At 65.3% G+C, this 114,435-nt stretch carries 97 protein-coding genes, 1 tRNA gene and 1 pseudogene (2 of these 99 running past the window's edge); 49 read left to right on the top strand and 50 right to left on the bottom strand.

Features of this window, described 5'->3' with window-relative positions; translation table 11 throughout:
* Positions 1–199 carry the 5' portion of a branched-chain amino acid ABC transporter permease gene (locus ACVIW0_RS02595; protein WP_461350901.1) on the bottom strand. The gene continues 677 nt to the left of window position 1, outside the view, so only the first 199 of its 876 coding nucleotides appear in the window; the start codon lies at positions 197–199; its stop codon lies off the left edge, out of view.
* Positions 200–492: 293 nt separating this feature from the next.
* Between ACVIW0_RS02595 and ACVIW0_RS02590 the strand changes: the two genes are divergently transcribed.
* Positions 493–1,245 carry an ABC transporter ATP-binding protein gene (locus ACVIW0_RS02590; RefSeq protein WP_461350900.1) on the top strand — a complete coding sequence of 251 codons (753 nt, stop codon included), beginning with the start codon at positions 493–495 and terminating at the stop codon, positions 1,243–1,245.
* Positions 1,242–2,762: a permease gene (locus ACVIW0_RS02585; protein ID WP_461350899.1), complete on the top strand. Its 1,521-nt coding sequence runs from the start codon at positions 1,242–1,244 to the stop codon at positions 2,760–2,762. The genes ACVIW0_RS02590 and ACVIW0_RS02585 overlap by 4 nt, the downstream gene beginning before the upstream one ends.
* 8 nt (positions 2,763–2,770) lie before the next feature.
* Here the strand turns inward: ACVIW0_RS02585 and ACVIW0_RS02580 are convergent, their stop codons facing one another.
* The gene (locus ACVIW0_RS02580) at positions 2,771–3,709 is read right to left on the bottom strand and encodes an alpha/beta fold hydrolase (protein ID WP_461350898.1); all 939 of its coding nucleotides are present in this window, start codon (positions 3,707–3,709) and stop codon (positions 2,771–2,773) included.
* A gap of 163 nt (positions 3,710–3,872) precedes the next feature.
* Between ACVIW0_RS02580 and ACVIW0_RS02575 the strand changes: the two genes are divergently transcribed.
* Genes ACVIW0_RS02575 through ACVIW0_RS02565 form a run of 3 tightly spaced genes read left to right on the top strand, consistent with a single transcriptional unit; the run spans position 3,873 to position 6,740 of the window.
* The gene (locus ACVIW0_RS02575; protein WP_461350897.1) at positions 3,873–4,700 is read left to right on the top strand and encodes an MBL fold metallo-hydrolase; all 828 of its coding nucleotides are present in this window, start codon (positions 3,873–3,875) and stop codon (positions 4,698–4,700) included.
* Between the two features lie 46 nt (positions 4,701–4,746).
* Entirely contained in the window at positions 4,747–5,796 is a 1,050-nt protein-coding gene (locus ACVIW0_RS02570) for an amidohydrolase family protein (protein WP_461350896.1), read from the top strand.
* Between the two features lie 11 nt (positions 5,797–5,807).
* Positions 5,808–6,740: a GNAT family N-acetyltransferase gene (locus tag ACVIW0_RS02565; protein WP_461350895.1), complete on the top strand. Its 933-nt coding sequence runs from the start codon at positions 5,808–5,810 to the stop codon at positions 6,738–6,740.
* A gap of 191 nt (positions 6,741–6,931) precedes the next feature.
* Here the strand turns inward: ACVIW0_RS02565 and ACVIW0_RS02560 are convergent, their stop codons facing one another.
* Together ACVIW0_RS02560 and ACVIW0_RS02555 are read right to left on the bottom strand one after the other, a co-directional pair.
* Positions 6,932–8,188: an aminopeptidase gene (locus ACVIW0_RS02560; RefSeq protein ID WP_461350894.1), complete on the bottom strand. Its 1,257-nt coding sequence runs from the start codon at positions 8,186–8,188 to the stop codon at positions 6,932–6,934.
* Positions 8,189–8,354: 166 nt separating this feature from the next.
* On the bottom strand, positions 8,355–8,744 hold the full coding sequence (locus ACVIW0_RS02555) for a carboxymuconolactone decarboxylase family protein (protein ID WP_461350893.1): 390 nt from the start codon (positions 8,742–8,744) through the stop codon (positions 8,355–8,357).
* A 137-nt stretch (positions 8,745–8,881) separates the two neighbouring features.
* Here ACVIW0_RS02555 and ACVIW0_RS02550 point away from each other — a divergent pair, with 137 nt between their 5' ends.
* From ACVIW0_RS02550 to ACVIW0_RS02530, 5 genes are all read left to right on the top strand, one after another.
* Entirely contained in the window at positions 8,882–9,841 is a 960-nt protein-coding gene (locus tag ACVIW0_RS02550) for a Bug family tripartite tricarboxylate transporter substrate binding protein (RefSeq protein WP_461350892.1), read from the top strand.
* A gap of 19 nt (positions 9,842–9,860) precedes the next feature.
* Positions 9,861–10,748: an NAD(P)-dependent oxidoreductase gene (locus tag ACVIW0_RS02545; RefSeq protein WP_461350891.1), complete on the top strand. Its 888-nt coding sequence runs from the start codon at positions 9,861–9,863 to the stop codon at positions 10,746–10,748.
* Complete coding sequence (locus ACVIW0_RS02540; protein WP_461350890.1) at positions 10,745–11,725, top strand: Gfo/Idh/MocA family protein; 981 nt, start codon at positions 10,745–10,747, stop codon at positions 11,723–11,725. The genes ACVIW0_RS02545 and ACVIW0_RS02540 overlap by 4 nt, the downstream gene beginning before the upstream one ends.
* Positions 11,726–11,731: 6 nt before the next feature.
* Complete coding sequence (locus ACVIW0_RS02535; protein WP_461350889.1) at positions 11,732–12,487, top strand: GntR family transcriptional regulator; 756 nt, start codon at positions 11,732–11,734, stop codon at positions 12,485–12,487.
* Positions 12,488–13,005: 518 nt separating this feature from the next.
* Positions 13,006–13,194, top strand: a complete 189-nt coding sequence (locus tag ACVIW0_RS02530; RefSeq protein ID WP_461350888.1) for a hypothetical protein — start codon at positions 13,006–13,008, stop codon at positions 13,192–13,194.
* 1,035 nt (positions 13,195–14,229) lie between these two features.
* Here ACVIW0_RS02530 and ACVIW0_RS02525 read toward each other — a convergent pair.
* The 4 genes from ACVIW0_RS02525 to ACVIW0_RS02510 all read right to left on the bottom strand — a co-directional run bounded on the left by ACVIW0_RS02525 (position 14,230) and on the right by ACVIW0_RS02510 (position 18,982).
* Positions 14,230–15,000 (bottom strand): SDR family NAD(P)-dependent oxidoreductase, encoded by a 771-nt coding sequence (locus ACVIW0_RS02525; RefSeq protein WP_461350887.1) that lies wholly within the window; start codon positions 14,998–15,000, stop codon positions 14,230–14,232.
* Positions 15,001–15,016: 16 nt separating this feature from the next.
* A complete protein-coding gene (locus tag ACVIW0_RS02520; RefSeq protein WP_461350886.1) occupies positions 15,017–16,681 on the bottom strand; it encodes a thiamine pyrophosphate-binding protein in 1,665 nt (554 codons plus the stop codon).
* A 421-nt stretch (positions 16,682–17,102) separates the two neighbouring features.
* Complete coding sequence (locus tag ACVIW0_RS02515; protein WP_461350885.1) at positions 17,103–17,906, bottom strand: dienelactone hydrolase family protein; 804 nt, start codon at positions 17,904–17,906, stop codon at positions 17,103–17,105.
* Positions 17,907–17,983: 77 nt separating this feature from the next.
* Complete coding sequence (locus ACVIW0_RS02510; protein ID WP_461350884.1) at positions 17,984–18,982, bottom strand: L,D-transpeptidase family protein; 999 nt, start codon at positions 18,980–18,982, stop codon at positions 17,984–17,986.
* Between the two features lie 254 nt (positions 18,983–19,236).
* On the opposite strand from ACVIW0_RS02510, the gene ACVIW0_RS02505 reads away from it, so the two are divergent.
* Positions 19,237–19,854: a cyclic nucleotide-binding domain-containing protein gene (locus ACVIW0_RS02505; RefSeq protein ID WP_461350883.1), complete on the top strand. Its 618-nt coding sequence runs from the start codon at positions 19,237–19,239 to the stop codon at positions 19,852–19,854.
* Between the two features lie 353 nt (positions 19,855–20,207).
* A complete protein-coding gene (locus tag ACVIW0_RS02500) occupies positions 20,208–20,480 on the top strand; it encodes a hypothetical protein (protein WP_461350882.1) in 273 nt (90 codons plus the stop codon).
* A gap of 9 nt (positions 20,481–20,489) precedes the next feature.
* Here the strand turns inward: ACVIW0_RS02500 and ACVIW0_RS02495 are convergent, their stop codons facing one another.
* Complete coding sequence (locus ACVIW0_RS02495; RefSeq protein ID WP_461350881.1) at positions 20,490–21,524, bottom strand: D-alanine--D-alanine ligase family protein; 1,035 nt, start codon at positions 21,522–21,524, stop codon at positions 20,490–20,492.
* Positions 21,521–22,549: a putative zinc-binding metallopeptidase gene (locus ACVIW0_RS02490; protein ID WP_461350880.1), complete on the bottom strand. Its 1,029-nt coding sequence runs from the start codon at positions 22,547–22,549 to the stop codon at positions 21,521–21,523. The genes ACVIW0_RS02495 and ACVIW0_RS02490 overlap by 4 nt, the downstream gene beginning before the upstream one ends.
* Positions 22,550–22,773: 224 nt before the next feature.
* Between ACVIW0_RS02490 and ACVIW0_RS02485 the strand changes: the two genes are divergently transcribed.
* On the top strand, positions 22,774–23,244 hold the full coding sequence (locus ACVIW0_RS02485; RefSeq protein WP_461350879.1) for a hydrogenase: 471 nt from the start codon (positions 22,774–22,776) through the stop codon (positions 23,242–23,244).
* A 58-nt stretch (positions 23,245–23,302) separates the two neighbouring features.
* On the opposite strand, the gene ACVIW0_RS02480 is transcribed toward ACVIW0_RS02485, so the two are convergent.
* The 8 genes from ACVIW0_RS02480 to ACVIW0_RS02445 form a co-directional block, all read right to left on the bottom strand.
* Positions 23,303–23,680: a hypothetical protein gene (locus ACVIW0_RS02480; protein ID WP_461350878.1), complete on the bottom strand. Its 378-nt coding sequence runs from the start codon at positions 23,678–23,680 to the stop codon at positions 23,303–23,305.
* A gap of 69 nt (positions 23,681–23,749) precedes the next feature.
* Complete coding sequence (locus ACVIW0_RS02475; protein WP_461357227.1) at positions 23,750–25,030, bottom strand: RNA polymerase sigma factor; 1,281 nt, start codon at positions 25,028–25,030, stop codon at positions 23,750–23,752.
* 31 nt (positions 25,031–25,061) lie between these two features.
* A complete protein-coding gene (locus ACVIW0_RS02470; RefSeq protein WP_461350877.1) occupies positions 25,062–25,457 on the bottom strand; it encodes a YciI family protein in 396 nt (131 codons plus the stop codon).
* A gap of 271 nt (positions 25,458–25,728) precedes the next feature.
* On the bottom strand, positions 25,729–26,424 hold the full coding sequence (locus ACVIW0_RS02465) for an AprI/Inh family metalloprotease inhibitor (RefSeq protein WP_461350876.1): 696 nt from the start codon (positions 26,422–26,424) through the stop codon (positions 25,729–25,731).
* On the bottom strand, positions 26,424–27,407 hold the full coding sequence (locus ACVIW0_RS02460) for a 2-hydroxyacid dehydrogenase (RefSeq protein WP_461350875.1): 984 nt from the start codon (positions 27,405–27,407) through the stop codon (positions 26,424–26,426). Before ACVIW0_RS02460 ends, ACVIW0_RS02465 begins: the two co-directional genes overlap by 1 nt.
* Positions 27,407–28,195: an ABC transporter permease gene (locus ACVIW0_RS02455; RefSeq protein WP_461350874.1), complete on the bottom strand. Its 789-nt coding sequence runs from the start codon at positions 28,193–28,195 to the stop codon at positions 27,407–27,409. Before ACVIW0_RS02455 ends, ACVIW0_RS02460 begins: the two co-directional genes overlap by 1 nt.
* Positions 28,192–28,998, bottom strand: a complete 807-nt coding sequence (locus ACVIW0_RS02450; RefSeq protein ID WP_461357226.1) for an ABC transporter ATP-binding protein — start codon at positions 28,996–28,998, stop codon at positions 28,192–28,194. Before ACVIW0_RS02450 ends, ACVIW0_RS02455 begins: the two co-directional genes overlap by 4 nt.
* Positions 28,999–29,225: 227 nt before the next feature.
* Complete coding sequence (locus tag ACVIW0_RS02445; protein ID WP_461350873.1) at positions 29,226–30,257, bottom strand: ABC transporter substrate-binding protein; 1,032 nt, start codon at positions 30,255–30,257, stop codon at positions 29,226–29,228.
* 146 nt (positions 30,258–30,403) lie between these two features.
* Between ACVIW0_RS02445 and ACVIW0_RS02440 the strand changes: the two genes are divergently transcribed.
* Positions 30,404–31,210: a creatininase family protein gene (locus ACVIW0_RS02440; RefSeq protein ID WP_461350872.1), complete on the top strand. Its 807-nt coding sequence runs from the start codon at positions 30,404–30,406 to the stop codon at positions 31,208–31,210.
* A 349-nt stretch (positions 31,211–31,559) separates the two neighbouring features.
* Positions 31,560–31,823 (top strand): hypothetical protein, encoded by a 264-nt coding sequence (locus tag ACVIW0_RS02435; RefSeq protein ID WP_461345544.1) that lies wholly within the window; start codon positions 31,560–31,562, stop codon positions 31,821–31,823.
* A 346-nt stretch (positions 31,824–32,169) separates the two neighbouring features.
* Here the strand turns inward: ACVIW0_RS02435 and ACVIW0_RS02430 are convergent, their stop codons facing one another.
* Positions 32,170–32,439, bottom strand: coding sequence for a metal-sensing transcriptional repressor (locus ACVIW0_RS02430; RefSeq protein ID WP_461350871.1), 270 nt, complete (start codon positions 32,437–32,439; stop codon positions 32,170–32,172).
* Between the two features lie 921 nt (positions 32,440–33,360).
* Between ACVIW0_RS02430 and ACVIW0_RS02425 the strand changes: the two genes are divergently transcribed.
* On the top strand, positions 33,361–35,355 hold the full coding sequence (locus tag ACVIW0_RS02425; protein ID WP_461350870.1) for a carbohydrate porin: 1,995 nt from the start codon (positions 33,361–33,363) through the stop codon (positions 35,353–35,355).
* Between the two features lie 198 nt (positions 35,356–35,553).
* Positions 35,554–37,020 carry an FAD-dependent monooxygenase gene (locus ACVIW0_RS02420; RefSeq protein ID WP_461350869.1) on the top strand — a complete coding sequence of 489 codons (1,467 nt, stop codon included), beginning with the start codon at positions 35,554–35,556 and terminating at the stop codon, positions 37,018–37,020.
* 106 nt (positions 37,021–37,126) lie between these two features.
* Here the strand turns inward: ACVIW0_RS02420 and ACVIW0_RS02415 are convergent, their stop codons facing one another.
* From ACVIW0_RS02415 to ACVIW0_RS02405, 3 genes are all read right to left on the bottom strand, one after another.
* Positions 37,127–38,752 carry an FMN-binding glutamate synthase family protein gene (locus tag ACVIW0_RS02415; RefSeq protein WP_461350868.1) on the bottom strand — a complete coding sequence of 542 codons (1,626 nt, stop codon included), beginning with the start codon at positions 38,750–38,752 and terminating at the stop codon, positions 37,127–37,129.
* A gap of 206 nt (positions 38,753–38,958) precedes the next feature.
* On the bottom strand, positions 38,959–39,828 hold the full coding sequence (locus ACVIW0_RS02410) for a patatin-like phospholipase family protein (RefSeq protein ID WP_461350867.1): 870 nt from the start codon (positions 39,826–39,828) through the stop codon (positions 38,959–38,961).
* Between the two features lie 248 nt (positions 39,829–40,076).
* Positions 40,077–40,850 carry a ferredoxin--NADP reductase gene (locus tag ACVIW0_RS02405; RefSeq protein ID WP_461350866.1) on the bottom strand — a complete coding sequence of 258 codons (774 nt, stop codon included), beginning with the start codon at positions 40,848–40,850 and terminating at the stop codon, positions 40,077–40,079.
* A gap of 296 nt (positions 40,851–41,146) precedes the next feature.
* Here ACVIW0_RS02405 and ACVIW0_RS02400 point away from each other — a divergent pair, with 296 nt between their 5' ends.
* On the top strand, positions 41,147–42,082 hold the full coding sequence (locus tag ACVIW0_RS02400; RefSeq protein ID WP_461350865.1) for an ATP-grasp domain-containing protein: 936 nt from the start codon (positions 41,147–41,149) through the stop codon (positions 42,080–42,082).
* An 86-nt stretch (positions 42,083–42,168) separates the two neighbouring features.
* On the opposite strand, the gene ACVIW0_RS02395 is transcribed toward ACVIW0_RS02400, so the two are convergent.
* Complete coding sequence (locus ACVIW0_RS02395) at positions 42,169–42,525, bottom strand: response regulator (protein WP_461350864.1); 357 nt, start codon at positions 42,523–42,525, stop codon at positions 42,169–42,171.
* Positions 42,526–42,717: 192 nt separating this feature from the next.
* Here ACVIW0_RS02395 and ACVIW0_RS02390 point away from each other — a divergent pair, with 192 nt between their 5' ends.
* Both ACVIW0_RS02390 and ACVIW0_RS02385 read left to right on the top strand, forming a co-directional pair.
* Entirely contained in the window at positions 42,718–42,978 is a 261-nt protein-coding gene (locus tag ACVIW0_RS02390; RefSeq protein WP_461350863.1) for a hypothetical protein, read from the top strand.
* 337 nt (positions 42,979–43,315) lie between these two features.
* Positions 43,316–43,543 carry a hypothetical protein gene (locus ACVIW0_RS02385; protein WP_461350862.1) on the top strand — a complete coding sequence of 76 codons (228 nt, stop codon included), beginning with the start codon at positions 43,316–43,318 and terminating at the stop codon, positions 43,541–43,543.
* 27 nt (positions 43,544–43,570) lie between these two features.
* On the opposite strand, the gene ACVIW0_RS02380 is transcribed toward ACVIW0_RS02385, so the two are convergent.
* From ACVIW0_RS02380 to ACVIW0_RS02370, 3 genes are all read right to left on the bottom strand, one after another.
* The gene (locus ACVIW0_RS02380; protein WP_461350861.1) at positions 43,571–45,979 is read right to left on the bottom strand and encodes a bifunctional diguanylate cyclase/phosphodiesterase; all 2,409 of its coding nucleotides are present in this window, start codon (positions 45,977–45,979) and stop codon (positions 43,571–43,573) included.
* Positions 45,980–46,487: 508 nt separating this feature from the next.
* A complete protein-coding gene (locus ACVIW0_RS02375) occupies positions 46,488–47,438 on the bottom strand; it encodes an amino acid ABC transporter substrate-binding protein (RefSeq protein ID WP_461350860.1) in 951 nt (316 codons plus the stop codon).
* A gap of 12 nt (positions 47,439–47,450) precedes the next feature.
* On the bottom strand, positions 47,451–48,740 hold the full coding sequence (locus tag ACVIW0_RS02370; protein WP_461350859.1) for a dicarboxylate/amino acid:cation symporter: 1,290 nt from the start codon (positions 48,738–48,740) through the stop codon (positions 47,451–47,453).
* 214 nt (positions 48,741–48,954) lie between these two features.
* Between ACVIW0_RS02370 and ACVIW0_RS02365 the strand changes: the two genes are divergently transcribed.
* Positions 48,955–49,956 (top strand): NADP-dependent oxidoreductase, encoded by a 1,002-nt coding sequence (locus ACVIW0_RS02365; protein ID WP_461350858.1) that lies wholly within the window; start codon positions 48,955–48,957, stop codon positions 49,954–49,956.
* A gap of 190 nt (positions 49,957–50,146) precedes the next feature.
* Here the strand turns inward: ACVIW0_RS02365 and ACVIW0_RS02360 are convergent, their stop codons facing one another.
* Positions 50,147–53,314: an efflux RND transporter permease subunit gene (locus tag ACVIW0_RS02360; RefSeq protein ID WP_461350857.1), complete on the bottom strand. Its 3,168-nt coding sequence runs from the start codon at positions 53,312–53,314 to the stop codon at positions 50,147–50,149.
* A 12-nt stretch (positions 53,315–53,326) separates the two neighbouring features.
* On the bottom strand, positions 53,327–54,442 hold the full coding sequence (locus ACVIW0_RS02355; RefSeq protein ID WP_461350856.1) for an efflux RND transporter periplasmic adaptor subunit: 1,116 nt from the start codon (positions 54,440–54,442) through the stop codon (positions 53,327–53,329).
* Positions 54,443–54,733: 291 nt separating this feature from the next.
* Here ACVIW0_RS02355 and ACVIW0_RS02350 point away from each other — a divergent pair, with 291 nt between their 5' ends.
* The 4 genes from ACVIW0_RS02350 (at position 54,734) to ACVIW0_RS02335 (ending at position 58,854) form a co-directional block, all read left to right on the top strand.
* Positions 54,734–55,570 carry a cysteine rich repeat-containing protein gene (locus tag ACVIW0_RS02350; protein WP_461350855.1) on the top strand — a complete coding sequence of 279 codons (837 nt, stop codon included), beginning with the start codon at positions 54,734–54,736 and terminating at the stop codon, positions 55,568–55,570.
* Between the two features lie 218 nt (positions 55,571–55,788).
* Positions 55,789–56,001: a hypothetical protein gene (locus ACVIW0_RS02345; protein ID WP_461350854.1), complete on the top strand. Its 213-nt coding sequence runs from the start codon at positions 55,789–55,791 to the stop codon at positions 55,999–56,001.
* 115 nt (positions 56,002–56,116) lie between these two features.
* Positions 56,117–57,247, top strand: a complete 1,131-nt coding sequence (locus ACVIW0_RS02340; RefSeq protein WP_461350853.1) for an FAD-dependent monooxygenase — start codon at positions 56,117–56,119, stop codon at positions 57,245–57,247.
* Positions 57,244–58,854: a benzoate-CoA ligase family protein gene (locus tag ACVIW0_RS02335; protein WP_461350852.1), complete on the top strand. Its 1,611-nt coding sequence runs from the start codon at positions 57,244–57,246 to the stop codon at positions 58,852–58,854. Before ACVIW0_RS02340 ends, ACVIW0_RS02335 begins: the two co-directional genes overlap by 4 nt.
* Before the next feature lie 212 nt (positions 58,855–59,066).
* Here the strand turns inward: ACVIW0_RS02335 and ACVIW0_RS02330 are convergent, their stop codons facing one another.
* Genes ACVIW0_RS02330 through maiA form a run of 3 tightly spaced genes read right to left on the bottom strand, consistent with a single transcriptional unit; the run spans position 59,067 to position 61,385 of the window.
* On the bottom strand, positions 59,067–60,251 hold the full coding sequence (locus tag ACVIW0_RS02330) for a 3-hydroxybenzoate 6-monooxygenase (protein WP_461350851.1): 1,185 nt from the start codon (positions 60,249–60,251) through the stop codon (positions 59,067–59,069).
* Entirely contained in the window at positions 60,251–60,763 is a 513-nt protein-coding gene (locus ACVIW0_RS02325) for a MarR family winged helix-turn-helix transcriptional regulator (RefSeq protein WP_461350850.1), read from the bottom strand. The genes ACVIW0_RS02330 and ACVIW0_RS02325 overlap by 1 nt, the downstream gene beginning before the upstream one ends.
* Positions 60,753–61,385: a maleylacetoacetate isomerase gene (maiA, locus tag ACVIW0_RS02320; RefSeq protein WP_461350849.1), complete on the bottom strand. Its 633-nt coding sequence runs from the start codon at positions 61,383–61,385 to the stop codon at positions 60,753–60,755. The genes ACVIW0_RS02325 and maiA overlap by 11 nt, the downstream gene beginning before the upstream one ends.
* Positions 61,386–61,491: 106 nt before the next feature.
* On the opposite strand from maiA, the gene gtdA reads away from it, so the two are divergent.
* The gene (gtdA, locus tag ACVIW0_RS02315; protein ID WP_461350848.1) at positions 61,492–62,532 is read left to right on the top strand and encodes a gentisate 1,2-dioxygenase; all 1,041 of its coding nucleotides are present in this window, start codon (positions 61,492–61,494) and stop codon (positions 62,530–62,532) included.
* A gap of 87 nt (positions 62,533–62,619) precedes the next feature.
* Here the strand turns inward: gtdA and ACVIW0_RS02310 are convergent.
* A pseudogene (locus tag ACVIW0_RS02310) lies at positions 62,620–62,730 on the bottom strand (ABC transporter permease); the annotation flags it as partial.
* A gap of 244 nt (positions 62,731–62,974) precedes the next feature.
* The gene (locus ACVIW0_RS02305; protein ID WP_461350847.1) at positions 62,975–63,772 is read right to left on the bottom strand and encodes an enoyl-CoA hydratase-related protein; all 798 of its coding nucleotides are present in this window, start codon (positions 63,770–63,772) and stop codon (positions 62,975–62,977) included.
* 168 nt (positions 63,773–63,940) lie between these two features.
* Here ACVIW0_RS02305 and ACVIW0_RS02300 point away from each other — a divergent pair, with 168 nt between their 5' ends.
* Positions 63,941–64,915 carry a ketopantoate reductase family protein gene (locus tag ACVIW0_RS02300; protein ID WP_461350846.1) on the top strand — a complete coding sequence of 325 codons (975 nt, stop codon included), beginning with the start codon at positions 63,941–63,943 and terminating at the stop codon, positions 64,913–64,915.
* Positions 64,916–64,950: 35 nt separating this feature from the next.
* Complete coding sequence (locus tag ACVIW0_RS02295) at positions 64,951–65,733, top strand: SDR family oxidoreductase (RefSeq protein ID WP_461350845.1); 783 nt, start codon at positions 64,951–64,953, stop codon at positions 65,731–65,733.
* 103 nt (positions 65,734–65,836) lie between these two features.
* Here ACVIW0_RS02295 and ACVIW0_RS02290 read toward each other — a convergent pair whose 3' ends face one another.
* Both ACVIW0_RS02290 and ACVIW0_RS02285 read right to left on the bottom strand, forming a co-directional pair.
* Entirely contained in the window at positions 65,837–66,568 is a 732-nt protein-coding gene (locus ACVIW0_RS02290) for an aspartate/glutamate racemase family protein (RefSeq protein WP_461350844.1), read from the bottom strand.
* Between the two features lie 124 nt (positions 66,569–66,692).
* A complete protein-coding gene (locus tag ACVIW0_RS02285; protein ID WP_461350843.1) occupies positions 66,693–67,373 on the bottom strand; it encodes an alpha/beta hydrolase family protein in 681 nt (226 codons plus the stop codon).
* A 260-nt stretch (positions 67,374–67,633) separates the two neighbouring features.
* Here ACVIW0_RS02285 and ACVIW0_RS02280 point away from each other — a divergent pair, with 260 nt between their 5' ends.
* On the top strand, positions 67,634–69,472 hold the full coding sequence (locus tag ACVIW0_RS02280; protein WP_461350842.1) for a di-heme-cytochrome C peroxidase: 1,839 nt from the start codon (positions 67,634–67,636) through the stop codon (positions 69,470–69,472).
* Between the two features lie 56 nt (positions 69,473–69,528).
* Here ACVIW0_RS02280 and ACVIW0_RS02275 read toward each other — a convergent pair whose 3' ends face one another.
* Positions 69,529–71,064, bottom strand: a complete 1,536-nt coding sequence (locus ACVIW0_RS02275) for an aspartate ammonia-lyase (protein WP_461350841.1) — start codon at positions 71,062–71,064, stop codon at positions 69,529–69,531.
* Between the two features lie 306 nt (positions 71,065–71,370).
* On the opposite strand from ACVIW0_RS02275, the gene ACVIW0_RS02270 reads away from it, so the two are divergent.
* On the top strand, positions 71,371–72,084 hold the full coding sequence (locus ACVIW0_RS02270) for a hypothetical protein (protein ID WP_461350840.1): 714 nt from the start codon (positions 71,371–71,373) through the stop codon (positions 72,082–72,084).
* Positions 72,085–72,308: 224 nt separating this feature from the next.
* Here ACVIW0_RS02270 and ACVIW0_RS02265 read toward each other — a convergent pair whose 3' ends face one another.
* From ACVIW0_RS02265 to ACVIW0_RS02255, 3 genes are all read right to left on the bottom strand, one after another.
* Positions 72,309–73,148 (bottom strand): tetratricopeptide repeat protein, encoded by an 840-nt coding sequence (locus ACVIW0_RS02265; protein ID WP_461350839.1) that lies wholly within the window; start codon positions 73,146–73,148, stop codon positions 72,309–72,311.
* A gap of 138 nt (positions 73,149–73,286) precedes the next feature.
* A tRNA-Arg gene (locus tag ACVIW0_RS02260) sits at positions 73,287–73,363 on the bottom strand.
* A 115-nt stretch (positions 73,364–73,478) separates the two neighbouring features.
* Positions 73,479–74,984: a flavin-containing monooxygenase gene (locus ACVIW0_RS02255; protein ID WP_461350838.1), complete on the bottom strand. Its 1,506-nt coding sequence runs from the start codon at positions 74,982–74,984 to the stop codon at positions 73,479–73,481.
* 84 nt (positions 74,985–75,068) lie between these two features.
* On the opposite strand from ACVIW0_RS02255, the gene ACVIW0_RS02250 reads away from it, so the two are divergent.
* The 3 genes from ACVIW0_RS02250 (at position 75,069) to ACVIW0_RS02240 (ending at position 77,860) form a co-directional block, all read left to right on the top strand.
* Positions 75,069–75,713 carry a TetR/AcrR family transcriptional regulator gene (locus tag ACVIW0_RS02250; protein ID WP_461350837.1) on the top strand — a complete coding sequence of 215 codons (645 nt, stop codon included), beginning with the start codon at positions 75,069–75,071 and terminating at the stop codon, positions 75,711–75,713.
* A gap of 204 nt (positions 75,714–75,917) precedes the next feature.
* Positions 75,918–77,015, top strand: a complete 1,098-nt coding sequence (locus ACVIW0_RS02245; RefSeq protein WP_461350836.1) for a helix-turn-helix transcriptional regulator — start codon at positions 75,918–75,920, stop codon at positions 77,013–77,015.
* A gap of 215 nt (positions 77,016–77,230) precedes the next feature.
* On the top strand, positions 77,231–77,860 hold the full coding sequence (locus ACVIW0_RS02240) for a hypothetical protein (RefSeq protein WP_461357225.1): 630 nt from the start codon (positions 77,231–77,233) through the stop codon (positions 77,858–77,860).
* 71 nt (positions 77,861–77,931) lie between these two features.
* Here the strand turns inward: ACVIW0_RS02240 and ACVIW0_RS02235 are convergent, their stop codons facing one another.
* Positions 77,932–78,354: a CAP domain-containing protein gene (locus tag ACVIW0_RS02235; protein ID WP_461350835.1), complete on the bottom strand. Its 423-nt coding sequence runs from the start codon at positions 78,352–78,354 to the stop codon at positions 77,932–77,934.
* 232 nt (positions 78,355–78,586) lie between these two features.
* A complete protein-coding gene (locus tag ACVIW0_RS02230) occupies positions 78,587–79,603 on the bottom strand; it encodes a 2-dehydropantoate 2-reductase (RefSeq protein WP_461350834.1) in 1,017 nt (338 codons plus the stop codon).
* 167 nt (positions 79,604–79,770) lie between these two features.
* On the opposite strand from ACVIW0_RS02230, the gene ACVIW0_RS02225 reads away from it, so the two are divergent.
* Both ACVIW0_RS02225 and ACVIW0_RS02220 read left to right on the top strand, forming a co-directional pair.
* Complete coding sequence (locus ACVIW0_RS02225; protein ID WP_461350833.1) at positions 79,771–80,373, top strand: YidB family protein; 603 nt, start codon at positions 79,771–79,773, stop codon at positions 80,371–80,373.
* Between the two features lie 36 nt (positions 80,374–80,409).
* Positions 80,410–80,688: a GlsB/YeaQ/YmgE family stress response membrane protein gene (locus ACVIW0_RS02220; RefSeq protein ID WP_076864079.1), complete on the top strand. Its 279-nt coding sequence runs from the start codon at positions 80,410–80,412 to the stop codon at positions 80,686–80,688.
* 77 nt (positions 80,689–80,765) lie between these two features.
* On the opposite strand, the gene ACVIW0_RS02215 is transcribed toward ACVIW0_RS02220, so the two are convergent.
* Together ACVIW0_RS02215 and ACVIW0_RS02210 are read right to left on the bottom strand one after the other, a co-directional pair.
* Positions 80,766–81,548: an SDR family NAD(P)-dependent oxidoreductase gene (locus ACVIW0_RS02215; RefSeq protein ID WP_461350832.1), complete on the bottom strand. Its 783-nt coding sequence runs from the start codon at positions 81,546–81,548 to the stop codon at positions 80,766–80,768.
* Positions 81,549–81,652: 104 nt separating this feature from the next.
* On the bottom strand, positions 81,653–82,414 hold the full coding sequence (locus ACVIW0_RS02210) for an N-acyl homoserine lactonase family protein (protein WP_461350831.1): 762 nt from the start codon (positions 82,412–82,414) through the stop codon (positions 81,653–81,655).
* Positions 82,415–82,607: 193 nt separating this feature from the next.
* On the opposite strand from ACVIW0_RS02210, the gene ACVIW0_RS02205 reads away from it, so the two are divergent.
* From ACVIW0_RS02205 to ACVIW0_RS02175, 7 genes are all read left to right on the top strand, one after another.
* Positions 82,608–84,236 (top strand): AMP-binding protein, encoded by a 1,629-nt coding sequence (locus ACVIW0_RS02205; RefSeq protein WP_461350830.1) that lies wholly within the window; start codon positions 82,608–82,610, stop codon positions 84,234–84,236.
* Positions 84,237–84,251: 15 nt separating this feature from the next.
* A complete protein-coding gene (locus tag ACVIW0_RS02200; RefSeq protein WP_461350829.1) occupies positions 84,252–85,466 on the top strand; it encodes an ABC transporter substrate-binding protein in 1,215 nt (404 codons plus the stop codon).
* A 44-nt stretch (positions 85,467–85,510) separates the two neighbouring features.
* Positions 85,511–86,644 carry an NADH:flavin oxidoreductase/NADH oxidase gene (locus ACVIW0_RS02195; RefSeq protein ID WP_461350828.1) on the top strand — a complete coding sequence of 378 codons (1,134 nt, stop codon included), beginning with the start codon at positions 85,511–85,513 and terminating at the stop codon, positions 86,642–86,644.
* Between the two features lie 2 nt (positions 86,645–86,646).
* Positions 86,647–87,489: an IclR family transcriptional regulator gene (locus tag ACVIW0_RS02190; RefSeq protein ID WP_461350827.1), complete on the top strand. Its 843-nt coding sequence runs from the start codon at positions 86,647–86,649 to the stop codon at positions 87,487–87,489.
* 229 nt (positions 87,490–87,718) lie between these two features.
* A complete protein-coding gene (locus ACVIW0_RS02185; RefSeq protein WP_461350826.1) occupies positions 87,719–88,786 on the top strand; it encodes an acyl-CoA dehydrogenase family protein in 1,068 nt (355 codons plus the stop codon).
* A gap of 30 nt (positions 88,787–88,816) precedes the next feature.
* Complete coding sequence (locus ACVIW0_RS02180) at positions 88,817–89,977, top strand: acyl-CoA dehydrogenase family protein (RefSeq protein ID WP_018269158.1); 1,161 nt, start codon at positions 88,817–88,819, stop codon at positions 89,975–89,977.
* Between the two features lie 17 nt (positions 89,978–89,994).
* Positions 89,995–90,795, top strand: a complete 801-nt coding sequence (locus tag ACVIW0_RS02175; RefSeq protein ID WP_461350825.1) for an enoyl-CoA hydratase/isomerase family protein — start codon at positions 89,995–89,997, stop codon at positions 90,793–90,795.
* A 177-nt stretch (positions 90,796–90,972) separates the two neighbouring features.
* Here ACVIW0_RS02175 and ACVIW0_RS02170 read toward each other — a convergent pair whose 3' ends face one another.
* The 5 genes from ACVIW0_RS02170 to ACVIW0_RS02150 form a co-directional block, all read right to left on the bottom strand.
* Positions 90,973–93,087 (bottom strand): acetate--CoA ligase family protein, encoded by a 2,115-nt coding sequence (locus tag ACVIW0_RS02170; protein ID WP_461350824.1) that lies wholly within the window; start codon positions 93,085–93,087, stop codon positions 90,973–90,975.
* Between the two features lie 848 nt (positions 93,088–93,935).
* On the bottom strand, positions 93,936–94,691 hold the full coding sequence (locus ACVIW0_RS02165; RefSeq protein ID WP_461357224.1) for a VOC family protein: 756 nt from the start codon (positions 94,689–94,691) through the stop codon (positions 93,936–93,938).
* Between the two features lie 15 nt (positions 94,692–94,706).
* On the bottom strand, positions 94,707–95,501 hold the full coding sequence (locus tag ACVIW0_RS02160; protein ID WP_461350823.1) for an enoyl-CoA hydratase: 795 nt from the start codon (positions 95,499–95,501) through the stop codon (positions 94,707–94,709).
* Positions 95,502–95,636: 135 nt separating this feature from the next.
* Positions 95,637–96,842: an ABC transporter substrate-binding protein gene (locus ACVIW0_RS02155; RefSeq protein WP_461350822.1), complete on the bottom strand. Its 1,206-nt coding sequence runs from the start codon at positions 96,840–96,842 to the stop codon at positions 95,637–95,639.
* Between the two features lie 135 nt (positions 96,843–96,977).
* On the bottom strand, positions 96,978–104,471 hold the full coding sequence (locus tag ACVIW0_RS02150) for an Ig-like domain-containing protein (protein WP_461350821.1): 7,494 nt from the start codon (positions 104,469–104,471) through the stop codon (positions 96,978–96,980).
* A 426-nt stretch (positions 104,472–104,897) separates the two neighbouring features.
* Here ACVIW0_RS02150 and ACVIW0_RS02145 point away from each other — a divergent pair, with 426 nt between their 5' ends.
* Both ACVIW0_RS02145 and ACVIW0_RS02140 read left to right on the top strand, forming a co-directional pair.
* Complete coding sequence (locus ACVIW0_RS02145; protein ID WP_461350820.1) at positions 104,898–105,692, top strand: thermonuclease family protein; 795 nt, start codon at positions 104,898–104,900, stop codon at positions 105,690–105,692.
* A gap of 54 nt (positions 105,693–105,746) precedes the next feature.
* A complete protein-coding gene (locus tag ACVIW0_RS02140) occupies positions 105,747–107,240 on the top strand; it encodes a M48 family metalloprotease (RefSeq protein WP_461350819.1) in 1,494 nt (497 codons plus the stop codon).
* 109 nt (positions 107,241–107,349) lie between these two features.
* On the opposite strand, the gene ACVIW0_RS02135 is transcribed toward ACVIW0_RS02140, so the two are convergent.
* Positions 107,350–107,751 carry a c-type cytochrome gene (locus ACVIW0_RS02135; RefSeq protein ID WP_461350818.1) on the bottom strand — a complete coding sequence of 134 codons (402 nt, stop codon included), beginning with the start codon at positions 107,749–107,751 and terminating at the stop codon, positions 107,350–107,352.
* A gap of 219 nt (positions 107,752–107,970) precedes the next feature.
* On the opposite strand from ACVIW0_RS02135, the gene ACVIW0_RS02130 reads away from it, so the two are divergent.
* On the top strand, positions 107,971–108,792 hold the full coding sequence (locus ACVIW0_RS02130) for a transporter (RefSeq protein ID WP_461350817.1): 822 nt from the start codon (positions 107,971–107,973) through the stop codon (positions 108,790–108,792).
* 148 nt (positions 108,793–108,940) lie between these two features.
* On the opposite strand, the gene ACVIW0_RS02125 is transcribed toward ACVIW0_RS02130, so the two are convergent.
* Positions 108,941–110,233: an MFS transporter gene (locus ACVIW0_RS02125; RefSeq protein WP_461350816.1), complete on the bottom strand. Its 1,293-nt coding sequence runs from the start codon at positions 110,231–110,233 to the stop codon at positions 108,941–108,943.
* A 244-nt stretch (positions 110,234–110,477) separates the two neighbouring features.
* Here ACVIW0_RS02125 and cyoA point away from each other — a divergent pair, with 244 nt between their 5' ends.
* The 4 genes in view from cyoA to cyoD are tightly spaced (at most 10 nt apart) and all read left to right on the top strand, a layout consistent with a single transcriptional unit that may run on beyond the window.
* Positions 110,478–111,644 (top strand): ubiquinol oxidase subunit II, encoded by a 1,167-nt coding sequence (gene cyoA, locus ACVIW0_RS02120; RefSeq protein ID WP_461350815.1) that lies wholly within the window; start codon positions 110,478–110,480, stop codon positions 111,642–111,644.
* A 10-nt stretch (positions 111,645–111,654) separates the two neighbouring features.
* Positions 111,655–113,658 carry a cytochrome o ubiquinol oxidase subunit I gene (gene cyoB, locus ACVIW0_RS02115; RefSeq protein WP_461350814.1) on the top strand — a complete coding sequence of 668 codons (2,004 nt, stop codon included), beginning with the start codon at positions 111,655–111,657 and terminating at the stop codon, positions 113,656–113,658.
* Complete coding sequence (gene cyoC, locus ACVIW0_RS02110; protein ID WP_461350813.1) at positions 113,655–114,287, top strand: cytochrome o ubiquinol oxidase subunit III; 633 nt, start codon at positions 113,655–113,657, stop codon at positions 114,285–114,287. Before cyoB ends, cyoC begins: the two co-directional genes overlap by 4 nt.
* Positions 114,284–114,435 carry the beginning of a cytochrome o ubiquinol oxidase subunit IV gene (gene cyoD, locus ACVIW0_RS02105; RefSeq protein WP_461350812.1) on the top strand. 253 nt of this gene lie beyond the right edge of the window, so 152 of the gene's 405 nt are visible here — the first part of the coding sequence; it begins with the start codon at positions 114,284–114,286; the stop codon falls past the right edge of the window. Before cyoC ends, cyoD begins: the two co-directional genes overlap by 4 nt.

Below are 114,435 nucleotides of genomic sequence, written 5' to 3'. Positions count from 1 at the left end.
CGGCGAAGCCGAGCCAGTAGTTCAGACCGAGCATGCCAATGAAGGTGAAGGCGAAAAAGCCGCCCAGCATCATCAGATCGCCCTGCGCGAAATTGACGACCTCGGTTGCCTTGTAGACCAGCACGAAGCCGAGCGCGATCAGGCCGTAAACGCAGCCGAGCGCGATGCCGCTGACGAGCTGCTGAACAAAGTCCAGCATCGTTCCCTCCCCGATGCCCGGCGATTCTTATCCGATCGCTCGTCGCATCCCGCCTTCACGCCCTTGTGTCGGAAGCGCTGAAAGCCGCTATGTCCGCCCCGATTGAGCCAAAACGCCCGATCCCTGTCAACAAACCGCTGATCCGGCTGTATCATCACATTTACGGAGATATGCCGCAGCACGGACTAATACGGATATCGCGTTCGATTTGCCCCGTGCGATTCACTGCACCGAAACGGTTTTTGTCCAACTTTGCGCAACCGACGAGCGAAATCCCGGATCGCCACCGCATCATGACATCGCAATTGCCCGCACTCGCGCTGCGAGGGTTAACCAAGCGTTTTGACCGCCCGGCGGTCGACGCGCTCGATCTCACCATCCGGGTCGGCGAATTCTATGCGCTGCTCGGGCCGAACGGCGCCGGCAAGACCACGACGCTGCGCATGGTGGCAGGATTGCTGCGTCCGGATGCCGGCTCGGTGTCGATCCTCGGCATCGATGCGCTGGCCGATCCGGTCGCAGCCAAGCAGATCATGGCCTGGGTGTCCGACGAACCGATGATCTATGACAAGCTGACGCCGCTGGAATATCTCGAATTCGTCGCCGGCCTGTGGGGCATCGATCCCCGCACCTCGGAAAAGTCGGCGCGCGATCTCCTGGTGTCGCTCGGGCTCGAGCCGCATCTCAACGAGCGCTGCGAAGGCTTCTCCAAGGGCATGCGCCAGAAGGTGGCGCTTGCCGGCGCGCTGGTGCACGATCCCCGCCTGATCATCCTCGACGAGCCGCTGACCGGCCTCGACGCGCTGTCGGCGCGCCACGTCAAGGGTCTGTTGCAGGAGCGCGTCCGCACCGGCTGCACCGTGATCATGACGACCCATATTCTCGAAGTCGCCGAGCGCATGGCCGACCGCATCGGCGTGATCGCGGCCGGCAGGCTGATCGCCGAGGGCACGCTCAACGAACTGCGCGAGCAGAACGGCCGCAACGACACCACGCTCGAGGACATGTTCATCGCGCTGGTCGATACCGAAGCGGCGGCCGCGTGAGCTCGGTCGCCCATCTCACCTGGTTCGCCCGCCACGAATTCCGCCTGGCGTGGCGCGAATGGCTGGCGATGATGACCGGTGGCCGGCGCCGGCGCAATCGCGCCGTGATCGGACTTGTGATCTTCGCCGCGATCCTGCATCTGCCGGCCTATGCCGTGGTCAACCGCTATGCCGACTTGAGGTTTCCGCTCGATCCGTCGTCGCTGATCGTGATGACCGCGACGGTCTTTCTGGCCTGGGCGCTGATGCTGTCGCAGGCGATCGAATCGGTGACGCGCGTGTTCTATGCCCGCGCCGATCTCGATCTGATCATGTCGTCGCCGGCGAAGCTCACCAACATCTTCTCGATCCGGATCGCCGCGATCGCGCTGACGGTGAGCAGCATGGCGCTGTTGCTGTCGACGCCGTTCATCGACGTTCTGGTTTATCTCGGCGGTCCGCGCTGGCTCGCCGGTTTCGGCGTCGTGCTTGCGATCGGGCTGTCAGCGGCCGCCACCGCGATCGCGGTCACCGCCTTCCTGTTCCGCCTGATCGGGCCGATCCGGACCCGGCTGGTGGCGCAGGTCGTCTCCGCTGTCATCGGCGCGGGTTTTGTCATCGCGCTGCAGGTCGTCGCCGTGCTGTCATACGGCACGCTGTCACGCTTTGCCTTCCTGACCTCGGATACCGCGGCACGCATCGCCCCCGCGCTCGACAGCCTGCTGTGGTGGCCGGCGCGCGCCTCACTTGGCGATCTCGACATCATGATGCTGCTTCTCGCGGCAAGCCTCGTGCTGCTCGGCGTCGTGATGGCGGCCTTCGCGCCGCGCTTCGCCGACACGGTCGCGAGCGTCGCCGCGAATCCGGCAGCGGCCACGCGGGGGCGCGCCCGCGCGTTCCGCCCCGGCTCGCGGCAACAGGCGCTGCGGCGCAAGGAGTTCGTGCTGCTGCGCCGCGATCCATGGCTGCTGTCGCAGAGCCTGATGCAGATGCTCTATCTGCTGCCGCCGGCGCTGATGCTGTGGCGCAGCTTCTCCGGCACCTCGACCGCGATCGTGCTGATCACGCCTGTTATCGTGATGGCCGCAGGCCAGCTCGCCGGCGGACTGGCCTGGCTGACGATCTCGGGCGAGGACGCGCCCGATCTGGTGGCGACCGCGCCGTTGCCGCCGTCACGCGTGACCCGCGCCAAGATCGAGGTCGTGCTGATCGCAATCGCCATGGTGTTCACGCCGCTGGTGGCCGCACTGGCGTTCGCCTCGCTGGCGCAGGCCGCGGTCACGGCGATCGCGATCCTGATTGCGACCGCATCCGCCGCCGCGGTCCAGCTCTGGTTCCGCGCGCAGGCCAAACGTAGCCAGTTCCGCCGGCGCCAGACCTCATCCCGGATCGCGACCTTCGCCGAAGCGTTTTCCTCGATAGGCTGGGCCGCAACCGCGGCGCTGGCGCTGACGATCCCGGCGGCCGCGCTCGTCAGCGGCATCATGACCCTGTTGACGCTTGCCATCGCCTGGAAGATCAGCCCGCGGCAGGCGTGAGACCAAGCTTAAGCCTTCAACACCTCGACCACCGCCGCGGCAAATGCCTCCGGCGCTTCCTGCGGCACATTGTGGCCGGCGCCCGGAATTGCGCGATAGGCCAGGCGGCGTGTGTATTTTGCCGCGGAGCGACTGCCGTCGCTGACGAACGTCACGCCATCGTCAGCGCCGTCGAGCGAGATGGCGGGGACGGTGATCACAGGCAAGGCGTCGAGCCGCCGCTGCACATCCGCATATTGCGGGTCGCCTTCGACAACGCCGTAGCGATGCCGGTAACTGTGGATCACGATGTCGACATAGTCAGGATTGTCGAACGCGACCGCGGTCCGCTCGAAGCAGGCCTCGTCGAACGTCCAGCTCGGTGACCATTGCGACCACAGGATCCGTGCGATGCCGCGCCGGTTGGCGGCAAGCCCGGCGCGGCCGCGCTCGAGCTGGAAATAGTATTGATACCAGAGCGGCACCTCGCGCTCCGGCGGTGCCGGCACCATCGCATGCGCGATGTCCTGGATCATGTAGCCATTGGTGCAGACCAGCCCGATGCAGCGTTCTGGCCACAGCGCCGCACCGATCGATGCGGCGCGGCCGCCCCAGTCATAGCCGGCGAACACCGCGCGCTCGATGCCGAGCGCATCCATCAGCGCCATCAGGTCGGCGCCGACCGCCGCCTGCTCGCCGGAGCGCGGCGTCGCCTTGTCGCGGAACACCGTCGGCCCGTAGCCGCGCAGATAGGGCACGATGACCCGGCAGCCCTGCGCGGCCAGGATCGGCGCGACGTCGACAAAGGCATGGATGTCATAGGGAAAGCCATGCATCAGCAACACCACCGGACCATCGGCCGGGCCGGCCTCGTAATAGGCGATGTTGAGCACGCCGGCGTCGACATGGCGCAATGGCTCGAGCCGCTTGGTTGATGGCGCGCGCGGTGAGGAGGCAGTGTCGGTCACGCAGAACTCCCTATTCCGGTTGTCTGCGCAGCATGGTAGCGCGGGAATCGCCTGGATCATGTTGCAGTCAGCGCCATGGAGCGATGCGCCGGCCTCATCATGACGGCAAGCCCATTGCGCGATAGTCTCGGCTCGGCGGATGTCGCCGAAGGCGGAACAGGTCATGCTGAGATTGCTCGCCGCGCTCGTCTTGCTGGGATCGTTGACCGGCCACGCCTTCGGGCAGGATGCCCAACGCAGCGAATGCCTGGCGATGGCCAATGCGCCGCCGCGGGCCACCCCCGTGAACTACCGGCGCGTCGCGGCCAGGACAGTAACCAAGGCCGACGAGGTCGCGATCACCTATGCCGGCCATTCCACCTATTACATCGACACGCCCGGTGGCGTCCGGATCGCGACCGACTACAACGGCGTCTATCAGACCGGGCGATTGCCCGACGTCGCGACCATGAACCGGGCCCATGCGACGCACTACACGCTGTTTCCCGATCCCGGGATTGCCCACGTGCTGCATGGCTGGGGCGAGAACGGCCAGGCTGCGCATTACGCAGAGCGGATCGGCGACGTCTACATCCGCAACGTCACGACCGACATCCGCCGCTATTGGGGCGAAGATGCCGGCGGCCCGATGATCAAGGACGGCAATTCGATCTTCATCTTCGAGGTCGCCGGCCTCTGCATCGGCCATCTCGGCCACCTCCACGTCAAGCTCGACGACAGCCAGTTCGCGGCGATCGGCCGGCTCGACATCGTAATGGTGCCGATCGACGGCACCTACACGATGTCGCTCGACGGCATCTCCGAGATCACCAGGCGGCTGCGCGCGTCGGTGGTGCTGCCGATGCACCGTTTCGCCACCCCGCTCGACGAGTTCATGCACCTGATCGGCCAGCAATTCGAGATCGACCGCCGCGGCGGCGAGCGCACCTTGCGGATTTCCCGCGACACGCTGCCGGCGACGCCGACGGTGATCATCCTCGACGGCGTGTGAGGTCTCTGTTCAAGAAAGACGCAAAACCAAACGGGAGTGAAAATAGATGGCCAGCACTCTGCCCGCCTCCGCCAGCGGGCTCTATGCCAATCCACGCGAAGACTGGCTCGCCCAATATACCGAGGAGGTCATCGATCCCGGCCGACCGATCGTCGATCCGCATCACCACCTCTGGGATCGCGGGGGCTTGCGCTATCTGATCGAGGAGATGCGCGACGACATCGCCTCCGGCCACAACATCGTCGCGACCGTCTACGTCGATTGCCGGTCGATGTACCGCGCCGACGGCCCGGAGGCGTTCCGCCCGGTCGGCGAGGTCGAGTTCGCCAACGGCGTCGCGGCGATGGCGGCGAGCGGCGGCTATGGCAAGACCGCGATCTGTGCCGGCATCGTCAGCCACGTTAACCTTCTGCTCGGCGACCAGGCCAAGGCGGTGCTGGAGGCGGAGATTGCAGCCGGCAACGGCCGGTTCCGCGGCATCCGCCACTCCTCGGCCTGGGACGAGGACCCCAACGTCGCCCATATGTACGCCAGCCGGCCGAAGGGCATCCTCCTCGATTCCACCTTCCGCAAGGGTTTTGCCTGTCTGGCGCCGCTCGGCCTCAGCTTCGACGCTTGGCTGTTCCATCCGCAGATCGGCGAGCTCACCGACCTCGCCCGCGCCTTCCCCGACACAAGGATCGTGCTCGACCATTGCGGCGGCCCGGTCGGCACCGGCCGCTTCGCCGGCAAGCGGGCGGAGACCTTTCCGGTCTGGAAGGCGTCGATCCAGGAGATCGCCAGATGCCCCAACGTCGTGGTCAAGCTCGGCGGGCTGGCGATGTGCCTGCTTGGCTATGACTTCCACCTCCGCCCGCGGCCGCCATCGTCGGAGGAACTCGCCGCCGCCTGGCGGCCTTATGTAGAGACCTGCATCGAGGCGTTCGGAGCGAACCGTTGCATGTTCGAGAGTAACTTCCCACCTGACAAGGGGCAGTGCAGCTATCAGGTCATCTTCAACACCTTTAAACGGCTTGCATCACAATATAGCGAAGTCGAGAAGACGGCGTTGTTCTTAAAGACGGCAAAGGATGTCTATCGGCTCGATATCGGGTAAGCTTCCGACTCATGGATGACGGCATCACCATCCGGCCGCTTCGAGAGGCTGATGCGGAAGCGGTGGTCGCACTTTACGCAAAGGCAGCTGCGGTGGAACCGCGGCTAGGCCCTGTCACGCTGCCACAGTGGGACCAGTTCCTGAAGCTGCCGCAGAACCGCGGCGGCCGCGACTTTCGTGTTGCCGAGCAGAACGGGCGGCTTGTCGGCCTCGCCGAGTCCTCGCTGCGCGACCAGGGCGCGGGCCATTCCCGGTTCCTCAAGATTGTCGTGACTCCGGAGATGCGGCGGCGCCGGATTGGGCTCGCACTGATCGACGACGTGCTGGCGATCGACACCGACCCCGATCTCACCGTGCAGACGCTGGTGAGCAGCGACTGGCCGGCCGGCATGGCCTTCGTCGCCGCCTTCGGCTTTGTTCATGTCGAGTCGGAGATCGGGATGAAGTGCGTCGAGCCGTTGCAGCCCGCGCGCACGCTTGCCGCCGCCCGCGCCACCATCGAGCAGGTCTCGGACGTCACCGCCTGCGCCGGCGAGGTCGCACGGATCCACAACACCGCCTACGCCTCAGACACCGCCTTCCGCCTTTACTCGCCGGAAGAGATGGCGCAGGTCCTGACCGAGACCGAGGTCTGGATCGCATCGGAGGATGGACAGGTGTCGGGCTTCTGCCTGACCGAGCCGGAGCAGAACTCGATGTGGATCGAGTCGGTCGCCGTCGACCCGGCGCGGCAGGGACGCGGGCTCGGCCAGCTCTTGGTCTATCGCGTGCTGGCCGCGCATGACGTATCGGTCGAGCATCCCTGCTGGCTCAATGTCTCGAGCCGCAACGCTCCCGCGCTGAAGATCTACCGCCGCCTCGGCTTTCGGCCGCAGCACGAGACCTGCCGCTTCCTGGCGATGCGAGGCGACCTGATCGCCGCGCGCGAGCGGCGGTTCAGCTAGCCGCCCAGTAGCTTAGTCCGGCAACAAGAACCTAGCCCCGTCATCCTGAGGTGCGAGCGAAGCGAGCCTCGAAGGGTGAACGGCCGCCCGCTCTCCGCGCCGCGACATCCGGGCCGCGCATCTTTCGAGGCGCGCAAGAGCGCGCACCTCAAGATGACGGGACACGGAGTTACGCAGGACGGGTTAGCGCGCTACGCCCACTCGCCCTTGCGGAACACCGGCACGCTGCGGCCATCGGCGTGGATGCCGTCGATGTCGGTGTGGGCGGAGCCGATCATCCAGTCGATATGGATCAGGCTCTTGTTGCCGCCCTGCTCGGCGATCTGCTGCGGCGTCAGCTTGTCGCCGTTGACGAAGCATTTCGAGTAGCACTGGCCGAGCGCGATGTGCGAGGCGGCGTTCTCGTCGAACAGCGTGTTGAAGAACAACAGTCCGCTCTTCGAGATCGGCGAGGAGTGCGGCACCAGCGCGACTTCGCCAAGGCGGCGCGCGCCCTCGTCGGTGTCGAGCACCTTCTTCAACACTTCCTCGCCGCGCGAGGCCTTGGCCTCGACGATGCGGCCTTCCTCGAATTTCACCGAGATATTGTCGATCAGCGTGCCCTGATAGGACAGCGGCTTGGAGCTGACGACGTGGCCGCTGACGCGGCGGCAGTGCGGCGTGGTGAACACCTCCTCGGTCGGGATATTGGCATTGCAGACGATGCCGTTCTTGGCGGTCGAGGCGCCGCCTTCCCATTCATGGCCGTCGGCGAGCCCAATCGTGAGGTCCATGCCGGGGCCGGAATATTTCAGCGCGTGGAAGCGCTGGCCGTTCAGCCATTCGGTGCGCTCGCGCAGCTTCGCGTTGTGCTGTTCCCAATTGGCGATGGCGCCGTCCTGGTCGACCCGCGACGCGGAGAAGATCGCATCCGCAAGTTTCGCCACTGCGACGTCCTCTGCATCATCGGGAAAGACCTGCTTGGCCCAGGACGTGCTCGGATAGGCGATGATATTCCAGTTGGTGTCGAAATTGACGATCTTCTCCAGCGCCGGCTGGTAGGCGATCGAATTGGCCTTGCTGGCGCGCGCGACCTTGGTCGGGTCTTCGCCCGACAGCAGCATCGGATTGTCGCCGACGATCGCCAGCCGCGCGGTGTTGGCCCCGAACGCCTTCGCCATGCCCTCATAGAGCCAGCCCGCCGCGCGATCGAAACTCGCATCGTTGGCGTAGCGGTAGCGCGCCAGCGTCAGCTCTTCGTCCGAGAACAACGGGGTCACCAGACCCGCGCCGGCTTTGTAGGCATGCTCCACCACCCGCCGCACCAGCGGCATCGCCGCGGCGGGCGCCGTCAGCAGCAGATCCTGTCCCGGCTGCAACTGCAGGCCGACCTTGATCGCGACTTCGGCGAGCCGATCGAGCTTTACCGGATCTATCGAGGCAGAAAGGTTGCGTTGATGTGCGGTCATGAAGCGCCGTGTCGTTGGAGGAAGTCTTCAGGATTCGTAGTCCAATTCGATCCGCATTCGCAAGGTTCCAGCCTGCCGCGCCCGATCACGCGGCAGCGAGCTATTGCGTCGAATTTACCGCCTTGGCGCACGCTCGGCCTGTGCACGCACCGCTTCAACCTCGACCCTACGCCTCCGGCGGCGCTTCGCCGAACACCTCGGCGGCGATTTTGCTGGTCTCGATCGCGGCCGGAATGCCGCAATACATCGCGACCAGCAGCAGCACGTCCTGCACCTGCGCGGCGGTACAGCCATTGGCCAGTGCGCCCTTGGCATGGACGCGGAACTCGGCCGGCTTACTGCTCGCCGCGGTGATGCCGAGCATCACCAGGCTGCGAATCTGGTCGGACAGGCCGGAGCGCTCCCAGACGTCGCCATAGACGTAGGCATTGATGATGTTTTGCAGCGGTGCGCCGAAATCGCCGGCGGCCGCCATCCGCTTGGCGACATCGCCCTCGCCGAACATCTTCTGGCGCCGGCGCAGCCCGCGCGCATGGAGATCGCTGATGTCCACCATCGTCGTCTGGCTCCCCTGTACGGGCTATTTATACGGATAAATATGCTGAGCCTCAATATTCCGACAGGCCCTTGGCTTGCACTCTCGACAAGTTTGTCCGTATAAATTCATCCAAACGAATACGGGAGGGGACCGGGATGAAGTTACGGCTGGGGCTGCTCGTCGTCCTGCTCGCGGCACTTCCGGTCCTGCCGGCTTCCGCGGCAGATGCTTTCCCGCAACGACCGCTCAGGATCATCGTGCCCTTTCCGGCCGGCGCCGGCCCCGACAATGTCGCGCGGCTGGTCGGCCAGCATCTGCAGGACGCGTTCGGCCAGACCGTGCTGATCGAGAACCGCGCCGGCGCGCTCGGCAGCATCGGCGCGCAGGAAGTCGCGCGCGGCGCGCCCGACGGCTACACGCTGCTGATGGGCACCAACACCACCCATGCCAGCAACGTCGCGACGCTGAAGAGCCTGCCCTACGACCCGGTGAAGGATTTCGCGCCTGTGATCCGCACCACCACGACGGCGATGGTGCTGCTGATCAACCCGAAGCTTGCGCCGAAGGACCTGCCGCAGTTCCTCAGCTATGCCAGGGCCAACCCCAATCTGACCGCGGGCTACGGCTCCGGCGCGTCGCAGATCTCGATCGCGCAGTTGCAATCGCGCGGCGGCCTGTCGCTGATCGCGGCCTCCTACCGCGGCGTGCCACAGGCAATGACCGACGTGATGGCGGGGGTGATCGACCTGACCTTCGGCGATTTCTCGGTCGCGATCCCGCAGATGCAGGGCGGCACCCTGCGCGGCATCGCCGTGACGTCGGCGACCCGCAACGAACTGACGCCCGGCCTGCCCGCACTGTCAGAAGCCATGCCCGGCTTCGAGGCCACCATCTGGTACGGGCTGTTCGCGCCGGCCGGCACGCCGGAGCCGGTGGTCAACAAGCTCTATGCCGAGTGCGCCAGGTATCTCGCGATGCCCGAGACGAAGAAGAAGCTCGCCGATGTCGGCGTGATCGTGGCGCCGCTGGCGCCGGCCGAGTTCGGCGCCTTCGTCAGGAGCGAGGTCGTGCGCTGGTCGGCCGAGGTCAAGGCGGCCGGCATCCAGCCGCAATAGCGCGAAGCGGCGGCGCATCATGGCTCGCGAGACACCTGTCGGCATGATCGGCCTGGGGCTGATGGGATCGGCGCTCTCCGCGCGGTTGATCGACGCCGGCATCGGCGTGATCGGCTTCGACGTCGATGCGGCGAAGACGGATGGCTTCCGGGCCAGCGGCGCCGAGTTCGCAGCGTTCGCCGCCGACGTCGCGGCGCGCTGCCCGACCATCGTCATCGCGGTGTATGACGCGGCCCAGGTCAAGGGGCTGCTGCCGGACCTCGCCAACGCCGAGCTGCCGCCGCGCGTGATCTGCACCACCACCTGCGCGCCGGGCGAGATCGCGGCAATTGCCGAATTCGCGGCGCGCGCGCGGCTCGGCTTCATCGAGGCCCCGATCTCGGGCACCAGCGCCGAGGTCCGCGCCGGCACCGCCACCGCGCTGGTCGCCGGCGATGTCGACATCATCGCGTCAGCCACCGCGACGCTCGACATCCTCTGCCCGCAGCGGATCAATGTCGGCGCGATCGGCAACGCCAGCCGAACCAAGCTTGCCATCAACCTGATCCTGCAGAGCAACCGCGCCGCGCTCGCCGAGGGCCTCGCCTTTGCCGAGGCGCTCGGCCTCGACGGCGCGGCCTTCCTTGCGGCTACGCGGCAATCGGCGGCATATTCTGCCGTGATGGACAGCAAGGGACCGAAGATGCTGGCGCGGGATTTCTCGCCGCAATCGCATATCGCGCAGACCTTGAAGGACGCCGAGCTGATCCTGCAGGAGGCCGCCCGCCATGGCCTGTCCTTGCCGATGACCGCGGCACAGGCCGAGCTGCTGCGCGCAGCGATCGCACTGCAAGGCCCGGACAGCGACAGCGCCGCGATCATCGAGGCGATCCGGGCCGGCCGCGACCAGGACAGGGAGCCCTCATGATCAAGTGTGCGATCGCGGGCCTCGGCCGCTGGGGCCGCGCGCTGGTCGAGGCTGCGCAGAACGAGCCGCGGCTGCGGATCGTCCGCGCGGTGGAACCCGACATCGTCGGCGCCGCAGACTTCTGCGCGGCGCACGGCCTGTCGCCCGCGCCGAGCCTCGAGGCCGCGCTTGCCGACCCCGAGATCGATGCCGTGCTGCTGGCAACGCCGCATTCGCTGCACAAGGGCCAGGTGATCGCGGCAGCGAGGGCCGGCAAGCAGGTGTTTTGCGAGAAGCCGCTGGCGCTCCGCCGCGACGATGCCGCCGAGATGTTCGCGGCCTGCCGCAAGGCGGGCGTGCAGCTCGCGGTCGGGCATAACCGGCGCTTCTGGCCGTCGATGCAGGCACTGCGCGCGATCACTGCCTCCGGCGAGCTCGGCACGATCCTGCATATCGAGGGCCACAACAGCAACGAGAACTCGCAGGCCATCACGCAGGGCTGGCGGCTGTCGCCCGAGGAGTCGCCGGGCGGCGGGCTGACCGGCGCGGGACTGCACGTGCTCGACGGCTTCGTCAGCCTCCTTGGTCCTGCCCGACAAGTTTACGCCCGGTTGAGTGCGCGCGCGGTAGGACCGCCGCCGCTCGACACTGCAACTTTGGCGATTGAATTTGTGAATGGCGTGAGTGCAACCCTTGCGACGGTCCGCGCAACACCGTTCTATTGGCGCGTGCATGTGTTCGGAACGAGGGGATCCGCCGAGGTGCTCGACGAGACGACGATGGTGCTACGGACATCCGGCGAGGCACCGAGAACGACGCGCTATCCGCCGGTCAACACGCTCACCGCGGAACTTGCGGCCTTTGCCGATGCGATCGAACGCCGGCAGCCGTTCCCGGTACCAGAGGCAGACGTGCTCGCGACGCTCGCGGCGTTCGAGGCCGCGCTGCAATCAATGCAGTCTGGACATCCGGTCGTCTGCCATACGGCATACCAGTGATCCGCCATGTCTGAACAACCGGACCGAGCGAGATCCTCCCGCTACCGCGACATCGCGACCGGATTGCAGAAGGACATCCGGCTCGGCACCTACGCGGTCGGCGACCTGTTGCCGACCGAGACCGAGCTGATGGCGAGCTATCAGGCGAGCCGTCAGACCGTGCGCGAGGCGCTGCGCATCCTGATCGACCAGGGCCTGATCGTGCGCCGCGCCGGCCTCGGTTCGGTGGTGATCGCAGCCGAGCCGCCGGTGCTGTTCACCCACAGCGTCAAATCGCTCGGCGAGTGGCTGCGCTATTCCAACGAAACCTACCGCGACGTGGTCGCGAGCGGCGACATCGTCGCCGACCGCAAGCTGGCCGGGCTGTTGAAATGCGAACCCGGCAAGAGCTGGTTCCTGATCGAGGCGGTGCGCCGCTCCGACCAGTTCGCCGCCCCGCTCGGCTGGACCGAGATCTATGTGTTGCGCCGGTTCGCCGATGTCGTGACCCGCAGCGACCACGGCCGCACCCCGGTGCACGAGCAGATCGCCAAGATGTACGGCCAGGTCACCGAACGCGCCCAGATGGAGATCTTCGTGCGCAGCATGCCGGCACCGATCGCCAAGGCGCTCGGCGTCAAGACCGGCTCGCCGGCTCTCACCGTGATCCGCCGCTATTACGGCGTGCGCGAGGAGCTGTTCGAGGTCACCATCACCACGCACCCCGAAGGGCGCTATACCTACACGATGGATATGCAGCGCTCGCTGCGGCCGAAGCTATAGCGAAAAGCTCTATCGCGCCCGGGCCAGATGCGTGCTGGCGGAGGTGTGCGCCATCTGCGGGGTGCCGCTCACTCCCCAAATCGCGACCGCAATCAACGCAGCCGCCCAGACATATGGCACAGCATTCGGCTTCTTCATTTCAGAGATCATCCCCAAGGTCTCAGGAGGACCAACTGACCTCACAACCCGGATCGTGGATCTCACGACCGCAGCCATCAGCGTCTCACCAGGCACCGTCCTTCACAACGCTACTAAGGTTAGACCTTGTCGGTTTCAGGACGCCTTCGTGCGAATCCGGAAATGATTTCGCCGGAACCGGGCTCTCTCATCCGAATTGATGAGACCGTGGGCCGACCGGCTTCGGCGCCGCGCGAGGTCCAGGAGAATTCTCTGCTTAAATTTGAGTCAGACACGCAACAAACCTGCCAAACGGCGTCCACTGAATACTTTTTGATTGTCGGTCGGACTCCGGTCGTGGCATCAGGGCCTGTGACACTGTGATGACAAGGGTTTCTCCCGTGACTGCCGAAACGGCCAAACCGCACCGCGGCTCCCGCCGCCACTCCAAGGAAACCCAGGACGAGGTCGCGCGGTCGCTGGAACGGGAGCTCAGGCTCCTGACCGAAGAGCGCCAGGAGCGCGCGCTCCGGCTCGGCTTCGACATCGCGGCCGAGGCACCGATCAAGGCACCGAAGACGGATCATTAGCCCCGCTGCCGCGAAGCCGGGGCGCACAATTTCCGGAGCACTGAAGATTCGCGCAGTCGCCCGCGATGACAGGCGTGCGGGCTCGACGGAGGCGTTCTGATTCAACCTGTCAAACAACAAGCTCTCGGTGTCATCACCCGCGAAAGCGAAGGCGGGTGATCGCACGGCTCTCTCCACCCGTCGTCCCGGCGAAAGCCGGGACCCATAGCCACAGGGTTGTGTTGTTGAAGTATGCTGTAGCCCCAGCGTCGCACAACAATGCGCATTTGGGGTAATGGGTCCCGGCCTTCGCCGGGACGACGGTGAGTTTGTGGTGCGCCCATAAGTTAGCATTCTCGCGACATGAATTGTCCGAGCTTTGCTTGTCGTTCCGCCCTCTCCGTTGGGTGAGGGCGCAGGGAAAGCCGGGTGCCGATCGCACCCATGGGCCCCGAGCAATGGGGTAGAAAGCTCGGGGGTAGGACCACAGGTGTAACCGGAGCAATCCGGCTTTCCCTGCGCGATGGGTTACGGCTTATACGTGCTCTCCCCGGCGAGACTGGGCTTTGTTGTCACCGTCTTCGCGACGCGCATTGCGCAATCGGAAAAGACACCTACCGCTAGGGCGTCAGGCCTGCACGACTTCGCCGTCCGCTTCATGCGCATTCGTCGACTGCGCAATCGGCCTCCACCGCATCTCGACCCGCGTTCGTGACGACCGCGAAGCGCCCCTCGTGTCGGGTGAGACAGCGAATTCATACACTGAGTTGCTCTTCGGATAAAGCGAAATATTTTTGCTGCGGGGGCTTGCGCCGTCGGGCAACTCAGATGTAAGGGGCCCGCAACACTCTCATCTCGTCATTCCGGGGCGTGCGAAGCACGAGCCCGGAATCCATTGGGCCGCATCACGTGTGGTGAAATGGATTCCGGGCTCTCGCTTCGCGAGCCCCGGAATGACGAAGCGGGCAATCAGCGCGCCTCGAACCCGAACCGACGATGCGAACGACCTCATTCGTCGGGTTAGCCCGCCGGCAGATGCAACAAATCTCGACAATCTCACGCCGCGCTGTAGCCGCCGTCGACCACGTGCGATGCGCCGGTCATGAACGAGGCTTTGTCCGAGCACATCCAGACCACGGCTTCGGCGATTTCCTCGGGCACGCCCAAACGACGCACCGGAACCTTGGCGATGATCTCGTCGTAACGTTCGTCCATCGTTTCCTTGGTCATCGGCGTCTTGATGTATCCGGGATTGACGCAGTTCACCCGGATGCCGTCCTGGGCATATTCGATCGCGGCAGACTTGGTCAGCCCGACGACGCCGTGCTTGGTCGCGACATAGTGGCCCGACGTGGCGAGGCCGACCAGGCCCGCGATCGAGGCCGTGTTGACGATGGCGCCGCCCCCGCGCTGCCTCAGCATCTGTGCGACCTCGTATTTCAGGCACAGGAACACGCCCATCAGGTTCACCGATAACATCTTCGCTACCGAGGCTTGCGTCAGTTCATGAATGCGCTGGCCGGGCGGGCCGACGGAGCGCGCGGCCACACCGGCATTGTTGAACGCGCAATCGATACGGCCGAACGCCGAAACCGTGCGCGCCACCATGTTCGCGACATCGGCCTCGTCGGTGACGTCACCCTGGATCGCGATCGACTGGCCGCCGGCGGCATTGATGAGCGCGACCGTCTCCTCGATGCCGTCCTTCGAAAGGTCGGATACCGCCACGCGCGCGCCTTCGCGCGCCATCGCGATCGCGGTTGCCCGGCCGATACCGGAGCCGCCACCCGTCACCAATGCGGCCTTGCCGTCCAGAATGCCTGCCATGAAACTGCTCCGGTGGTCAGCGTTTGCCTTCGATTGCGATCTCGACGAGGTATGGCCGGCGGGTCGCGACGGCCTTTGCGACGGTGCCGGCGATGTCGTCGGCCTTCTCAACCCTCACCGCCTCGACGCCCATGCCGGCCGCGAGATGCACGAAGTCGAGCGCGGGGCCGGTGATATCCATGTTCTGATAGGGATGCTGGGTACCGGCTTCGAAGTTCTGACGCCAGACGTCGACATTGTGCTTGAGGATGCGGTACTCGCGGTTCGCGAGCACCACGAACACGATCGCAAGCCTGTGGTGCGCGGCGGTCCACAGCGCCTGGATCGCATACATCGCCGAGCCGTCGCCGGAGATCGCGACCACCGGACGGTCGGGCATCGCGACCTTGACGCCGATCGCGCCGGCAAGGCCCTGGCCGATGCCGCCGCCCCGGCCGCCGAAATAATCGCCGAAGCCGCGATAGTCGAAGGCACGCGCGAGATCGAGGCTCGCCGTGATGCTTTCATCGACGACGACGACGTCATCGGGCAGGCCGCGGCGCAGCTCCGCCATGACCCGCGGCATCGAACTCGGCTCCCGGTTCCAGCTCTTCTCCACGCGCGCGCGATAGGCTTCTCTCTCCTTCGCCTGCAATTGGGAAAGCCTGGCATTGCGGCTTTGCGCGGCTTGCCTGAACTCCGCTCCCGCCTTGGCGCGTACCGCGTCGGCCAATGCGCCGATGCTGACGGCAATGTCGCCGACCATGCCGGCATCGAGCCGGTTGTTGAGCGCAAGGCGCTCGGCCGAGGCTTCGATTTGTAGCACCGATGCGCCGTCGGGGATGTGGCCGCCGGGCGCAAACCAGATGTCCTCGAAGAACGGACCGCCGATCAGCAGCACGAGATCGCTCTCGCCGAGCGCCTTGCGCACCTGCCGGGCATCGCCCGGCAGCGACTGGCGATAGCTCGGATGGCTGGTCGGAAACGGCGCGTGGTGCCGAAGTCCCTCGAACCACACGGTGGCGCCGATCATCTCCGTGAGCGCCACCAGCGCCTGCTCGCCGCCGGATCGCGCCACGTCGTCGCCGGCGATGACGGCCGGATTGTTCGATTTGAGCAGCAGCGCGGCCAGTGCGTCGATGCCAGCCGGATCGGGGCGCGTCGATCGCCACAAGCGATCCGGCGTCGATGCCTCGACCGCGGTCTCCTGCTCCAGGACGTCGATCGGCAGCGCGACGAACACCGGCCCCTGCGGCGCATCGGTCGCCACCTTGAACGCGCGGCGCATGATCGGCGCGATCTCGTCGGCGCGCTCGATCTGCACGCTCCACTTGGTCACCGGAGCTGCCATCGCGACCAGGTCATGACCGAGCAGCGGATTGTCGAGCCGCATCCGCGTATCCTGCTGGCCTGCGGTCGCAACCACGGGCGACCCTGCCTTCAGCGCGCCGTAGAGCGAGCCGATGCCGTTGCCGAGGCCGGGAGCGACATGCAAGTTGGCGACGGTGACGCGTCCCGACGCCTGCGCGTAGAAGCTGGCCGCGCTGACCGCGACACCTTCATGCAGCGCCATGATGTAGTCGAGTTGCGGAAAGGCCGGCAGGCTGTCGAGCAGCGGCGTCTCCGTCGTGCCGGGATTGCCGAAGATGTGGCGCACGCCGTGCGACACGAACGATTCCATCAGCACACGACGCCCGCGCATTCGCTCCCTCTCGTTTGACCTTAATCTGTTTTGCGCATCATCGGCCGGGCGGCGACGCATGGCAACCGCGGGAGCCGGCCAGCATCCGCGCGGCCGACTGCGTCCTCCGCATGGCTTCACCGCGCGAACGCACCGTCACGCCGCGATTGCGGGCGAAGCGAAGCAATGACGGCGTCATATGGAGCGGCATTCTCCGCTGTCATCACCCGCGAAAGCGGGTGATCCAGTACGCAGCGGCCTCTCGGCTCAAGCGCAACGGCCTCTGCAATAGTGGATCGCCCGGTCCCGTCTTCGCCAAGGCTTCGACGAGGCCATGAGTCGCTGGCACGCCGAAGCTTTAGCGGAGGGCGGCAAGCCGGGCGATGACAGTGTGCTGAACGGCGGCGGCCTTGTTCAGCAAGGCCACAGCCACCTTTCCTGCTTATTTCTTGAGGTTGGCCGCGAACAGCTTGGCGGCTTCAGCCTTCGATTCCTGATCCGCCTTGGCGTCGTATCGGAGCGGCAGGTTGAACTTCTTGCCGAGCTCGGTGGCTTCCGGGTTGGTGAATGCGTGCACGGCGCCGGGATATTCGACGATCCGGTAATCGGCCTTCGCGGCGTCGAAATCCTTCTTCAGCGCATCGTACTGCTCGCGCTTCACGAACGGATCGTCGGCGCCGTTAAGGATCAGGATCTTGGCCTTGACGGCTCCCGGTGCCGGCGCGGGCGTGTTGAGACCGAGCGATGCATGGAAGCCCGCAACGGCTGCGAGGTCAGCGCCGGCGCGCGCCATGTTCAGCACCACTGCGCCGCCGAAGCAGTAACCGACTGCGCCGATCCGCTGCGGATCGACCGAGGCCTGCTTGGCGAGCTGCTCCCGCGCGGCGTTGAAGCGCTGCTCCATCACCTTCGGATCCTTCATCACCGAGCCTGCGAGCGCGCCGGCGTCCTTCGGGTTGTCGGCAGTCCTGGCGTCGCCATACATATCCGCGATGAACGCGGTGTAGCCCTGCTCCGCGAACTTGCGTGCCTCGTTATGGATATGCGCCGTGATGCCCCACCATTCATGCACCATGACGATGCCGGGCCGCTTGGCCTGGGTCGCGTCGTCATAGACGACGAAGCCCTTCATCGTGGCCTCGCCGTCGGAATAGGTGACCGGCTCTTCCTTCACTGCGGCGTGCGCGCTCGCGACCATCGCGATGGCGCAGAGTGCTCCCACCATGTTTGTTATGTACGTTCGCATCCTGACCTCCTGCGGGTTTGGCACGGCGCGACATTGGCATGCCAACGATTCCTGCGCTAGGTCCCGCGCCCGTCACGTTATCGCGCGCTCTCGACGAAGGTGACCGGTGTCCCCTTGGCGACACCGGCCGCGACGCGCGCCGCGTCCCAATTGGTGAGCCGGACGCAGCCATGGGACTCGGCCTTGGAGACTTTGTCGGGATTGCCGGTGCCGTGGATGCCGTAGCCCTCCCCGGAGAGATTGATCCAGACCGAGCCGACCGGGTTGTTCGGGCCAGGCTTGATCGTGAACGGTTTGTTCGATTTGACGCCCTTGAACTTGTATTTCGGATTGTAGTGATAGGTCGGGTTCTTCTCGACTGCCGTCACCTTCAACGTGCCGTTCGGCGTCGGCTTCTCCGTGCTGCCGACCGTTGCGGGATAGAAGGCGAGCAGCTTGCCCGCAGCGTCGAATGTGCTGAGCGTCTGGCGTGTCTTGTCGACCTCCACACGCGCAATCGCCGACGGCTTTCCGGCGTCGAGCACGTTCGCGACCACAATGCTGTCACCAACCTTGTCGAACTTTTGTCCTGGATTAAGTGCCTGCAGCAGCGCCTCGCTCATGTGGAATTTTTCCGCAATCGCCTCGCGGGGGCTGGTGTAGTTCAGCGCCGGGAGGCTCTTCATATCCTCCATTTTCGCGGGGATCTTCTTCAAGAACGGACCTTTCACGTCGGCATCGGCGATCGTGTAGGTAACCGTCGCAGGCCCTTCGCTGGCGGCGGCGAGCCTGCTCCAGAGATCGGCCGACACCGTCTTGTCGAAGGACAATCCGTTGGCTTGAGCAAACGCAGCGAGCGCCTTCTGTGCGTTCTCGCCGAACTTGCCGTCGATCTCGCCGGGAGAGAATTGCGCGCGGTCGAGCAGGATCTCGAGCTTGGCAATCGAGGCATTGACCTGTTGACGGCCCGGTACTTTTGCCGGCGGCGCCGCCGCGTCATTGATCGCGGCGGCATCGAGGCCTGCCGCGATCGCCGGCGCGGCCGGCAGAAGCAAAACAACAAGGGCAAATCGCACAACGAAAAAATGTCGAAACATCGCGCATCCCAACGGGTCTAGCTTTCGTCAAGCTGCGGAAGGCGCCGAAGTTCCAATGCAGATGGCGGTAGGGTTCTGCACTTGACCAGCAGAGATCGCGGCTTCGCCGCAATCGCCTCGAAGGGCTCCGCCGTTTGCGGCGTCGCACGCGCAGGCCGGCCACATTTCCACTCAGGGAACCGGGCGCACCGGTGTATGTTGCGGATCGTTTTCCGACCAGTTTGCTTGCAAATCATTTTCCAGTGGGCGTTGTCATGACGTTGATCGATGGCCTGGGTTATCTCGCGTCAGCGCTTGTCTTGCTGACGTTCTGCATGAGCACGATGTTGAGCCTCCGCTCGGTCGCGATATTCAGCAATCTCGCATTCATCGGCTACGGGTTGGGCGCACGGATATACCCGGTGCTCGCCCTTCATGTCATCCTGCTGCCGTTGAATGTGTTGCTACTGCTCCAGATGGTTCGGCTGCTGCGCAAGGCCAAGCTCGCCGCAGCGACTGATCTCTCGCCGAGCTGGCTGCAGCCGTTCATGCGGCCCAAGCACGTCAAGGCCGGAGAAATCATCTTCAGGAAAGGCGACGACGCCGACCTGCTCTACATGGTCGTCGCGGGCGAGGTCAGGTTTCCGGAGATCGATCGAAGCGTATCGGCGGGCGAATTGTTCGGAGAGATCGGACTGTTCTCGCTCGAGCGCCGCCGCACGCAAACGGCGCTCGCGGCGACCGATGTGGATCTGTTGTGGATCAGCGACGGCGCGCTGCGGAAGCTGTGCGAACGCAATCCGGGGCTGTCGCTGTATTTCCTGCGGCTGACGGCGACGCGGATGACGGAGAATGCGGCCCGTGCGATCGGCGTTGCCGCAGTCGCGCGTTGAGTGCTCCGCGCGCCGGTGCTACGGCGCGGATGAGACCGCAGCGCTCGGCAGCGGCGCAAACTGCATCTCCGCCACGGCGGAGCCGGCAAAGGCACTGGCGATCAGGATCATAACGCGAAGGGCGACGAACATGGAGCCTCCTGAGCTTCTTGTCTTTGCGTCAGGATAGGCCGGAGTTCTTTCCCGCCGGTGAGGAAAGCTGGTTGCCGCAACCTTGAAGGCATTGGTAAGCGAGCTCTTTACACAGCCACGTTCATCAGTTGGGAACCGTATCGGCCGATCGGCCGCAACGCTCAACCCGCGGTTCACCCTCGCCGGGCATTGTTCGCCTCAATCAAGAAGGCGCAAACACAATGCCGATTTTCAGGACGATGCTTGCTGTCGTATCGATTTTTCTTGCCGGTTTGTACGTCTACGATACCTGCCGCCGCAACCCGCTCGCGATGCCGGGTTCGGTAAACGAAATCCTTGCACGGCGCTGGCCGGAGCCGGATGCGTTTCGTGTCACGGCGGACGCGGCTCCCACGGCCACCGCCAGCACGACCCCGGCGGCGCGCGTTAGGGAAACGTTTGCGATGTTCATCCCGAGGGACGCGCGGCGCCACGTGACGCAGCGCAGCCTGTGATGGCGGCGGTCAGCCCAGCGACACGCCGGCCTTGGCGCGGCTGATCCCGAGCGTCAGGATGCGGTTCAACAGACCCGGGTAGTCCAGCCCGTCATGCCCGGCGGCGGTCGCGAACTCCTGGCTCTTGGCGATCTCCGGATTGGGATTGGCCTCGATGAAATACGGCACGCCGTTGGTCGACAGGCGGAAGTCAATCCGCGCGTAGCCGTCGAGCCCCAGGGTGCGATAGATGCGCTTTGCCAGCCGCTGAATGTGCGCGGAGAGTTCCGGTGTCAGGTCCTCGGCCGGGCCATCCGCGATCCCGACGCGCTCCTGATAGCTGGTGTCGTGCTTGACCTTCTCGGTTGCGATCTGCCGCGCAGCCGGGCCGCCCATGCTGCCGAATTTCAACTCCCAGACCGGAAGCACCCGCAGCCGGTTGTTGCCGAGCACGCCGACATAGAGCTCGCGTCCTTCGATGAACTGCTCGGCGATCGCGGCCGTGCCGATCCGTTCATGGATGAAGGCGACGCGCTCCGCGAGCTTCTCGTCGGTATCGACGATCGAGGCCTGCGAGATGCCGAGCGAGCCGTCGCTGCTCAGGCTCTTGACGATCAGCGGCAGCGCCAGACGCGGCGGCCGCCTGACCTTGCGGCGCATCGGGAACACGGCGAAGGCCGGCACCGGAACCCGGCGGTGATGCACCAGCGTCTTCGACAGGTCCTTGCCGCGCGCCAGGATCAGGCCGCGCGGGTTGCACCCGGTATAGGGGATCTTCATCAGCTCGAGATAGCTCGCGATGTGCTGGTCGTACACGACGTCGTAATGAAACTCCTCCAGCAGCGTGAACACCACGTGCGGCTTGAAGTCCTCGATCGCGTCGCGCACCGGCTTGATTTCCTCCTGCACGCCGAGCGGCCGAACGTCATGGCCGGTTGCGCGCAGGGTACTCACGACGTCATATTCGGTTTTCCATTCGTTGATCTCCCGCGCGGAATATCCGTCGCTGGAGTCCGGCGGCACACAGTCCGGGTGCATCAGCACCAGAATGCGAGAGTGTTTCATAGCGCGATCCATTTCCGGCGCGACGGGCCGAACAGCGCGTGCATGGTCTTGGCGGTCAGCAGGATGGTGAAGTTGGTCACCAGCTTCTGCTCGGGGCCGACGGCACGCAGATTGAGCTCGCGGCAGCGCGAGATCATATCATCAAGCACCGCATCGAGCGTCAGCTGGTTTTCGCCGGTCCAGCGTGCGACCAGCTGCCTGACCTGGGCGCGATGCCGCCGGATGAAGGACGCGGCCGGCGGGTGCCGGTAATGGCGGGGATCGGCGGAGAACAGCTTTGACAGGTCGCGATCGTAGGTCTTGGGCGGGTTGAAGGCGTAGAACGCCTGCTTCTTCCGGTAGTGCTCGCCGAGCGTCTGCTTGAGCGTATATAGCGGATCGACCCGCTCGCGGTTCACGAGCGGCGGCCGCTTGCCCGCGATCTCGCCCATCAGCTCGTCGACATATTCGAGCTTCTTGATCGCCGGCCAGCCGGCATAGCGCGTCCGCCAGTTCGATCGCGGCCGCAGCCACACCGCAAAAGTCTCGGCGAAATCCTCGTCCGGATGGCTCTGCGCATACCAGCGCCTGAGATGCTGGACATAGTTGCGGCTGGCCGGATTGGGCCGGTAATAGCGCGGATAATGTTTCGACGACGGGCCGAACAGCTGCTGCCAGCGCCGGCGGCGCTGCAGCTGGTAGCCGTGCTGCACCGCATGGCCGGCCTCGTGACGGAGAATCGCCATGCATTCCGACCAGGTGCCGCCCTCGACGTCGAGCATCATCTTTTTCTCGAGCTTCATCAGGCGGGGATGGGCGAGATAGAACGGAATGGCGATCCCGGGCACATCGGCCGGACTGAACCATTCGCTCGAGATCCAGGTGTGCGGCCGCAGCCGCAAGCCGCGTTCCTCGAGCTCCTCGTAGAGCGTGCTGACGCAGTCCGCGAGCCAGGTGTCCTCGACCGCAACCCTCAGGCTGCTGAGACGCTGCTCGAGCAACTCTTCGTCCGACAGCTTCTCCCAGGCGAATTTGCGGCGCGGCATAGGCTTCCAAAGTCAAAAACAAATCGGGATCGAAATGGTGTCATAGGTTGCCGCCGGCAACAACCGCCGGGCCTTCGCGCAAGAGGCCAGCCCACGACGGACCCCGGCCCCTTCCGCCATGGGCAGGCAGACCCCAGTGGCGCGGCCCTGTCGCCGGCCGGAGCCTCCGTACTTTCTGGTATGATCGGCTCATTTCCGGGCAAGGCTATTTGAGGGGGTGCAAGATGGATTATCGACGCCGGCTGCTGTTCCACGGCATGGCTCTGTTCCTGATCGGGCTGTTGACCGGCCTCCTCGAGCAGCACTTCAGCAATGTACGGATGGCGCTCGCGGCGCATCTGGAGGGCGTGATGAATGGCACGTTCCTGCTCGCAGTCGGCGCGATCTGGGGCGAGGTCAGGCTGTCGTCCCGCGCGAGCGTCGCAGCCTATTGGGCACTGCTGTGCGGAACCTATGGCAATTGGGCCGTGACGACGCTCGCCGCGCTTCTCGGGACCGGTGCACTCTCGCCGGTCACCGCCGCCGGGCGGAGTGCCGCGCAGTGGCAGGAAACGCTGGTGACCGCCGGGTTCATCTCGATCGGTCTTGCGATCATCGCTGGCTCGGTCCTGCTGCTATGGGGGCTGCGCGGCAAGGCCGCGCCGGTTGCGCCTAGAGCATTTCCGGTTGTGATTGAATCAGAACCGGAGCTCTAGCTTTTTGTTTGACGCGTTTTCTTCACGCGAACCGGTGTCCACTTCGCTCGAAAACGCTCTAAGGCTTGACCCAGCGCTGCACGGCAGCCGCGGTGTCGGCCGGGTTGCTGTTGAAGCAGATGGCGGCGCCAGGCGCGAGCCGGTGCACCAGATTGAGGATCCGCTCGAACAGCAGCAGCCGCTCCGGCGGCTCGCGCAGCCCGGCGCCGATCACGATGCAATCATAGCGGCGCGCATTGAGGGCCGCCGCCGTCACCGCTTCCGCGGTCTCGCCGAGATCGATCAGGCAGCTCTCGACGTCGTAGCCGAGCGTCCGCAAGCCCTCGATCTGCGCGTCGATATAGCTGCGCACAAGCTCGGGCGTGAATTGCGGGACGACGGAGAGATCGACGAAGGTCGGGTCGAGGCCGATCGCCAGCACGGATGGCTTGGTCATGGCGGCAGTTCCCTGTTCGGTACATCTCGTGCAAGCCTGCCAGAGCTTTGAGTCGAAATCGCGGAGCCGTCAGTGACGGCCCTGGTCCTGCGCGGCGCGCGCAGCGGCGGCACGGCGCTTGAGGAACTCGCGCTCGCGCGCATTGCCGGCCAGTGCGGCGGCGGCCTCGAACGCGGCATGCGCCTCGGCAAAGCGGCTCAGCCGGTGCAGGAGATCGCCGCGCACGCTCGGCAACAGATGGTAGGATTTCAGCGCCGGTTCATTCGCGAGACCATCGACGATCGCGAGCGCGACCAGCGGCCCCTCGGCCATGCCGATCGCGACCGCGCGGTTGAGCGCGATCACCGGCGAGTCCAGCAGCGCCGCGAGATCGCCGTACAGCGCGGCGATGCGGTGCCAGTCGGTCGCCTCGGGCGTGTCGGCCTCGGCGTGGCAGGCGGCGATCGCGGCCTGCAGCACATAGAAGCCGCCGGCGCCGCCGAGTTCGCGGGCGCGCGCCAGCGCCAGCTGCCCGCGGCGGATCTGCAGCCGATCCCACAGCGCGCGGTTCTGCTCCATCAGCAGGATCGGCGCGCCGGCCGCGTCGGTGCGCGCCCCCATCCGCGAGGCGTTGAACTCCATCAGCGCCAGCAGCCCGTGCGCTTCCGGCTCGGACGGCGCAATCGACGTCAGCACGCGGCCGATGCGCAGTGCCTCGTTGCAGAGTTGCGGCCGCAGCCATTCGTCGCCGCGTGCCGCGGTGTAGCCCTCGTTGAAGATCAGATAGACCACCTCGAGCACCGAGGCGAGCCGCTCGGACAGCTCCGCGCCGCCGGGCGTCTCATAGGCGAGACCGGAGTCCGACAGCGTGCGCTTGGCGCGCACGATGCGCTGGGCGATGGCCGACTCGCTCTGCAGGAAGGCGCGCGCGATCTCCTCGGTGGTGAGGCCGCAGATCATCCGCAGCGCCAGCGCGGCGCGCGCCTCGCGCGACAGCAGCGGATGGCAGGCGGTGAAGATCAGCCGCAGCAATTCGTCGCCGATATCGTCGTCGAGCGCGGAATCGAAATCGGGCATGATCTCCTGCTCCCGCGCCAGATCATGCGCAAGCATGCCGTGCCGCTGGCTCAGCATGCGGTTGCGCCTGATATGATCGAGCGCGCGGCGCTTGGCGGTCGCCATCAGCCAGGCACCCGGCTTTTCCGGCACGCCATCGGCCGGCCAGTGTTCCAGTGCAGCGACCAGCGCTTCCTGGGTCAGATCCTCGGCGAGCGGCACGTCGCGCAGCATCCGCGACAGGCTGGTGATCAGCCGCGGCTGCTCGATGCGCCACACCGCAAGGATGGTGGCCTGGATGTCGGCGGCCGTCATCGCCGCCGACGTGATGTCATCGCGCCGCGCATCAGACGCCGGCGGTGAGGTCGACCTGGCAGCCAATATCAGCGCCCGCGGTGGCGAACGGACGAACCTCGCAGGTTCCCTCCCAGCCCGGCATGTGCTCTTTGTGCAGCTGCATGAACTCCACCGCGGCCGCGACCGCCTCCTCCTTGTTGCGCAGCTCGAAGATCGCATAGCCGCCGATCATCTCCTTGGTCTCGACGAAGGGACCGTCGATGACGTTGAGCTTGCCGTCGGTGATGCGCACCTGGGCACCCATCGCGACCGGCAGCAGCCCGCCGGTATCGATCATGCGACCCGCCTTGATCTCCCGCTCGGCCAGCTTGCCCATCGCCTCCATCAGGGCCGGGGTTGGCGAGCGCGGAGGCTGGGGCGAGGTAACGATATACATGAACCGCATCGGAAAACTCCTGTTGGGCGAGGCGCGGCGCTGATCGCCGCAAGTCCGGCTCGCTATGGGAGACGACGATCCGGGAGGAGCCGGATCGACAGGGGCTGGGGAATTATTTTGAGGCGACCGATTCTTCTCCTTCCCGCTGAAAGGGGGAAGGTCGGGATGGGGGTCAGCCGCGGGTCCGCTACGAGTGGAGAGGGCGGATCCCCACCCGCTTTGCTCTACGAGCAAAGCGGCCTCCCCTTTTCAAGGGGAGGTTCAAGCGCCTGTTTGTCCCCTACTGCTCGCGCAGCATGATCAGCGGGTCGGCGCTGTCGGGGACGCGGCGCCATTGGGCGTTGTCGTCGGCTTCGAATTGCCAGGTCTCGCCCTTGGCGGACATCAGGATGATCTGGCCGTGGTCGAGCCGCCATTGCGTCGGGTTGAAGGCGGCGATGGCGGGATCGCATTTGCCTTTCAGGAACACCTGGAAATTGTCGTTGCCGGCGTCGGTATTGGTCAGCACCAGGCCGCAGATCGCCTGGCCGTTGCCGCGGACCATCGACCAGTCGCCGATCATCTGGTCCATCGACTTGGCGAGCGAGCGGGCGGCGGCGAGGTTTTGCAGGATGTAGACGCCCTCGTTGGTGCGCATGCCCTCGAAGATGCCGGTCTCGACCTCGGTGAAATCGATCACCGCCTCGCCGGTCGCATTTTGCAGCCGCACGATGTCGCCGAGGCCCTTGATGCTCCAGCCGGTGATGTCCTTGGTGAACGGCAGCGCGGCGGCGCAGCCCGGCTCGAGCTCGAGCCTGAAGCCCGAAGGCGTCGTGTCGCCCTTCAGCGTCACGACGCAGGTCTTGCTGCGCTCCGTGGTGGCGAGCTCCCACTGCCCGATCATGTCCTTTTGCAACGTCTCGACGTCCTGCGCGGCAGCCGGACCGGATGCGGCCAGCAGCGCAAGCAGGACGACGTTGCAGCGGGACAGCGGCATCAGCGATCCCTGACCGGTGTTTCGGCAACCGGCGTCAGCGGCGGCTTGCCGGCGAACCAGTTCCTGATGTTGTCGACCAGGAGTTGGTCCATCGCATTGCGCGTCACCACCGACGCCGAACCGATATGCGGCAGCAGCACGACGTTCTGCATCGCCTTCAATTCGTCCGGCACGTTCGGCTCGGCCGCGAACACGTCGAGACCGGCGGCGAGGATGGTACCGGATTTCAGCGCGGCGACCAGCGCCGCCTCGTCGACTACGGAGCCGCGCGCGACATTGATCAGCACACCGCGGGGCCCAAGCGCCTTCAGGACGTCGGCATTGATCATCTTCGCAGTCGAGGCGCCGCCCGGCACGATGACGATCAGGGTGTCGACCGCCTTCGCCATCTCGATCAGATCAGGATAGTGCTTGTACGAGACGTCCTTGGACGGATTGCGCGAGTGATAGGACACCGGCACCCGCGAGGCCTCGAGACGGCGCCCGATCGCCTGGCCGATCCGGCCCATGCCGACGATGCCGATCTTGCGGTCGCGCAGCGAGCCGACGCTGAGCGGATAGTTCTGGGTCTGCCACAGGCCGGAGCGCACATAGCGGTCGGCCTTGACGAACTCGCGCAGCGTCGCGATCAACAGCCCCATCGCGACGTCGGCGACCTCCTCGGTCAGCACGTCGGGCGTATTGGTGACCACGATATTGTGATCGCGCGCATAGGCGGAATCGATGTGGTCGTAGCCAACGCCGAAGCTGCCGACGATCTCGAGCTTGGGAAACAGCGCCAGCGCGGTCTTGTCGGTCGCCATCGTGTGATAGGTGACCGCGATGCCGCGGATCTTGCTCATCGTGTCCGGCGTCAGGCGCTCGAGGTCGCCGCGGCTTTCGGCCCGGTGCAGCACGTATTGATCGGGAAAGCCGTTTTCGAGGATTGGCCGGATCGGTCCATAGATCAACAGGTCGATCTTTTCGGAGGAAATCGGGGCCATCAACTGTCCTTTCCTAACGCGCTTTCATGCCAGCGGCGCAACAAGAGGTGGGAAACTAGCGCCAGCACCCCATAGATGACAATCCCGGCCAGCGATAGCAGCAGAAGGGCCGCGAACATGCGGGGAATATTCAGCCGGTAGCCGGATTCAGCGATCCGGAAGGCGAGGCCCGAGCCGGCCCCGGCGCTGCCCGCCGCGATCTCCGCGACCACGGCGCCGATCAGCGATAATCCTCCGGCGATGCGCAGGCCGCCGAGGATATAGGGCAGCGCGGCGGGCAGCTTGAGGAACAGCAGCGTCTGCAGCTTCGAGGCGCCATATAGTTGAAACAATCCGGCGAGGTTGCGATCGACCGAGCTGAGGCCGAGCGTGGTGTTCGACAGCACCGGAAAGAACGCCACGATCCAGGCGCAGACGATGACAGCGGTCTGCTGCTGCAGATAGATCAGGAGCAGCGGTGCGATCGCGATGACCGGTGTGACCTGCAGGATCACGGCATAGGGGAACAGCGAATATTCCAGCCATTTCGACTGGTTGAACAGCAGCGCCAGCACGACGCCGCCGATCGCCGCGGCCACGAAACCTTCGAGCGTGGTCAACAGCGTGACGACGAGCGATTGCGACAGCACCGGCCAGTCCGTAACCAGCGTCTTCAGCACCAGCAGCGGGCTCGGCAGCACATAGGGCTGGATGCCATAGGCGCGGACGATCGACTCCCAGAGCAGGAGGCCCGCGGCAAACACCGCGACCGGCAACACGAAGCGGACGAGGTCCTGCGGAGACGTCATGCGCCCGCCTGCCCTGCATAAGACGGCGCCAGCGCGCCCGAGACCTCGCGGCAGAACGCGGCATATTCGGCCGAGGTGCGGAACTCCTCGCCGCGCGGCTCCGATGAGGTGATGCGAAACTCGGCACCGATCCGGCCCGGACGCGCCGTCATCACGATCACGCGCTCGGACAGATAGACCGACTCGAACACCGAGTGCGTCACGAAGATGACGGTCTTGTGCAGATCGCGCCACAGCGCCAACAGATCGTTGTTGAGGCGAAAGCGCGTGATCTCGTCGAGCGCCGCGAACGGCTCGTCCATCAAGAGAATATCCGGATCGGTGACCAGCGCACGCGCCAGCGACACCCGCATCTTCATGCCGCCGGATAATTCGCGCGGATAGGCGTCAGCGAACTCCGCAAGTCCGACCTGATCGAGCGCATCCTCGATGCGGGCATCGGCAGCGGCGGCAGGCAGACGGGCAAGCTTCAGCGGCAGGCGGACATTGTCATGCACATTGGCCCACGGCATCAGGGTCGGCTCCTGAAACACGAAGCCGATTCTGTGGCTGCCGCGCTGCGCCGCGCCGTGATGGGCCAGCTCGACCTTCCCGGTGCTCGGCGTGGCAAGACCTGCGATAATTCGCAGCGCGGTGGATTTGCCGCAGCCGGAAGGCCCGAGCAGCGAGACGAACTCGCCCCGCCTGACATCGAGGTCGAGCGGGCCGAGCGCCGTCACGCCGCTGTCATAGGTCTTGCTGACGCCGCGCAGGCGCACGGCGAAGCTGCTGATATCGGTATCCGGCACGATGCTCCCTACCATCGACGGCCAGATATTGCTGCACACGATCGTGCCGCAAACTGCACCTCTCCCCACCGGGGAGAGGTCGCGCCGCAGGCGCGGGTGAGGGGGCGCAGGTCCCATGAGAGAGCAGAACCCCTCACCCGCATCGCATCTGACGATGCGATGCGACCTCTCCCACAAGGGGAGAGGTAGACCGCCAGCGCCGCAACATCTGCGCTAAACCTCATTGCGCCCGTCCGCGCCCGTCAGTTCTTCGGCCGGAGCTCGACGCCGACCGCCTTGTTGACGAAGCGCAGCGTGTAGCCTTGGCGATAGTCGATGGTGCTTTTCACCACGCCGGCGCGCACCATCTTGTCGAAGAAGGTCGCCATCCGCTCATCCGTCATGGCGCCGATGCCGTTCTTGACGGAATCGCCGGAGTCGACGATGCCATGCTCGCGCATCTTGGCGACGCAATAGGCCAAGAGCTCGTCGTTCATGTCGGGGTTGAGTTTCTTGATCATCGCGTTGCCGGCCGAATTGTCGCCATAGACATAGGTGTACCAGCCGACAACGGAGGCATCGACGAAGCGCTGCACCAGATCGGGCTTCTTGTCGACCAGGTCGCGGCGGGTCTCGATCAGCGTCGAATAGGAGTTGAAGCCGTAATCGGCGAGCAAGAGCACGTTCGGCTTGAAGCCGGCGGCCTTCTCGACCGCAAAGGGCTCCGAGGTGACATACCCCTGCATCGCGGTCTGCTTGTTCACGATGAAGGGCTGCGGGTTGAAGGTGTAGGGCTTCACCTTGTTCTCGTCGAAGCCGTATTCGGATTTCAGCCACTGGAAGTAGCTGGTGATGCCCTCCTTGGAGATCAGAAGCGTCAGCGGCTTCAGATCCTCGATCTTCGTGACCTTGACCTCGGGATGGGTCAGGAAGACCTGCGGGTCCTTCTGGAACATGGCAGCGACCGCGACCAGCGGCACGTTGTTGGTGACGGCGTCGAAGGTCTGCAGCGAGTTCGCGCTCATGAAGAAGTCGAGCTTGCCCGCAATCAGGAGCATGCGGTTGTTCTCGTTGGGGCCGCCGGGCACGATGGTGACGTCGAGGCCGTATTTCTTGTAGGTGCCGTCGGCCAGCGCCTGGAAGAACCCGCCATGCTCGCCCTCGGCGACCCAATTGGTGCCGAACGAGACCTTGTCCAGAGTCTGCGCTCGTGCCGCGACAAGGGTCAGGGCGAGGCCGAACGCAGCGGCCAGCAGGCTTGTGGTTAACGCTCGCGGAAAAAAGGCCCGGATCATGGTTGGACTCCGTCTGATATTATGGCCCATGATGGAAGGCGGGACACGTGGACCGCGCCCGGAGACGCGAACGCCCCGAATGATTGTTGGATAAACTAGCCTGCAAATCCATCCAATGAAACGCCTGTATTGAGACGACCGGCCCGATGACCTCTCAGCTCCCGCCCCGTGACTGGACCGCCATCCACTGGCCCGACCTCGCCAAGGGGGCGGCGGCGCGCTGGATCGCGGTGCTGCCGCTGGCTGCGACCGAGCAGCACGGGCCGCATCTGCCGCTCGGAACCGATGTCATGATCGGCGAGGCGTATCTGGCGCGGGCGCGCGAGCTGCTGCCGGCCAAGATCCCGGCCACGTTCCTGCCGTTGCAGCCGGTCGGCATCTCCACCGAGCACATCGACTTTCCCGGCACGTTGACGCTGCCGACCGAGGTCGCACTGAAGAGCTGGATGGCGCTCGGCGAGAGCGTGGCGCGCGCTGGGGTCAGGAAGCTCGTGATCGTGACCAGCCATGGTGGCAATTCCGCCGCGATGCAGTTGGTGGCGCAGGACCTGCGCGCGCAGCACAAGATGCTGGTGGTGACCACGAGCTGGTCGCGCTTCGGCACGCCGGACGGGCTGTTCGATGCCGACGAGTTGCGCCACGGCATCCATGGCGGCGCGGTCGAGACCTCGATCATGCTGGCGAAATATCCGCAAGCCGTGCGCAAGGACGCGATCGCGGACTTCAAGCCCGCAAGCGTGCAGATCGAGAAGGATCATCGCGTGCTATCGACACAGCGCCCGGCGCCGTTCGCCTGGCAGGCGCAGGATCTCAATCCGATTGGTGCGATCGGCGACGCGACCAAGGCCTCGGCCGAGAAGGGCGACAAGCTGCTCGAGCACGGCGCCCGCGCGTTCTGCGACCTGCTGGCCGATGTCGACCGGTTCGATCCCGGCGTGTTTGGCGGCAACTGACCGCGACTGCTTCGTCAGGGCCATCGCATAGGGTCTTCCGTGGCTGCACGCGCTCGGCCTCATGGTTCGAGACGCGCCGCAAGCGGCGCTCCTCACCATGAGGGTCTAGAGTTTCACCGCGAAATAAGACCTCATCCTGAGGAGCCCGCCAAAGGCGGGCGTCTCGAAGGATGGGCGGCAAGGACGCCATCCACCAGATTTCCATAAGCGGTCGCTCTGCGGCTGAAGCGACGAAACAATTCACGAAACCATATTTCCGGTCGCGACGTTCGAACCGGATCCGGAAAGCCTCCGTCCAACGGGCATGCGGACCACACCGGCGCCGCCGCCTTACAGGATGGAGTTTTCCATGTCGATCAAGACCAAGTTTGCCGCCCTCGCCCTCACCGCACTCGCCGTGACCGGCACCATCGCGACCACCACTTCGCAGGCCGAAGCCAGGCCGTATGGCTGGGGTTGGGGCGTTGGCGCGGGCCTCGTCGGTGCCGCCATCGTCGGCAGCGCGATCGCGGCCAATGACGGCTACTACTACAACGGCTATCGCCGCTGCGTCTGGGTACGCCAGTTCGACGCCTACGGCAACTACATCGGCCGCGTGCGTTCCTGCTATTGATCGACAGGCTCAAGTTCTAAAGCATGATGGGATCAGGTTGCGCCGGAGCGGCAGCGGAGGTTCACCTCTCCCTTGGGAGAGGTCGGCGCGTAGCGCCGGGTGAGGGGTTATGGTCTCTCGTTGGAGCCGCGGCCCCTCACCCGATTTGCTATGCAAATCGACCTCTCCCCATCGGGGAGAGGTGAATCGAGCGCGTGGCCGAACCGAATTCAATTCAAACCCATCTTGCTCTAGGGCTGCGGATCCTGCGTTCGGCACGGGTCCTCATCCACCCCGTGTCGCAACCGACCCGTCCGGTGATCCCCGGGCGGGTCAGCCCTTGCGAGCTCGCCGCACGCGGGCCGTCTCACAGATATTTCGCGATCAGCCGGAAGTCGCGCAGCACGCTGCGGCCCTTCGCTCCCGATGCCTTCAGCGTCTCCTCCAGGCCGTGGCCGATGTGATCGTGGATCAGCGCCTTCTTGGCGCTCTCGATCGCGCTCTCCACCGCCTGCAATTGCTGGGCGATCTGCGAGCAGGGCCGGCCCTGCTCGATCATCTCGACGATGGTCTCCAGATGACCGTTGGCGCGCTTCAGGCGCCGGGCAATCGCAGCGTGCGGATGGTCGTCGGGCATATGGTTCTCCTATCCTCCCCGGAGGATAATCATGATCCTCCCCGGGGGATAGCCGAAGCGGCTTGACAGGCCGTTGTCACGGGCGCAGTGCCCGATCGCCGGAACTTGCGTTCCGCATCGGGTTTTACTCCGGGATATCAACTCGACCACGATCCAGGACAGAAGGCACATGGGCAGCAGCAACTCAGGCGACAGTCGACCGGCAACGGGACACTTGACGCCGCAACACAGCAAGACTGTCGCGCAGAAGGCCTGCGTGGATGGGTCGCGCCCGACGTAACCGTGTGCTCCTCACCGGCCTGCCGCGACCAGCGGAAGTGGAGGTGAGCGATGTTCGAAAGGCTCGCAAAATTCCGGTCGTTCCAGCCGCGGCGGATCTCGCCGCCGACGGCCCTTCATTCCAATGACAATCTGCAGGGCTTTTGCCGCCTGGCAGGCCGCCGCAGGCGTCCAACCCCGGCCTGCCATTGGGTCCTGATCGACGGCCGGCTGGAGTGCCGGTGGACGATCGACGACAGCGGGCGAGCTCGATCGTCAGCGGCGCTCGGATCGTGCTCGGCGGCAGCGCATCGCGGCGCGCATTCGTCGCAACAACGGAAGAGCAATGGTGGTGATGCGGTCCGATCTCGACCGATTTGCCACAGCCGCGCGGCCGATCGCAGCCGCGGGGGCGTGGGGCCCGGCGGTGTTGCGTGACCGTCATCGTGGCGTGCAAATCGGAAAGGTATCCGGAGCGATCAGTTGCTATTGCGAGTGATTTGCAATAAGAAACTGAGGATGCCAGGTGCCCATCTGGCTTTGGATGGGACGATACGAATCGGACCGGGGACGGCGGGCGATGAATTCAAATCTCGGGTGGCACGCGGCCGCCAAATCTGTGATGACGGGCGAAACCGCCAACCGTTCGCGGAACGCCGCGTCATGACCTGCGTCCGTCTCTTCCGGGTTCAGATCGCCGCCGGCGCAGCGCTCGGTGCGGCTGCCTTCGGCGCGCCGGCGACCGCGGCCGATCTGCCCCTCAAGTCTCCCGCCGCCAAGGCGGTCTACAGCTGGACCGGTTTCTATGTCGGCGGCCATGTCGGCTATGGCGACGGCACGCTGGGTCCGGGCACCAACGCGATCCTGGAGCAGGGCGTGTTCTTTCCGCCCACCATCACCGGCGGGATCGGCGGCTTCCAGGCCGGCTACAACAAGGAATTCGCCAACCGCTTCGTGCTCGGCGTCGAGGCGGACGCGACCTTCACCGGACCGACCGATACGGTGCGGCGTCCGCCGGGTCCCTTCAACGCCTCGATCGACTATGTCGGCACCGTACGCGGCCGCGCCGGCTACAGCTTCGGCACCTGGATGCCCTATGTGACCGGCGGCTTCGCCTGGGGCCACACCCAGGTCAGGGTCAATGATGCCGCCGACACCGTGATCTCGGAGCCCGGCCAGTATCAGACCGGCTGGACGGTCGGTGCCGGCGCCGAATTTGCGCTGAGCGGCAACTGGACCGCCAAGCTCGAATACGAGTACATCGACCTGTCGCGACGCACGCTCGGCCTCGACGATTTCGGCATGCCCGGCATCAGCATCGAGCCGCGCATCCATTTGCTGAAATTCGGCCTGAACTACCAGCTCGGCGACTCGCCCTGGTCGGCGACGCCGACGCGGAGCGCACTGCCGGAGTCCAGCGACTGGAGCGTGCACGGACAGACCACGCTGCTCGGCCAGGGCTATCCGTCGTTCCGCGCGCCCTATTCCGGCACCAACAGCCTGCCGGGCGTGAGTCAGGTGCAGCAGACCTGGACCACGACGGCGTTTCTCGGCGTGCGGCTCTGGGAAGGCGGCGAGCTCTACTTCAACCCGGAGACGGCGCAGGGATTTGGCCTCAACGGCACGCTCGGCCTCGCCGGCTTCTCGAACGGTGAAGCGCAAAAGGCCGGCGCGCCGTTCCCGAAAATCCGGCCGCAGCGCTATTTCTTCAAGCAGACCTTCGGCTTCGGCGGCGAGCAGGAAGACGTCGCCGACGGTCCCAACCAGATTGCCGGCAAGCGCGACATCGATCGCCTCACGATCGTGGTCGGCCGCTTTGCGGTGGGCGATTTCTTCGACGGCAATTCCTACGCCAAGGATCCGCGCGCCGACTTCATGAACTGGGCGATGTGGGCCTCCGCCGCCTACGACTTCCCAGCCGATCTGCCCGGCTACACCCGCGGCGCCGTGGTCGAACTCAACCGCAAGGACTGGGCGGTGCGCGCCGGCGTGTTCCAGGTGCCCAATGCACCGAACAGCGACGTGCTGATCTCCAACGGCAGCACCGGCGGTGCGGTGGTGGAATTCGAAGGCCGCTACGCGATCTTCGATCAGCCCGGCAAGCTGCGCGTCGGCGTGTTCGGCAATCGCGGCAACACCGGCAATTACGCCCAGGCGCTCGCGATCGAGGACGCCAACCCCGCGCTCGACATCAACGACGTGATGGCCGGTATCCGCAAGAACAACACCAAATACGGCTTCTACCTCAACGGCGAGCAGCAGATCGTCACCGATGTCGGCCTGTTCGGCCGCCTCAGCTGGAACGATGGCCGGACCGAGATCCTGTCGTTCACCGACGTCGATCGCAGCGTCTCCGGTGGCCTCTCGATCAAGGGCAGCCGATGGGGCCGGGCGAACGACACGATCGGCATCGGCGGCGCGATCAACGGGCTGTCCGCCGCGCACCGCGACTACCTCGCTGCCGGCGGCCTCGGCCTTCTAATCGGCGACGGTGCGCTGAACTACAGCCCGGAGCGGATCTTCGAGACCTACTACGCCTATCAGGTGAACAAGAACCTGACCGTGACCGCGGACTATCAGTTCATCACCAACCCCGCCTACAACACCGACCGCGGCCCGGTGCACATCTTCTCCGGCCGCATCCACGGCGAGTTCTAGTCTCGCTATCTTCCACCGTCGTCCCGGCGAAAGCCGGAACGACGGCGAATTTGCTGCGCCGTTCGTCGCAATGATGTCTCGGAGTTGGTTCGAGCCAAACACCCTCTCCCCACTCAGATATATGTAGACCCCCCGGGCTTGCCGCAAGCCCGGGGTGATCCCGTAGAACGCGCGCCCAATCAAACGGAGGAGCGCGCGATGCGTGAACATGATGTGGTGATTGCCGGCGGTGGACCGACCGGATTGATGCTGGCGTGCGAGCTTTCGCTGGGGGGAATCGACGTCGCGATTGTCGAGCGGCGCGCCAGCCAGGAACTTGTGGGCTCCCGTGCAGGCGGGTTGCACGCGCGCACCCTCGAGATGCTCGACCAGCGCGGCGTTGCGGATCGCTTCGTCGCGGAAGGGCAGCGCCATCCGGTCGTGCACGTCCACCCGATACCGCTCGATCTCAGCGACTTTCCCACCCGGCATAATTACACGCTCGCGCTGTGGCAAAACCATATCGAGCGCATCCTGGCCGAATGGGCCGGCGAACTCGGCGTGCCGATCTATCGCGGGCGTGACGTGACCGGCTTTGCACAAGATGACAGCGGCGTCGATGTCGCGCTGTCCGACGGCGATTTGCTGCGCGCGCACTATCTCGTCGGCTGCGACGGCGGACGCAGCCTGGTTCGCAAGACAGCCGGCATCGATTTCCCCGGCTTCGAACCGACCGCCAGCTGGCTGATCGCGGAAGTGCAGATGGCGGAGGAGCCGCCGCTCGGCTTTCGCCACGATGCCGTCGGGATCCACGGGATCGGCAAGATCGAGGACGGTCGCGGCTTGCGGCTGGTGCTGACCGAGCGGCAGCTAAAGTCCGCCGAACCCGGCTTGATCGATGTGCGCGAGGCGCTCGTCACGGTCTATGGCTCCGACTTCGGCATCCACAGTCCCGGCTGGATCTCACGGTTCACCGACATGACGCGACAGGCAGACGCCTATCGCGAACGGCGCGTGCTGCTCGCCGGCGATGCCGCGCATGTGCATCCGCCGATGGGCGGACAGGGCCTCAATATCGGCGTGCAGGACGCGGTCAATCTTGGATGGAAGCTGGCGCAGGTGGTCAAGGGCATCGCGCCGGACACTCTGCTCGATAGCTACCACACCGAGCGCCACCCGATCGGCGCCCGCGTGCTGCGCAATACGATGGCGCAGGTCGCGCTGCGCCGTACCGACGACCGCTCCAAGGCGCTGGATGAATTCGTCCGCGAACTGCTCAGCATGGACGAGCCGCGCAGACACTTTGCCGCGGTCCTGTCCGGGCTGGAGATTCGATACGATTTCGGCTGCGGCCATCCGCTGCTCGGACGCCGTCTGCCCGATCTCGATCTGGTCGCCGCCGGCGGCCCGGTGCGGGCCTTCACACTGCTGCACCGGGCCCGGCCGGTGCTGCTCAATTTCGGCAAGCCCGGCAGCATCGATATCGCGGGATGGACCGACCGGGTTCGGCTGGTCGACGCCGCGTATGACGGCGAATGGGAGCTTCCGGCGATCGGCACGGTTGCGGCCCCGGCCGCGGTGCTGGTGCGGCCCGACGGTTACGTGGCGTGGGTCGGAGAACAAACGCAGGCGGGGCTCACTGAGGCGCTGACCAAATGGTTCAGCGCGCCTGCTTGTCCGCAGTGAGCGCAGCCCGGATGGAGCGAAGCGCAATCCGGGGGACCGGTCGATCAATGGATAGGGCGGCCCCGGATTTCGCTGCGCTCCATCCGGGCTACGGACTGTCGACGCCTCATCCCGCCGGCTGGAACGAGTCGGCGCGCGCCATCGCCCAGGCATCGCGGAAGCGGCGGTCCTGGGTGCCTTCGAGCAGCTCGCCGGAGCGCAGCGTCGGATAGAGTTCGGCAAACGTAGAGACCTCGGTGGTCGAACTGCGCTGCGAGAAGTGGATAGGCCGCAGATCCTTGGTGTGCTCGAGGCCGGCGGCGGCGAGCAACTCGGTCAGCGCGTGCAGGGTCGAGTGGTGGTAATTGTACACGCGCTCGATCTTGTCCGGCACGTAGAGCGCGCGGTTGCGGATCGGATCCTGCGAGGTGACACCGGTCGGGCAGCGATCGGTGTGGCAGCTCAGGGACTGGATGCAGCCGAGCGCGAACATGAAGCCGCGCGCCGAATTGCACCAATCGGCCCCGATCGCCATCGCGCGCGCCATGTCGAAGGCGGTCGCGATCTTGCCGGAGGCGCCGATCTTGACGCGGTCGCGCGCGCCGATGCCGATCAGCGCGTTATGGACGAAGTTGACGCCCTCGCGCATCGGCATGCCCAGATGGTCCATGAACTCGAGCGGCGCCGCACCGGTGCCGCCTTCATTGCCGTCGACGACGATGAAATCGGGATACAGCCCGCTCTCCTTCATCGCCTTGCAGATCGCCAGGAACTCCCAGGGATGGCCGATGCACATCTTGAAGCCGGCCGGCTTGCCGCCGGATAGTTTTCGCATGTTCGCGACGAATTCCATCATCTGGATAGGCGTCGAGAACGCCTTGTGATAGGCCGGCGAGATGCAGTCCTCGCCCATCGGCACGCCGCGGATCTTGGAAATCTCCTCGGAGACCTTCGCCGCCGGCAGCACGCCGCCATGGCCGGGCTTGGCGCCCTGGCTGATCTTGAGCTCGACCATCTTGATCTGGTCCTCGCCCGCGACGCTTGCGAACAGCTCCGGGTTGAAGGTGCCGTCGCGGTTGCGGCAGCCGAAATAGCCGGAACCGATCTCCCAGATGATGTCGCCGCCCATCTCGCGGTGATAGGGGCTCACGCCGCCCTCGCCGGTATCGTGGGCGAAGCCGCCCTTCTTCGCGCCGGCATTTAGCGCCCGCACCGCGTTCGGGCTGAGCGCGCCAAAGCTCATCGCCGAGATGTTGAAGACCGAGGCCGAATACGGCTTGGTGCAATCGGGGCCGCCGATGGTGATGCGGAATTTCTGGTCGGCTTTCGGCTTCGGCGCCACCGAGTGATGCATCCACTCGTAGCCCTCGCGATAGACGTCCTCCTGGGTGCCGAACGGCCGCTTGTCGAGCACCATCTTGGCGCGCTGATAGACCACCGCGCGGGTGTCGCGCGAGAACGGCATGCCGTCCTTCTCGCTCTCGAAGAAATACTGCCGCATCTCGGGGCGGATTTCCTCGAGCAGGAAGCGGACATGCGCCGAGATCGGGTAGTTGCGCAGCACCGCGTGGTTCTTCTGGGTCAGGTCGCGGATTCCGAGCAACGTCAGCGCGCCGAAGATGACCAGCGGGATCAGGATGATCTTGAAGATCTTGTGGTCGAAAATTCCAACCAGCAGCAGGAGCGTGGTGACGACGGCGCAGATCGTCAGAACGATGAAGCGCGGCGAGAACGGAAGCAGCATCGTATCCATCAGAATCCCCTCCGGTCTGCCCTGACTACCCTGTCGGTCGTGAGCCTAATCCAACTCGCGGAACAAGTGCACTACGGTTATACGGCCGAGCAGTCACAGATGTGACAACCGCCCGGAAGGGCGGATGCTGTGGCCGGTCAAATTGAAACGAATTGCCTTTTGCAGTGCAACGAAGAGGCAAGCGGCGCGAGGTGAAAGCGCCACCCTCAATGGTCGTGCGGCTGCAATTCGTGCGGGATGTGGCCCGGCTTCAGGCCGTCGCCGGCAAGCCACGCATTGGTGGTGTCCAGGGCGCGGGCGATGTGATCGGATGTCCGGGAGAAATCGTAGGGCGATCCGACCAGCGGGCAGAGCGGCGGCACCACGAAGTATTCGACACCGGGCCCGATATTCTCGAGCTCGTTGACGAGCTGTCGCGCGATCAACAGCGTCAGCGCATGCAGCGCGTTGGCGAGCGCACCGACCGGTGGCGCCTGGTTGGCGCAGGCATGCCCGGTCGGCAGCACGATCAGGCGCTTTGCCCCGTGCTTCACCGCAACGCGGACCGGCGTGTTGCTGGAGATCGCGCCGTCGGCGAGGTAGTGATCGCGATAGCGCACCGGCGTGAACGCGCCGGGGATCGCGGTCGATGCGACGATCGCCTCCGCCGTCGAGCCCTCCGACAGCACCACGCTGTCGCCGCTGATGATGTCGGTGGTGACGATGTGGATTGGGATCCGAGCGTCCTCGAGATTGCGGAACGGAATGTAATCGTCGATCAGCCTGCGCACGCCGTCATGCGGGATCAGGAAGTCGCGCCGCCACAGGAAGCTGACCAGCGTCCGCCAGGTTACCGGAAACACGTCCTGCCGGTTCAGGCCGCGCCAGATCTCGGCGAGCCGCGCCACGCCCGCGACCGTGGGGTCGCCGGCATAGAACGCTCCGTTCAGGGCGCCGACGCTGGAGCCGACCACCATGTCGGCCGTCACGCCATGCCCGGCCAGTGCCTGCAACATGCCGACCTGGACCGCACCAAAGCTGCCGCCGCCGGCAAACACAAAGGCGGTCTTCGGTGCATCCGGATCGGTGATCGACAAGGTGCGGCTCCCAGCTCGCCGCGTTCGGGAAACGGCTGCGCGGCGTTGGGGGCGTTATAGCAGTGCGGGATTGGAGGGCGCTATATCGGGCGTCATTCGGGGGCGATGCGAAGCATCGAGCCCGGAATCCATAACCACAAATGCAAAAGGCTGGAGCCAGATGGGGCCCCAGCCTTCGACAAAGCGGTGGTTATGGATTCCGGGCCCATCGCTTCGCGATGTCCGGGAATGACGAAGTGGAAGGAGCCTCAACGCTCGACGAACGCCTTCTCGATCACGAAGTGACCGGGATTGTTGCCGCTGCCTTCCTGGAAGCCGCGGGTCTCGAACAGCTGCTTGAGCTCTTCCAGCATCGCCGGGCTGCCGCACATCATGATGCGGTCGGTCTCGATGTCGAGCGGACCCTGATGCAGGTCGGTGAACAGCTGGTTCGAGGTGATCAGGTCGGTGATGCGGCCGCGGTTGCGGAACGGCTCGCGGGTCACGGTCGGATAGTAGGACAGCTTCTCCGACAGCAGCGGCCCAAACAGTTCGTCATCGCGCAGCTTGGCGACCAGCTCTTCGCCATAGGCGAGCTCGGAGACCTGGCGGCAGCCATGCACCAGCAGGATCTGGTCGTAGCGATCATAGACCTCGGGGTCCTTGATCAGGCTCGCGAACGGCGCAAGGCCGGTGCCGGTCGACAGCAGCATCAGCCGCTTGCCGGGAATCAGATTGTCGGTGATCAGCGTGCCGGTCGCCTTGCGGCCGACCAGGATGGTGTCGCCCTCGCGGATCTTCTGCAGCTTGGAGGTGAGTGGGCCGTCCTGCACCTTGATCGAGAAGAACTCGAGCTCTTCCTCGTGATTGGCGCTCGCCATCGAATAGGCGCGCAGCAGCGGCCGACCCTCGACCTCGAGGCCGATCATGGCGAACTGGCCGTTCTGGAAGCGGAAACCGGAATCGCGGGTCGCGCGGAAGCTGAATAGCGAGTCGGTCCAGTGCTTAACGGAAAGAACTTTCTCTCGATAGAACGCGCTCATGGGTTTTCGTTTTCTCGATTGACCAGACTTGGAATGGTTTGATTTTTAGGCTGCCTCGGACGACGCGGAAGTGCCCGAAATCACTGAAGATCTCGCGTGTCCATCGCGCCGATGCATGAGATAGTCAAGATCAACTGGCGTGCAATTGCGATCTCAGAATGGCGGTCGTGCGATTTCGCGCAGAGGTTCAGCCACGGCATCGTTAACACGCGGCGCTGCACGTAATTTACTTGCTGAGATCGGCGCCGATCTGGCAATTTATTGCTACGAAAACCGCGGCGAAGGGAATATGTCTCGTGGTCCTGATCAGCCAGCGAATCTTCCTGGAAACCATCAAAAAATATTGTCTGGCGCATGACATCGCGATCGAAGTGCGGTCAGGCGGCTGGCTGGTCATCATGACCAGGGACGACGCGCGGCATCTCGTGATCGGCTACGACATCGGGCTGAACAGCGCGGTCGCGCACCAGGTCGCCAACGACAAATCGGCCTGCGCCCAGGTGCTGGCAGCGGCCGGCGTACCAGCCGTTCCGCACACGCTGTTTCTCGGCGCCAAGCTCAGCAAGCACATCCCGGGATCGGACTCGCTGGAGGCGATGCAACGTCTGCTCGACCAGCATCCGCACGGGCTCGTCGTCAAACCGAACGAGGGGACATCCGGCGAGCTGGTCCTCCGTGTGACGACGCGGGGGCAACTGGAGAGCGCGGTCGCCCGCATCCTTGCCGCGCATCCGAGCCTTGCGATCTCGCCCTATCTCGCGATCGACGACGAGGTGCGCGTGGTGCTGCTCGATGGACGCGCGCTGATCGTCTACGCCAAGACGCGCCCGTCGGTGGTCGGCGACGGCGTCCATTCGCTGCGCGCGCTGGTGCAGGCGAACGCAACGGCAGAGCAGCTCAAGACCATCACCGAAGATGTCGACGCCGCCGCGCTCGACGCCATTCCGCCGGCCGGCGAGCGGCGTCTGCTGAACTGGCGGCACAATCTCGATGCCGGCGCGGAGCCCGTGCTGCTCGCCGATGGCACGACACGCGACGCCTGCGTCGCGCTCGCGATCAACGCCGCGCAGGCCACAGGCATCCGCTTCGCATCCGTCGACGTCGTGCGCATCGGCGATGCCTGGAAAGTCCTCGAGATCAATTCCGGCGTGAAGATGGAGACGCTGGGCTGTCGCCATCCAGCACTGGTCGAGGCGGCGTATTCGGCGGCGCTTGACAAAGTGTTCACCTAGGCGGAGCTCCCGCGCTCCCCTGAAGGCCAGATCATTCCCGCGCGCGGTTTTTCATCGGTCGCGCGAGCAGCCCCGCTCGATGAGAGCTACGACGCCAGTTCGCGCAGCAGGAGGGGTGGATAAAGCGGCTTCTCAAAGAACTTGACACCTTCGGGCAGCGCGCCGGCCAGCGGCAGGCCTGAGATCACCAGAACGCGCACGCCGGGGTCGCAGTTGACCGCCATTTGCGCAAGCTCGATCCCATCCATTTTGCCCATGAGCTTGATGTCGGTCACGACAAGCGACGGGTGACGCCGCTTGATGGCCAGCGCTGCCGTCTCTGCGTCTTCGCACTGGATGACGTCGAAATGATCTTGCTCCAGCAACAGCGTGATCATGTCGCGCTGAATGATATCGTCTTCGACCACCACTGCAGTCTTGCGGTTCGGCCTCGCGTAACCCATGGCACCCTCCAAGGGGTCAACCACCGTTAACGATTGAACACGCCATTGGTTCGGGTTCCGAACTTCGGCGGGTTCCGGCGAACCTTTGCGGAGTTCCAACCGGAACAACTTTCGAGGTCTCGGAGTCATCGATAGCGACGAGCCGAACGGCTCGGACCTGAGGAAAGGACGTCGAGCCAGGAGGCAAAGTGCATGAAGAACGCCGTACATTCGGATCAGGATCTTTGCGAACCCTATCGAGCTGACGCGACGCCTGACGTGCTGGGCAATCAGTTCGCTCCACGACGGGTTGAAGACGAGGTCCGCGAACAACACGCCAACGTCATGCGCTTCAAGACGATGGAGTGGGAGACGACCGATCCGCTCGGCGCCCGCCTGCTGCACGATATCATTTCCGACATGGAAGCGGAGCTATCGCAGGTCGTCGACCGAATTGTCGCGGAGCGGCATTAGTCGGTGAGGCGACGAGTTCGCGAATCCCGACATTGAACTTTGCCTGGAACTTTGCCTGCCGATGATGCTCGACAGATCGCGGCGCGTGGAAACTCGAAGCAAGATCCCGCCGGATCGATGGAGCGTTGATGGGGGCTGTTGTTGGACGCGCGATCTTCCAGGTCATGGTTGTGCTCGCGGCGGTCGGCATCGTTGCCCTCGCCTGCATGGCGGTGCAAGGCAGCTAGCGCCGATGCGACGCTGCGTGGGCGTTCCCGGTCATTTTGATCCGTTCCGCGGCTTGCTCATCCCGCCCAAGGGAGTACGCTCTGCGCATTCATCGATCCGGATCCAGATAATGCGCAAAATTCTTTTGAGCACCCTCGCCGCCGCGGTGTTCGCCGCTGCCTTCGATCCTCCGGCCGCCCACGCCGTCTTCTGGCGCGGCGTCACGGCCCCGACCAATATCGACATCCACGGCTACCCGATCATCAAGGAGCCATATCCGAGCACATGCCAATTGATCCATGTGAACGGATACTGGGTCCGGCAGTGCCTGGATCTGTCGCGCCGCTATTGGCGATGAACGACGCCGCGGCCGCGTGCGCCGGCTTCAGGCGATCTGGGCCAGCGCCGGAGCGCTGTCCTGATCCGCCGCCGGCGCGACATCGCCGCGATGAGTGAGCCCGCGGAACGTCTCGATCCTGGCCGGCGCGCCAAGCAGGTAACCCTGCATTTCATCGCAGAACTCGTCGCGCAGGAACTGGAGTTCTGCGTTCGACTCGACGCCTTCCGCGAGCACCGGCAGGCCAAGCCCCCGTCCGATGCCCAGCACGGCGCGCACGATCGTGGCGGCCTGCTCGTTGGTATCGACCGACTTGATGAACGAGCCGTCGATCTTGATCTTGTCGAACGGAAATGCGCGCAGGTTCGACAGCGACGAATAGCCGGTCCCGAAATCGTCCATCGCGATGCGCACGCCGAATCCCTTGACCCGCCGCAGCGTCGCCAGCGCGCGATTGAAATCGCGGACCAGCGCCGTCTCGGTGATCTCGATTTCCAGCCGGCGCGGCGAAAGCCCGCTCTCCAGCAATATCTTATGCACGTCCTGCACGAAATTGCTGCTGTAGAGCTGCACGCCGGAGACGTTGACGGCAACCGTCAGCGGTTGCGTCCAGTTCGCCGCCTCCCGGCACGCCGTCCTCATGACCCAGTCGCCGATCTCCAGGATGGAGCCGGACTCCTCGGCGATCGGGATGAAGACCGCCGGCGAGATGTCGCCGCGCGTCGGATGCTTCCAGCGCAGCAGGGCCTCGAAGCCGGTCACGACGCCGGTGCGAATGTCCTTTTGCGGCTGGTAGACCAGCCGCAACTCGTCGCGGCCGATCGCATGGCGCAGATCGTGCTCGATCATGCGCCGCTCGCGGACCTCGGAGCCCATCTTGGCCTCGAAGAAGCGATAGGTGGAACGGCCCTCGGTCTTGGCGCGATAGAGCGCGGTATCGGCATGGACCAGCAGGGTCTCGCGTTCGGATGCGTCATCCGGACAGATCGCGATGCCGACGCTGCTGGAGATGCTCTCCACTTCAGGCATGATATCCTTGCGGCGCAAGGCATCGAGGATGGCTTCGGCGAGATGGCTCACCGCGGACGGGCTGGCCTGCGGCACCAGGACGGCGAACTCGTCGCCGCCGAGCCGCGCCATCATATGCCGCTCGCCGAGGACCACGGTGACGCGCGAGGCGACCGCCTGCAACACCTTGTCGCCCGCGGCGTGGCCGAACAGGTCGTTGACCTCCTTGAAGCGATCGAGATCGAGGCAGAGCACTGCGACCTTCTCGCTCTTGGCCAGCGCGGTTCCGATCTCCTGATCCATCCGCGCGTTGAAGTGGCTGCGATTGGGCAGCGACGTCAGCGCGTCATGGTGCGCCAGGTAGCGAATGTGCTGCTCCGCCTCGCGGCGCGCGCGCAGATCGCGAACCGCGATCACCTGATGGGGCCGGCCGGCAAAATCGAGCGATCGCCGGATCAGTTCGACCGGAATCCTCGAGCCGTCGGTGTGACGCAGATTGGTCTCGATCGGCCTGTGCGGATCGGCGACGATCCTGGCCAGCGCGGTCTGGTCGGGGAAGCAGGTTGCAAGCAGGCTTCCGACGAGTTGCTCGGAGGAGGAGCCTGCCAACTGCACGAAGCTGTCATTGACCGTCACGATGAGGTCGCCGTCACAGACCAGCAGCCCTTCGACGGCGCCGTTGGCGAGACCGCGCATGCGGTCGGCCTCGATCTCCATCCGGCGCCGCTCGCGCAGATCGAGCGCGCTGCCGGTCAACGCGAGCAGGATGATGATGAAGCTCGCGACGCCGACGGCACCGGCAAGCCATTCGGCCGGGAGCGCCGAGCGCGACACCTGGATCGTCGGGTCGGGAATGATCGATACCGCGCCCATCGCCGTGAAATGATGGCTGCAGATCGCGAGCGTCAGCAGCAGCGCACCCACGGCCTTCCACGTTTCGGACCGGTCATGCAGGCCGGCAGGCAACGCGGTGGCGCCAATGATCGCTCCGATCGCGATCGAGGCGACGACGAGCGTTCTATCCCAGAGGATGATTCCAGCGATCTCGAAGGCGGCCATGCCGGTGTAATGCATCGCGGCGATGCCGCCGGCGACGATCGCGCCGCCCAGCGCCGGTCCGAACCGCCAGCCCGGCCGCATTGCGACCGCCAGTCCCGCGCCGGTGAGGACGATGGCCGCGACCAGCGAGAGGAAGGTCAGCTTGATGTTGTAGCCGCTCGGAATTCCGGGCGTGAAGGCCAGCATCGCGATGAAGTGCGTCGCCCAGATGCCGAAGCCGGTGGACACCGCCGACACCACCAGCCACACGCCGCGCATCTGACCGACCGAACTGCGCGCATGACGCAGCAGGTTGATGGCTGCGTAGGACGCCAGGCTGCAGACGACGGCGGCCAGTCCGACGAGCCACAGATCGTGCTCCGTCGCGATGCAATTATAGACCTTGAACATCCGATCACTACCGCAATTGATGGACCCATAACGGGCCGTTATGAGGCCACGATAGGCGGCAGCGTGTTACGAGTGGTAAATCCCCGTAAAAGACCGGAGTCTGGCGCTTAACATGGTAAACAATTGGCGTCGAAGCGCGCGGTCACGCCGGAGCGGCCGCTTGCCGGGGACGGGGCGCCGTTCATTGCTGACGACGCCCGGCCCGCGGCGGCGTTCGGTCACCAATGACCAGACGGCCGCTCCGCGTCCATCGCCCCGGCGGAGACCGGGACGATGCCGAGCGGATGACGCGAAGGCTAGAGCGCGATGAAATTAGATTGATTCGGTTTGACCATTGACCCCGGTTCACCTCTCCCCGACGGGGAGAGGTCGATTTGCGCAGCAAATCGGGTGAGGGGCCGCAGTTCTAACGAGAGACCGTAGTCCCTCACCCGGCGCTACGCGCCGACCTCTCCCAAGGGAGAGGTGAACGTCCGCCGCTCCAGTTCAAACCTAATCCCATCATGCTCTAATTGCTCTGCCCCTCGTCGAGCACCTTGAAGGCCTCTTCGAGCTGCGGTGAGATCGCGACGTTGAGCTTCTCGCCGGTCGGCAGCCGGGCGACGAACCACTTGTTGTAGAGTGGGATGATGTCGCGGTTCGAGGCAAGCCTGCGGAAGGCGCGCTCGACCACTTCCTTCATCTGCGGCTCGCCCTTGCGGTACATGATGCCGTAGGGATCGTAGGACAGATAGTCGCCGGTGACCCGGAATCTGTCTTGCGACTTGTGCCGCGCGATCAGGCCATAGAGCAGGATATCATCGGTTGCGAACGCATCCGCCTTGCCGTCCACCAGCATCTGGTAGGACTGCTCATGGTCGCCTGCGGTCACGATGTTGAGGCCGAGCTGTTGCTTGGCGTCGACATTGTGCATCGCCTGCTCGTTGGTGGTGCCCTTGGTCACCACCACCGTCTTGCCCTTCAAATCGGCGACCTGGCTGACGCCTGAGGCCTTCGGCACCATCAGCTTGGTGCCGGCCACGAACATCAGCGGCGAGAACGCGACCTGCTTGGCGCGCTCGGAGTTCGCCGTGGTCGATCCGCATTCGAGATCGATCTTCTTGTCGACGACCGCCGGGATGCGGTCGTCGGAGGTCACCTTGACGTAGTCGACCTTGAGGTTGGCGTCGTCGACCTCGGCCCCGATCTCCTCGACGATCGCATCGCACAGCTCGAGGCTGTAGCCGATCGGCCGGTTGGAGTGGTCGAGGAACGAGAACGGCGGCGAGCTCTCGCGATAGCCGATCCGCACCGTGTGCGTGGCCTTGATGTTGGCGAGCGTGGGGCTGAGCCCCTCGCCCGCCGGCTGTGCGGACACCGGTGCGGCGAGCAGGCTTGCTGCCAGCAGACATGCTGACAGCAGGCGTGCCGACGGCAGAGGCCCCTCAGCCCGTATCGGCCTCCAGCGGGCGCGATGCATGCACTCCTCCCGTCAATGGCCGGCCATCACGGCACCGGGCACCGCGTCCTGCGGCACGGCGTCGTCGGGACCGAGCTCGTGCTCGGCCTTCAGCTCGCCCTCCCACTTCGCGACCACGGCGGTGGCCAGCGAGTTGCCGATCACGTTGGTGGCGCTGCGACCCATGTCGAGGAAGGTGTCGATGCCCATGATCATCAGCAGGCCGGCCTCGGGGATGCCGAACTGCGACAGCGTCGAGGCGATCACCACCAGCGACGCGCGCGGCACGCCGGCGACGCCCTTCGAGGTGATCATCAGGGTTGCCAGCATCGCGAGCTGCGTGCCGAGCGACATCTCGATGTGGTAGGTCTGCGCGATGAAGATGCTCGCGAAGGTGCAGTACATCATCGTGCCGTCGAGGTTGAAGGAATAGCCGAGCGGCAGCACGAAGGCCGATATCCGCGAGGAGGCGCCGAACCTGTTCAGCCCCTCCAGCGTCTTCGGATAGGCCGCCTCCGACGAGGCGGTCGAGAACGCGATCATCAGCGGCTCGCGGATCAGCCGCAGCAGATGGCTGTAGCGCGGCCCGATCACGACAAAGCCGACCGCGACCAGGATGGCCCACAGGATCAGCAGCGATAGATAGAAGCCGCCCATGAACACGATCAGCTTCCAGAGCACGCCGAGGCCGTTCTTCGAGACGGTCGCCATGATCGCGGCCCACACCGCGATCGGCGCGAACAGCATCACGTAGCCGGTGACCTTGAGCATGATGTGCGCGAGGTCGTCGATCAGGCTCATGATCGGCTTCGACCGCTCAGGCATCGCGCCGAGCGCCACCGCGAAGAACACCGCGAACACCACGATCTGCAGGATCTCGTTCTGCGCCATCGCATCCGCAATCGAGGTCGGGATCAGATGGGTCAGGAATTTCTCGATCGAGAACGCCGAGACCGGCAGGCCGGTGGACTGCGCCTTGTCGGGGAGCGTGCCGGGGAAGTTGGCGCCGGGCTGCAGCAGGTTGACCATCACGAGGCCGAGCAGCAGCGAGACGAAGGAGGCGGAGACGAACCAGCCCATGGTCTTGGCGAAGATGCGCCCGAGCTTGGCGCCGCTTCCCATATGGGCAATGCCGCCGACGAGGGTGGCGAACACCAGCGGCGCGATGATCATCTTGATCAGGCGCAGGAACAGCATCGCGATCAGGTTGACGTCTGCTGCGATCTCGGCGCGGCTGTCAGGCAGATAGTTGAAGACGATCGTCCCCATCGCGATGCCAAGGACCATCGCAATCAGGATGTACTGCGTAAACCTGTTCGACATTCTCTTACCCCCGTAAGTTCCCGGCGAAGGGTAAGTGTGGCAGATTTACGCAGCTACGCAACACGCTTCGCGCCGAGCGGGACTTTGCCGAAACGTTCCCGTTGTGGAATGCCAGCGCGCAGATTAGCGTTCATGCAGCGCACAATCTGTGCAATGCGCTGCGCATGCGGCAGCAAACTGCATCCGAAACGACCAACGCAAGGGGGAGACATCCATGAACGACACCGTCAATCGCCAGATCCTGCTGGTCGAAAAGCCGACCGGCAAGCTTGGCCCCGAGCATTTCCGCCTGATCAAGGGCACGGTGCCCGCGCCGAAGGAGGGCGAGGCGCTGGTGCGGACGCGCTACATCTCGCTCGACGCCGCCAACCGCGCCTGGATGCACGGCGCCACCTACCGTGCTGCGGTGGAGGCCAACACCGTGATGGCCGGCGGCAGCATCGCCGAGGTGGTGTCGTCGAATGACCCCGGCCTGAAGCCGGGCGACATCGTGTTCGGCGACACCGGCTGGCAGGACTATGCCGCAGTTCCGGCCAAGCATATGGCGAAGATGCCGAAGCTCGAGCCGATGACGCATCTGCTCAGCGTCTACGGCGTCGCCGGCCTGACCGCCTATTTCGGCCTGCTCGATGTCGGCAAGCCCAAGGAGGGCGAGACCGTGGTGGTGTCGGCCGCCGCCGGCTCGGTCGGCTCGATCGTCGGCCAGATCGCCAGGATCAAGGGCTGCCGCGTGGTCGGCATCGCCGGCGGCAAGGACAAGTGCCACTGGCTGACGTCAGAACTCGGCTTCGACGCCGCGGTCGACTATAAGGACGGCGCCACCTACAAGGCGCTACGCGCAGCCGCGCCGCAGGGCATCGACGTCTATTTCGACAATGTCGGCGGCGATATCCTGGAAGCCTGCCTGGCGCAGATGAACAACCGCGGCCGCATCGCCTGCTGCGGCGCGATCTCGCAATATGACGGCGTGCCCTCCGCGCACGGCCCGCGCGGCGTGCCCGGCCTGATCGTGGTGAAGCGGCTCGTCATGCAGGGCTTCATCGTGATGGACTATATGGAGCAGCGCGATGCCGCGCTCGCCGACCTGCAATCCTGGGTCTCCTCCGGCAAGCTCAAGGTGCAGGAGGACGTCATCGACGGCATCGAGAACACGCCGCAGGCGCTGATCGGCCTTTTGGCCGGCGAGAACCGCGGCAAGCGCATGGTGAAGGTGTGAGGGCGCGTGCTGTCAGTTCCGTCATCCTGAGGAGCGCGTAGCGCGTCTCGAAGGATGCGCGGCCCCGATATGGCGACGCGGAGGGAGCCGGGCCGTCGACCCTTCGAGACGCCGCTTCGCGGCTCCTCCAGCGACAAAGGCGGAGCCTTTGCGCGGGGGTGACGGGAAGAAATTTAGGTGCGCGGAGCTGCTAATGCACCGTGCCCGGCGCCTCCGCTGCCGCGTGCGGCGCCGGCTTTCCCTTCTTCGCCTTGCGCCAGTTCTCAAAACTCTGCACCACGACGAAGAACGCCGGCACGAACAGCACCGCGAGGCAGGTCGATGCGATCATGCCGGAGAACACGGTGATGCCGATCGACTTGCGGGCGTTGGCGCCGGCGCCGGTCGCCAGCACCAGCGGCAGCACGCCGAGGATGAAGGCAAAGGACGTCATCAGGATCGGCCGGAATCTGGCGCGGGCGGCGTCGATCGCCGACTCCAGCACCGGCTTGCCGTCGCGGACGTGATGCTCCAGCGCGACCTCGACGATCAGGATCGCGTTCTTGGCCGACAGCGCGATCAAGAGGATCGTGCCGATCTGGGTGTAGAGGTTGTTCTCGATATGCAGGCTCAGCAGCACCAGCGTCGGGCCGAGCAGCGACAGCGGCACCGCCAGAATCACCGAGATCGGCGCGTACCAGCTCTCATATTGCCCGGCGAGCACCAGATAGACGAGCAGCAGCGCCAGCGCGAACACATAGTAGATCTGGCCGCCGACTTCCTTCTCCTGGTACGACATCGCGGTCCACTCGAAGCCCGCGCCCGGCGGCAGCGTCCTGGTCGCGATCTCTTCCATCAGCGTCATCGACTGGCCGGACGAGTAGCCCTGCGCCGGCAGGCCGATGATCGAGGCTGACGGATAGAGGTTGTAGAGGCTGATCAGCGACGGCCCGACCGACGGCGTGATCCTGGCCACCGTGCCGAGCGGGATCATGTCGCCATTGCTGTTGCGCACCATCATGTTCTCGATGTCGCGCAGGCTCAGACGATATTGCGCCTCGGCCTGGGTGTAGACCTGGAAGGTGCGGCCGAACTTGGTGAACTGGTTGACGTAGCTGGCGCCGAGATAGGACGACAGCGCCGCGAAGATCTGGTCGGTGGTGACGTGCAGGGTCTGGGTCTTGACCCGATCGACCTCGACGTCGAATTGCGGCACCATCGAGCGGAACGACGACTGCACCCGCTGCAACGCGCTCTGGGTCTGCGCATTGGCCACGATCGCCCCGGTGACCGCCTGCAGCTTGCCGTAATCGGCATTGCCGTCGCGCAGTTCGACCTGCATGGCAAAGCCGGCGGCGTTGCCGATGCCCTGGATCGGCGGCGGCGGGATCACCAGGATGCGCGCCTCCGGGATCACGGCGAGCTTGTCGTTGAGCCCGTAGACCAGCGAACGCAGATCCTCGCCCGGCCCGCGTGCGCTCCAGTCCTTCAGAATCAGGTAGGCGACGCCGGCATTGGCGAGGCTCGAGGAGTTGTCGAGCGCGGAGATGCCAGCGATCGAGACGACCTGATCGACGCCGGGCGTCTTGCCGGCGAGCTCGGTGACCTTGTCGAGGACCTGCTGGGTGCGGTCGAGCGCTGCGCCGTCCGGCAATTGCACCGCGGCGAGCAGATAGCCCTGGTCCTCGATCGGGATGAAGCCGGTCGGCACCCGCGACAGGCCGTAGCCGGTGAGCCCGATGATCACAAGCGCGATCGCGACCGAGGTCCTGGCATGCCCGGCGATGCCGCCGACCACGCGCGTATAGCCGCGCTCCAGCCGGTCATAGGCCGCGTTGAAGCCGCGATAGAAGAAATTGCGCCGTTCGGGCGGCGGCGGGGGACGCAGCCACAGCGCGCACTGCGTCGGCTTCAAGGTCGCGGCATTGACCGCGCTGAGCAGCGCGGTTGCGGCGATGACAAGCGCGAATTGCGCGTACATCCGCCCGGTCAGCCCGGGCAGGAAGGCCGCCGGCAGGAACACCGAGATCAGCACCAGCGTGATGCCGACGATCGGCGCGAACAATTCGTCCATCGCCTTGATCGCGGCGTCGTGCCCGGACATGCCGCGCTCGATATTGTGCGCCGCGCCCTCGACCACGACGATGGCGTCGTCGACCACGATGCCGATCGCCAGCACGATCGCAAACAGCGTCGACAGGTTGATGGTGAAGCCGAGCGCAGCCATGCCGGCGAACGCGCCGATGATCGTGACCGGCACGGTGGTCGCCGGCACCAGCATCGCCCGCCAGTCCTGCAGGAACACCAGGATCACGACCAACACCAGCAGGCCGGCCTCGATCAGGGTCTTGTAGACCTCCTCGATCGAGGCGTTGACGAACTTCGTGGTGTCGAACGGCGTGTCGTATTTGATGTCCTGCGGAAACTGCCTGGCGAGCTCCGCCATCTTGTTCTCGACCGCCTTCTCGACCTGCAGCGCGTTGGCGCCCGGCGACTGGAACACGCCGATGCCGGTGGCGGGCTTCTGGTTCAACGAGAAGATCTGGCTGTAGGTCTGGGCACCGAGCTCGACCCAGCCGACGTCGCGGACGCGGGTGACGTCGCCGACCGTACCCGTCTTGACGATGATGTCCTCGAACTGGCTCTTGTCGTCGAGCCGGCCATTGACATTGAGCGTGTACTGGAACGCCTGCCCCGCCGGCGTCGGCGGCGCACCGACCTGTCCGGCGGTGACCTGCTGGCTCTGCTGCTGGATCGCCTGGATGACGTCCTGCGGCACCAGCCCGCGCACCTGCAGCTTGTTCGGATCGAGCCAGACCCGCATCGAATACTGGCCGGCGCCGAACACCGTGACGTTGCCGACGCCGGGCAGGCGCGACAGCTCGTCGCGGATGTTGATAGTGGCGTAGTTCGACAGGAACAGGCTGTCATAGGTCTTGTTCGGCGAGGTCAGCGTCACGAACAGCAGGATCGAGGTGGATTTCTTCTGCACCGTGACGCCCTGGTTCTGCACCGCGGACGGCAGCTGCGACAGCGCCGAGGAGACCCGGTTCTGCACCAGCACCTGCGCGAAGTTGAGATCGGTGCCGATCTTGAAGGTCACCGTCAGCGTATAGGTGCCGTCGGCGCCGCTGTAGGACTGCATGTACAGCATGTCCTCGACGCCGTTGACCTGCTGCTCGATCGGCAGCGCCACGGTGTCGACCACCGTCTTGGCCGAGGCGCCGGGATAGCGCGTCGTCACCTGCACCGTCGGAGGCACCACGTCGGGATACTGCGCGACCGCGAGATTATACAGCGCGACGCCGCCGAGCAGGATCATCAGGATCGCGATGACGTTGGAAAGAACCGGCCGCTCGATGAAGAATTTCGAGATCATGGCGCGTGCGTCCTATTTGGCCGGCGCCGGCGTCGCGTCGCCCTTATGCACCTGCGGATCGACCTTCTGCCCGGGGATCGCGCGCAACAGTCCGGCAGTCACCACGCGGTCATCGGCTTTCAGCCCGCTTTCGACGACGCGCAGCCCCTCGTCGAGCGGTCCGGTCGTCACCTTGCGCTGCTCGACCACATTGTCGGCATTGACGACCAGCACGTAGCGGCCGGCCTGGTCGCTGCCGATCGCGACGTCAGGCACCAGCAATGCATTGTCCTGCTTGTCGAACGGCACCCGGACGCGGACGTAGAAGCCCGGCAGCAGTGCGCGGTCCGGATTGGGCACCAGGCCGCGGACGGCGAGCGTTCCGGTCGACTGATTGACGGTCGGTGAGAGGTAGTCGAGCTTGCCCTTGTGCGGATAGCCGGTCTCGGTCTGCAACCCGACCTCGACGGGCAACTGCCGCAGTTCGTTCACCGTCATGCCGCGGCGGCGCGCTTCGTCGCGGACGCGCTGCACGTCCTGCTCGTTGACGTTGAAATTCACATAGATCGGATCGAGCTGCACGATGGTGGCAAGCTGGGTCGGCGACGCGACGCCGACCAGCTCGCCGACCGACACCAGATGGTTGCTGACGATGCCGTCGAACGGCGCGGCTACATTTGTGTAGCCGTAATTGACCGCGGCGATCTTGGTGTTGACCTGAGCCTGCTGCAGACTGGCCTGCGCGTTGTCCCGCGTCGAGGTCGAGGTATCCAGCGTCGCCTGCGAGACGGCCTGCCGCTGTACCAGGTCGACCTGGCGCTTGTAATCGGCTTCGGCCTGCTTCAGCGTCGCCTGCGCGCCGGCTTCGGCGGCCTGCGCCTGCTCGAGCTTCAGCTTGTAGGTCTCCGGCTCGATCGTGAACAGGGTGGTCCCCTCCTTCACCGGCGAGCCGTCCTGATAGTTGATCGACGCCAGAAAGCCCTGCACGCGTGCGACCAGATCGACGGTCTTGATCGGCGCGGTGTTGCCGGTGGCATCCAGATAGCGCGTGATGGCACGCTGCACCGGCGGCGCAACCTCGACCCTGGGCGGCGGCGGCGCAACAAAACTGTTTTGCTCGCAGGCACTTAAACTGGCAAAGGCGGACATGGCCAATGCGGCGCGCGGCAGTTTCGCAGTTCGCAGCCGCACAAAATTGCTCAGACTGAAATGTGCCGATGCGTGCGCATGCCTCATTTCCAAGCCCCGATGCAAATGACTTAATTCAAAGACGTCGTGGCGAGCAAAAAATCCGCCTGCGTTATCCATAGCAACAATCCGCTTGCGGTGGAACTCGAAAGCGAAAATGATGCCGCTCGCCGAGGTTGTTAGAGCAAGACATTTTCAGAACTCAATTCAGTTGAGCCGGAGGCGTCCGGCGCGACGAGAGGATTTATTCAGATGATCAATGCATTGATACGTGCAGCGAAGCTGTCCGCATGGCTCGGGTTTGCGGCATTCATCAGCACCGCGCCGGCCCTGTCGCAGGCCCCGAGCCAGGCGCAGCGCGACGCCATCAAGTCGCAATGCCGCAACGACTACATCGCACATTGCTCGAGCGTTCCGCCGGGCGGCGAAGCGTCACTGCAATGCCTGCAGAAGAACATGGCAAGCCTCGCGCCTGGCTGCGCCAGCGCGGTGAAGGCCGTGGAAGCACCGGCCGCCGCGCCTGCGGCGGGGAAGACCGACGCGGCCAAGACTGACGCAACCAAGACTGACGCGGCCAAGACTGACGCAACCAAGACCGACGCAACCCCGGCGGCAACGGCCAAGCCCGCCGCGGCGGCCGCAGCACCGAAAGCGGCCGGGACGCCATCCAGCGCGCAGATCTCGGCGATCCGCAGTGCATGCCGCTCCGACTATCCCAAGGTCTGTGCGGGCGTGCCGACCGGTGGCGCGCCGGCGCTGCAATGCCTGGAGAAGAACAAGGGCAAGTTGTCGCCGGCCTGCGAAAAGGCCGTGGCGGCTGCCGGCGGCGGCGCCGCGCCGGAGCCAGGCGCTGCGGCAGCCGCTGCACCGGCCGCGGCGCCAGCGGCTGCGCCGGCGGTGATCGTGCTGCGGCCGCTGCGGCCGCGCGAAGAGCTGTTCGTGCTGCGCTCGGCCTGCGGCGCCGATGTCCGCTCGATCTGCGGCGGCGTCCAGCCCGGGGGCGGGCGGATCGTGCAATGCCTGGCGACCAATGCCGGCTCGCTCTCGCCGGGATGCCGCGACGTGCTGGCGCCGTTCGCGGCGCGGTAATCCTGTTGCCAAGCAAGTGAGCGGTGATCGCATCATCGCCTGTCTCGCCAAGCAGAGCGACAAGCTGACACCCGCCTGCAAGAAGGTGCTGGCGGAGACGGGAAAGAAATAGCCGCACGCGGGCGGCGAGACGACATGTGCCCGGCCGATGGCCGGGCACGGAGCCCCAGCACCTTGTTATCACCACAGGCCAACCAACCCCCGGGATAGGGAACATCATGCGTTCATTATTGCTGATCGCTGCGGCCCTGCTGTGCTTTGCCGCGACCATGACTTTCGAATCTTCCGACGCCAATGCGGTGGTTTGCGCCCGCGGCGTCTATCGCGCCGGATGCGCCGGCTATCGCGGCGCGGTCGTCGTCCGCAAACCCGTCGTCGCCGGCTGCCGCTGGATCTGGGTCGACGGGGTCAAGGTCCGCCGCTGCTACTGAGCCCTTCGGCGCCGACAGGATAGGCGCCGCGCGCATTTTCCCTCTGGCGTTCCCGCCGGAGGGAGACTAGTCTGGCCCCAAATTGTAAGTACACTGTCAATCTGGGAGGCAGACGTTGCGGATCGCCGTGATTGGCGGAGGGCCCGGCGGGCTCTATTTCGCCTATCTCTGGAAGAAGCGTCATCCTGACGCCGAGATCGAGCTGTTCGAGCAGAACGCCGCCGGCGCCACCTGGGGCTTCGGCGTGGTGTTCTCCGAGCAGGCGCTGGACTTCCTGCGCGCCGACGACCCCGAGACGGTCGACGCCATCACCCCAGAGATGGAGAGCTGGCAGAACATCACCCTCAATCTGCGCGGCGAGAGCGTCGAGATCGACGGCGTCGGGTTCTCCTCGATCGGTCGGCTCAAGCTGCTGACCATCCTCCAGGAGCGGGTGCGCAGCACAGGCGTCACGCCGCGCTTCGATACTGTCGTGCAATCGGTCGATGAGCTCAGGGGTTACGACCTGATCGTTGCCGCCGACGGGCTGAACTCGATGGTCCGCCGCGGCTTCGAGGCCGCGTTCGGCGCGTCGGTCTCGCATTCCTCCAACAAATTCGCCTGGTACGGCACCACTAAGCCCTTCGCGACGCTGTCGCAGACTTTCGTGGCGACCGACGTGGGCTGCTTCAACGCCCATCACTATCGCTACGCCAAGGACATGAGCACCTTCCTGGTCGAGTGCGACGCCGCGACCTGGGATGCCTACGGGTTCGCCGACAAGACGATCGAACAATCGCAGGCGATCTGCGAGGACGTCTTCGCCGCGACGCTGGACGGCCATCGGCTGATCTCGAACAAATCGGTGTGGCGCAACTTCCCGTGGATCTGGAACGAGCGTTGGTCGCACGGCAACATGGTGCTGATCGGTGACGCCTTGCACTCCGCGCATTTCTCGATCGGTTCGGGCACGCGGCTGGCGATCGAGGATGCGATCGCGCTGACCAAGGCACTGGAGAGCGAGGGCGGCATCGCGGAGGCGCTTGCGCGCTACGAGAGCGAGCGCAAGCCGATCGTGAAGAAGCTCGTCACCGCGGCGCGGACCAGCGCCGACTGGTACGAGCATTTCCCGGCGCATATGAAGCTCGATCTGATGGACTTCGCCTACAGCTACATCACCCGCTCCGGCCGGATCGACGACGCGCGGCTGCGCGCGATGTCGCCGGCTTTCATGGCCCGTTACGAAGCCGCAAAGGGACAATCATGACCGGGATCGCCGACCAGGTTCCGCAGGACAATCCCGGTGCGCGCGAGATCGGCTTTACGATCCCCGAGCGCTACAATGCGAGCCGCATCCTGTTCGACAATCTCGGCAACGGCAACGCCGAGCGCCTGGCGTTGACCGGGCCGGCCGGCACGCGAACCTATCGCGAGCTGTGCGCTGACGCCGCGCGCTGGGGCCATGCCTTCCAGTCACTCGGCTTGCAGCGCGGCGACCGCGTGCTGCTGTTCCTCGACGACACACCGGCCTATCCGGCGGCGTTCTTCGGCGCGGTGCGCGCCGGCTTCGTGCCGCTCTTGATCAACACCCTGACGACGCCGGAGCTGTTGCAATTCTATCTGTCGGATGCCGGCGCGCAGGTCGCCGTCACCGAAGCCGAGTTCTGCACGCGCTTCAATGCGGAAGCCTGCAAGGATACGCCGCTGCGCACGCTGGTCGTGGTCAACGGCACACCCGCCGATCACGCCGTTGCGGAAACGCGTAACGCCGGCGAGTGGCTACAAGGCTTCCCGAGCGAGCTCGACGCGGCCGACACCCATCGCAACGAGATGGCGTTCTGGATGTATTCGTCGGGCTCGACCGGCCGTCCCAAGGGCATCGTGCATCTGCAGCACGACATGGCCTATAGCGAACGTGCCTTTGCCCGCAACGTGCTGAAGCTTGCACCCGGCGACATCTGCTTCTCGGTGCCAAAAATTTTCTTCGCCTATGGGTTCGGCAATTCGATCACGTTTCCCTTCTCGGTCGGCGCCGCCACGCTGCTGCTGCCGGGCCAGCCGAAGCCGGCCGCGATCTTCGCGGCGATCGGGCAGTATCGCCCGACCGTGTTCTTCGGCCTGCCGACGCTCTACATCTCCCTGACCAAGGCCGAGGGCGCGGATGCTGCCGATTTCTCGTCGCTGCGGATGGCGGTCTCGGCCGCCGAGGTGCTGTCGGCCGAGGTCTTCAACGGCTGGAAGCAGCTCACCGGGCTCGAGATCATCGAAGGTCTCGGCTCGACCGAAGTGCTGCACGTCTATCTCAGCAACCGCGCGGAGCAGAAGAAGCTCGGCGCCGCGGGCCTGCGCGTGCCCGGCTACGAGATCATGCTGCGCGACAGCGACGGCCGCGAGGTCGGCGACAATGAGGAAGGCATTTTGTGGGTGCGCGGCGATTCCGCGACGCCGCTGTACTGGAACCGGCCGGACAAGACCGCCGAGACCGTGCGCGAGGACGGCTGGATCTACACCGGCGACCGCTTCATGCGCGACAGCGACGGCTTCCACTTCTTCCGCGGCCGCGCCGACGATCTGATCAAGATCTCCGGCCAGTGGGTCTATCCGCTGGAGGTCGAGCTCTGCCTCGCCGATCACCCCGACGTCCGCGAATGCGCGGTCTACGCCGCCGAGCTGCCGGATCGGCGCATGACGCTGCGCGCGGTGGTGGTGATGAACAAGGCCGGCTTCGACAGCGATGAGGCAACGCGGCGGTTGCAGGACTACGTCAAGACGAAGCTGTTGCCGTACAAATATCCGCGCGAGGTGAAGTTCATCGACGAGCTACCGAAGACGGGGACAGGGAAGATCGACCGGCAGGCGGTGATGCGGATGTGAGCGGTGCTGCCGCGCAAGGGGGGAGGGAGCCTGAGCAGCGTGCTCACCTCACGTACACACTCATCTTGCTTTCTCGTCGTCGCCGAGATCGCAGGAGATCACTGACGTGAGGAAGGCACCGGTGGAGGGGTTCCCTCCCCCCTTGCGGGGGAGGGTTAGGGAGAGGGGTGGCCACACGGCAGGCCCTCTCAATATGCATTTGCGCGAGGCAACTAACTACCCAGCCCCGTCCCGCCATAGAGCCACGCGATATCGTCGCACCATTCATCTTGCGACTTCGCGCTCATGATCGCGTTGCGGATGCGGGCGTGCTCGCCTGCGGGATGGTAGATGTGCTCGCCGATCGCGCGCGACATCAGCTGCACCCGCGCGGTGCGCGGGAAGCGCTGGGCGCGATAGGCGTCGAGCGCTGCCGCCTGATCATCGTGATGCGCCAGCATGTGCGACAGGCAGACCGCGTCTTCCATCGCCTGGCAGGCACCCTGCGCAAAATATTGCAACATGGGGTGCGCGGCATCGCCGAGCAGCACCACGCGGCCGTCGATCCAGCGCTCGGTCGGATCGCGGTCGCACAGCACCCAGAGTTTCCAATTGGTGCCGTGGCGGATGATGTTCTGCGCCCGGTCGTGAACGTGCGTAAAGCCCTTCATCACCTCTTCCTCGGAGACCGGCTTGCCGGCAACCGGCTCCGGGGCATCGTTGTGATAGGTGACGACGAGGTTGAACACCTTCCAGCCCGACAGCGGATAATGCACGATGTGGCATTTCGGGCCGGCCCACAGCGTCGCGGCATTCCAGCGCAGATCCTCCGGCATCTGCTCGGTCGGAATCACGGAGCGATAGGTGGTGTGGCCGGAGACGCGCGGCGGGCCATCCGTCGTCACCTGCTTGCGGATATTCGACCACAACCCATCGGCGCCGATCAGCAGACGCCCGCTGACCCGCTCGCCGCTGGCAAGCCTAACGGTCACCGACGAACCGTCCTGTTCGTAACCGACCACCTCGCTGCTCACGCGCAGCTCAATCAGTTCGTGATTTTGGCAAGCGCGCAGGAATACGCCGTGCAGATCGCCGCGATGCACCACGGCGTAGGGATTGCCGAACCGGGCACGGAAGGCGTCGCCGAGGTCGATATGGGTGATCTCGTCGGCGGTCAGTGCATCCATCAGCCGCAGCTGATCGATATAGACCGCCATGTTGCGCGCGGCCTCGCCGACGCCGAGATAGTCGAAGGCGTGGAATGCGTTCGGCCCGAGCTGAATGCCGGCACCGATCTCGCCGAGCGCAGCGGCCTTTTCCAGCAGGATCGAGCGGATGCCCTTCTGCGCGAGCCCCAATGCCGAGGCGAGCCCGCCGATGCCGCCGCCTGCGATCAGGACCGGCTTGCTGTCCGTCATCAGCCCGACCTCCCTAAATGTTCGAGCGCATCCTCAGCGCGCAGCGGCACCCGCGACGCCTCGTTGTTGAGATCGACGAGTTGGGTCAAGAGTGCGAGCAACGTCTTGCGGTCGGCCGGCTTCAGCGGCTGCAGCATCCGCGCCTGCGCTCTATCGACCGAAGGCATGATGTCGTTGAGCACGCTGGCGCCGGCCTTGGTGAGGTAGAGCAGCTTGACGCGCTTGTCCTCCGGCGCCGGCTTGCGGGCGATGAACGCCTTGGCCTGCAACCGCTCGATCACGTTGCCGAGCGTGGAGCGGTCGAACGCGATCACCGCCGAGAGCCTTGTGGCGTCGATGCCGGGATGGGTCGAGATCGCGACCAGCGCGGCATATTGCACCGGCGTCAGGTCGAACGTCCTGCACTCCTCGATGAACAGCGCGACCGCGATCTGCTGCATCCGCCGGAACAGATAGCCGGGCGCGGTGTAGACCGCGTCCATGGTGACGGGAGTGGGCTTGCTATTCGGCATCGGGCTGCTTGTCCGGGACAGCGTCGGCGAACGCCTTGATCTGCTTTGCCGCGGCCTCAGCCTTGAGCAGGCGCGGATAGGCTGACACCTCGACGCCGAAGCGCCGCGCATTGGCGAGCTGCGGCACCAGGCAGAGATCGGCGAGCGTCGGCTGGTCGCCGAAGCAGAATGGCCCCGCCTCTTCGGCGATCAGGATCTCGCAAGCAGACAGGCCCTCGCGATTGGCCCACGCCGCCCATTCGGTCACCTGCGCCTCGGGCAGGCCGAGCTGACGCAGCCGCGCCAGCACCTTCAGATTCTGCACCGGGTGGGTGTCACAGGCGATCGCCTGCGCGAATGCCCGCACCTTCGCGCGGCGCAGCGGATCCTTCGGCAGCAGCGGCGGATTGGGATTGGTCTCATCGAGCCATTCGATGATCGCGAGCGACTGGGTGAGGATCGCGCCGGCATCGCTCTCCAGCGTCGGCACCAGTCCCTGCGGATTGATCGCAAGATAGGCCGGCGCGCATTGCTCGCCCTTGCGCAGATGATGCGGCAGATGCTCCGGTGTCAGCCCCTTCAGATTGAGGGCGATCCGGACCCGGTAGGACGCGCTGCTCCGGAAATAGCCATGCAGCTTCATCGGAACCTCCCTTGCATCTCGTGATTGGCTTGTTTCATTGACGCTAGCCATATTGTGAGTATACTGTCAATTAAATTGAACCGACAAGAATGATGGGAGGCTTGCCATGGAAGCCGTGCAGAAGACCCCGGAGCGCGAGGCGTTCTACAAGAAGATTGACGGCGAAAATCTCTCGGCGCTGTGGAATGTGCTGGGCGATCTGGTCACGCCGGAGCCGCGCAGCGCCTGCCGCCCGCATCTGTGGAAGTTCGACCAGATCCGCGATTACATGAACGAGGCCGGCAAGCTGATCACGGCCAAGGAAGCCGAACGCCGCGTGCTGGTGCTGGAAAATCCCGGCCTGCGCGGCCAGTCGAGGATCACGACCTCGCTGTTTGCCGGCGTGCAGATGGTGGTGCCGGGCGACGTCGCGCCCGCGCATCGCCACACCCAGTCGGCGCTGCGCTTCGTGCTCGAGGGCAAGGGTGCCTATACCACCGTCGATGGCGAGCGCACCGCAATGGCACCAGGCGATTTCGTCATCACGCCGTCGATGACCTGGCACGACCATTCCAACGAAACCTCAGAGCCGATGTTCTGGCTCGACGGGCTCGACATCCCGATGGTGCAGTTCTTCGACTGCTCGTTCGCGGAAGGCGCCAAGGAGGACCAGCAGGCGATCTCCAAGCCGGCCGGCGACAGCTTCGCACGCTACGGCCGCAATCTGTTGCCGATCGATCAGAAGCGGTCGTCAAAAACCTCGCCGATCTTCAACTATCCCTATGAGTACACCCGCGAGACGCTGGAAAAGGCCCGGGCCCGCGACGAGTGGGATGCCTGCCACGGCCTCAAGCTGAAATTCTCCAACCCGGAGACCGGCGATTTCGCGATGCCGACCATCGGCACCTTCATCCAGCTGCTGCCGAAAGGCTTCAAGACGGCGCGCTATCGCGCAACCGACGCCACCGTGTTCGCCGCAATCGAGGGCAAGGGCCGCACGCGGGTCGGCGACCAGACCTTCGAATGGGGCCCGCGCGATCTGTTCGTGGTGCCGAGCTGGCACTGGGTCACCCACGAGGCCGACACCGACTCGGTGCTGTTCTCGTTCTCGGATCGCCCGGTGCAGCAAAAGCTGGATCTGTTCCGCGAAGATCGAGGCAACGCTTAGCGATTGTAGGGCGAAGCGCTGTGCACACCCCGCGTCGTCCCGGCGAAGGCCGGGACGACTCCTTGTGTGTGGCGAACAGCGTGCCCCTCACCGCCAGTGCAGCAACCGCACTTCCAGCAGATTGATCAGCTTCCCGACCGCAAGCCCGAACAGCGACAGGATCACGACGCCGGCGAGCAGCTGATCGGTCTGCATCACAGCGCGAAAGGATCGCCCGCTTGAAACTCCTGATGTCAGTGTCGATTGGCCTCATCCTCGCAGCGCAGCCCGCGGCGGCGATCGAGACCTGCCGCTTCATCGAGGCCAAGCCGGAGCGCGAGGCCTGCTACCATCGGCAAGAGCAGGAGCTGACGGCTAAGCGCAAGCCGGAGGCCAAGCCCGAAGCGTCGACGCGATCGAGCGAGCCATCCGCGGCATCTGCAACGGCTGCTGAGCGGGGCGACTACACCTTGCCACCCCATCGTCCTGCGCGCTTCTCGGCAAAGGAGGCGAGCCCTTCGGCCGCTTCCGCCGTCTGCCGCTTGGCCGAGTGCAGATGGACGAGGCGCTGGTAGGCCGCGTCATCCACGGCCATGCCGCCGAACGAGCTCTCCATCGCGAGCTTCTTGGTCTCGGCCATCGCATCCGGGGCATTGCCGAGCAGCTGCTCGACGATCTTGGCACCGGCGCTTTCAAGATCGGCCAGCGGCACCACCTCATGCACGAGACCGATGCGGCGGGCATCCTCGGCGCCGAACCGTTCGCCGGTCAACGCGTAGCGCCGCACCTGGCGCACGCCGATGGCGTCGCAGAGCTGCGGGATGATGATCGCCGCCGTGAGGCCCCAGCGCACCTCGGTGATCGAGAACAGCGCATTGTCGGCCGCGATCACGATATCGCAGGCCGAAATCACGCCGGTGCCGCCGCCGAAGCAGCCGCCCTGCACCAGCGCGACCGTCGGGACCGGCAGCGTGTTGAGGCGCTGCACCGCCTCGAAGGTTGCGCGCGACGCCGCCTCGTTCTGCTCTGCTGATTTCGGCCGCACGCCGTTGATCCATTTCAAGTCGGCGCCGGCCTGGAAATGCTTGCCGTTGCCGTTCAGCACGACGACGCGCACCGGCTTGGTCGAGAGATCGTCGATCGCGGCGAGCACACCGGCGATCAGCGCGCCATCATAGGCGTTGTTGACCTCGGGCCTGTTCAGCGTGACGGTCGCGACCCCGCGCGCATCGAGGCTCCACAGGACTGGGCTGGCCGACATGAATTTTCTCCCTCGTTCGCCATTGCTGTTATCAGGCACTATGGCGACGGGAGATGGCTTGATCCATCACTTTCGAGCGCACGCGGCCGCGCCGCATGCATGGCGGGTTGCGCAATGCCCCGCGCTTGTGGAAACTGATGCGGCACATTGCAAGGACCAGTTCCACTGATGCGCATTTGTATTTTCGGCGCGGGCGCCGTCGGCAGCCATTTTGCGGTCCGGCTGGCACGCGCCGGCCACGATGTCTCCTGCGTGATGCGCGGCCCGCATCTCGACGCCGTCAGGACCAACGGGCTGACGCTGAAGGTTGGCGAGACCAGCGTCACCGCCAGGGTGAAGGCGTCGGCCGATCCTGCCGAGCTCGGCGCACAGGACGTCGTCATCAGCACGCTGAAAGCGACCGGCATCGCCGCACTCGCGACTGGGCTGCCGCCGCTGCTTCAGCGCGACACGGCGATCGTGTTCGCGCAGAACGGCATTCCCTGGTGGTACGGCCTCGGCCTGCCGCCGCAGCATCCAACCATTCCCGATCTCGGCTTCCTCGATCCCGGCGGACGTCTGCGCGACGCCGTTCCGCAGGAGCGGATCATCGGCGGCGTGATCTTCTCCTCCAATGAGGTGATCGTACCCGGCGTGGTCGCGAACCTGTCGCCCGAGCGCAATCGCCTCCTGATCGGCGAATGCGACGATCGCAAGAGCGATCGCATCGCCCGGCTGCGCGCGGCGCTGAACGACGCCGCGATCGAATCGCCCGAGGTCAAGCAGATCCGCGAGACGATCTGGTCGAAGCTATTGACCAACATGTCGATGTCGGTGCTCTGCCTGCTGACCGCGCTGACCGCACGCGGCGTCCGCGACGATCCGGACATGCAGGACGTGATCCCGCGCCTCCTCGAGGAGGCCAATGCGGTGGCGACGCACTACATCCCCGACACGAAGCGCGTCACCCGAAGCGGCCCTGCCCCGGACCACAAGCCGTCGATCCTGCAGGATTACGAGCTCGGCCGCGCCATGGAGATCGACGTGCTGGTGCGCGCCCCGGCGGCATTCGCGCGCGCAGCCGGCCTTGCGACCCCGATGCTCGACCTGATGGCGGCGCTCGCGATCCAGAAGGCGCGTGAGAAGGGACTGTATCAGGGCTGACGATCACGACAACAAACAAGCAGGGACATCGAACCATGCACATCAAGGACAAGGTCTGCGTCGTCACCGGCGGCGCCAGCGGGATCGGCGAAGCGGTGGCACGGGCCTATGCGGAGGCCGGCGCGCGCGGCGTCGTGGTCGCCGATCTCAAGACCTCGCGCGACCGGCTCGCCAGCGTCGCCGGCGATATCGATGGGCTCGCGGTCACCGCCGATGTCGGGCTCGAGGAGGACGTCAAGGCGCTGATCGCCGCGGCCGAGGACAAATATGGACCGGTCGACGTGTTCTTCTCCAATGCCGGGCTCTCGCGCAAGGGACAGGAAACCGCGTCCGACGCCGATTGGGATGTCAGCTGGCGCGTCCATGTGATGAGCCATGTGTTCGCCGCGCGCGCGCTGGTGCCGGGCATGCTGGCGCGCGGCTCCGGCTATCTCATCAACACGGCGTCTGCGGCGGGGCTGTTGGCCTCGCTGAACTCGATGCCTTACGGCGTCACCAAGAACGCCGCGGTCGCGCTCGCCGAACATCTCGCGATCCAGTATGGCGATCGCGGCATCCGCGTCTCCGTGCTCTGCCCGCAGTCGGTGCAGACCGGCATGACGACACCGGGCCCGAGCGCGGCACGCGTCGACGGCGTGCTGCAGGCCGGTGAGGTCGCGCGGATGGTGGTCGAGGCGATGGCCGAGGAGCGCTTCCTGATTCTCTCGCATCCACAGGTGCAGGACTACATGCAGCGGAAGGCCGCCAATCGCGACCGCTGGTTGTCCGGCATGCGCCGCCTGCGCGACCGCATCTATGGCGGCGCGACGCCGGGCTGACACGTAGCCGGATGGAGCGCAGCGCAATCCGGGACGGCAAATCGCCGCCGAAGCGCGGTCCCCCCGGGTTGCGCTCCGCTTCATCCGGGCTACGAAGCCGACGTCAAACTGACGGCGGAGCGAACTTCCCTAAGAGGCCGGAATAAGCCTTCGCGGCCGGCATCGCGTAAGCGCCGCGGCGCGAGGTCGTGAGCTTGAGGCCGGCGAGCGCTTCGGCCTGCTTCACCGCAGCCGCCACGCCGTCGACCACCGGCACGCCGAATTGCACCGACAGCTCATGCGCAAGATCGGCCATGCCGGCGCAGCCGAGCACGATTGCGTCGGCGCCCTTCTCCAGCGCCCGCGCGATCTCCGCCTCGAGCTTCGGCCTGGCGCCCGAGCCCGGCTTCTCGAGATCGAGCACCGCGACGTCGCAGGCGGTGACCGCCGCACGATCGGCAAAGCCGTAGCGGCGCACCAGCTCCTCCAGCGGCACGATCGAGCGCGGCAGCGTGGTGACGATGCCGATCCGCTTCGCAATCTGTCCGGCGGTGACCAGCGCCGCCTCGCAGATGCCGACCACCGGATAACGCACCGCCGACCGCGCGGCATCGAGCCCGGTGTCGTCGAAGCAGGCGATGATGCCGGCATCGGCATCCGGTGTTTTCAACAGCGCGTCGATCAGCCCGGGAACGGCGAACGCTTCGTCATAGAAGCCCTCGATCGAGGGGGGGCCCATCGCCGACGTGACGGCGACGATCTCGGTGCCAGCAGCCGCCACCGCCTGCGCCACAGCGGCAATGGTCGCGGTCATCGACGCGGTGGTGTTGGGATTGACGATCAGGATCTTTGTCATGGGTGGAGATTAGCATCCCTTGCGTGGCCAAGCGTAGCCCGGATGAGCGAAGCGACATCCGGGACCGATCTCGCCCGCGGCATGCAGACCCCGGATTTCGCTTCGCTGCATCCGGGCTACAAGACTACGAATGTTTGGCGACCCAGGCCGCGAAGGCATCGAGCAGCTCGGCCATCACCTCGCGGTCGTTGCGGCCGGAGCGCTTGAGGACGTGGAAGGAGTGGTCGGCCTCTTTCACCACATGCAGCGTCGCACGGCTACCCAACCCCTTCACCACGGGCTCGAGCAGGTCGAGCTCCGCCAGCGCGTCGCGGGTGCCTTGCTGGAACAGCAAGGGGATCTTGACCGCGGCGAGATGCTTGGCCCGCTCGTTCGACGGCTTGCCGGCGGGATGCAGCGGGAAGCCGAGGAACACCAGCCCGCGCACGCCTTCGAGCGGTGCCTTGGCCTGCGCCTGCGAGGTCATGCGTCCGCCGAACGACTTGCCGCCGGCGAACAGCGGCAGTTCGCCGCAACGCCGCGCAGCCTCCGCCACCGCAGCACGCACCGCCGCCTGCGCGACGGCAGGCGGATCGGGCCGCTTGCTGCCCTTCTCCATGTAGGGAAACTGATAACGCAGCGTCGCGATGCCGCGCTCCGCCAGGCCCTCGGCGATCGCGGCCATCGATGCATGCGTCATGCCGGCGCCTGCGCCATGCGCAAACACGTAGGCCGCGCGGGCCTGCGCCGGGCGCAGCAGCAGCGCGGACACCGCGCTATCATCCGCGACGGCGATCGTGAGCGGCTGTGCACCTGATGCGTTCAAGATGACATCTCGAAGAATTGTCGCTCCGCCATTTTTAGCCGCAGGCCTCGATACGCGCAAATGTCGCCACCGCCGCGACGCCGCACATGAACTGGCTCACGGCCAGTCAACATTTCGGTGGCAACATTTCCGTTGGTAGACCAAGCGCTGCTACTGTAGGCTGGCGCGCAGCGCACCACACGCTTAGCGCGAACCTGTTTCGGCGAATTTTAATATCTCATCCATATCACGCGCGGGTACCGCGAATCGGGGGACGGGGCATGCCTCGCAAGACGATCTTTTTCATCGGACTGTTGATTGTCGCCGGCCTCCTCTATTTCAAGGACGATATCGAGACGGTGGCGAGCGGCTTCCACGTCAAGGTCGTCGACTACCAGCCGCCGGCAAAGACGGTGTGGCTGGAGCAGAATGTCACCGCAGCGCAGCTGCGCTGGTTCTATCACGCCGACCAGGGCACGCGGACCTTCGGCATTCCCCTGAAATGGTTCATGGCGCTTGAGCAGCCGACGCTGTGGCCGCTGTTCAGTGCGGCACCGGGGCTCAGCGAGACCAATTATCTCGGCCGCTTCGGCTTCATTCCCGACACCGTGATTCCGGGCAGCCCGGATGCGCTGCCGATCGGCTTCGCCCCGAGTACGCCGATGACCGATGCCGACGGCGCGCCCTGGCGCAACCCGCACACAAAGGAGGACATGCTCGGCGTCGGGCTGACGTGCTCGGCCTGCCACACCGGCAGCCTCAGCTATCGCGGCACCGAGATCGTGATCGACGGCGGGCCGGCCAACACCAATCTGTTCCAATTCCAGAAGAGCATCGGCGTCTCGCTGCTGCTGACCCGATTCTGGCCGGGCCGCTTTGCGCGCTTTGCCGACGAGATCCTCGGCAAGGAGGCGAGCCGCGACGAACGCATGGCGCTGCGCGGCCAACTCGATCTCGTGCTCAAGCAGTACGCCAACATCAACGCGCTGGAGACCAAGGTCGCCGCCAACAGCGTCGAGGAAGGTTATGCGCGGCTCGACGCGCTGAACCGGATCGGCAACCAGGTGTTCGCGATCGATTTGAACAACCCGAACAACTATGCCGCACATTCGGCCCCGGTGCATTTCCCGCGAATCTGGAACGCGCCGTGGTTCAGCTGGGTGCAATATGACGGCTCGATCATGCAGCCGATGGTCCGCAATGCCGGCGAGGCGCTCGGCGTCAGCGCCGAGCTCAACCTGCTCGACCAATCAAAGGGCCTGTTCAAATCGAGTGCGCGGATCGACGTGCTGCACGAGATGGAGCTGATGATCGCCGGCCAGGACGAGCCGAGCAAGACGAAGGGGTTTGACGGCCTGGCATCGCCGAAATGGCCGGAGAATATCCTGGGACAGATCAACATGCCGCTCGCGACAGAAGGCGGCAAACTGTACAAGAAGCACTGTGAGGGCTGCCACGGCCCGGCGATCAACAGCAAGGCGCTGCCGCCGGACGAAGCCTTCGCGCTGTTCAAGGACAACAAGCGCTGGATCAAGAACGACGCCGGCCAGTCGCTGCTCGACGTCGAGATGATTCCGATCAGCCATATCGGCACCGACAGTGCGCAGGCCGAAGGCCTCAGGAGCCGTACGGTCGAGACCCCGGCCAACCTGAAGATCAAGGACGGCAGCTTCGGGCCGGCGCTCGGCGAACTGGTCGAGAAGACGGTCGACTACTGGTACGACCAGAACAATACCCCGGCGGAAGATCGCAAGCGCATCAACGGCTACCGGCCGAACGGGATCCAGGCGCCGCTCGCCTACAAGGTCCGCCCGCTCAACGGCATCTGGGCGACCCCGCCCTATTTGCACAACGGGTCGGTCCCGACCATCTACGCGCTGCTGTCGCCGGTGAAGGAACGTCCCGCGATCGTCTATCTCGGCGGCCGCGAGTATGATCCGAAGAATCTCGGCTACGTCTCCGACGACAAGATCAAGAACGTGTTCGCGCTCGACACCACCAAGCGCGGCAACAGCAATGCCGGGCACGAATTCTCGAACGAGAAGGGCACCGGCGTGATCGGACCGAGGCTCGAGGAAGGCGAGCGCCGCGCCCTGATCGAATTCATCAAGACGCTGTAGCCCTCGAAAGGTGCCCCCGCTCCCGCAACCGGGTTCTCGCCAACATTGGCTCCGCCTCAGCTCTTCGGCACCGGCTGTCGGCGCGCCGGGCGGGTCATGGCTTCCAGTTCGAGCAGCTGGTTGAGCTGCTCCTCGGTCAGGAGCTTCTCCTCCAGCACGATGTCGGCCACCGAGCGGTTTTCCTTCAGCGCGCGACGGGCCACGCGCGATGAGGCCTCATAGCCGAGCGCCGGCGCCAGCGCCGTGATCAGGCCGATCGAGCCCTGCACCAGGCTGCGGCAACGCTCGCGATCGGCCTCGATGCCCTCGACGCAGCGCCTGGTCAGCGTATCGATCGCGGCCGTCAGCATGCGCAGCGAACTCAACACGCAATAGCCGATGGTCGGCTCGAATGCGTTGAGCTGGAGCTGGCCGCCTTCGGCGCACATCGTCACCGTGAGATCATGTCCGATCACGAGGAAGGCGACCTGATTGACCACCTCGGGTATCACAGGATTGACCTTGCCCGGCATGATCGACGAGCCGGCCTGCACCGCCGGCAGCCGGATCTCGCCGATGCCGGTGCGCGGGCCCGACGACAAGAGACGGAGGTCGTTGCAGATCTTCGACACTTTCACCGCGACGCGCTTCAGCACACCCGAGAACAGCACGAACGCACCGAGATCGGAGGTTGCCTCGATCAGGTTCGAGGCCAGCACCATCGGCTGGCCCGATAGCCGCGATAGTTCCTCGACCGCAAGCGCCGCATAGCGCGGATCAGCGTTGATACCGGTACCAATCGCGGTGGCGCCGAGATTGACCTCGCGGAACAGGCTGGAGATCTCGTTCAGCCGCGCGACGTCTTCCTTCACGGTGGCGTGGAAGGCGTCGAACTCCTGGCCGAGCGTCATCGGCACCGCATCCTGCAACTGGGTGCGGCCCATCTTCAGGACATCGGCAAATTCCACCGCCTTGCCCTTGAAGGCATAGGCGAGATCATCGAGCGCGCGCACCAGCGGCTGGGTGGCAAAGATCACCGCGAGCCGCAACGCCGTCGGATAGGCGTCGTTGGTCGACTGCGCCATGTTGACGTCGTCGTTCGGATGCAGCGTGTGGTAATCGCCGGGCTTCTTGCCCATCAGCTTGAGCGCGACGTTGGCGATCACCTCGTTGGCGTTCATGTTGGTCGAGGTGCCGGCGCCGCCCTGGATCGCATCGACGACAAAGGCCTCGGCATAGACCTTGTCGGTCGCGACCTTGGTGCAGGCCTTGTCGATCGCATCGGCCTTTTCCGGCGCGAGATAGCCGAGGCGCTTGTTGGCGCGCGCGGCCGCCTGCTTCACCAGCGCCAGCGCGCGGACGAATTCCGGGAAGTGGCCGACCGGTACGCCGGTAATCGGAAAGTTCATCACCGCGCGCTTGGTGTGGATGCCCCACAGCGCATTGGCCGGCACGTCGTCCTCGCCGAGCAGATCGTGCTCTGTGCGCGACTGCGCCTGCTCGATCGGCACGGTGCGGACGGTCGCGATCGCAAGCTCGCTGACGCCGCCGCTGTCGCCGGAAGGTGGCGCGGTGCCTGCGGTGTTGGCGGTTTCAACCTTCGATTCGGTCATCGATCCCTCCGTTACCTGCTGCAACCTTCGTCAGCGACGCCGGCCATGATGCGCCCGACCGGCATCGAAAGCCAATGCCTGTCGGCAAAGTCTTGCACAGCGGCGACCCGAATGACGCAAAAAAGCAGCGCCGCGCCGGCCATCGGACACTTTGCCTTATCTGTCATGATAACAACAACTTATAGCTCCATGCCGCGGACCGCCGGGCAACCGCTGCGGCTGCTTTCTCCGCCCCGTCATCGCGTGCTAGATCAGCATCAACTGGCGCATAGGCGCTGCGACATCGAACGAACCAAGGGCCAAGCCGTGTCCAACAACAACGAAGCAATAGCGATCAAATTCCGCTGCCCGGCGGAGCTCGAGGGCAAGATCCCGCCGCCGGTGCCAGCGTCATTGGGTCTCCCCGGATGGCTAAAGGCGATGCCGACGCAGGCCTTCAACACGATGAGCAATCGCGAAGAGGATACCGTCAAGCGCTGCCCGCCCTTCGTCGATGCGATGACATCTGGTTTCCTGATGCCGCTGGTCTGCGACCTGAGGGTCGAGAACGGCGAGATCACATGGGACAACGATCTTCCGGCCGGCGGCGCGCTGGAATTCCCGCGCTCGCCGATCGGATTCCACGACGAAAGCCAGGTGATCGGCTCGCCGCTGTTCGAGGCCGACCGCCTGCTCATCAAGTTCGTCAATCTGTGGACCATCGAGGCGCCGCCGGGCTACTCGCTGTACTTCACCCATCCGGTCAATCGGTTCGACCTGCCGTTCACCACGCTGACCGGCATGGTCGATTGCGACCTGTTTCACGACAGCTGGGTTCATTTCCCGGCGCACTGGCACGACACCAATTTCAACGGCGTCTTGCCCAAGGGCACGCCGGTTGCGCAATGCTTCCCGGTGAAGCGCGGGAACTGGGTCGCACAGACCGCGGCGATGACCCCGGATGAAACATCGCGCGCCCAGGAACTGTCAAACAGGATGGCCCGCGAGCCCGGCGTCTATCGCCGCCAGTTTCGGAGCTAGGCGCGCGCGGGACGGCGCTGCGGGGCGATGGCGGCCCTTGCTGGGGACAGACTCTCTCCACGAGTCGTCCCGGCGAAAGCCGGGGCCCATACTCCGCGGCAGATGTTGTTGATGGGACTCGTCGTTCCAGCATCGCACAACAAGCAGCATTGGTGGTTATGGGTCCCGGCTTTCGCCGGGACGACGAGTTTGTGGTTCCGCCACCTATCTCACGCAAGAACGCTCTAACTCAAAAACTTCGCGAACGCGCTGCGACGGAAGAAGAAGCGGCCATGCGACGACATGATCAGCGCGGCCGTGGTGCGGCCGATCATTTGCGGCCGGCCGCGCATCGCCAGGCGCAGATTGGCCTCGCCGGCGGCGCGGTCGCCCATTTCCAGAAGACTGGCGGAGAAGCTGAGACGCGTCAGCGGGTCGTCGGGGCGCTGCGCCACCACCTGACGGTAGAGATCCGCCGCAGCCGCATATTCGCCGTCGAGCAGCAGCACGCGCGCGAGCGCGGCCAGAACATCCGGATGTCCCGGCGCTGCCGCGCGCAGCTTCTCCAGCATCGTGCGCGCGCGGCCGCGCTCATTGCGCTGGGGCAGGAGCTGCGCGAGCAGGAGCTGGAATTCGAGGCTCCCGGGTGCGAACGCAAGCGCGCTCTCAAGCACGGCAACCGCCTCGTCGATGCGGCCGGCCGCGTGCAATTGCCCTGCCAGCGCCTGAAATGACGGCAGATACGGTGGCCGCCGCGCGGTGGTTCGCCGCAACAGATCGATCGCCTCGCTCTGGCGCCCGGCGCCGCCGAGCGCCGCGCCGAGCAAGGTCTCGAGGCCGGGATCCTCGACGCGGCGCGTGGCGCGCTCGAGCGGCGCGATCGCCTCCTCGTTGCGGTTCTGGATCATCAGCGCCCGGGCCAGGATCGAAGCCGCGCCGACATCGTTGCGGTTTGCCTTCAAGACCTCCGCCGCCAGCCGCTCGGCTTCGACGATCTGCCCCATCTGCAGGGCGACGATGGCGCGTTGCAGGACCGGGGACGGGCCGGGCCCGCGATTGGCGGAAGGAGGCGGAGGTTTCGGCATGCGGTCCGTCACGAGAACATTGGCTCAGCCGTTATCACTGCCGCCGACCGAGCGTCCAGCGAAACCCGCCAACGCACCTGCCGGAACCGGCCTCGTCGAAAAACGGCGGTATTCGCAGGGCTGTTGCGTTCGGCAGACTGGCGATCCCGGGAAGACTCGAACTTCCGACCTACGGTTTAGGAAACCGTCGCTCTATCCGGCTGAGCTACGGGACCGCGAACCCGCGGCGAAGCATGCGGGGTGCCATCCCATAGCAGAGGCGGGGCCCCATCGCCAGCCCGCGCCACGTCGGGCGCGCGAAGTTACTTGGAGCTTCGCTGTTTCTAAGCGTTACGCCACCTGCCGGGCCGCATCGGATGCCGGGGTCACCGCAACCGCCCGGCGCGGCGGCAGAAACTCGATCGCCTCATCCTTGAGCGAGCCGAAGCGCAGCGTCATGATATCGAGCGCATAGTTCTGGTAGAGCCGCCACGGCCGGCGCGAGCCCTGCTTGGGGAACTTGGCGGCGGCGCGCTGGATATAGCCCGAGGAGAAATCCACCCAGGGCAGTTCGGTGACATCAGGGTCGTTCCGCCGCGGCGTGACTTGCGCGTAGCCATTCGCCTTCATGTGGTTGAGCATGCGGCAAACATATTCGCAGGTCAGGTCGCATTTCAGCGTCCAGGACGCGTTGGTGTAGCCGAAGGCGGCGGCGAGGTTCGGCACGCCGGAATACATCAGCCCCTTGTAGTTCATGGTCTTGGACAGATCGACAGGCGCGCCGTCGACCTTGATCTCGAGCCCGCCGAGCACCTGGAGATCGAGGCCGGTTGCGGTGACCACGATTTCGGCGTCGAGCAAATTGCCGCTCCTGAGCTTGATGCCCTCGCGCGTGAAGGTCTCGATCTGGTCGGTGACGACGGACGACGTGCCGCTGCGCAAGGATTGAAAGAGATCGCCGTTCGGCACCAGGCAGAGCCGCTGGTCCCACGGATTGTAGCGCGGCGTGAAATGGGTAGCGACGTCGTAGTCGGGGCCGAGCGCGTGGCGCACGCCGCCCAGGATCAGCTTCTTCACGCGCTCCGGATCGCGCTTGCAGAGCCGGTAGAAATACATGCCGAACAGCACGTTCTTCCAGCGCGTGAGGGCATAGGCGAGCTTGGCCGGCAGCCGCGCCCGCAGCCAATTAGCGACCTTGTCCTCATCCGGCCGCGCCACGACATAGGTCGGAGAACGCTGCAGCATCGTGACATGGGCGGCGGTCTTGGCCATTTCCGGCACCAGCGTCACCGCGGTCGCGCCGCTGCCGATCACGACGACCTTCTTGCCGGCGTAATTGATGTCGTCGGTCCATTGCTGCGGATGGACGACGCGGCCGGCGAAGTCGGCGATGCCGGGAAAGTCGGGCGTGTAGCCGTGCTCATATTTGTAGTAGCCGCTGCACATGAACAGGAAGCCGCAGGTGAAGCGCTCGATCGTCTTCTCCGGCCCGCGCTCGACCTCGACCGTCCATTGCGAATCCGCCGACGACCAGTCGGCGCGCACGACGCGATGGTTGAAGCGGATGTTCTTGTCGATGCCGTAGACGCGCGCGGTCTCGCGCACATAGTTCAGGATCGAGGGACCGTCGGCGATCGCCTTCGGCTCGGTCCACGGCCGGAACGAATAGCCGAGCGTGTACATGTCGGAGTCGGAGCGGATGCCGGGATAGCGGAACAGATCCCAGGTGCCGCCGATGCAATCGCGGCCTTCGAGAATGGCGTAGCTGCGGTCCGGGCAATTGGCCTGCAAATGATAGCCGGCGCCGATGCCCGACAGCCCCGCGCCTACGATCAACACGTCGAAATGAGCGGACATGCCCTGACCCTCCCGTGACAGTATTGACAATACCTATTGTCAGATAACTTGACATCTGACAATGCATCGTGTCAATAGGCTTTCATGGCAAGCAGCCGGAAAGCCCGCCTTTATGGCGGCATGGACGCCGAGGAACGCCGCGCCGAACGGCGGCTCAAGCTGATCGATGCGGCGATCGAGGTCTATGGCGAGGTCGGCTATCGCGGCGCGACCGTGAAGGCGATTTGCGAGGCGGCGGAACTGACCGAGCGTTATTTCTACGAGTCCTTCGCCAACAGCGAGGCCTTGCTGATCGCGGCCTATAATCATGTCGTCGGCCACCTCCACGACGAGATGGCGGCGGCCGCCGCTTCCGGCGGCGACGATCCCGAAGCAAGGCTGCGCGCTGCGCTGACGCTGTATTTCACGCGGCTGAAGCAGCACCCGAAGCCGGCGCGGGTCTTCCTGCTGGAGATCTCCGGCATCAGTCCCGCGGTCGATGCCGTCAAGCTCGACGCGCTCCGCGTCTTCAGCGACATCCTGGTCCCAACCGCTTCGAAAGGCAGCGACAAGGGCGCTGCGGCCACGCTGCTCTCGATCGGCATGGTCGGCGCCGTGATCTCGATCGCGCTGCGCTGGGTGTCGAAGCACTATCCGCAGGCCGTCGAGGACGTGGTCGCGATCGCGGCCAGCTTCTGCCGCGTGGCGCTGGCCGAGACCGACCTCCGTGAGGATGGTCACGCATCGTAGCGGCCGGATCGGACCAGCCAGCCGGCCCCGCCGATTTTCGATCATGTTTCGTCAAAGTCCGTGGGCCCGCCCCCTCGACATGTGATCGATTTCACTTGCATGTCGGCCGGCTCGGGTTCTCTTATGCCCGGTACCGGGCGGGAGTGGCGCGACCTATTTCGCCTTACGAAACAACTGAACTCTGCATAGGGCGGAGCTGAACCTTTGGTCGACCTGCACAGGCTTGACGATGTGACCGCGCGCCTCGGCGACGTGGTGCTCGATCCAACGACCTGGCCGTCCTTCATGGACGAGGTCTGCGCCGCCGTCGGCGCGACCGGGGCTGCGATGCTTCAGAGCGATATCCGCACCGAAGACATTCCGCGCACGGAATCGATCACCGACTATTTCACCAAGACCTACTTCCCCAACAACCTGCATTTGTCCGACATCCGCGCGGCGCGCGGCGTGCCGCTGATCCTCGCAGGCAGCAACGTCATCACCGATGCGGACCTGTTCGAGTCCGAGACCGAGATGTTGCGCGATCCGCTCTACGCCTCGCTCGGCGAGTTCGGATTGAAATGGTTTGCCGCCATCGGCTTCCGCTCGGGCCCGGCGTTGTGGGGACTGACCATCCAGCGCACCCCGAAGGAAGGCATGTTCGACGCCGACGAGGTCAAGGCGCTCTCGCGGGTGTCGGCGCGGCTGACCGAAGCCGCGACGCTCTCCGCCGTCGTCGGCCGTTCCGCGATCTCGGGCATCACCGGCGCGCTCGACCTGATCCAGGTCGCCGCGATCGCCGTCGGCCGGTTCGGCGCCGTCATCGGCATGAACGCCCACGCGGAAGCCTGCCTCGGCCACGACCTCGCGATCCGCAACAACCGCCTCACCCTGCTCGACCGGCAGGCCAATGCCGATCTGACCAGGCTGATCGATCAATTGGCCCACAGCTCGGACCTGGACCCGCTTCCGACAACGCCGATCGTGGTGCGCAGGATCGACAAGCGGCCGATCGTGATCCAGATGCAGCCGGTACCTCCCGCCGCGCGCTCACCGTTCCTGGGCGCGCGCGCCATCCTCCTGATCCGCGATCTCGAAGGCAGCGCCGCGTTCGATCAGGCGCTGCTGGCGGCAACCTTCGAGCTGACGCCGGCGCAGGCGCGGCTCGCGACGCGGCTCGCGCGCGGCGATTCAGTCGAAGCAGCCGCGCAGGAAGCCGGCATTGCCCTTGCCACCGCGCGCAATCAGCTGAAGACCATCTTCCAGAAGACGGGCACCCATCGACAGGCGGAGCTGGTCGCATTGCTGCACCGGGTGAAGTGAACGATTCAAATCGAATTGTTCTGATGGTCCGCTCGGCCTCGGATCAGAATTCCTTAGTTATTCCAATACCGTGCGGCTGCGTTCCATCAGACACAGCGGCTGGCGTCGCGATCCACAGGCGGGCAAAATCGTCGGGTTCCCGGGGTGACAAGCGTCACTAAAATGGCGACAATCTGCTCACTCAGTGTCGTTCGGATTTGGTTGCAATGTCCGTGATGCCATCACGATCATCGACGTTGGCTATTGCCGTTTTCGTCGCCGCCTGCGGGCTGGCGCCGACGAGCGCGCACGCACAATGGTGGCGCAGCGGGCCGAAGGATTTCGAGGACTGCGCCGATCTCGCCGAGAAGGCGAAGACCAAGGAAGACAGGACCGCGCAACTAGCCGATTGCAACGCCAAGTTTGCCGGACGCCGCAAGCCAGGCGGCGGCTACACCTATTACGACTTCATGCAGGATCGCAGCTTCGACATCGCCGGCCCCAACCCGACGCCGGACGAGCAGAAGAAGATTGACCAGGAATATACCGGCTATCTCGAGAGGGAGCGCCGGTCGAGCATCGCCGCGGCGTTCAACGCCAAGCAGCTGGAGCGGCAGGAAAAGCAGCAGCCGCAGATTCAGCAAGCCTCATTGCAGAGCGAGCCGGTGAAAGTCCCCGTGCCGGTCGCGAGGCCGACCAAGCCGCGGGTTGTCACTCCGCTTCCCAGGGTGCGGCCGCAGGCGGGGAGCTGCGTGAAAGGCACGTTCTCCTGCGAATGGCCGCGGCTTTCCGAAGGACTGGATGGCTTGAAGAGGCTGTTCACGCCGGCCTCGCCGCCGCCAACCAAGCTGGCCAAGCGAAACTAACGTCTCTTCATCGTCGACGCGTTTTCTTCACGCCAACCGGGATCCGCTTCGCTCGAAAACGCTACGCTGCGTCAGTCGGTAATCACCATCGCCCAGAACCGGCGGTACGGCGACTTCGGATTGTCGACGAAGGCGACGCCGACGCGCTTGGCGCCCGGCATCAGCAGGTTCTCGCGATGGCCCGGCGAGTTCTCCCACTGCTTCAGCATCTCGGCGAAGGCGATGAACCCTGCGCCGATGTTTTCGGCGGCACGATGCTTCTTGAGCGGCGCGATGCGCGTGAAGAAGCTGCCGCCGGCGGAGTGGCTGACCGAGCCGGTCGCCGACATTGCCTGCGCCTGCTTCAGCGCCATCGCATTCAGCTTCGCGTCGAGCGTCACCGCGGGCATGCGGTTGGCGCGCCGGTAGGCACTGATCGAACCGGCATAATCGGCGGCGCTGGCCGTCGTGGTGATGCCGAGCAGCAAGGTGAGCGCGAGGACGAGCGGCTTCATTGAGGTCTTCTCTGCGGTGGATCAGTGCGCGCGACCGCGCTTGTGGTGCCGGTGCGTGACCGGTTTGCGCGCAGGCATGGCCGATCGGCTCGATGCCGCGGCCGCCGCGCGCTGCTCCTGCAAGCGCGCATCATAGCCCGGCGATGGTGTCACGGTCGGCGGCACCGCGCGCGCCGGGCCCAAGCCCAGCGCAACAAGCGAGAGCAACATGATGCAAGATCGCTTCAAGGTGTCACCTCCTCGGTTGTCCATCGCGAATCTGCTCCGGCGTCAGCCCTGGCGATCCCTTGCCGTCGGCCTCCGCCTTCCGGATCAGCGCGATGATCCGGCGCGACACCGGAGCCTGAAGCCCGCGGCGATCCGCAATCGCAACAATCAGGCCTTGCAGATAGTCGATCTCGGTACGTCGGCCGCGCTGCAGGTCTTCCCACATCGAGGAGCGCGCCTCGGGGTCGATCTTCATGGTGCGGCCGAGCAGCAGGTCGAACAGCGCGTCCGGCAGCCGCAATAAAGGCGGCATCCAGCTCGACGGCAGCGGCGTCGGCGACACCGGCGCGATGCCTTCGGCGCGCACCGCGGCCAAACCTTCGGCCATCTGGTCGGCGAACAATTGTCGCCAGCCGCGCTGCGCGAGCTGCTGTCGCAGCGGAATGTCGGACAGCGCATTGAGCGCGTTGTTGAGATTGACGATCAGCTTGCCCCACTGCACGCCATCGATGTTGGCCGTGCCGTTGATCGCAAGGCCCGGCACCGAGAGCCGCGCGGCGGTGCCGGCGTCGTCCCGCGCGATCACGATGTCGCCCGAGGTCGAGCGATGGAAACGTCCATCGCCAAGCGCGACCACGTTGAACGGCACCATGCCGCCGAGCACCGTGCGGCCCGGCAGGCGGTCGCGCAGCAGCGGCACATTGCCGACGCCATTTTGCAGGCTGACCACCGCGGCGTCAGCGGGTGCGTGGCGCGCGATCAACTCCGCGATCTCGCCGGTGTCGGCGCTCTTCACTGTCACCAGCACCGTCCCGACGTCGCGCAGGATCGAGGGGTCGTCCGACAGAATGAGCCGGTCGGCGGCTACCATCCGCTCAGAGCCGTCGAAGCCGCTGAGCCGCAAGCCGTTGCCCATGATCTCCTGGATCAGCCGCGGCCGCGCCAGCAGCGCGACGCGACGGCCGGACGCAGCCAGCATGCCGCCGACGAAGCAGCCGATGCTTCCGGCGCCTGCAATCCCGATCGGCCGGTCCTCGTTCATATGACTAAATGTCCGTTCATCAAGGCTCGATAGCGGACCTCGATAGCAGACCTGGGGTTGCCTGCCTATTCGATGCGCCGCGGCCCGGGTGGCCCGCCTCGCCTTGTAACCGTCATGGGCCGAAGCTATGTTTCCGGCTCGGGGCACGGTTGCGGCAGGAGACGATCATGGGTCTACTCGACGTACTCAACGGCATGCAGAACGGGCCCCGCGGTCCGAGCGCGCCCAGCACATCATCCGACAGTTCGAGCAGCGGCGGAATGTCGCCGATGACGATGGCCATCCTCGCGCTGCTCGCGTGGAAGGCGGTCAAGCATTTCACCGGCGGCCAGCCGGGCGCGACTGCTCCTGAGCCCAAGCCCGCACAAGCGCCGCCGCTTCCCGGCAACGTCACCGCTGGTCTGCCCGGCGGCGCCGCCGGCGGCGGGCTCGGCGATCTGCTCAAGGGCGGCCTGGGCGGACTTCTTGCGGGCGGTGCGGCCGGCACCGTGCTGAGCGGCGGCCTCAGCGACCTGCTGAAACAATTGCAGGACAAGGGCCATGGCGACGCGGCCAATTCCTGGGTCAGCAACGGTCCCAACAAGCAGATCGCGCCCGGCGATCTCGCCAACGCGCTCGGCGCCGACCAGATCGACTCGCTGGCCTCGCAGAGCGGCTTGTCGCGCGACCAATTGCTGCAGGGCCTGAGCCAGTACCTGCCCGACGCGATCAATCATCTGACGCCGGACGGCCGGCTGCCGAGCGGCGACGAGCTGAACCGCAGGCTTTAGCGGCAGCGTTGATTCCATCTGAGGAGGACGACAGTCATGGGCGGCATCATCTGGATCATCATCGTCGGCTTTGTCGCGGGGATTATCGCGCGGTTCCTGTCACCGGGGCCGAATAATCCGAGCGGCTTCATTCTCACCACCGTGCTCGGCATCGCCGGCGCGTTTCTCGCGACCTTCATCGGCCAGGCGATCGGCCATTACGGCCCCGAACAGGGCGCCGGCTTCATCACCGCCACGATCGGCGCGCTGGTGGTGCTGTTCATCTGGAATCGGCTGGTCGCGGCACGCGTGATCCCGGATATCGGCAACAAATAGAGTCAGCGGCGGCGCGGCTTCAAAATCAAAAATGCCCGGGCCTCGCCCGGGCATTTTCGTTTCGGCAGCCGCTCGGCTCACTGAATGAGATGCATGCCGGCGTCCATGCGGACGAACTCGCCGGTCATGTTGCTCGACGCGGGGCTCGCCAGGAAGCAGACCAGATTGGCGATGTCCTCGGCGGTCGATGCGACCTTCAGCGGCACCCGCGCCACCACGGCATCACGCACCTGCTTGGCGCCATCAGCGCCGCGGCCCTTGGTGAACCAGGGCGTATCGATATAGCCCGGGCATACCGTGTTGACGCGGATGAGAGGCGCCAGCGCACGCGCCAGCGACTGCGTCATGGTGTTGAGCGCGCCCTTGCTCGCGGCATAGGCGACCGATGAACCGCCGCCGGAAATGCCGGCGACCGAGGAGACGTTGACCACCGCCGAGGGACGGCCGGAGGCCTTGGCGCCGGCTTCGAGCAGCGCGCGCGCGGCACGAACCATCTGGAACGGACCGATGGTGTTGACCGCATAGATGCGCTGAAAATCGTCCGCGGTCAGGCCGTCGAGATCGTGATGCGGCACATGCTTGGTGGTGCCGGCATTGTTGACCAGCACGTCGAGGCGGCCCCAGCCCTGCGCAGCGGCCGCGATCTTCTTGCAGTCCTCATCGCGCGAGACGTCGCCCTGCACCACCAGCACCTCGGCGCCCTGCCTGAGGCAGGCTTCCGCGGTCGCTTCGGCTTCCGCCTTGCTGTTGGAATAGTTGATGATGAGGCGCGCGCCCGGCGTGGCGAGGATTTGCGCGGTAGCGGCGCCGAGTCCCGATGCCGACCCCGTCACGATCGCGCACAAGCCGTCCTTGGACATCTGCATTTTCCTTGTTGTTGTAAGCCAGATGATCTCCGGCGGTGGCACACCATATCGCGCGGCACAGCATCTGCAAACAGTGCGAAGCTCTCAGATACAAGGCCTCACGTATACGCGTTCGGCCCCTTTTGCAGGCCGGCCCACTGCGCCTCGTCATGGCCGCAGATGATTTTGACGCCGGACGCCTCGAGCTTGGCGATCTCGTCGAGCGATCTCAGGAATTGATCGACATCCAGACTGTTCCTGGGCGAGACCCGCTGGTCGAGATTGGCGCGCACGCTGAGCGAGTCGGACGCCAGCAGATATTCGCCGCTCTTGTCGAGCTTGACCAGCGCGCCGGTCGTGCCCTTCGAATGTCCCGGCAGCGGGATCAGCGTCAGTCTGCCGTCGCCGAATACATCCATCTGCTTGTCGAAGATCTCCATCTTCAGCGGATGATCCCAATCCGCCTTGATGTATCCGCGATCGAACGCGTTGTCGGCATTGGCGGCCTCGATCTCGAGCGCGTGGACGAAGATCGTCGCCTTCTTGAAGAAGGCGTTGCAGCCGCAATGGTCGGTGTGCAGGTGGGAGCAGATCACCACGTCGATATCATCAGGACCGAGGCCGACGGCCTTCAGGCTCGTCAGCACGTGATCGTCCGCCGGCATGATCGGGCGCATGTATTTGGCGAGTGTGCCGAGCCGCCCCTCAGGATCGGTCGCGACGTCGGGATGGCATCCGGTGTCGAACAGCACATTGCCCTGCGCGTGCCGCAGCAGCACGCAGGACACCGGAAGGTCAATCGTCTCGCCGCGCGGCGCATCAGGCAGATAAGTCCGCTTCGACATCTGCAAACGGCCGCCCGACAACATATGCATCTTCATCACGTTACCTCCCTGCCTGACGTCAAACTACATATGAGTTTTTTGAAAACTCATAATGGATTTGACAGTACATTAGACGCCCCTGTAGCTTCCGCGCAACGCCGCGATCGCGGCAACGCGCTCAACGAAGCAGCACCCGCAGGCCGGCACCGTTGACGCCGACCTGCAGCCGTCAGGGGAAACATTCGCGACGATGTACACCGTGTTCAACGTGTTCGCTGCGACCGCAGATGCCGCGGCGTTCAAACCCTTTCTGTGCATCCCCGCGCGTCCCGACCGCGGATACTTTCCCGATGGCGTCGAACTGTCCTATGGCGACATTGCGCGGCAGGTCTGCGCATTGAGCGACCAGTACCGCGCGTCCGGCTTCGGCCACGGACACCGCGCCTGCCTGCTGCTGGAGAACCGGCCCGATTTCATCGTGCATTGGCTGGCGCTCAACAGCCTCGGAGTCTCGATCGTTCCGATCAACCCGGCCTATCGCGCGGCGGAAATCGAATATCTCATTGCGCATGCGGAGCCCGACCTGATCGTCACGCTGCATGATCAAAGGGAGTTGCAGAAGGCGCTGACCAACGCGGTGCCCGTGCTTGAAGTGTCCGGCGACGATCTCGGCGCGAGCATGGCACAAATCCCGTTTGCCAGGCGGCCACCGCCGCGCACCGGCGAACCGGGCAGCGAGACCGAGGCCGCGCTGCTCTACACGTCAGGCACCACGGCGCGTCCGAAGGGATGCATCCTGAGCAATGAATACGTGGTCTCGACCGGCCGCTGGTATGTCAGCCATGGCGGCGAGGCGACATATCACATGGGAACGGAGCGCCTCTACAGCCCGCTGCCGCTGTTCCACATGGCCGGCCTGACGCTGACCCCGATCGCAATGATGCTGACCGGCGGCTGCCTGATCCTCCCCGAACGTTTCAACGCGAAAGTCGCCTGGCGCGACATCGTCGCGAGCCGGGCCAGCGTGCTGCACTATCTCGGCGTGATCGTCGCGGCCCTGCTGGCGCAGCCGGAAACGCCGGACGAGAAAACTCACGTGCTGCGCTTCTCGATGGGCGTCGGCGCCAATCCCGAACAGCGCGCGCGGGCTCGCGATCGCTTTGGCATCCCCTTCGTCGAGGGCTGGGGCATGACCGAGACCGGACGCAGCCCATTCAACACGATCGAGCCGCGCCATCTCGAGACCAACACCATCGGTCGCAGCGTCCCCGGGCTCGAAATGACGATCCTCGATGCCGACGGCAACGCGCTGCCGCCGGGCGCGGTCGGCGAACTCTGCGTGCGCCATTCGGAAGCAACGCCGCGGCGCGGCTTCTTCTCGGGCTATCTGAAGGACCCTGAGGCCACCGAGCACGCCTGGCGCGGCGGCTGGTTTCACACCGGCGACAGCGCCTGGCAGCATCCGGATGGCGCCTTCGTGTTCGTCGACCGGCTGAAGCACCTGGTCCGGCGCGCCGGCGAGAACATCTCGGCCGCCGAGGTCGAGGCCGTGCTGACGACGTCGCCGCTGGTCAAGCAGGCCGCGGTCGTTGCCGCGCGCGATCCGATCCGTGACGAAGAGGTCGCGGCCTTCATCGTGGTCAACGATGGCGCTGACGCTTCGCGCGAACTCGCGCAAGACATCTTCCAATTCTGCCGCGAGCGCCTGGCGCCATTCAAGCTGCCGGCGTGGATCGCCTTCGTGGCCGAGCTGCCGCTGACCTCGACCAACAAGATCCAGAAGCACGTGCTGCTCGGCGCGGACAGGGACCCGCTCTCGCATCCGGGCATGATCGATCTGCGACAAGACAAGACCAACGCCATAAGGCAATCGAACTAGAGGAAACGACCAACAATGAGATCGACTTTCGAATGGATCGCCGCGAGCGCCGCAATCCTCTCAGTCGCCTTCGCCGCGCCATCGCACGCGCAGATCTCCGACGACATGATCAAGATCGGCGTACTGACCGATCAGGCCGGGCTTTATGCCGACGCGGCCGGTCCCGGCGCGGTCGAAGCGGTCCGGATGGCCATCGCGGATTTCGGCGGCAAGGTTTTGGGCAAGCCGATCGCGATGGTCGATGCCGACCATCAGAACAAGGCCGACATCGGCGCCGGGATCGCGCGGCGCTGGTATGAGCAGGAGAATGTCGACGTCATCGTCGACTTCGCCAATTCCGCGGTCGCCTTCGCGGTGCTCGAGCTCACCAAGCAGAAGAACAAGGCGATGCTGGTGTCGTCGGCCGGCTCCTCCGACCTGACCGGAAAGGGCTGCTCGGCCAATTCGGTGCAGTGGACCTACAACACCTATGCGCTCGCCAACAGCACGGTGCGGGCGCTGGCTAAGGAAGGCGCGAAGAGCTGGTACTTCGTCACGGTCGACTACGCCTTCGGCCACGCGCTGCGCAACGACGCCGTCAGGACCGTCGAGAAAGTCGGCGGCAGCATCGCCGGCGAGGTGCGGCATCCGCTCAACAGCATGGATTTCTCGTCCTATCTGTTGCAGGCCCAGAGCTCGAAGGCCGATGTGATCGCCTTTGCCAACACCGGCGGCGACCTCGCCAACTCGATCCGGCAAGCGCAGGAATTCGGGATGGCGCACACGCAAAAGCTCGCAGCTTTCCTGATGCAGACCAGCGACATCCACGCGATTGGCTTGCAGGCCGCCCAGGGGCTGCAGCTCGCGACCGCGTTCTATTGGGACCTCGACGACAAGACCCGCGACTTCGCCGCGCGCTTCATGGCCAGGACCAAGAAGCGGCCGACCATGGTGCAGGCCGGTCTCTACTCCGCGGTGATGACCTATCTCAAGGCGATCGAGAAGTCGGGCACCGACGACGGCCCCAAGGTGATCGCGCAGATGAAGGACATGCCGATCGACGACTTCTTCGCCCGCAACGCCTTCCTGCGCGAGGACGGCCAGCTGATCCACGACATGTATCTGGTGCAGGTGAAATCGCCGGCGGAATCCAAGGGCGCCTGGGATTACGAGAAGCTGGTTCAGGTCATCCCGGGCAAGGAGGCGTTCGCGGCATCCGAAGAGAGCGCCTGCCCGCTGCTGAAGAAATGATGGCTCTCACCAATTCGCAAACCACAAGCAAGGCTGGACATCGCATGACCGAACTGCCGCTGCTCTTTACCCCGCTGCGACTGCGCGACCTCGAACTGAAGAATCGGATCATGGTCTCGCCGATGGCGACCTATTCGGCGCGTGAGGGCCGCGCCACCGATTGGCACACCGCCCATATCGGCAAGCTCGCTGCCGGCGGTGCCGGTCTGGTGTTCGTCGAGCAGAGCTCGGTGAACACCCAGGGGCGCATCACCCATGGCTGCCTCGGCATCTGGGACGATGCGCATGTCGCCGACCATGCCGCGCTCGCCGCGCTGATCCACGGCTTCAACGCCAAGGCCGCAATCCAGATCGCCCATGGCGGCCGCAAGGGCTCGTCGCAACGGCCGTGGGAAGGCGGCAATCCACTCGGCGAGGCTGACGTCAAGGCGCGCGGCGAAGGCCCGTGGCAGATCGCGGCCTCAAGCGGCATTCCCTTCGACGACGGCTGGCCCGCGCCGCAGATGATGACGTCAGAGCAGATCGACGCCCTGGTGGACGACTATCGCCAGGCGTTCCGCCGCGCCAGGGCTGCCGGTTACGACGTCATCGAACTGCACTGCGCGCACGGCTATCTGATGCACTCGTTCCTGTCGCCGCTCGCCAACAACCGCAACGACGAGTATGGCGGCTCGCGCGAGAACCGCATGCGCCTGCCGCTGCGGATCGCTGCGATCATGCGCGAGGAATGGCCGGATCATCTGCCGGCCTTCGTCCGCATCTCCTCGGTCGACGGCGTCGACATCGGCTGGTCGATCGAGGATTCGATTGTGTTTGCGCGCGAGCTGAAGGCGATCGGAATCGACATGGTGGACTGCTCGTCGGGCGGCATGAAACTGCCGCGCGGCAATTCGCTGGTGTCGCGCACCCCTGGCTTCCAGGTGCCGTTCGCCGAACGGATCCAGAAGGAAGCCGGTATCCCGACGGTAGCGGTCGGGCTGATCCGCGAGCCGGACTACGCCGAAGCCATCTTGCGGGACGGCAAGGCCACGCTTATTGCGCTCGGCCGCGAACTGCTGTGGAATCCGAACTGGCCCGCACAGACCGCACTGGCGCTCGGCTGCGATCCCGAGTGGACCAGCTGGCCCGAGCAATATGGCTGGTGGCTGAAGCGGCGGGTGGCGCAGCAGGGACGGTAACCATGCCGGTGGCGAAGAAGGATGCAGCGACAACCGGCACGGCAGCCGGCGCCCGGTCTTTCGAATTTCCCGGCGATACCTCGCGCGACCTGCCGAAGATGGACAATGCGGTCAAGTCGGCGCGGCGCGTGTTCGACGTGCTCGAATTCTTCGAGGAGCACCAGCGCGCCGCTTCCGCCATCGAGGTCGCCGCGGCGCTCAAATTCCCGCAATCCAGCACCTCGGCGTTGATGCGGACGATGACGGCATTCGGCTATCTGCACTACGACACCAGCCGCCGCACCTACATCCCGACGCCGCGGATCTCGATGCTGGGACACTGGCTGAGCCCGGCGCTGTTCACGAAGGGACGCCTGGTCAATTTGATGGAGGAGCTCTCCGCGCGGACCGGCGAGACCATCATGCTCGCGGTGCGCAACGGGCTCAGCGCGCAATATGTCCATATCATTCAGGCCAAGCTGCCGATGCGGCTCTATGTCAAGGCCGGCACGCTGCGGCCGCTGGCGCGCTCCGCATCGGGTTATGCGCTGCTGTCGGCCTATCCGGACAAGGAGGTGCGCCGCCTGGTGCGCCTGATCAACGCCAACGAGCCCCGGCCGGACCGGCAGGTCGACATCAACGCCCTCATGCTGGAGCTGAAGAAGGTCCGCGCCAAGGGGCACGCCTTCTCGCTCGGCCTGGTCACGCCGGGCGCCGGCGCCGTCGCCATGAACCTGCCGCCGATTGCGGAATCGAACGAGCCGCTGGTGCTGTGCGTGGCCGGACTGAACGACGCGCTGGTCACCCAGGAGACCGAATTCGCCGACCTGATGCGGAGGGCGATCGAGTTTCATCTGGCGGACTGAACTGATGTCACCGACCGATTTACGACCGCGCGTGGCATACAAACCGAGGCGGTCGAAAGTTCACTCTGCGGAATTCGCGCACGTCGCCCGGCTTCATGCCCTCCGCGCAAGTGGCCCTGCGGGCAGCGCTTGTCACGGCTATGGCTTTTCCCCATCATTGAGCGCAAGACACATCGCAAGCAGGGCACGGCCGAACGGTCGGCCCGAGCCAATCAACACGAGGAACGCTGTGGCGGAGAGTGAGAACATCGTCGCCGAGACCGCGGAAAAGATTTTCGCCGATCTCGCGGATGCCCAAACCATCAATCACGACAAGCAGGGCGCGTGGAAGGCGCCGCTGTGGCAGGCGCTGACCGAAGCCGGCCTGCCGCTGTCCTGGGTGCCCGACGATCTCGGCGGTTCCGGCGCCAGCCTCGCCGAAGGCTTCAGCGTCCTGAACGTCGCCGGGCGACATGCGATCGCTGTTCCGCTGGCCGAAACGATGCTGGGCGGCTGGCTGCTGACGCAGGGCAAGATCGCATCTCCCGCAGGCGAGATGACGGTTGTCCCGGCGAGCCCGAAGGACCGCGTCACGGTTGGCGCCGACGGCTCGCTCTCCGGTCGCGCCCGCCGCGTGCCGTTCGCGAAAGACGCAAAGCATTTCGCCGTGCTGGCCGATGGCAATGGTGGCGTGTCGATCGCGCTGGTCGATGCCGCGAAGTGCCGGATCGAATCCGGGATCGGCCTTGGCGGCGATCACAACGACACCGTCACGCTCGACAAGGTGCAGCCGGTCGCGATCAAGCCGGCGCCGAAGGGATTTGACCAGACCACGCTGATGCTGATGGGCGGCGTGGTGCGCAGCCTGCAGATCGCGGGCAGCCTGGAGGCGATGCTCGACATCTCCGTGCGCTATTCCAACGAACGCGTCGCCTTCGAGAAGAAGATCTCCAAGTTCCAAGCGGTGCAGCACAACCTCGCCCGTCTCGCCGGCGAAAATGCCGCCGCGCTCGCTGCCGCGACCTCGGCGGCCGACACCATCGCGAATGCAAAATCGCTCGACACCGATGCGGTGTTCCTCGAGGCGGCGGCGGCGAAGATCCGCTGCTCGGAAGCCGCCGAGAAGGGCAGCGGCATCGCGCATCAGGTGCATGGCGCGATCGGCTTCACCATCGAGCACATCCTGCACCGCTTCTCGCTGCGCGCATTGGCGTGGCGCGACGATTTCGGCTCGGAGAGCTACTGGGCGGTCGAGCTCGGCAAGCTCGTCGCCGAACGTGGCGCCGATGAATTGTGGCCGCTGGTGGCCTCGCGCTGAGATCAGGCAGAAAGATCAGGACTGGACATCATGACTGCAGCCCTTCGTTTCGATCCGATCCGCCTGCCGGAAAAATGCGAGCAGCTCCGCAAGGAGGTGCGCGCCTTCCTCGCCGAGGAGATCGCCGCCGGCACCTTCGATCCGCACGCGCCCAACCGCGAGGACAATGATGCGCCGGAATTCTCCCGCCGCGTCGGCGCCAAGGGCTGGCTCGGCATGACCTGGCCGAAGAAATATGGCGGCCAGGAACGCTCGTTCCTGGAACGCTACGTCGTCACCGAGGAGATGCGGGTGGCGAACGCGCCGACCCGGCGCTTCTTCGTCGCCGACCGCCAGAGCGGGCCGGTGCTTTTGAAATACGCGCCCGAGCACATCAAGATGGACATCCTGCCGCGGATCTGCCGCGGCGAGGTCTGCTTCGCGATCGGCATGAGCGAGCCGAACTCCGGCTCCGATCTGTTCGCGGCGAAGACCCGCGCGACCAAGACCGACGGCGGCTATCTGATCAACGGCACCAAGATCTGGACCTCGTCGGCGCACATCGCCGACTACATGATCGCGATCTTCCGCACCTCGCCGCCGACCAAGGAAAACCGCCGCCACGGCCTGACCCAGTTCCTGGTCAAGATGAAGCAGCCCGGCATCCAGGTGAATCCGATCGGCCAGATCACCGGCCAGTTCGAATTCAACGAGGTGGTATTCACCGACTACTTCGTCCCCGACGATCATGTGCTCGGCGAAGTCGACGGCGCCTGGAAGCAGGCGACGTCGGAGCTTGCCTACGAGCGGAGTGGCCCCGAGCGCTTCCTCGAAACCTATTACGTGCTCACCGAGCTCGTGCGCGCGGTCGGCAAGAACCCGGACACCCGCAGCGCCGAAGGCATCGGCCGGCTAGTGGCGCAGGTCCACACCATGCGCCGCATGTCGGTGTCGGTTGCGGGCATGTTGCAGGCCGGCAAGGAGCCGGTGGTGGAGGCCTCAATCGTCAAGGACATCGGCACGGTGTGGGAGCAACAGCTGCCGCATCGCGTGCGCGATCTCGCGGCGTTCGTCGAGGAGACCGCGACCAACCGCGAGACGCTGGAGAAGCAGCTCGATTTCGCCATCAAGACCGCGCCCAAGCTGACGATCCAGGGCGGCACCACCGAGGTGCTGCGCGGCATCATCGCCCGCGGTTTGGGCTTGCGCTAATTCAACGAGGACAGATCATGACCAAGTACACTGATATTGGCGTCGAGACCCACGGCCATGTCGGCCTGATCGAAATCCGAAAACCCCCGCTGAACTTCTTCGACGTCGCGCTGATCAACCAGATCGCCGACGCGCTGGAGGAGTTCGACAACAACATCGAGATCCGCGCCTCGGTGCTCGCAGCCCAGGGCAAGGCGTTCTGCGCCGGCGCCAATTTCGGCGACCCGGCGCGCCAGGAGCAGGAGGAGCGCGCCAAGAGCGATCCGGCCTCCAACCTGCCGATCAACCATCTCTACGTCCAGGCGGTGCGCATCTTCCGCAACAAGAAGCCGATCGTCGCGGCGATCCATGGCGCCGCGATCGGCGGCGGCCTCGGCCTTGCGGTCTCCGCCGACTTCCGCGTCGCCTGCCCAGAAGCGCGCTTCTCGGCGAATTTCACCAAACTCGGCTTCCATCCGGGCTTCGGCCTCACCACCACGCTGCCGGAGCTGATCGGCAAGAACAATGCGGAGCTGATGTTCTACACCAGCCGCCGCGTCACCGGCGAAGAGGCCTATCGCTGGGGCCTCGCCAATGTGCTGGTGCCGCAGGACCAGGTGCGGGCTGAAGCGATGAAGCTCGCGCAGGAGATCGCCGAATGCTCGCCGCTCGGCCTGGTCTCGACCCGCGCCACCATGCGCGCCGGCCTCGCCGACCGCGTGCTCGCCGCGACCAACCATGAACTGGAAGAGCAGACCAAGCTGCGCGCGACCGAGGACTTCAAGGAAGGCGTCAAGGCCACCGCCGAGCGCCGTGTCGCGAACTTCGAGGGGCGGTGAGCGGCAAGCGCCGCTTTCTCCACGGGTCGTCCCGGCCTAGTGCGCAATTGCGCACGGGAGCCGGGACCCAACCACTGAACTGAGTTGTAAGGGACGCCGACGCCGCTTGTGCCTCTTTGGTCGGCCGCGGCGCATGGGTTCCGGCCTTCGCCGGGACGACGTTGGGGAGATGTCGCGCTACCCCTTCGGCACCACCAGCGCATCGACGATCGTAACGCCCTGCCCCTCCGGATGCACCAGCACCGGATTGACCTCGATCTCGGCGATCTCGCCTGCATGCTGCGCCGCCAGCAAGGAAATCTGCGAGATCAATCGCGCCAGTGCTGCGACATCCGCTTTCGGCGCACCGCGGAAGCCGTGCAGCAGCGGCGCGGCCTTCAGCGTGTCCAGCATGGCAGCCGCCGCAGCCGCGCTGACCGGCGCCGGGCGGTAGACCACGTCTTTGAACAATTCGGTCGTGATGCCGCCGAGCCCCACCATCACCATCGGCCCGAAGGTGGCGTCCGTCATGGTGCCGACGATGATCTCGACGCCCCTCTTCGCCATCGGCCCGACCAGCACGCCCTGGATCGCCGCATCCGGCCGTGCCTTCTGCACGCTCTCCAGCATGTCACGATAGGCCGTGAACGCCGCGCTCTTGGCGGCGATATTGACACGGACGCCGCCGACCTCGCTCTTGTGCGCGATGTCGGGCGACTGGATCTTCATGACCAGCGGAAATCCGACGCGTTCGATTGCGACGTCGAGCCCGTCGCGATCCGTCACCAGCACCTCGTCCGGCAGCGCGATCCCAGCGGTGCGGAGCAGCGACTTGCTGTCATGTTCGGAAAGGGTCTTTGAGGTCAGATGCGCAGAAAGATCGCACGTTTGCGTCTCCGATGCCGATAGCTCCAGTGCCGGCGTGAAGCCGGCAAAATCGGCCAGCCGCCGCATCGCGACGCCGACATGGGTCAGCCCTGAGAGCACCACGACGCCTGACTTCGCCAGCCCCTGCCGCGCGAAGTGCGACGGCAGCGTGTAGGAATAGAACACTACCGGCTTGTGCTGCGCGGAGATCACCGGTTTCAGCTCGGCTTCCTTGAACGGCATCCGCGTCTCGCTCGACAGCGACAGCACGACCAAGGTCGCGTCGACCTCGTCGGAAGCGTTGAACAGCTCGATGCTCTTCTGCAGGCCGCCCGAGGAGACGCCCTGCGCGGTCACGTCGACCGGATTGCCCGCCGCGCCATAGGACGGCATCCATTGCTTGATCTGGCTCTGGATGTCGGCCGACAACTCCGGTACGCGCAGGCCCTGCATCGAGACGGTATCGGCGCCCCAGATGCCAGCACCGCCGGACACCGTCAGCACCGCGACGCGATCGCCCTTCGGCAGCGGATTGGTGGTGAGCACCGCGGCAATCGTCACCGCCTCGTCGAGGTCGTTGGAGACGATGAAGCCGTATTTCGCGAACACCGCATCATAGGCCGCCGACCAGCCCGCCATGCTCGCGGTGTGCGAGGCTGCGGCGCGTTCGCCGGCGCCGGAGCGGCCCACTTTCGTGACGATCACGGGCTTCCTGAGCTCTGCCGCACGCTTCGCCGCAACCAGGAACTTGTCGACGTCGCGGATGCCCTCGATGAACAGCAGGATCACGTCGGTCGAGGCATCCTGCACCATGTAGTCGAGGAATTCGCCGGCACCGAGATCGCTCTCATTGCCGGCGCTCACGACATAGCTCAGCGCGACGCCGAGCGCCTTGGCGCGATGATAGATCGCAAAGCCGATGCCGCCGCTCTGCGCGACGATGCCGATCCGCCGTTGGCTTGCGACCAAAGCGGGCGCATCCGGCTTGACGTCGACGGTCGGGCTGAAGGTCGCGGCGACCTTCTGCACCTGGCTGTAGAATCCTTCGGCGTTCGGGCCACTGATCCGCATCCCCGTTCGCTTCGCCAGCGCCACGATCGCATCCTGCATCGCTGCGCTGTCACCGCCCTCCTCGGCAAAGCCGGAGGAGATGATGACCGCGTTCTTGACGCCGGCGGCGGCGCACTGCTCCAGCGCCGGCAGCACCGCACGCGCGGGGATCACGATGACGGCGAGATCGATCGGCACGCCGATCTCTGCGATCGACTTGAAGCACTTCAAGCCATCGATCTCGTCATAGTTCGGATTGATCGGATAGAGCCCGCCCGGATAGCCGTTCTTGCGCAGCATCGCGAGCAACCGCCCCGGAATCTTCTCGTGATCGCGCGAGGCGCCGATCAGCGCGATGCTCTTTGGGGCGAAGAAGGAATCGAGCGGATGCGGCATGGGGGCGTTCCGGTTGTTATTGTTGTAAGCCACGATATTGAATCAGCACCGCGAGCTCAATCGCTTCTCCCGTCATCCTGAGGAGCGCGGAACGCGCGTCTCGAAGGATGCACGGCCCGACCGTGGCCGATTCATCCTTCGAGGCTCGCTGCGCTCGCACCTCAGGATGACGGGAGAAAGGCACGTAGCCTGGACGGAGCGCAGCGAAGGGGCGTTCCGTTCGTTATTGTTGTAAGCTACGATATTGAATCAGCACCGCGAGCCCAATCGCTTCTCCCGTCATCCTGAGGAGCGCGGAACGCGCGTCTCGAAGGATGCACGGCCCGACCGTGGCCGATTCATCCTTCGAGGCTCGCTGCGCTCGCACCTCAGGATGACGGGAGAAAGACAGGTAGCCTGGACGGAGCGCAGCGAAGGGGCGTTCCGTTCGTTATTGTTGTAAGCTACGATATTGAATCAGCACCGCGAGCCCAATCGCTCCTCCCGTCATCCTGAGGAGCGCGGAACGCGCGTCTCGAAGGATGCACGGCCCGGTCCGTGGCCGATTCATCCTTCGAGGCTCGCTCCACTCGCACCTCAGGATGACGGGAGAAAGACACGTAGCCCGGACGGAGCGCAGCGAAGGGGCGTTCCGTTCGTTATTGTTGTAAGCTACGATATTGAATCAGCACCGCGAGCCCAATCGCTCCTCCCGTCATCCTGAGGAGCGCGGAACGCGCGTCTCGAAGGATGCACGGCCCGGTCCGTGGCCGATTCATCCTTCGAGGCTCGCTGCGCTCGCACCTCAGGATGACGGGAGAAAAAAGACGTGTAGCCGGATGGAGCGCAGCGAAATCCAGGCGACAAGATCACGCGACCAGCTTGAACGTCACGCCGCAAAGCTGGAACTCATCGCCATCAACCGCACAGCCCCTGGCTTTCGCGGCATCCAGCACCTTGGCCTTGTCGGCAACCTTGAAGGTTAAGCCGCTCATGATCTCGCTGTCACCCTTGACGAAGCGGAAGGTGGCATTGGGCAGCTTCATGACGGTGCCGTCGGCAGCAACGCCGACGATCCTGCCCCAATGTTCGGCCAACCCTTCGGGCTCTGGGCTCTGCATCTCGACCTCGGTCAGCGCCAGCGTCGTGTCCTTGCGGATCGACTTCTGCCAGTCCGGGCCGGCCGGCGGATACGGCCCCAGCACGTCGTCGCTGCCGTCGGTGTGGTTGAACTCGATGAAGGCGGCGCGGCAGTCGCGCGGGTGCAGTTGCACGCCGTGATACGGCGCATGCGTGATCACGTTCGCGATGCGCACGCCGATCGCATTGGCCTTGGCGCCGCGCGCGTCGGGGTCTTCGCAGCAGAAGATCGCCATGTAGCCGCCGCGGCCGCCGGTCTTCTCGATAAAGCGGCCGGCCGCGGTGCCCGGCCCCGGCTGGAACGGCGCGACCACTTCGAGAAGAATCGTGTCGACCGGCAGCAGCGCGTTCTCGAGGCCGTATTTGGCGACGTTGCCGTCGCGGTAACAGACATCGAGGCCCATGATCGCAGAGATATCCGCGATCACGGGCGCGAGCCGCGGCGCCACCAGGCAGATCTGCCGCAGTCGCATGTACTCGGCCAAGTGATTGGTCACGGCTTACTGTCCCTGGAAGGTGGGCTTGCGCTTCTCGACGAAGGCCTTCGCCGCTTCCTTGTGGTCGGTGGTCTCGCCGGCGCGGGTGTGGTGGATAGCCTCGCCGTCGAAGCAGGCCTCGAGCGTCATGGTCTCGGCATTGTTGATGTTGCGCTTGATGTAGCCGAGCGCCACCGACGGGCCCTGCGCCAGCGAGCGCGCGAGCTCCAGCGCTTCGGCCTCGATATCGGCATCGGGCACCACCTTGGAGACCATGCCGAGATTATAGGCCTCCTGCGCCGACAGCACCGGCGACATCATGTAGAGCTCGCGCGCCTTGGCGCTGCCGAGCATCTTGGTGAGGAAATAGGTGCCGCCGTAGTCGCCGGAGAAGCCGACCTTGGCGAAGGCGGTCGTGATCTTGCAGGAGGCGCTGGCGACGCGCAGGTCGCAGGACAGCGCGATCGAGAGCCCGGCGCCGGCCGCCGCGCCGTCGAGCTGCGCCACCACCGGCTTCGGCATCGTGTGCAGGATCCGCGAGACCTCCATGCCGCGGCGCAGATTGGCCATCTTGGCTTCGAACGGCAGCGGCGCGCGGCCTGCCGCCATCGATTTGACGTCGCCGCCGACGCAGAAGGTGCCGCCGGCGCCGCGGATCAGCACCGCCCGTACCTCGGTATCGTCCTGCGCGCGACGCGCGGCCTCGACGAGCCCCTGCGTCATGTCGGCATTGAGCGCATTGCGCCGATCCGGGCGGTTCATGGTGATGGTGAGCAGACCCTGCTCGAGGGACTGGAGAACCATCTGATTGTCGCTCATGGCGTTTGCCTTTCGTTGTTTGTTGGTTGTTGCCCCGTCGTTCCGGGATGGTGCGCTAGCACCAGACCCGGAACCTCGAGATCCCGGGCTCGCGCTTCGCACGCCCCGGGATGACTGCGTGACTTCGTCACTCCGTCACTTCTTCAGCAGCGGGCAGCGCGATTCCGACAGCGACTGGAACGCCTGGTCGCCCGGCACGGTCGCGAGCAGCTTGTAGTCATCCCAGCGGCCCTTCGACTCCGAAGGCTTCTTGACCTCGAACAGATACATATCGTGCACCATGCGGCCGTCCTCGCGAATCCGGCCGTTCTTGGCGAACATGTCGTTGATCGGAGTCTCCTTCATCACCTTCATGACGGCGGCGGCATCGGTGGTGCCGGCGGCCTTCACCGCCTGCAGATAATGCCGCACCGAGGAGTAGACCCCGGCTTGCGCCGAGGTCGGCACTCGCTTGGTGCGCTCCATGAACCGCTTGGTGAAGGCGCGGGTGTCGTCGTTGAGATCCCAATAAAAGGCCTCCGCAAGCAGCAGGCCCTGCGCGGTCTCGAGCCCGACGCTGTCGATGTCGGTGACGAAGGCCAACAGCGGCGACAGCTTCTGGTCGCCCTTGGTCAGGCCGAACTCCGCCGCCTGCTTGATCGCGTTGATGGTGTCGCCGCCGGCATTGGCGAGCCCGATCACCTTCGCTTTCGAAGCCTGTGCCTGCAGCAGGAACGACGAGAAATCCGAGGTGTTGATCGGATGCCGCACGCTGCCGAGCACCTTGCCGCCCGACTTCACCACGACATTGCTGGTGTCCTTTTCCAGGTCCTGGCCGAACGCATAGTCGGCGGTGAGGAAGAACCAGGTGTCGAGACCGGATTTCACTGCGGCAAGGCCGGTGACATTGGCCTGCGCGAAGGTGTCGAACACGTAGTGCACGGTGTAGGGACCGCAGGCCTCATTGGAGAGACGGATCGAGCCCGGACCGTTGAACATGATAATCTTGCCGCGCGCCTTGGCGATCTCGCCGGCGGCAAGCGCGGTTGCCGATGCCGCGACGTCGAAGATCATCTCGACGCCCTGGTTGTCGATCATGTCGCGAGCGATGTTGGCGGCAAGATCGGCCTTGTTGAGATGGTCGCCGACCACGATCTCGATCTTGCGGCCGAGCACCGTGCCGCCGAAATCCTCCGCCGCCATCTTGGCGGCGGTCTCGCTGCCCGTCCCGGTGATGTCGGCATAGAGGCTCGACATATCGAGGATGCCGCCGAGCTTCAGCGGAGGCTTGTCCTGCGCCAGCGACGCGCTCGCCGAGATCGCAAACACACAGGCCAACACGCCGGCCAAAACTCGTCTCATTCAAACCCTCCCTGGAGATGCGGACCTCGTTGCATCAGGTCCGCTTCGAGGGCGGGATCATGCCGCATGGCCCGCAGTGCAGCAAGCCGCAGCGGCAGCAATCTGTTTTCCGTTGAGCGGAATGACGCGATGCGATCAGAGATGAAAGTCAGGCACGGTCTGATAGGGCGCTCCGGCCGGCAGCCCGAGGAACAGGTACTGCATGCCATATTGCCCGGCGAACGCCGTGGCGGTCGCGTCCATGATGACATGGCCACCGAGATCGAGATGCAGTTCCGGCCGGGTGATCGCCCCAAGCGTATAGGCCGGCGCTGTGGTCTCGTTGATGTGCAACGCATCGAACACCGCCGACACGGCCGACAGCGAGGCCGCATTGCCGGCCAGGTCGACCACGCTGGCGCCATTGGGCGCGAAGCCGGTCACCGCCAGCGAGGACGCGCGATCGGTCGACGACACGATATGATCGAACACCAGTTTCGAGGGATCGCCGAGCAGCGTCGTGGCCGCGGCATCGTAGATCGCGCTGCCGCCGTCGTTCAGCGTCAGTGTCGGCGTGCCGCTGATCACGCGAACCGCCTCGCTGAAGCCGACTGTCAGTTGCACCAGCGCGCCCGGCGACGCAACGCCGCCGGACGGCGTGGCGGTGATCCCGGTGAGATGGGGCGCAGTCGTGTCGAGGGTGAAGGTCAGGCTGGACGACGCGCTGACATTGCCGGCGGCGTCGACCTCCTGCACCGTCACGGAATGCACGCCATCGGTCGTGAACACCGGCGCCACCGTCGAGAAGCCTGACGCGCTGTCGGCCTTGAAACGCAGGGTGTCGGCCGCATCGGCCTTGTAATAGTCGATCAGCGGATTGCTGGTGATGTGATCGGCACTCGAGACGCCGGTGTCCTGATGCAGAAATAGCGCCGGCACCAAGGGCGCCTTGGTGTCGCCGCCGAAATTGACCGAGCTGCTTGCCGCACCGGCGTTGCCGGCGACGTCGGTGTAGCTCGCTCCGGCTACCGACAGGTTTGCCGACAGATAGTTGGTGACATCGGGCGTGAAGATCGCGGTGTAGATATCCTGGCCTGAGCCGTTGAGGCCGACATGAACAAGGTTGCCCATGAAGCCGCCGTGCACGGTGATGTCGCCGAGCGCAAAGCCGGCGACGGCTTCGGAGAAGGTGAACGTCATCAGCGCTGTGTCGCCCGCGTGCAGCACGGTGTGATTGGCCGCGACCGATACAGACGGCGCATGCGTGTCGCCACCGATGGTGGCGGTGTTGCTCGCCGCGCCGGTATTGCCCGCATCGTCCGCATAGCTCGCGGCCGTGACCCGGATCGAGCCCGCCAGCACGTCGTTGATATCCGGCGTGAACAGCGCGGTGTAGATATCCTGGCCCGACACATTGAGCCCGACATGGACCAGGTTGCTCAGCGCCCCGCCGGCGACGACGGTATCGCCAAGCGCAAAGCCTGCGACATGTTCGGAAAAGGTGAAAGTGACCACCGACGTCTGCCCGGCCAGCACCGTGCTCGGGCTCGCGGCAACCGACACCGTTGGCGCCTTGGTATCACCGGTGAAATTGACGGTGTTGCTGGCCGCACCGGCGTTGCCGGCGACGTCGGTATAGCTCGACGCGGTGACCTGCACCGAGCCCGCCTCGGCGTTGCTTTCATCCGGCGTGAAGATCGCGGTGTAGACGTCCTGGCCCGATCCGTTGACGCCGACGTGAACCAGATGACCCAGCGCCCCGCCACGCACGGTGACATCGCCGAGCGCGAAGCTCGCGACCTCTTCGGAGAAGGTGAACGTCACCAGCGCGGTCTGACCCGCCAGCAGCGCGTTACGGTCAGCCGCGATCGACACCGTCGGCGCCAGCGTATCGCCGCCGATCGTCGCAGCGTTGCTCGCCGCGCCGGCGTTGCCGGACAGATCGGCATAGCTCGACGCATTGACCTTCACCGAGCCGGTCTCGGTGTCGCTGACATCGGGCGTGAAGGTCGCGGTGTAGACATCCTCGCCGGCGCCGTTGAGCCCGACATGCACCAGATTGCTCAGTGCGCCGCCGTGCACGGTGGTGTCGCCCAGGGTGAAGCCGGACACCGCCTCCGAGAAGGTGAAGGTCGCGACCGAGAGGTCGCCGGCCAGGACCGCGTCGGGATTCAGCGTGACGGAGACGGTCGGCGCCTTGGTATCGCCGGTGAAATTGATCGTGTTGCTGATACCACCGGCATTGCCGGCCGTGTCGCCGTAGCTCGATGCGGTGACCTGAACCGATCCGGCCTCGGTGTCGGTGACATCGGGCGTGAAGGTCGCGGTGTAGATGTCCTGGCTGGCGCCGTTGACGCCGACATGGACAAGATTGCCCAGTGCGCCGCCGCTGACGCCGACATCGCCGAGCGCGAAGCCCGCGACGGCTTCGGAGAAGGTGAAGGTCACCACTGCGGTCTGGCCGGCGAGCAGCGCGCTATGATCCGCCGAAACCGACACCGTCGGCGCCTTGGTGTCGCCGGTGAAATTGACCGTGTTGCTCGACGAACCGGAATTGCCGGCGACGTCGCTATAGCTCGAGCTGTTGACCTGCACCGACCCCGCTTCGGTGTTGGTCACGTCGGGCGTGAAGGTCGCGGTGTAGACGTCATGGCCGGAGCCATCGACACCGACATGGGTGAGATTATCAAGCGTGCCGCCACTGACGGCGACGTCGCCCAGCCCGAAACCGCTGACGGCCTCGGAGAAGGTGAAAGTCACGACCGCGGTATCGCCGGCCGCGAGCGTGCTGTGATCGGCAGTGACCGACACCGCCGGCGCCTTGGTGTCGCCTGAGAAATTGATCGCGCTGCTGGCCGCGCCGGCGTTTCCGGCCGTGTCGGTATAGCTACCCGCATTGACCTGCACCGAGCCCGCCTCGGAATTGGTCATGTCAGGCGTGAAGATCGCCGTGTAGATGTCCTGGTGCGCGGCGTTGAGACCGACATGGACAAGGTTATCAAGCGCGCCGCCGCTCACTGTCGTATCCGACAACGCGAATCCCGTGACCGCCTCGGAGAAGGTGAAGGTGACGAGCGAAGTCTGCCCGGCCAGCAGCGAGGTCGAGCTTGCCGCGACCGATACCGTCGGCGCGACCCCGTCGATCACCAGATGCAGATCGGCCGCCGCATGGGTGACGTCGGCGTCCTGGCCGCCGGGATCCTTGATCGTGCCGCCGTTGAGCGACACGCTCTGCACCTGCAGATCGGACGTGCTGTCGCCGTCCTGCACCGTGTAGCTGAACACCAGTGCCTGCGAGCCGCTGCCGCTGACATAGGTCGCGGCCTTGCCGTCGTTCAGCAGCAGTTCCGGCGCACCGGTGACGCTTACAGCATTGCTGAAATTGACCGTGATGGTGACGACCTTGCCGGTATTGAGCAGCGTCAGGTGACCGGTCGTGTCCGCGGTCATCGATGCAATGCTGGACTGCGACCTGATCTCGAGGTGCGGCGTGGCCGAACCATCCGAGGCGAGGCTCAGCGAGCCGAAGGTGGCGCCCGCGCCGAAACCCAGGTGCAGCGAGGCGAGCGTGCTGCCGCTGCCGCTCTTCACCGTCAATACGCCGTTCGCATAGGCCAGCGTCGCCGTCGCGTCATAGGCGATGTTGCCGAAGTCGATGGTATCGCCGCCGGCGAAGCCGGTGATCGACGTGCCGAACGAAGTCCCCGAGAATGCCGCCGCATCGAGCACGAGCTTCTCATTGCTGCCGTCCGTGAACGCGATCGCTCCGGTTCCGGCCGCGCCATTTGCAGCCAGCTCGAGGATCGAACCCTTGATGACGGTGCCGCCGGAATAGGTGTTGTGCGCCGATAGCACCAGGCGGCCGCCGCCGGTGACCTCGACATCGCCTGCGGTCGCGCCATCGGAGATCACGCCGCTCTGGGTGACGGTCTCGCCGGCGGCAACGTTGAAGACTGGATCGCCCGCGACGGTGATGTTGCGGGTCTGCATAAAACCGTCGGTAAAGCTGATGCCGGTGCCGTCGCCGAGCTTCAGCACGTTGGTGACCGCGCCGAGATTGACGTTGGACGAGATCGATATCCTTGTGCCGGCGCCGCTGAGCGTGGTGTTCCCGGTGTAGGTGTTGTTGCCGCCGAGGATGACGGTGCCGCCGCCGCTGATGGCGAGACCGCCGACGCCGGCATTGGCGCCGGTGCCGCCATTGCCGCTCTGGTCCGCGATGTCGTTGGCGACCGTCAGCGTCTGGCCGCTGGCCGGCGCGAAGCTGAGATTGTTGTTGCCCTGGATGAAGATGCCGGAGCCGTATGCCGATCCGCTGGCTTGGCCGCCGCCATTGGTGCCGCCCTTGACCGCGTTGAAACCCGCATCGTTCGACAGCGAGCCGCTCTTGATGGTCAGCGAGCCGCCTTGCTCGACGAAGACGGTACCACCAGCGCCGAGGCCGCCACCGCCACCCGCCGTGCCATCACCGCCGCCGAAGCCGCCGAGCCCGCTGACGCCGCCACCGCCGCCGAAGCCGCCACTGCCGCCATAGCCGCCGCCACCACCGAAGCCACCATTGCCGAACGCCCCGCCGCCACCGCCGTAGCCACCATTGCCGCCGTCGATTGCGTTGCCGCCGCCGACGCCACCGCCGGTACCGTGTGCGCGGTTGTTGTTGCCGAAGAAGCCACCCGCGCCGCCGCCGCCGCCATTGGCGCCGCCCGTTCCGCCATACCAGTAAAGCATGGTCCCGCTGCCGAACGGGATCAGGTAGCCGTCGACGCCTTTGCCGCCCCCCGCGGCGCCGGGAACGATGCCAGCCGCCCCGTTCTGAAATGCGGCAGAGTTCGCGCCCTGTGCGTGAAGGCCGATGCCGCCACCGCTGCTGTTGCCGCCCCGGCCGCCCATTCCGCCACCACCGCCGAAGCCGTCGAGGTTGGCGTTGCTCGCGGTACTGCCGGTTCCGCCATTCCCGCCGATCGCGGCACTGTTGTGAAACACGACATTGTCGAGCGTGGCGCTGCCGTTTGCCGAGACGAACAGCGCGCCGCCGAGCCCGGCGCCACCGCCGCCGCCGCCCTGGATGACGCCGCCGCCGGCCGCCACCGTGTTCTGGATGGTCAGGTTCTCGAGATTGACGTTGCCGGCATAAACGAAGAACCCGCGCTGGGCGTTGAGGCCGTCAATCGTGTAGGCGCCGCCGTGACCATCGCTGCCGTTGATGGTGACACTCGACCCGCTCAAGAGATTGAGCGCGTACAGCTCCGACGAGAGGCTGAAGTTGGCGGTGATATTGATGGTGTAGTTGGCGTTCGCCGCGGCGTTCTGGCCGCCGGAATCCATCTGCAGGATGGCTGCGTTGAGCTCGGTGACGTTCGAGACATTGAAGACGCGCGTCGACACAAGCTGCACGATTGTGCCGCCATTCGCATCCTGCGAAAGCTGGAAGCGGGCGCCGCCGTCGAGCCCGGTCACGGTCAGCGTGTCGGTCGTGGTGCCGTTCGAGATCGAGAGCGTGTTGCCGGACAGGCTGACGGTGTTGAGCGAGGGATTCTGGGTGTTGTAGTGCAGCCCGGTGAGATCGATCTTCTGGCCGGGATTGAAGTTCGCGATCGTGTTGGCGAACGCGTTGCCGTTCAGCGCGGCGTCGTCGATCTTCAGCGTGCCGCCGAGGCCCGTCGTGAACGAGATGTTGCCGGTGCCGGCGGCACCATAGGTCGTGAGCCAGGCGGTGCCCGAATAGATCGTCGTGCTGCCATAGCTGTTGGCATGGCTGAGCACGAAGGTGCCGCCGCCGTCGATGCCGAGATTGCCGCCGCCACTGATCAGGGCGGTATCGGTGACGGTCGCGCCGGTCCCGACCGTCAAAACCGAGTTGCCGCCGACCACGATCGCATCGTCAAGGGTTCCGCCCGTCGTCAACCCAAGGTGCCCACCGCTCAGGTTGAGCGTCCCGGTCAGCCCCGCGAGCTGGCCGAGCCCGAGTTGCAACGTGCCTGCACCCGACAGCGTGAAGGTGCCGGAGCCGCTGATCGCGCCGGTGTCGGCAATCGTGCCGGACGAGATGTCGAAGGTGCCACCCGCGGCGGTGACCTGGATGTCGTGCGTGAAGGTGTAGCCGCCGGTCGTGGTCAGCGTGCCGCCGTTGAGGATCAGCGCGCCGGCCGAGCCGCCGATATTGTTGTCGGCGGTGATCGAGAGCGTATTGCCGGCATCGATCTGGGTGCCGCCGACATAGCTGTTGGCGCCGGTCAGCGTCAGCGTGCCGCCGCCCGATATCTGCAGCTTTCCGGTCGTGCCGCTGCCGCTGATTCCCTTCTCGTCCGCGATCGTGTCGGCGATCGTCAGCGTTGTGACGGTCTGCAATCCCTCGAAGACCGTGGAAACGGTGTGCGTCGGCGTGACGACCATCGTGCCCTGGATGAAGATGTCGCCATAGGCCGAGCCGTTGCTCGCGCCATTGGCGCCAGTGCCGCCGGCCTCGGTGGCACCGGACAGGGCGCCGCCGATCACGGTCAGCTTGCCGCCTTGCTGGACGAAGATGTCGCCGCCGGCGCCGAGACCGCCGCCACCGCCGCCGGCGAGCGAGCCACTGCCCGCGCCGAAGCCGCCAGTGCCGGGCGTGCCGTTCGACCCGCCGCCGCCACCTCCGAAGCCGCCATTGCCGCCGGTGTGCGCGTATCCGCTGCCATTGCCGGATCCGCCGCCACCGCCGGCGAATCCGCCATTGCCGCCGCCATAAATGCCACCGCCGCCACCGCCGCCCATGCCGCCGGCGCCGCCATAGCCAATCACGTTGCCCGAAGGCCCGCCGCCGACCGAGTTGGCGCCACCGATGCCGCCACCGCCGCCACCGACACCGCCGCCACCACCGCCGCCGCTCGCGCCGCCGCCGGCATGCGCGCCGTAGCCGCTGCCGCCGTAATTGTCGGCGCCCTGCCCGCCGCCGGCCGCGCCTTCGATCGTCGCTGGCGTGCCGCCGGCATTGTTCGCGCCGCTCGAGGGATGCTGGGTGTCGGAGCCGGCCTCGCTGTACCCGTTGCCGCCATTGCCGTGATAGCCGTAGTAGTCGTGGCCGCCGAAGCCGCCGCCACCGCCGCCGCCGCCGTTGCCGCTGCCGCCATCGGCGCCAATGCCGCCGCCACCACCGCCACCACCGAGCGGATCGACCGCGCCGCCATTGCCGCCCTTCGCGGTGTTGTTGCCGAAATTGACATTATTCAGCGTGACGTCGGCGTTCTGTCCGACGAACAGGCCGCCGCCGAGGCCGGCACCGCCGCCGCCACCGCCGACCCCGCCATTGCCGCCGCTCGCCACCGCATTGATGATGGTGAGGTTCTTGAACGTCACCGCGCCTGAGGTGACGACAAAGCCCTGATAGCCGCGCGCGTCGATGACGTCGCTGTAGTCCTGTCCGCCGAGTTGATTGTTGTAGTCGGAGTTGCCGTCGAAGGTCAGCGTCGAGCCGTTCATCAGGTTGATGGCCGGCAGATCGTCGAGCAGCTGCAACGTCCGCGCGCTGGAGGAGAGCGAGAAGTTGATGACGTAATCGGTGTTGGCCGCAGCGAGGCCGCCACCGACGCTGATCGCCGAGATCGCGTTGTAGAGCTGGATGTAATCGTGGACGGGATCGCTGGTCGTCAGCGTGAGAACAACAGGGTTCGACACAGGACCTCGGCAATAGGATTGAGCGATCGCAATCGATCGCTGTTTCTAAAAATCGCCGAATAGTTATCGTGCGCCGCAAGTCATTGGCAATAATAACGAATTCTCATTCCGCGCACGGAGTTGAGATGGTCAATGGGTAAGGTTGACGGGCGCGCGGACCGCGTTGCGCGCGATTGGATGGCCATTTTCGTCACGGCAAGGGATATGCGAGGTGCGTTTGTCCCGTCGCGCGCACGCATTGATGTGAAACCGGCAGCGCGTTCATGCGCGCGATGAGAGACGCTAGCGAAAAAATGTTCGCCGAATCAACGTGCCCTCGCCGAAGCGGTGTCGTTTCGCTGGTGGCCCCGCAACGATCTTTCGGTCAGACTGTCTTTTGGCGGCCCACGCTCGGAGCAGAGAGCCCGCCGGAGTGAAGAGTGCAGCATGACGCCTCCACACATTCGAGCATGGCAACGCCGTCCGCAGACGGTGACGTTCGCAGCCTGCGCGCTCGCGATCGTCGCATGCATCGAACTTGCCGAAGCGGCTGGATGCAATTTCGAGATTCAGGGTGAGGGGCACGTCGCGGCGATCATCGATGCCCGCAGCCTTCGGCTCGATGACGGCCGTGAGGTCAAGCTCGCCGGCATCGAGGTGGCGGACAGGACGAAGGCCGTTGCAGCACTGACGGCGCTGCTGGTTGGCCACGACGTGACCTTGCGCGGACCGGATGACACGCCGGATCGCTATGGCCGGCAGGCGGCCTACGCCTTCCTCGAAGGCCGGGAGCTACCGGTGCAGGGGGAGCTGCTGCGTCAGGGCCTCGCGCTGGTGTCGTCCGAGATCGCCGACAAGGACTGCGCCGCGGCGCTGATGGCGGCGGAGGGCGAGGCTCGGGCGGCCCGGTCGGGAACCTGGGCCGAGGCCAGCGTCATAAAAAACGCCGAAAGTCCGGACGATATTTTGGCCGGGATCGGGCGTTTTACAGTGGTTGAGGGTCGGGTTTTGTCCGTGCGTCAGGCGGGGGCGACGACCTACCTGAATTTCGGCCGAAACTGGACTAGGGACTTTGCTCTGACTATTTCAAGGCGCATAGTCCCTGCGTTCGAGGCGGCCGGGCTTTCGCCCAAGTCTCTGGAAAATCGCAGGATTCGTGTGCGGGGCTGGGTGGAAGCGCGACGTGGGCCGCGAATCGAACTGCTCCGGGTGGGGCAGATTGAAGTGCTCGGCGGGAATTAGGGGCTCTTTGGCCGCAGTTCGGCCGATTCACGGGACAATTTGTGAGTTTTTGACGTGATTGAGCGCGCTGGACGGCGTGAAGACGGGACTGGGCGCCGCCTCTCGGCGGCGCCTGTGCTGGTCTGCGCGGCCCTGACGCTGTCGGCCTGCGGCAATGTCGGCCGCTTCGAGCAGGTCGCCCCGACCGCGGCCGCCGCCCCGGTGAAGCCGAACCGGGTGGTGCAGCAGACGCCCAACAGCGAGCGCGAGCATGAGCGCATCCTGTCGTCCTATGGCGGCGCCTATGACGACCCCAAGCTCGAGGCCCTGATCAGCAAGACCGTCGAGCGGCTGGTCGCCGCCTCCGAACGGCCCGACCAGGCCTACAAGGTGACCATCCTCAATTCCGGCGCGGTCAACGCCTTCGCGCTGCCGACCGGCCAGCTCTACGTCACGCGCGGCCTGATCGCGCTCGCCAGCGACACCTCGGAGCTCTCCTCGGTGCTGAGCCACGAGATGGCGCATGTGCTGGCCAAGCACGCCGCGATGCGCGAGGACCAGGCCCGCCAAGCCGCGGTGGTGACGCGCGTCGTCACCGACATGAGCACCGATCCCGATCTCACCGCGCTGGCGCTCGCCAAGACCAAGCTGACGCTGGCGAGCTTCTCGCGGCAGCAGGAGTTCGAGGCCGACGGCATCGGCGTCGGGATCGCCGCGCGCGCGCATTTCGATCCCTACGGCGCGGCGCGCTTCCTGACCGCGATGGAGCGCAATGCCGCGCTCAAGATCGGCAAGACCGCGCTCGATCCGCGCGCGCAGGATTTCACCTCGTCGCATCCGGCGACGCCGGAGCGCATCGCCAATGCGCAGACCACCGCGCGGCAATATTCATCGCCCGAGAGCAACGATCGCGACCGCGAGACCTATCTCGCCGCGATCGACAACATCGTCTATGGCGAGGACCCCAGCGAAGGCTTCGTGCGCGGCCGTCGCTTCCTGCATCCCAAGCTCGGCTTCACCTTCACCGCGCCCGACAATTTCACGCTCGACAACACCGCGCAGGCGGTGATCGGCGTGCGCGAGGGCGGCAGCCAGGCGATGCGCTTCGACGTGGTGCGGGTGCCGGCCGAGCAGTCGCTCGGCGACTATCTGAATTCCGGCTGGATGGAAGGCGTCGAGAAGTCCTCGACCGAGGACCTCACCATCAACGGCTTTCCGGCCGCCTCGGCCACCGCGCATGGCGACCAGTGGCAGTTCAAGGTCTATGCGCTGCGCTTCGGCAGCGACGTCTACCGCTTCATCTTCGCCGCCAAGCAGAAATCCACCGAGAGCGAGCGCAACGCGCGCGAGACCGTCAATTCATTCCGTCGCCTGACGCTCGACGAGATCCAGGCCGCACGCCCGCTGCGCATCAAGGTGATCAACGTGCAGCCCGGCGACACCGTGGAATCGCTGTCGCACCGCATGGCCGGCGTCGATCACCCGGCCGAGCGCTTCCGCGTGCTCAATGGTCTCGACGCCCACGCCCAGGTCAAGCCGCGCGACCGCGTCAAGATCGTGGTGGATTGAGGCGGTAGAGAAACCGTAGCCCGGATGCAGCGAAGCGCAATCCGGGTAGGTTCGTCCGCGGAGGGATAGCCCCGGATTTCGCTTCGCTGCATCCGGGCTACAAGCAACCCTACTTCGCCTTCTCCTTGAGGAAGGCGATGATGTCGGCGCGGTCCTTCGGATCCTGAAGTTCGTAGAACATCTTGGTGCCCGGAACCATCGCGTCCGGTCCGGTGAGCCATTTGTCAAGATTCTCCTCGGTCCACACGATCTTCGAGTTCTTCAGCGCCGGCGAATAATCGTAGCCGGCGACCGAACCGGCGAGCCGGCCGACGACGCCCTTGTGCATCGGGCCGACGTCGTTCTTCTCGATCGAATGGCAATCGCTGCAGCCCTGATACAGCGTGGCGCCGCGTGCCGGATCGCCCGCCGCCCGGGCGCTGTTCACAGCGAGCAGGATCGCGATGGCCGCCATCGCCGCGATTTTGGCCTGCCGCGGCGCCAGTGCGCCTGCGATCGAACGAATGGTCATTCCGGGTCTCCTGTTTGCCACCACAACAGGAGCCGCCGCACGATCATTCTATTCCCTGCCGCCGGCCCTCATTGCACCGGACGCCGGCCGCGGGGATCGCCGACAATCACGCATCTTGTTGATGTTTTTTTCCGCCCGCGCGGAATATCCGCGCGGCCTCGTCGATCTTGATCGCAGCTGCCGCCTCCGCAGCCGCGCCGCGCTATTGGAGCATCCCCAGTGTTTCAGACCAGGTTCGGCGCCGTCGCTCGACTTGCCGAACTCGGCTGCGTGCTTGCTGCGCTCACCCTCGCAGCAGCCACCGCCGCGCGCGCGGACGGCTGTCCTAGGGACAGCAACAAGCCGAGCGACGAAATTGCGACCGACCGGCCCGACGTCACCAACTCCAGTATCGTCGTGCCGGTCGGGAGCCTGCAGAACGAGAACGGCATCAACCTGACTGGCCGCGACGGTGGCCGCAGCATCGACGGCAGCAACAGCCGTTGGCGGCTCGGCATCGCGCCCTGCCTGGAAGTGCTGGTCGACCTGCCGAGCTATGTCGGCACGCTGAAATCGCCGGGCGCCTCGGGCTTCTCCGACGTTGCGCCTGCCATCAAATGGCAGATCAGCCCGGTGCCCGGGACAATCGACCTCTCGATCACGGCCGGCGTCGCGTTGCCGACGGGTGCTTCTGTTGTCGCCGGGCGCGGGGCGCAGCCCTACATCCAGCTGCCATGGTCATGGGAGTTGCATGAGGGCTGGGGCGTCAGCGGCATGTTCACGGAATTCTTCCGCCCCGCCGAACTGACCGGCCAGCACATGTCGGAGGTGACGCTCGTGATCGAGAAGAAGCTGACCGAGCGGATCAGCGTGTTCAGCGAATATGTCGGCGACTATCCGGATGGCGCGCGGCCGACCCAGCTGATCAATTCCGGCGGCATGTACAAGATCACGCCGACCCAGCAGCTCGACCTCCACGTCGCGTTCGGGCTCAACCGCAACTCGCCGAACTACGTTTTCGGCTTAGGCTATTCGTTCCGCGTCGACGGGCTATTCCGGTAGTCCACCTCCCCTTGAAAAGGGGAGGTCGCTTTGCTCGCCAGAGCAAAGCGGGTGGGGATATTGTCTCTCCACGCACGCCAGCATCTGTGGCTGACCCCCATCCCGACCTTCCCCCTTTCAGGGGGAAGGAGCAGGTAGAGCTGCGTGACTAATTCACTTCCGCTTCACGTAGGCCGCTCAACCACAGCGCCAGCAGCGTCCACACCGCGCCCGACAACAGGTACGCACCGGCCGAGATCAGGCCGAAATGCGTCGCCAGCAAGAGCGCGGCGAGCGGCGCGAATCCGGCGCCGAACAGCCAGGCGAAATCCGAGGTCAGCGCCGAAGCAGTGTAGCGATAGCTGCGGGCGAAGTTAGAGGCGATCGCGCCCGACGACTGGCCGAACGACAGGCCGAGCAGCACGAAGCCGAGCACCATGTAGACGGTTTCACCGAACGCGCCGGCGTCGAGCAACTGCGGCGCAAAGCCGCTATAGACCGCGATCGCGACCGCCGAGCCCAGCAGCAGCGGCTTGCGCCCGACGCGGTCGGCGAGCATGCCGGAGACGACAATCGCGGCGACGCCGACCATGGCGCCGATCATCTCGATGATCAGGAAGCGCACCGGGCTTTCCTTGGTGAACAGGAACACCCAGGACAGCGGAAACACCGTGACCATGTGGAACAGGGCAAAACTCGCCAGCGGCGCGAACGCGCCGAGCAGGATGTTGCGGCCCTCCTGCGCGACGGTCTCGCCGACCCGCGCCGGCTCGAGGTCGCGGCTTTCGAACAGCTCGGAATATTCATCGGTCGCCACCATGCGCAGCCGCGCGAACAGCGCCACCACGTTGATGGCAAAGGCGACGAAGAACGGATAGCGCCAGCCCCAATCGAAGAAATCATCCGCCGACAGGTTGCCGGCGAAGAACGCGAACAGCGCGCTCGCCACGATCAACCCGAGCGGCGCGCCGAGCTGCGGCACCATCGCGTACCAGCCGCGCCTGTTCGGCGGCGAGTTCATCGCGAGCAGCGAGGCGAGGCCGTCCCACGCGCCGCCCCAGGCGATGCCCTGCAGGACGCGCGCGGCGGCCAGGAGCCAGATCGCCGCAACGCCGATCGTGTCGTAGCCGGGCAGGAAGGCGAGCGCGACGGTCGCGGTCCCGAGCAGGAACAGCGCGATGACGAGCTTGGCGCCCTTGCCGTGGCGGCGGTCGACCGCCATGAAGATGACGGTGCCGAGCGGCCGCGCGGCGAAGGCCAGCGCGAAGAGGCCGAAGGAATAGAGCGTGCCGGTCAGTTCATTGACGAACGGGAACACCAGCTTCGGGAACACGATCACCGAGGCGATCGCATAGACGAAGAAGTCGAAGAATTCCGAGGTGCGTCCGATGATGACGCCGATGGCGATTTCGCCGGGTTTCGCCTGCCCGTGACCTGACGCGGTCGGGGTGCCGTGAGCCATTGCTGGGGCCTGTGCCATCGCCGGAGAACCGTCCTTTGGAGCCTGATCCGGGAAACCGGAGGCCGGTTTTCCGAACCAATCATGCTCGAACTAGATGAGGCCACGGGCAGACTTTGCCACGCGGTCCACCTCACTTTCTGACGGTCTATCCCGCAGTGCAACATTGGACAAATTGTCCAATGTCAACTTTGCTGCATCGCAGCTACCCCTTGGCCGAACTCATAAAATTCAAGTGGGGTGAGCCGTGCGCGCCTTGAAATTATTGGCCTTATTGCCGTTCGCGGCGCTCCTAGGCGGGTGCGATTTCGTCGTCCTGGCGCCTGCCGGCGACATCGCCGCCCAGCAGCGCGACCTCGTCGTGATCTCCACCGTCCTGATGCTGATCATCGTGCTTCCGGTGATGGCGCTGACCGTCTTCTTCGCCTGGCGCTATCGCCAGTCCAACACCCAGGCTCCCTACGAGCCGGACTGGGACCACTCCACCCAGCTCGAGCTGGTGATCTGGTCGGCGCCGCTTCTCATCATCATCTGCTTGGGTGCGCTGACCTGGATGGGCACCCATCTGCTCGATCCCTACCGCTCGCTCGGCCGTATCGCCGCCGACAAGCCGATCGAGAGCAAGGACGCCCCGCTCAACGTCGAGGTGGTCGCGCTCGATTGGAAGTGGCTGTTCATCTACCCGGATTACGGCGTCGCCGCCGTCAACGAACTCGCGGCGCCCGTCGATCGCCCGATCCGCTTCCGCATCACGGCCTCTTCCGTGATGAACTCGTTCTACATTCCCGCGCTGGCCGGCCAGATCTACGCCATGCCCGGGATGGAGACCAAGCTGCACGCGGTGGCCAACAAGCCCGGCACCTTCCGCGGCTTCTCTGCGAATTACAGCGGCGCCGGCTTCTCCGGCATGCATTTCGATTTCAAGAGCCTGTCGAACACCGATTTCGACAAGTGGATCGCGACCGCCAAGGCCAGCGCCAGCATGCTCGGCCGCACCGACTATCTCCAGCTCGAGCGTCCGAGCGAGAACGATCCGGTCCGGCTCTATCGCTCGGTCGATCGCGATCTCTACAAGGCGATCCTCAACATGTGCGTCGAGCCCGGCAAGATGTGCATGAGCGAGATGATGGCGATCGACGCCAAGGGCGGCTTGGGGCGCGAAGGCTTCAACAACACGCTGCCGCTGACTTACGACAAATACGCCCGCCGCGGCGCGCCGCTCGGCTCTGAGCCGACCTTCGTCGCCGGCATCTGCTCGATGGACGAGATCAAGGACGCGCCGTCGCGCGAGGTCTCCGCGCCGCTCGATTTGACGCCGCTGCGCGGCTTCGGGTTGAAGCGCCCGCCGTTCTCGCCGGCCCATCCGTCATCGACATCCCTGCTGCTCGGCCAGCCTCCGAAATCAGAGTCCTGAGGAGGACCGCATGAATCCCGATCTCGTCAAGATGATCTTCGGCCGCCTCAACCTCGATGCGCTGCCGATCCATGAGCCGATCCTGGTCGGCACCTTCGCGGTGGTCGCGACCGGCGGGCTGGCGCTGTTCGCCATCGTCACCTACTTCCGGCTCTGGGGCTATCTGTGGCGCGAGTGGTTCACCACCGTGGACCACAAGCGCATCGGCATCATGTACATGATCCTCGGCATCGTGATGCTGCTGCGCGGCTTCGCGGACGCGCTGATGATGCGCATGCAGCAGGCGATCGCCTTCAACGGCTCGGACGGCTATCTGCCGGCCCATCACTACGACCAGGTCTTCACTGCCCACGGCGTGATCATGATCTTCTTCGTGGCGATGCCGCTGGTCACCGGCCTGATGAACTACGTGGTGCCGCTGCAGATCGGCGCCCGCGACGTCTCCTTCCCCTTCCTCAACAATTTCAGCTTCTGGATGACGGTCGGCGGCGCCGTGCTGGTGATGATGTCGCTGTTCGTCGGCGAATTCGCCCGCACCGGCTGGCTCGCCTATCCGCCGCTGTCGAACATCGGCTACAGTCCAGACGTCGGCGTCGACTATTACATATGGGGCCTCCAGGTCGCCGGCGTGGGCACGACGCTATCGGGCATCAATTTGGTTTGCACCATCGTCAAGCTGCGCGCGCCGGGCATGACGATGATGAAGATGCCGGTGTTCACCTGGACCTCGCTCTGCACCAACGTCCTGATCGTCGCCTCCTTCCCGGTGCTGACGGCGGTCCTGGCATTGCTGTCGCTCGATCGTTACGTCGGCACCAATTTCTTCACGAACGACTTCGGCGGCAACCCGATGATGTACGTGAACCTGATCTGGATCTGGGGCCACCCCGAGGTCTACATCCTGGTGCTGCCGGCGTTCGGCATCTTCTCGGAGGTGACCGCGACGTTCTCCGGCAAGCGGCTGTTCGGCTACACCTCGATGGTCTACGCCACCGTCGTCATCACCATCCTGTCCTACCTGGTCTGGCTGCACCACTTCTTCACGATGGGCTCCGGCGCCAGCGTCAACTCGTTCTTCGGCATCACCACCATGATCATCTCAATCCCGACGGGCGCGAAGATGTTCAACTGGCTGTTCACGATGTATCGCGGCCGCATCCGCTTCGAGCTGCCGATGATGTGGACGGTGGCGTTCATGCTGACCTTCGTGATCGGCGGCATGACCGGCGTGCTGCTCGCGGTGCCGCCGGCCGATTTCGTGCTGCATAACAGCCTGTTCCTGATCGCGCATTTCCACAACGTGATCATCGGCGGCGTGCTGTTCGGCCTGTTCGCCGGCATCAACTACTGGTTCCCGAAGGCGTTCGGCTTCAGGCTCGATCCGTTCTGGGGCAAGCTGTCGTTCTGGTTCTGGGTCTCCGGCTTCTACTTCGCCTTCATGCCGCTCTACGTGCTCGGCCTGATGGGCGTGACGAGACGGCTCCGCGTGTTCGACGATCCGTCCTTGCAGATCTGGTTCGTCATCGCGGCCTTCGGCGCCTTCCTGATCCTGCTCGGCATTGGTGCGATGCTGGTGCAGTTCGCGGTCAGCATCCTCCGGCGCGAGCAGCTCAAGGACACCACCGGCGATCCCTGGAACGCGCGCACGCTGGAATGGGCGACCTCGTCGCCGCCGCCGGACTACAACTTCGCCTTCACGCCCGTGGTCTACGACAACGACGCCTGGTGGGACATGAAGCGCCGCGGCTACAGGCGCCCGCTAACCGGCTTCAAGCCGATCCATATGCCGTCCAACACCGGCACCGGCGTCATCCTCGCCGGCTTCGCGACGGTTATGGGATTCGCACTGATCTGGTACATCTGGTGGCTCGCCGCCGTCAGCTTCGTTGCGCTGCTCGCGGTCGCGATCGGCCACACCTTCAACTATCACCGCGACTTCCACATCCCGGCGGATGAGGTGGTGCGGACTGAAGACGCGCGGACACGCGTCCTTGCCGCGGGAGCCCAGACATGAGCGTAGCGACAACCATAACCGCTCAAGGCTCCGAGCCGGTCTTCCACGTCGTCGACGAGCACGATCATCCGGAAGGCGCCAGCACCATGCTGGGCTTCTGGATCTACCTGATGAGCGACTGCCTCATCTTCGCGATGCTGTTTGCGACCTATGGCGTGCTCGGCGGCAGCTATGCCGCCGGCCCGTCGCCGAAGGACCTGTTCGACCTCAAGCTGGTCGCGCTCAACACCACGATGCTGCTGCTCTCCTCGATCACCTATGGCTTCGCCATGCTGACGATGGAGAAGTCCAGGATCGGCCAGACCCAGCTCTGGCTTGCGATCACGGGACTGTTCGGCCTCGCCTTCCTCGGCATCGAGCTCACCGAGTTCGCCCACATGATCCATGAGGGCGCGACGCCGCAGCGCAGCGCCTTCCTGTCGTCGTTCTTCACGCTGGTCGGCACCCACGGCCTGCACGTCACCTTCGGCCTGGTCTGGCTGGTGACGCTGATGGTGCAGACCGCGCGGTTCGGCCTCACCACCGCCAACCGGCGCCGGCTGATGTGCCTGTCGATGTTCTGGCACTTCCTCGACGTGGTCTGGATCGGCGTCTTCACCTTCGTCTATCTGCTGGGAATGCTGCGATGACAACGAAATCACACGCCGAGGCTCATACGCTCGAAGCCAATGCCGGCGGTCAAGGCCATGATGATCATGGCGGCGCGGCCCACGGCTCGCTGCAGAGCTATCTGATCGGCTTCGGCCTCTCGGTCGTCCTCACCGCAATTCCGTTCTG

Source organism: Bradyrhizobium sp. USDA 4454, assembly GCF_054822705.1.
This window is presented reverse-complemented; position numbering and strand designations above follow the sequence as displayed.

What these genes read in the sequence shown, in the direction of transcription:
- ACVIW0_RS02590 (WP_461350900.1), top strand. Translation starts at nt 493, where the DNA reads ATGACATCGCAATTGCCCGCACTCGCGCTGCGAGGGTTAACCAAGCGT.
- ACVIW0_RS02575 (WP_461350897.1), top strand. Translation starts at nt 3,873, where the DNA reads ATGCTGAGATTGCTCGCCGCGCTCGTCTTGCTGGGATCGTTGACCGGC.
- ACVIW0_RS02570 (WP_461350896.1), top strand. Translation starts at nt 4,747, where the DNA reads ATGGCCAGCACTCTGCCCGCCTCCGCCAGCGGGCTCTATGCCAATCCA.
- ACVIW0_RS02565 (WP_461350895.1), top strand. Translation starts at nt 5,808, where the DNA reads ATGGATGACGGCATCACCATCCGGCCGCTTCGAGAGGCTGATGCGGAA.
- ACVIW0_RS02560 (WP_461350894.1), bottom strand. Translation starts at nt 8,188, where the DNA reads ATGACCGCACATCAACGCAACCTTTCTGCCTCGATAGATCCGGTAAAG.
- ACVIW0_RS02555 (WP_461350893.1), bottom strand. Translation starts at nt 8,744, where the DNA reads ATGGTGGACATCAGCGATCTCCATGCGCGCGGGCTGCGCCGGCGCCAG.
- ACVIW0_RS02550 (WP_461350892.1), top strand. Translation starts at nt 8,882, where the DNA reads ATGAAGTTACGGCTGGGGCTGCTCGTCGTCCTGCTCGCGGCACTTCCG.
- ACVIW0_RS02545 (WP_461350891.1), top strand. Translation starts at nt 9,861, where the DNA reads ATGGCTCGCGAGACACCTGTCGGCATGATCGGCCTGGGGCTGATGGGA.
- ACVIW0_RS02540 (WP_461350890.1), top strand. Translation starts at nt 10,745, where the DNA reads ATGATCAAGTGTGCGATCGCGGGCCTCGGCCGCTGGGGCCGCGCGCTG.
- ACVIW0_RS02535 (WP_461350889.1), top strand. Translation starts at nt 11,732, where the DNA reads ATGTCTGAACAACCGGACCGAGCGAGATCCTCCCGCTACCGCGACATC.
- ACVIW0_RS02525 (WP_461350887.1), bottom strand. Translation starts at nt 15,000, where the DNA reads ATGGCAGGCATTCTGGACGGCAAGGCCGCATTGGTGACGGGTGGCGGC.
- ACVIW0_RS02520 (WP_461350886.1), bottom strand. Translation starts at nt 16,681, where the DNA reads ATGCGCGGGCGTCGTGTGCTGATGGAATCGTTCGTGTCGCACGGCGTG.
- ACVIW0_RS02515 (WP_461350885.1), bottom strand. Translation starts at nt 17,906, where the DNA reads ATGCGAACGTACATAACAAACATGGTGGGAGCACTCTGCGCCATCGCG.
- ACVIW0_RS02510 (WP_461350884.1), bottom strand. Translation starts at nt 18,982, where the DNA reads ATGTTTCGACATTTTTTCGTTGTGCGATTTGCCCTTGTTGTTTTGCTT.
- ACVIW0_RS02505 (WP_461350883.1), top strand. Translation starts at nt 19,237, where the DNA reads ATGACGTTGATCGATGGCCTGGGTTATCTCGCGTCAGCGCTTGTCTTG.
- ACVIW0_RS02500 (WP_461350882.1), top strand. Translation starts at nt 20,208, where the DNA reads ATGCCGATTTTCAGGACGATGCTTGCTGTCGTATCGATTTTTCTTGCC.
- ACVIW0_RS02495 (WP_461350881.1), bottom strand. Translation starts at nt 21,524, where the DNA reads ATGAAACACTCTCGCATTCTGGTGCTGATGCACCCGGACTGTGTGCCG.
- ACVIW0_RS02490 (WP_461350880.1), bottom strand. Translation starts at nt 22,549, where the DNA reads ATGCCGCGCCGCAAATTCGCCTGGGAGAAGCTGTCGGACGAAGAGTTG.
- ACVIW0_RS02485 (WP_461350879.1), top strand. Translation starts at nt 22,774, where the DNA reads ATGGATTATCGACGCCGGCTGCTGTTCCACGGCATGGCTCTGTTCCTG.
- ACVIW0_RS02480 (WP_461350878.1), bottom strand. Translation starts at nt 23,680, where the DNA reads ATGACCAAGCCATCCGTGCTGGCGATCGGCCTCGACCCGACCTTCGTC.
- ACVIW0_RS02475 (WP_461357227.1), bottom strand. Translation starts at nt 25,030, where the DNA reads ATGACGGCCGCCGACATCCAGGCCACCATCCTTGCGGTGTGGCGCATC.
- ACVIW0_RS02470 (WP_461350877.1), bottom strand. Translation starts at nt 25,457, where the DNA reads ATGCGGTTCATGTATATCGTTACCTCGCCCCAGCCTCCGCGCTCGCCA.
- ACVIW0_RS02465 (WP_461350876.1), bottom strand. Translation starts at nt 26,424, where the DNA reads ATGCCGCTGTCCCGCTGCAACGTCGTCCTGCTTGCGCTGCTGGCCGCA.
- ACVIW0_RS02460 (WP_461350875.1), bottom strand. Translation starts at nt 27,407, where the DNA reads ATGGCCCCGATTTCCTCCGAAAAGATCGACCTGTTGATCTATGGACCG.
- ACVIW0_RS02455 (WP_461350874.1), bottom strand. Translation starts at nt 28,195, where the DNA reads ATGACGTCTCCGCAGGACCTCGTCCGCTTCGTGTTGCCGGTCGCGGTG.
- ACVIW0_RS02450 (WP_461357226.1), bottom strand. Translation starts at nt 28,998, where the DNA reads ATGGTAGGGAGCATCGTGCCGGATACCGATATCAGCAGCTTCGCCGTG.
- ACVIW0_RS02445 (WP_461350873.1), bottom strand. Translation starts at nt 30,257, where the DNA reads ATGATCCGGGCCTTTTTTCCGCGAGCGTTAACCACAAGCCTGCTGGCC.
- ACVIW0_RS02440 (WP_461350872.1), top strand. Translation starts at nt 30,404, where the DNA reads ATGACCTCTCAGCTCCCGCCCCGTGACTGGACCGCCATCCACTGGCCC.
- ACVIW0_RS02435 (WP_461345544.1), top strand. Translation starts at nt 31,560, where the DNA reads ATGTCGATCAAGACCAAGTTTGCCGCCCTCGCCCTCACCGCACTCGCC.
- ACVIW0_RS02430 (WP_461350871.1), bottom strand. Translation starts at nt 32,439, where the DNA reads ATGCCCGACGACCATCCGCACGCTGCGATTGCCCGGCGCCTGAAGCGC.
- ACVIW0_RS02425 (WP_461350870.1), top strand. Translation starts at nt 33,361, where the DNA reads ATGACCTGCGTCCGTCTCTTCCGGGTTCAGATCGCCGCCGGCGCAGCG.
- ACVIW0_RS02420 (WP_461350869.1), top strand. Translation starts at nt 35,554, where the DNA reads ATGCGTGAACATGATGTGGTGATTGCCGGCGGTGGACCGACCGGATTG.
- ACVIW0_RS02415 (WP_461350868.1), bottom strand. Translation starts at nt 38,752, where the DNA reads ATGGATACGATGCTGCTTCCGTTCTCGCCGCGCTTCATCGTTCTGACG.
- ACVIW0_RS02405 (WP_461350866.1), bottom strand. Translation starts at nt 40,850, where the DNA reads ATGAGCGCGTTCTATCGAGAGAAAGTTCTTTCCGTTAAGCACTGGACC.
- ACVIW0_RS02395 (WP_461350864.1), bottom strand. Translation starts at nt 42,525, where the DNA reads ATGGGTTACGCGAGGCCGAACCGCAAGACTGCAGTGGTGGTCGAAGAC.
- ACVIW0_RS02390 (WP_461350863.1), top strand. Translation starts at nt 42,718, where the DNA reads ATGAAGAACGCCGTACATTCGGATCAGGATCTTTGCGAACCCTATCGA.
- ACVIW0_RS02385 (WP_461350862.1), top strand. Translation starts at nt 43,316, where the DNA reads ATGCGCAAAATTCTTTTGAGCACCCTCGCCGCCGCGGTGTTCGCCGCT.
- ACVIW0_RS02380 (WP_461350861.1), bottom strand. Translation starts at nt 45,979, where the DNA reads ATGTTCAAGGTCTATAATTGCATCGCGACGGAGCACGATCTGTGGCTC.
- ACVIW0_RS02375 (WP_461350860.1), bottom strand. Translation starts at nt 47,438, where the DNA reads ATGCATCGCGCCCGCTGGAGGCCGATACGGGCTGAGGGGCCTCTGCCG.
- ACVIW0_RS02370 (WP_461350859.1), bottom strand. Translation starts at nt 48,740, where the DNA reads ATGTCGAACAGGTTTACGCAGTACATCCTGATTGCGATGGTCCTTGGC.
- ACVIW0_RS02365 (WP_461350858.1), top strand. Translation starts at nt 48,955, where the DNA reads ATGAACGACACCGTCAATCGCCAGATCCTGCTGGTCGAAAAGCCGACC.
- ACVIW0_RS02360 (WP_461350857.1), bottom strand. Translation starts at nt 53,314, where the DNA reads ATGATCTCGAAATTCTTCATCGAGCGGCCGGTTCTTTCCAACGTCATC.
- ACVIW0_RS02355 (WP_461350856.1), bottom strand. Translation starts at nt 54,442, where the DNA reads ATGTCCGCCTTTGCCAGTTTAAGTGCCTGCGAGCAAAACAGTTTTGTT.
- ACVIW0_RS02350 (WP_461350855.1), top strand. Translation starts at nt 54,734, where the DNA reads ATGATCAATGCATTGATACGTGCAGCGAAGCTGTCCGCATGGCTCGGG.
- ACVIW0_RS02345 (WP_461350854.1), top strand. Translation starts at nt 55,789, where the DNA reads ATGCGTTCATTATTGCTGATCGCTGCGGCCCTGCTGTGCTTTGCCGCG.
- ACVIW0_RS02335 (WP_461350852.1), top strand. Translation starts at nt 57,244, where the DNA reads ATGACCGGGATCGCCGACCAGGTTCCGCAGGACAATCCCGGTGCGCGC.
- ACVIW0_RS02330 (WP_461350851.1), bottom strand. Translation starts at nt 60,251, where the DNA reads ATGACGGACAGCAAGCCGGTCCTGATCGCAGGCGGCGGCATCGGCGGG.
- ACVIW0_RS02325 (WP_461350850.1), bottom strand. Translation starts at nt 60,763, where the DNA reads ATGCCGAATAGCAAGCCCACTCCCGTCACCATGGACGCGGTCTACACC.
- maiA (WP_461350849.1), bottom strand. Translation starts at nt 61,385, where the DNA reads ATGAAGCTGCATGGCTATTTCCGGAGCAGCGCGTCCTACCGGGTCCGG.
- gtdA (WP_461350848.1), top strand. Translation starts at nt 61,492, where the DNA reads ATGGAAGCCGTGCAGAAGACCCCGGAGCGCGAGGCGTTCTACAAGAAG.
- ACVIW0_RS02305 (WP_461350847.1), bottom strand. Translation starts at nt 63,772, where the DNA reads ATGTCGGCCAGCCCAGTCCTGTGGAGCCTCGATGCGCGCGGGGTCGCG.
- ACVIW0_RS02300 (WP_461350846.1), top strand. Translation starts at nt 63,941, where the DNA reads ATGCGCATTTGTATTTTCGGCGCGGGCGCCGTCGGCAGCCATTTTGCG.
- ACVIW0_RS02295 (WP_461350845.1), top strand. Translation starts at nt 64,951, where the DNA reads ATGCACATCAAGGACAAGGTCTGCGTCGTCACCGGCGGCGCCAGCGGG.
- ACVIW0_RS02290 (WP_461350844.1), bottom strand. Translation starts at nt 66,568, where the DNA reads ATGACAAAGATCCTGATCGTCAATCCCAACACCACCGCGTCGATGACC.
- ACVIW0_RS02280 (WP_461350842.1), top strand. Translation starts at nt 67,634, where the DNA reads ATGCCTCGCAAGACGATCTTTTTCATCGGACTGTTGATTGTCGCCGGC.
- ACVIW0_RS02275 (WP_461350841.1), bottom strand. Translation starts at nt 71,064, where the DNA reads ATGACCGAATCGAAGGTTGAAACCGCCAACACCGCAGGCACCGCGCCA.
- ACVIW0_RS02265 (WP_461350839.1), bottom strand. Translation starts at nt 73,148, where the DNA reads ATGCCGAAACCTCCGCCTCCTTCCGCCAATCGCGGGCCCGGCCCGTCC.
- ACVIW0_RS02255 (WP_461350838.1), bottom strand. Translation starts at nt 74,984, where the DNA reads ATGTCCGCTCATTTCGACGTGTTGATCGTAGGCGCGGGGCTGTCGGGC.
- ACVIW0_RS02250 (WP_461350837.1), top strand. Translation starts at nt 75,069, where the DNA reads ATGGCAAGCAGCCGGAAAGCCCGCCTTTATGGCGGCATGGACGCCGAG.
- ACVIW0_RS02240 (WP_461357225.1), top strand. Translation starts at nt 77,231, where the DNA reads ATGCCATCACGATCATCGACGTTGGCTATTGCCGTTTTCGTCGCCGCC.
- ACVIW0_RS02235 (WP_461350835.1), bottom strand. Translation starts at nt 78,354, where the DNA reads ATGAAGCCGCTCGTCCTCGCGCTCACCTTGCTGCTCGGCATCACCACG.
- ACVIW0_RS02230 (WP_461350834.1), bottom strand. Translation starts at nt 79,603, where the DNA reads ATGAACGAGGACCGGCCGATCGGGATTGCAGGCGCCGGAAGCATCGGC.
- ACVIW0_RS02225 (WP_461350833.1), top strand. Translation starts at nt 79,771, where the DNA reads ATGGGTCTACTCGACGTACTCAACGGCATGCAGAACGGGCCCCGCGGT.
- ACVIW0_RS02220 (WP_076864079.1), top strand. Translation starts at nt 80,410, where the DNA reads ATGGGCGGCATCATCTGGATCATCATCGTCGGCTTTGTCGCGGGGATT.
- ACVIW0_RS02215 (WP_461350832.1), bottom strand. Translation starts at nt 81,548, where the DNA reads ATGTCCAAGGACGGCTTGTGCGCGATCGTGACGGGGTCGGCATCGGGA.
- ACVIW0_RS02210 (WP_461350831.1), bottom strand. Translation starts at nt 82,414, where the DNA reads ATGAAGATGCATATGTTGTCGGGCGGCCGTTTGCAGATGTCGAAGCGG.
- ACVIW0_RS02205 (WP_461350830.1), top strand. Translation starts at nt 82,608, where the DNA reads ATGTACACCGTGTTCAACGTGTTCGCTGCGACCGCAGATGCCGCGGCG.
- ACVIW0_RS02200 (WP_461350829.1), top strand. Translation starts at nt 84,252, where the DNA reads ATGAGATCGACTTTCGAATGGATCGCCGCGAGCGCCGCAATCCTCTCA.
- ACVIW0_RS02195 (WP_461350828.1), top strand. Translation starts at nt 85,511, where the DNA reads ATGACCGAACTGCCGCTGCTCTTTACCCCGCTGCGACTGCGCGACCTC.
- ACVIW0_RS02190 (WP_461350827.1), top strand. Translation starts at nt 86,647, where the DNA reads ATGCCGGTGGCGAAGAAGGATGCAGCGACAACCGGCACGGCAGCCGGC.
- ACVIW0_RS02180 (WP_018269158.1), top strand. Translation starts at nt 88,817, where the DNA reads ATGACTGCAGCCCTTCGTTTCGATCCGATCCGCCTGCCGGAAAAATGC.
- ACVIW0_RS02175 (WP_461350825.1), top strand. Translation starts at nt 89,995, where the DNA reads ATGACCAAGTACACTGATATTGGCGTCGAGACCCACGGCCATGTCGGC.
- ACVIW0_RS02170 (WP_461350824.1), bottom strand. Translation starts at nt 93,087, where the DNA reads ATGCCGCATCCGCTCGATTCCTTCTTCGCCCCAAAGAGCATCGCGCTG.
- ACVIW0_RS02160 (WP_461350823.1), bottom strand. Translation starts at nt 95,501, where the DNA reads ATGAGCGACAATCAGATGGTTCTCCAGTCCCTCGAGCAGGGTCTGCTC.
- ACVIW0_RS02155 (WP_461350822.1), bottom strand. Translation starts at nt 96,842, where the DNA reads ATGAGACGAGTTTTGGCCGGCGTGTTGGCCTGTGTGTTTGCGATCTCG.
- ACVIW0_RS02145 (WP_461350820.1), top strand. Translation starts at nt 104,898, where the DNA reads ATGACGCCTCCACACATTCGAGCATGGCAACGCCGTCCGCAGACGGTG.
- ACVIW0_RS02135 (WP_461350818.1), bottom strand. Translation starts at nt 107,751, where the DNA reads ATGACCATTCGTTCGATCGCAGGCGCACTGGCGCCGCGGCAGGCCAAA.
- ACVIW0_RS02125 (WP_461350816.1), bottom strand. Translation starts at nt 110,233, where the DNA reads ATGGCTCACGGCACCCCGACCGCGTCAGGTCACGGGCAGGCGAAACCC.
- cyoB (WP_461350814.1), top strand. Translation starts at nt 111,655, where the DNA reads ATGAATCCCGATCTCGTCAAGATGATCTTCGGCCGCCTCAACCTCGAT.
- cyoC (WP_461350813.1), top strand. Translation starts at nt 113,655, where the DNA reads ATGAGCGTAGCGACAACCATAACCGCTCAAGGCTCCGAGCCGGTCTTC.